Raw genomic sequence first — 83,704 nt, 5'->3', positions numbered from 1 at the left:
TCCTCACCCGGGACGGGCGGACGCTCCTGCGCAGGGCGTGGAAGCAGCAGCACGGCGACCTGCGCAGGCTCTTCTTCGACCGGCTCGACCAGGACGACCTGCGCAACCTGGCCACCGTCTGGGCGCGCCTCGCCCCCGAGGACGACGACGCCACGTCCTAGCGCCCGGCGGTGGTGACAACGAGTTTGTGCATTGCCCCGAAATGCAATCGTTAGTACTGGTCTCCAGCCGCCCCTTTTGCATCGTCCACACTCCGAGCGCATGAGCTCCCTCGTCCCGCTGCGGCCGGCCCCCGGGTCTCCTGGAATAGGGCCCGCCGGCCGACGCTGAACGCTTCAGCCGTCGGTTCGGCAATTGCCGGGTGTGGGCGCTCCAGAGACGAGGAGGGTCATGACAACTGATCCGGATGACGCGGAGTTGATCGCCCGGTCGCTCGGCGGCGACGTGGACGCCTTCATGGAGGTGGTCCGGCGCCACGAGGCGGCGGTCGGGGCCTACCTCGTGCGACGGGTCGGCCGGGAGGCGGCCGAGGACCTGCTCGGTGAGGTGTGGGTGGCGGCGCTCGGGTCCCGCGCGAGCTACGACCGCTCGTTCCCCGACGCCCGCCCGTGGCTGTTCGCGTGGCGCACAACATGCTCCTGCGGTCCCGGCCCGGCCGCGTTACCGGACGCGCAGGCAACCATCGCCATGAGCCAACTCCGCACGCAACCGGCCGCCCGGGAGGCCCAGGAGGTACAGGACCCGCCGTTGCCGGACGGACCGTTCCTCGTCTTGCCCCGGATCTGATCGTGGCTGGTCCAAGGCTCTGGAACGGCCCATCGGGAGTGGATCACTCTGGGAGCGCTTCCTCGGCGAGGTGGTTCAGGACTCGTTCGTTGAGGGTCGCGAGGGTGTCGAGTTCGGCCGGGGTGAACAGGCCGATCAAGTGCTGGCGGACCCGGTGCACATGTGCCGGTGCCGCGTTCTCGATGGCGCGCCGGCCCGCGGGCAGTAGGCGGATCATGACGCTGCGGGCGTCGTCGGGGTTGGGTTCGCGGGAGATCAGTCCTCGTTTCTGCATGCCGCGGATCTGGTGGGACAGCCGGCTCTTCTCCCACGCCAACGTGGCGCACAGTTCCCGCGCCGCCATGCGGTCACAGGCGTGCTCGGAGAGTGCCGCAAGGACCGCGTAGTCGGCCTGGGTGAGTCCCGAGTCCTGGAGCAGGTGGCGGTTCAGGCGCGCGTCGAGCTGGTGACCGGCGTGCACGAACGCCCGCCAGGCACGATCTTCATGGGGAGTGAGCCACTTGGGTTCGGTCGGCATACGACCAGGCTAACTCATGGTTGACTCCTCAACCAATAGAGTTATGGTTGAGGAGTCAACCATTCGCGCCCGCACCTACCGGACGTGCGGCACGATCTCGAGGAGTTGCTGATGTCCACCACCGACCATGCGGTGCCCGGGCCCACCCCGGTCATCGCCGATCTGGTCACAGACCCCCCACAGCCCGCGCCCACCCCGGCCGGGCGCCGGCACGCCGTCGGATTCTGGGCTGTCTCGGCGGCGTTCGCGGTCATCATGGGATTCTCCGCGGTCCCGACGCCGCTCTACGGGCTCTATGCGGCGCGCGACGGCTTCGGCCCGCTGACGATCACGATCGTCTACGCGGTCTACGCCGTAGGGGTCATCCTCGCGCTGTTCACCGTCGGACACGTCTCGGATTGGTACGGCCGCCGCCGGCTGCTGATCCCGGCACTGCTCACCGCAGCGCTCAGCGCCATCCTGTTCCTGCTCTGGCGCGATCTCACCGGCCTGATCGTGGCGCGCTTCGTCAACGGCCTCGCCATCGGCGCGACCACCGCGACCGCGACCGCCTGGATCACCGAACTGCACGCGGCCCGCCGCCCCTCCGCGACCCGCCGCCGGGCCGAGATCGTCGGTGCGGCCGCCAACCTCGGCGGGATCGGCGCAGGGCCGCTCATCGCCGGCGCCCTGGCCCAGTGGGTCGCCAAGCCGCTGACCGTGCCCTACCTGGTATTCCTCGCCCTGATGGCGGCCAGCGCGGTCGGGCTCGCCCTGACCCCGGAGACACGCACCCTGGCGTCGGCCGACCGGCCCCGCTACCACCCGCAGCGGATCACAGCGCCGGCACAGGCCCGCGCGGCCTTCATCGGCGCGCTCATCGGCGCCTTCATCGCCTTCGCGGCCCTCGCGTTCTTCATGTCCCTGGCCCCGACGTTCCTCGCCGGGCCGCTGGGCCACCCCTCGCGCGCCCTGGCCGGCGCCGTGGACTTCCTCGTCTTCGCCGCGACGGCGACGGCCCAGATCCTCCCCGCTCGTTACGGGCGACAGGCACTGGCCGGCATCGGCGCGTCGTGGATCACCGCCGGATCGGTCGCCATCGTCGTCGCGGTGCAGCTCAGCACGCCCAGCCTGTGGTTGTTCCTTCTCGGCGGTGCCGTGCTCGGCTTCGGCGCGGGCGCGTACTTCAAAAGCTCCTTGGGCACTGTCATCGCCGCCAGCGATCCCGGTAGCCGCGCCGGTGCCCTGACCTCGTTCTTCCTCACCGGCTACGTGGGCCTGACCGTCCCGGCCGTCGGCCTCGGCGTGCTCGCCCAACACGTTGCCGCCGACACCGCGCTGCTGATCTTCGGCGTGCTGCTCGTCACCGGCGTCGCCACCAGTGCGGCGTTCCTGCTGCACCGCCCGCGGTAACACACGCCCGCGGCAACCCGTAACGCCCCGATCTTCCAACTGACGAGCTGACGGGCGATCACTCAACTACGGCAAGGGGAGAAGATGGTAGCGAGGACAGGCCGAAGCCCGAAAGCTCAAGCCCGCTGGCCACCGGCAGCCTGCGCGGCGGACGCCCATCCGGTGGCCTCGCCGTACGGATGCGGTCGGTCCAGGACAGGGTGGAGTCGGCGACCACCTAGCGGCCTGGCCAGGTGATGGATGGCGGGACGGTCAGGGTCTTGCGGTCGACGCGGAGGATCCGGTGCCAGTGGCCGTTCACGTGGGCGTAACAGCCGGCGGCGGTCGGCTTCCAGTCTCGCGATGCGGCGGAGCGTTGTTTCGAGGTCGTCGCGGCTGGCGCTGTGGGTGGATGCGGTGTTCGGCGCGCTCGGTCCAGCAGGCGGCCTTGCGCTGTTCTCGCACCGCGGATTCGTCCGCGTTCATGGCTCCCTCGTCGGCGGCTCGCGCGCGGTCGGATATGAGGGGCTGCCCCAGCCAGTGTCCGCCCACCGGCGATAGCGGTCGTCAGCCGTGGCGCAGCGGGCGGCACCATGGTCGGCGTGTGCTCGGTGCCGGCGCGGGCGTGTCGTTCACCTTCGGTCTCGGCGGGGCCGGCCACGCCGGACCACGGCATGTAACGATCTTCACCAGAACATCGGCAGGATTCACAACGAGGTCGTGGATTTCATGGAACAAGATTTCGATCTGAGACTTTTGCGCTACTTCCTCGCCGTCGCCGAGGCGGGTACGTTCACCGGCGCGTCCGAGCGCCTCCAGATAACCCAACCTGCGCTGTCGCGAGCGATCCGCACACTGGAGAAAGCGGTCGAGACACCGCTTTTCAATCGCAGCCCGCACGGTGTGGAACTGACTCAGGCCGGACTGCTGCTCAGCCAGGATGCCCGCACGCTTGTTGATCTCGCCGACACGGCGTTGACCCGGCTTTTGCGACTGGGGCAGGAAGAACCGCAGTTGCGGGTAAGTGCCCAGAGTTGTGACATAGATGTCCTGCAGCAATTGGTTGACTCCTACAATAGATGCTACCCAGGCGCCCGTCAGGCATCGGCGAAGGTCGTCGACCGACGGGTCCAGCTCGATCAGGTGCGCGACGGGGAAGTGGACGTGACGCTGCGGAGCGGTCCCGCCGATCTGCAGGGTCTCGAAGCAGACCCCATACGCTGCGACCCGCGGGTCGCGGTGCTCCCTGAATCCCATCCACTGGCCGGGCGGACGAAGGTGCATCGCAGTGAGCTCGACGGCGAGACCTTTCCGGTCTGGGCCTCGCACACCGCCGAAGAAACGGCCTTCTGGACGGGCACGGACCGGACGCCCTATGAGTGGCAGGCCGGCCCGGTGGTGCACGACCTCTCCCAGTTCGTCGCCGGCATCCGCCTCGGCCGGGGCGTCGGTTTCCTCGCGGCTCGCCACGTTCGCGACCTGCCGCGCACGGGGCTGAGCGTCGTGCCCCAGATCGAGGAACTGTCGCCGATCGAGCTGCGGGTCATCTGGGCCGCCCGCGCGACATCGGTCGATGTCGCGCAGTTCGTCCGGCACGCCGGCGAGGCGCTATGCCGGCCAGACATGGAGCCATGCCCGGACGACCTTCGACAAATGATGGAGACCGGAGCTTCCCTGGCAAGGTGAACAAGCGCAGCAGCAAGACCCTCGCCACACCGTCCGCCTCGTCCGCCTCGTCCGCGCCGTCCCTGCTGACCCGCAGGGCGGCGCTCGCCGGTGCCGGCGCCGTCACCCTGGCCGCGGTCGGCGGTTCGGCCGTCGCCGCGGCGGCCGACACCTCCGGCCCGGCCGGCGGAGCCGATCCTGCGCTGGACGCGAGCCACGCCACGCGCAAAGTCGCCGACCTGGTCGTGAAGATGTTCCAGGCCAAAGCGGCCAGGGACCTGGACGGCTTCCTGTCGTACTTCTCAAAACGCCGGCTGACCTACGTCGACCCCATCTGGGGCGGCCAATGGCGCACCTGGGACGAGCTCTACGCGGCAATAGGCGCGATCATGCCCGGGTGGGGCCCCAACGCCGACGCGTACCCGATCAAAATCATCGGCGATTCCCGCAGCGCCATGCTCCTGTTCTATGATTCACCCGAGCTGTTCGGCCACGAAATCCGTTCCATGGCGCCCCTCGACTTCCAAGGCGGCAAGGTCATCCGCCAGGTGGACTACTGGGACGGCAGGCACTTCACCATCCAAGCCACCAAGGACTTCCGGCTGCCCCCCGAGCAGTTCCCCCGTGAATTCGGTGAACGCGCCACGGGCGAGAACGCCTCACCCGTGGTGCGCAGGGTCGCCACCGCCCTGTCGGAAGCCTTCGTTGCCGGAAACGCGGCAGCGGCGGCCGACCTGTTCGCCTTCGACGGGAGCTTCGAGGACCTGACGTTGAAGAGCCGCCTGGTGGGCCGCCGGGCAATCGCCGATTTCCTGAAGCGGGGCTTGCGCCTGCTGCCGTACGGGCCGGGGTCCTCGCTCCGCCACGTGGTCGGCAGCGCGCAGGGCGGCGGCTACGAGTGGAGCAATCCGAACAACCCCGGCGGCGTCCTCGTCAACAACGGCGCCGTCGCGCTCGAACTCGACCGCCACGCGCGCATCACCGCACTGACCGCCCTGTGGGACGGCGCCCTGGTCGGCGACACGCAGCTGGGCGCGATGCTCACCGCGACCATCGAGCACTGAGCCGACAGTAAGGCAACCCGCAGGTAGAAAAAGGGGGTGCCCCATGAGTTCGTCGACCTGGCCGCGCGCTGCTGGGATCAGGCACGCGAGCGGGACCACCGCATGGCGGCACCCCTACTACGGGGATGCGGCTCCGCGGCAGCCCGACCAATGACACCGACTGGCTCAGCCGCTCGGGGATGTCCCGCGTAACCCGCCTCACAGTCGCCGTGACGGCCGCAGAGCCCGCGTATAGTTATCTGCATAGACAATTAGATTGCAGCTGGAAGGGGCTCTGACCATGGCCCATCCTGGGCGGGGGTGTCCTCGAACCCGACCCGATCGGGTGCGGGCGGATAAGGCGTATTCGTCTCGGGCGATCCGCGCTCGCCTGCGCCGCCGCGGGATCGCAGCCACGGTCCCGGTGCCGGCCGACCAGGCCGGTCACCGACGACGGTGGGGCCACCTCGGCGGCCGTCCACCCGCCTTCGATCCGATCGATCACCGCGCCCGCCACGCCGTCGAGTGCGGCATCAACCGTCTCAAGCGTGACCGGGCCATGGCGACCAGATACGACAAGCTCTGCGTCCGCCACCAGGCGGTTCTTGAGATCACCGCCATCAACGAATGGCTCCACCTACTTCGAAACACCGCCTAGTGTTCTGCGCCTGAAATCCGTTGTGTAAATCTATGCTGGGGCGATGGCGAGGACGGGGCGGCCGAAGACGCCGTTTTCCGTGACCGCGGCGGAACGGGCGGAGTTGGAGCGCGGGGCGCGGGCGGCGACCTCAACGCAGGCGTATGCGTTGCGGTGCCGGATCGTGCTGGCATGCGCGCAGCCCGGCGCGTTCCACACGCATGTGGCCGCCGAGCTGGGCGTCTCGCCGCCGACGGTGGCCAAGTGGCGCAGACGATTCATCGAGCACGGCCCGGCCGGGCTGGCCGACGAGCCCCGCCCCGGCCGGCCGCCCTCGATCCTGCTGGACAAAGTCCAGCAGGTGGTCACCCTCACGTTGGAGCAGACCCCGCCGGACGCCACCCACTGGTCAAGGGCCTCGATGGCTGAGCGCACCGGGCTGAGCAAGTCCACCATCGGGCAGATCTGGCGCCGCTTCGACCTCAAGCCACACCGGGCCGACACCTTCAAAATCTCCACCGACCCGCTGTTCGTGGAAAAGGTGGTGGACGTGGTCGGCCTCTACCACCACCCGCCCGAGCGGGCCGTGGTCCTGTGCGTGGACGAGAAATCCCAAATGCAGGCCCTCGACCGCTCACAACCGGTGCTGCCGATGATGCCCGGCATGCCCGAACGGCGCACCCACGACTACGCCCGGCACGGCACCACCAGCCCGTTCGCCGCCTTCAACATCGCCGACGGCACCGTCATCACCGAACTGCACCGCCGGCACCGCGCCGCCGAGTTCAAGAAATTCCTGGTCGCGATCGACAAGGCCGTCCCGGCCGAACTGGAAATGCACCTGGTCTGCGACAACCTCGCCACCCACAAGACACCACTCGTCCACGAATGGCTGGCCCGCCACCCCCGCTTCCACGTGCACCTCACCCCGACCGGATCATCCTGGCTCAACCAGGTCGAGCGCTGGTTCGCCTACCTCACCACCCAGCCCACCCAGCGCGGCGTCCACAAAAGCGTCCACGCCCTCGAAGCCGACGTCCGCGCCTGGATCCAGCAATGGAACACCAACCCCAAACCATTCGTATGGACCAAGACCGCCGAAGAGATCCTCGACTCCCTCGCCCGATATCTACAACGGATTTCAGGCGCAGAACACTAGGTCAGCCTCCACAGGCGTGCCGTCCTGTCTTCGCTGGCACTGGCCAGCGATTTTCCGTCGGGGCTGAAGGCCACCGAGGTGACCGTACCGGTGTGGCCGGCGAGAGTGCGGATGATCTTACCTGTGGCCAGGTCCCACAGCGCTATGACCTCACTGCCTCTGGCCTCACGGCCCACAGTGTTGGCCAGGGTCCTGCCGTCGTGACTGATGGCGATCGGCCCCGTAGAGTCGCCCTGACCGGTCAGGGTGCGGATCTTTCTTCCGGTGGCCACGTCCCACAGCAGTGTGGCGCTGGAGGCGCCGCCGACGGCCAGCGTCCTGCCGTCGGAGCTGAGCGCGATCGACGTGGCCGCTCCGCGCATACTGCCGAAGAGGCGGATGCGTGCGCCGGTGGCGACGTCCCACAGAACGATGTTGTCGGCGCCACCGACCAGGGTGGCGCCGCGGGGACCGAACGCCACCGCGTTGTCCGCGGAGCTGCCGGGGAGCGTACGGGTGACCTTGCCGGTGGCCACATCCCACAACAGGACGTGGCCCTCGGCCCCGTCGGTGGCCAGAGTGCGGCCGTCCGGGCTCGCGGCCATCGCGCGGATCTCAATGTCGAACCCGCCGGGGATACGGCTCTGAGTGGAGATCTTCCGGATCTGCCTGGCCGTGCTGACGTCCCACACGCGGACGATCTCGGCGCCGCTGGTCATCGTCCTCCCGTCGCCGCTGAAGGCGATCGAGACGACCGGGTAGGTGTGACCGGTGAACGTGCGGATCTTCCTGCCGGTGGCCACATCCCACAACAGGATGGTCCCGTCGCCTCCGCCGCTGGCCACAGACCTGCCGTCCGGGGCGAACGCGACGGAGGAGACGACGGCGCCGTGGCCGGTGAGCGAACCGGTAAAAGAGGCGGCAGCGCGCGCGGGCGCGGCCGGGGGATCGCGCCGCTCGCCCCGCTGCGAGGCGATGACCGCGGCCGGGACACCCGTCGCCGCGGCGGCCGCCACGGCGGCGAGGCCGCCCAGAACGAACCGGCGACGGACGGTGCCCGGCGCCTTGCCGCCGTCTCCCGTCGTGGCCCCGGTCCTTCCCAGGCCGGGCTCGGTCATCGTGGTGGAGATGGGGAACGGTCGGTCGGGGACCGAACCGCCGAGCCAGGCCAGCAGTTCGTTAGCGGTCGGCCGTGCCTCGGGGTTCTTGGCCAGGCAGGCGGTGAGCAGGCCGCGGAGTTCACCACCGATGCCGCCGAGTTCGGGTTCGGCGCCGCCGATCCGGTAGACGATCGCCGGCAGAGTGCCGGCGGCGAAGGGGCTGTGCCCGGTGGCCGCGAACACCAGCACTCCGCCCAGGGAGAACACATCGCTGGCGCGCCCGACCTGCCGCGCGTGGACCTGCTCGGGCGACATGAAGGCGTAGGTGCCGACGACCGTGCCGTCCTCGGTGAGCACGCTGGCGTCGGCCTCTCGGGCAATGCCGAAATCGATGATCCGGGGCCCGGAGTCGGCCATCACCACGTTGCCGGGTTTGAGATCGCGGTGCACCAGCCCGCAGGCGTGGATCGCGGCCAGGCCCTCGCTCAGCTGGGCCGCCAGCGCGAGCACCGCCTCGGCGGAAAGGGGGCCCCTAGCCTGGACCAGCTCCTGCAGCGACGGCCCCGGAATGTACTCGGTCACCATCCACGGCGGATCGGCCTCGGGATCGGCCTCCACGACCTGCGCGGTGTGGAATCCGCCGACCCGCTGTGCCGCTTGCACCTCACGGGCGAATCGCCGCCGGTACTTCGGCTCGCCGGCGTATTCGGACCGGATCAGCTTGACCACCACGTCCCGGCCCCCGGGTGAACGGCCGAGATACACCTCACCCATCCCGCCGGCCCCCAGCCGGCCCCGCAGCAGATAAGAACCGACCTGACGCGGGTCCTCGGGCCGCAATGGCTTCACGAGCGCTCTCCCACCCCGAGCAGATTCTAAGAGTCGATCACCAGGTTAGTGCCACACCGCCACACCCCTTGCGAAAATCGTGGGCTGGGCGTCGTTCAGGGGCGGCGCGCAGGAAGAACGGTCGCATGTCCGCCGGAACTAGATGTCGGCTACGAGTCGCCGCCCGAGCGCGGCGGCACGCTTGCGGCAACTGTCTAACGCTCTGCCAGGGGGTCAAGGGGTCGTGGGTTCAAATCCCGCCGTCCCGACAGAGAAAGAACAGGTCAGAGGGGCTTCGGAGATCACTCCGGAGCCCTTTTTCGATCTTCGAGGTCGATGGGGAGCCAAGAGGGGAGCCACCGTCACCCGATCTACGCCGACTTGCTCGGACCGAACACCACGTCGACGACCTCGGCGCCCTTGGTGATCACCGGCCGGAGCTGATGCCGGTAGACCTCCCCGGTGACCGCCGGTGAGGAGTGCCCGCACAGATCGGCGATCGCCTCGATGGGCAGCCCGCCGTCACTCATGATCGATACGAACGAATGACGCAGTTCGCGCTGCCCGTGCGGCGGCACGGCGGAGCGCCTCCGGTGACGTCGGCCGGCCGGCGCCCCTGTCCTCGCCTTCGATGCCTGCGGGCACTGAGGAAACGGCCGCCGAGATCCCCGGCAATCTGGTGCGCGACGTCCTCGAACAGGTGGACAGGGTGCTGGAGGCGTCGAATGACACGCAAGCCGCCCATGACGTGAGCGTCTACAGCGGCAGCGCGGGCGCGCCTCCCGCCCTGTTCTCTGGCGTGACCGGGGCGGAGGTGTTCCTCACCGAGGCGCCCGCGAACGGCGTGGACATCGCAGGGTGGAATGGCCGGAGCCTGCCGCCGCCGGAATGGAACGGCGAGGCGTTCGACCTGAACGACGGGATCGCGGGCGTCGGCTTGGGGCACCTGTACTTCTACCGCGTCGGCGGTCACGCGGCAGACCTATGGGGCCGGTGCGCCATTGCGCGCGAATCGTTCTGCCGGAACAAGTGCTCGGCCCCCTTCCCCCGCGGGGGAGGCCGACATCACCGCGGGACGCGCACGGCCTCGCCGGAGTGGTCGAGCCTTGCGGAGGACACCGGCGACGCATGGGCACGCGAAGCCGCCGCGGACCGCGTGACCGACCTCGCCCTGCGCACCCGCGACCTCATCGCCCAGGTGAGGAACCCGGCCCTGAACCGATGATCGTGTCCTGGTGTCGCGGCCTTGCCGGGGCTCGGGCAGACGTTGCTGCACGCGAGCACCGTGCTGGACGATGCGTCCCTGGGGGCCCTCGCCCGTGAAGCGGGCGACGCATGTGTCGCCCGCATCCCGTGGCTGAGCTCGCTCGGTCAGTGCTGCGGCGCCGCCGGCGTCGGCGACCACCTGCTGAACCTCGCCGTCGCGGAGCGCCCTGAGCGCTACCGGGACGCGGCGTCCGACCTGGCCACCCACCTCCTGCTCCGGAGCGCCGGCCCGCCCTGAATTCTTCACCGCCACCGACACCCCCGACCGCTCGCTCTCCTGGGCCAAGGGGCTCTGCGTCATCCTGAGCTTCTTCCGCAGGCTGGCGCACGGCGGCCCCGGTCGCCTACCGTCTTCCGGCGATGAGCGCCGGACGTTCGGTGCCGCCCCGCCGCGCACACCATGATCCGGCAGCGTGGGGCGGCGCCGCGGACTTCAGCGGCTCGCGGCGGCTCCGGTGGCGTCCGCAAGCCGCTGCAGGACGTCGTCGAGCCGGTCGCCCACGACCACGTCGTCGGCCGTGGCGGGGTCCATGAAACCCGCGTCCGCGGCACGGCGGATCAGGGCGACGAGCGGGTCCCAGAAGCCGCCGATGTCGAGCAGGCCGAGCGACTTGCCGTGCAGCGGCAGCGTCCGCCACGTCCACACCTCGAGCAATTCCTCAAGCGTGCCGAGCCCGCCGAGAAGCGCAGGAACGCCTGCGTACGTTCCGCCATCAGCGCCTTGTGCTCGTGCATGGTGTCCACCACGCCGGGCTCGCCGTCGACCCGGCCCCATTCCCGCCCCACCATGAACCGCGGGATGACGCCGAAGACGCGGCCGCCGTCGATGACACCCTGCGACACCTGCCCCATCAGGCCCGAGCCCCCGCCGCCGTAGACCAGCTCGATACCGCGGTCCGCGAGCTCCCGCCCGGCCGCGTACGCCGTCTTGGCGTGGACGGGATCGAAGCCGTCCCGGGCCCGAGGAAGACCGCCAGCCAGGACAGCCCATGCGCCGACCCCGCCTGCGGGTTTTGAGCGCCCACGGTGGAGAGGCCGCGGTGCTGGCCGGGGCGGGGTGGAGGACCGCTTCAGGGTTGCACACGATTCCATTTTGGAAGATTTCGTCCACTGAATGGGAACTGTTACGTGCCTTGATCGCGGCATGCGCGGTCCAGGGCGGCGGCGACGCGGTCCAGCGTGGCGATCGGCGGGGTGAAGGGCAGCCGGAAATGGTGGGAGTGCGTCGCGTCTGCGGCGAACGACGGCCCGGCGGCCAGCTCAAGTCCGTGGGCGCGGGCGCGCGTCACGACGGCATCGGCCCGCATGCTCGTCAGGCGCAACCACAGGGCGAGCCCTCCGGGAGGAACCGTGAAACGCCAGCGGTCGTCTCCGGACAGCAGTCCGCTCAGGTGGTCGCGCTGGCGCCGCAAAGCGGCCCGCCGGTGACGCAGCACCGGTTCCAGGTCGCGGAGGAGTTCCGAGGCGACCAGCTGCTGCGTCGGCGCGGCGGTCAGCGATCCGCACAGCGGATGGTGGGCCAGTTCGGCGATCAGCGCGGCCGGCCCCCGGATCCAGCCGACCCGCAGGCCGCCCCAGACCGTCTTGGCCGCCGACCCGATGAGGACGGAGCGGGGTATCCGCAGGAGCGGTGCGGGCGGTTCGCGCAGGTCGAGGTCGCGCATGGTCTCGTCGGACACGACGGTCACCCGGTGCTGTTCGGCCAGCCACGCCACCGTCCGCCGGGCGGTGGCCGGCATGAGCGCGCCGGTGGGGTTCTGGAAGTCGGGGACGAGGTAGGCCAGACCGCCTGCCGCGGACCGGAACGCGTCCTGGAGCTGGTCCAGGTCCCAGCCGTCCGTGGTGACCCGGCAGCCGACCAGGCGGATGCCGGCGGCCCGGAAGCCCGCCAGCGGGTCGGAGTAGGTGGGGATCTCCACTGCCACGGCACGGGGACGCAACCCCGCCGAAAGCAGTGCCAGCGCCGAGCGCGTCCCCGAGGTGATGAGTACCTGCTCGGGGCGGGTGGCGAGCCCCTCGCCGGTGTAGCGGTCCGCGATCAGTGACCGCAGTTCCGGCAGGCCGGGGCCCGTCTCCCCGCTCTCGGCCAGGAGCGGGCCGGAACGCTCGGCCGCTCTCAGCAGGGCCTGCTGGTATGTCGCGTGAGGCGCGGCCGGCACCGCCCTTCGAAGGTCGATGACGCCGTCCTCGCCGCTGGCCGAGAACGGTGCGATGCGCGCCGTCGCCTCCGGCGGAAGCCGCAGCGTGCTCGCGCTGCCGTGCCGGGTGTCGACCCACCCCTCGTCCCGCAGGATGCCCAGCGCCGCGATCACGGTGCCCCGGCTGACACCGAGCGCCTCGGCGGCACGGCGCTCGGCGGGAAGCCGGGAGCCGACCCGCAGCCGTCCGTCCAGGGCGGCGTCGCCGACCGCGTCGGCCAGCGCCCGCGCCAGGGCGGCACCTGGCCGTCGCCACGCGCCCAGCGCCGTCACCAGCTGGGTGTTCGTGATGTGCACTGATCCAGTTTGCCAGTATTGGACCAGAGGTGCGCGTCCTGCCCTGGATACCGTTTCCCTGAAGTCACTGGAATCGGAGCCCTCTCATGCACCCACGCCTCGCCACCGATCTCGCGGCACTGCCGGATCTGCTGGAGGCGACTCGCCTGCGCGCGACCGAGATCCTCGATCGCCTGCCTGACCAGCCGGTCGTGCCGCCATTGCGCCTGCCCGCCCCGGAGCCGCTCCCCGAGGAGGGGGCCGGGCTCGCGGGGGCGCTCGCCGAGTTCACCGACACGTGGGCGCCACTGCTGTCGGCCAGCGCGGGTCCCCGCTATCTGGGCTTCGTCACGGGCGGCGTCACGCCCGCCGCACTGGCGGGCGACTGGCTGACGGCGGCCGCCGACCAGAACCCCGCGTCGGCGCTCGACGACGCGGCACCGGAGCTCGAACGCCGGACGATCGGCTGGCTGCGCGACCTGTTCGGTCTCGACACCGCGTATCAGGGCGCGTTCGTCAGCGGCGCGACCATGTCCAACACGGTCGGACTCGCCATCGCCCGCGAATGGCTGGGCGAACGCCGAGGGGTCGATGTGGCGCAGGACGGCGTGGCGGCGCTGGGACGAGTACGCGTCCTGTCGGGGAGTTCGCATTCGAGCATCGCCAAGGGCCTGTCCATGCTCGGCCTCGGCCGCACCGCGTTGGTTCAGGTGCCCGTCCTCCAGGGTCGTGAGGCGGTCGACCCCGCCGCCCTGGGGCGGGCGCTGACGCAGGTCGACGGTCCCTGCGTGGTGGTCGCCAACGCCGGCACGGTCAACACCGTCGACTTCGACGATCTGCGCGCCATCGCCGCACTGCGGGAACGTCACGACTTCTGGCTCCACGTCGACGCCGCCTTCGGCGGGTTCACGGCCCTGTCACCGGACCACGCCGACCTGGTCGCCGGACTGGGCGCCGCCGACTCCATCTGCATCGACCTGCACAAGTGGATGAACGTCCCCTACGACAGCGCCGTGCAGTTCACCCGCCGCCCGGACCTCCAGGTGCGGGTGTTCCGGAACGCCGCCGCCTACCTGGGCCCGCTGGGCGAGATCCCCGACTTCGTCGACCTCACGCCGGAGAACTCCCGGCGCTGGCGTGCCCTCGCCGCCTGGTTCACGCTGCGCGCCTATGGCAGGGACGGGCACCGCGAGATCGTCCAGCGGAACATCGCCTGCGCTCAGGCGCTCGGCGAGGCCATCGAGGCGATGCCGGGGCTGCGTCTCCTGGCGCCGGTCCGCCTGAACGTCGTCTGCTTCACGCTGGCCGAGAACCCGACCGCCGAGCGCCTCGCCGGTCTCGCCGACGAGTTGAAGGACGAAGCGTTCCTCACCCCCACCACCTACGCCGGAGCCCCCGCACTCCGCGCCGCCTTCAGCAACTGGCGCACCACCGAGACCGACGTCCACCGCCTCACCGAGGCCCTGCAGACCAGGCTTGCCAAGCTCTGAGCGCCCTGCTCAGGCGGACGCGACGGGTCGGGTCGACACGCGGTAGTCGCCCAGGCGAAGGACCTCCGCTGCGTCATCGACCGGCGGATAGATCCATTCGGTGTTGACCTTGCGCTTACGAGCCTTGGCCGTCTTGCCGGTGTCGCGGACGATCCGGTCCCAGCCGAGGCGACCACCGCACCCGCGCCGCCAAGGTCCAGGCAGGTGACGTAGGGGTCGGGCTGGAACGGGACCCGCGGCCGCGCCAGCAGATCGGCGGCGACGTTGTGCCCCGCGTAACGGCCGAGCTGGAACGCGTGCTGGCATCTGGGCATGACCATGTAGCCCTCCTCGGCCGGCGCCGCGGCGGTGTCGCCCGCCGCGTGGACGCCGTCGACCCCGCACACCCGCAGGTATGGGTCGGTCACCAGCCGGCCGAGCCGGTCACGGTCACCGGGGATCTGCACGGTCAGCGGACTGGCCTGGATGCCCGCCGTCCACACCACGGTACGGGCCGGCAGTCGCGTGCCGTCCGACGGCTCGACCTTGTCCCGCTCCACCTGCCGCACGGTGGCGCCCAGACGCCGTTCCGAGTTCGTCCAGCGCCGCGATCGCCGGACGCGGAGCGGGCCCGAGTTCCGGACCGACGTGCTCGTCACGCTCGACCAGGATCACCCGTACCTGCTCGCCGTCCCCGGCGATCGCACGCTGTGCCGCTCGATTATTGAGTTATGCGGCTTGAGTTGGGGTCATGCGGCATGGCGGTATTCGTTGATAACGCCCGTGACGACGGGTCTTCGCCGGATGGATCTCAGGTCGTTTGCTTCAGCCGCGGTCCTGGCGGGCTGGCGTTCGGCATCTGGAGGTCGTTGCCGGCGGGCTTGGTGGGGCCGGTGGCCGTTGTAGTGGGTCAGGCACTCGCCGAGCACCAAGGCCAGGTACCGCTCCCCCAGGATCAACACCCGGTCCACCAGTTCACGGCGAAGGGTTCCGATGACGCGCTCGCAGATGGCGTTCATCCGAGCTGTCCGTGGCAAGGTCCTCACGACCTTGAGCCCTTCGGTCTTGAGCACCTCATCGAACGCGGCGGTGAAGACCGGATCGCGGTCGTGGATCAAAAACCGCAGCACGCCGATACGCTCCCCCGACTCCATCGCCAGGTTGCGGGCCTGCTGCACCGCCCACGCCCCCGTCGGGCACGCCGTCACCCCAGCCAGATGCACTCTGCGGGTGCCGTGCTCGATGAACACCAGCACACAGAGCCGCTTGAGCAGCACCGTCACCCGCCACCAGGAAGTCACAGGCGATGATTCCGTGCGCTTGAGCGACCAGGAACCGCCGCCAGGTCGGCTCCGCCCGACGCGGTACCGGATCGATGCCGGCTGCATACAGGATCTCCCACACCGTGGAAGCCGCAATCGTGCAGCCGAGACGGGCCAACTCGCCTGGGAACCGCCGGCGCCCCCACGCCGGGATCTCCCGCGCCATCCGCAAGATCAGCGTTCTGACCGCCGCACCCTTGCGAGGGCGACCTGGACGGCGCCGGTCAGTGAAAGTCCACTAACGGGCGACGAGATCACGGTGCCAGCGCAGGACCGTCGCCGGGGTGACCGGAAAGAGTTCGGCCCACCGCCGGCGCGGCACCAGATGGGACAACGCCGCAAACCAGAGCCGACCGCCATGACCCCAACACGGCCGACCCGCGACCTGACAGCGCAACACCTGGTCCTCATAACGCACCACCAGCAACTCGACATCCTTGGACAGACCAGACCGGACCAGCATCACCAACACGCCGAGCAGGCTCCAGACCAACCAGTACAGCACAGACAACAACACCCCGAGATCGTCGCAGCGACTCCCACGGCCCCACAGCAAAATCCCAGCTAACAGCACGAAACTGCGTATTCGAGCGGTACAGGATCGGCCGGCCCGCCTCGATACGCACACAAAGCAACGCCGAGTTGTTAAAGCTCATCCGCGCCGTCCACACCGACTCCCGGCTCAGCTACGGCGCACCGCGTATCCACGCCGAACTGACGCTCGGGCTGGGCGAGCGAGTGAACCACAAGCGGGTCGAGCGGCTCATGCGCGAGGCCGGCATCCAGGGGATTTACCGGCGCAAGGGCCGCCGCAACCCGGTCAACGAGCCCACCGAGGAGGACCTGGTGCAGCGCGCGTTCGACGTCGAGGCCCCGGACCGCCTATGGGTCACCGACATCACCGAACACCCGACCGCCGAAGGGAAACTCTACTGCGCAGCAGTTCTCGACTGCTTTTCCCGCCGCATCATCGGCCATTCCATCGATATTCGCCTGACCGGCGCCCTGGTCATCGATGCGATGGCGGCATCGGTTGCCCGCCGCAAACCACAAGTCAACTCCACGATTCAGCACTCCGACCACGGAACGCAATTCACGTCTTGGATGTTCGGGAAACGCCTGCGGGATGCGGGGCTGCTCGGCTCGATGGACACGGTCGGCGACTGTTTCGACAATGCGATGATGGAGTCGTTCTGGGGGACGATGCAGCTCGAACTTCTGGACACCAGGAAGTGGTCAACCAGAACTGAACTCGCCGCCGCGGTGTTTGAATGGATCGAGTGCTGGTATAACCCATTAATAAGGCATTCCAGTATCGGAATGCTGAGCCCGGTCGCCTTCGAGGAACAACACTGCGCCTCGCCACCGACCGGCTGACCCATCTCACCCCAGGTGGCCGTGCCCCGGGGGGAACCTCATTGAGAGTTCGGTTGGTGCGCGGTCGCCTCTCCAGGCGATCCCGTGACGACCGGCTTAGTTCGTGGATTGTGGATTCGAGTCTCCACGCGATCCACCACCCCTAACCAGAACAAACACCTCCATCTGGGCATGCCGTGATCACACCTGGGGCTGCCCTGAGGCCATCCTGGGCCGCAAAGCCGAGGACACCGCCGTTAACCCGGCAGGACGGTGACAGCAGGGCCCAACGTCACGTCGCCGCCTCCTCAACTCGGCCAAGAGAGCCGGCGCGGGGGCCGGTTCTGGTCGGGGTGGTCTTCTGGCGATCACGGCAACCGGGCCGGTGGCCGGGGCGTCCTCACTGCACGTCCGGAAACCGGGGGAAGGAGTTCATGTGCGCTTCATGAGACGTTTCGCGATTCCTGTGGTGGCGGTGGCGGGGGCGGTGCTCGCCGGGGCGCCGCCCGTCTTCGGGGCAGGAGCGGACTGGCGGAAGGTGCCGCACTCCAGTGCGGAGGGCACTCTCAAGGACGTCGCCGTGCTCGGTGGGAGCGACGCGTGGGCGGTCGGGGAGAAGCATCCGCCGTACGAGTCCGCCGATCCGGTCGCCGAGCACTGGGACGGCGCGTCCTGGAAGGAGGTGCCGGTTCCCGACACGCCGACGGGCACCGGCAGCCTCGACGGTGTCAGCGCCGTGGGATCCGACGACGTCTGGGCCGTCGGAGACAGCACCGGCCTTGGACCGGTGGTCCGGCACTGGGACGGTGTCGCGTGGACGGCGGTCCAGCCCGCCGCGCCACCCGACGGCTCGCACGTCGGCGCGGACCGGCTCAACGACATAGCGGCGGTCTCCAGGACGCAGGCATGGGCGGTCGGGTCCTTCTCCGGCCGGAGCACCCCCGGTCCGGCCACCCTGGTCGAACGCTGGGACGGGACGAAATGGTCGCGGGTGGCCTCTCCGAGCCCGGGCCCGCTCGGCAACACCCTGCAGGGGGTCGCGTCCCTGTCCGCGACCAACGCGTGGGCGGTCGGGTGGTACCTCACCGACGCGGGCAACAATGTCGCGCTGGTCCTGCACTGGGACGGCCGTACCTGGACCAGGAGCCCGGTGACCCTCCCGTCGGGCAGCACCGAGCTGCAGAGCGTCTCCGCCGTGTCCGCCAAGAATGTGTGGGCGGTCGGCGACCATGAGGGCAAGCCGCTGGTTATGCACTGGAACGGCACCCGCTGGCGCGTCCTGCCGGAGCCCGCGCTTACCGAGTCCTGGCTAAGCGCCGCGGCTCCTGACGGCAGCGGCGGGGTCTGGGTCGGCGGTTACCGCATGACGGACGGCGGGGTGACGAGCAGGCCGCTGTTCCTGCACTGGAACGGCACCCGCTGGATCACCGGCACCAGCGAGGAGACCGAGGGAACCGTCGAGGGGCTCACCCGCGTGGGCGGCTCGATCTGGGCCGTCGGGACGACCTCTCCCTGCACGTGCTACGTCGCACCGCCACTGGTCGAGGTCAACGGCCTCGTCCCACAGTGATGACCCGAATCCGTCGGCCGAGCAGCCGATGGACGTCGTCCAGCAGAGCGGAGCCTGTCGGCTCGGCGGTTCCGAACCGGATCGGCACGCCATGGCACCGTGTGACACGAGGAGCGGCTTGGATGCGGACAGAGTGACACAGACTGACACCGAGAGCACTGCTCTGATACGAGAGCTCCGGCTTTTGATCCGTAGGTTGTGGATTCGAGTCCCATGCGACCCACCGCCCCTGACCAGGGAAAACGCGGCTTCTGTCGACCGTTGGTGATCATGCCTGGGGCCGGGTTGAGGCCGCCATGCACGCAGGCCAAGCCGAACACCCCCGTGTCCGCCCAATCCTGGCGGAGGGCAAGGCCGAGTTCCCGCGCCGAGCTGCTCGCAGCCGCCGCGCCTCCGGTATGCGGTTAGTCCCTTCGCAGGCCGACGAGCAAGGACGGGAAGCGGATGCTCTCAATTACGCCGTAGAAGCCGTGTTATCGACGCGAACCCGAACAGCAGGCCGAGCCCGGATGCGGTGCCACGCCGGTTCGGGGCGCGAAGCGGTCGACCGGCGCCACACCAGGCCTGCCCGGGTATGGCTCGCCGCCAGCCGTCGACGCTGAGCCGGAGCACGGCCCCGGCGCTGGGTGGTGCCAGGCACCACACCAGCCGCGCGGAGCAGGCACGCCGCGGTCTTCTCCGCCGCGGTGTGCGCGACCTCGGGTAGCACGGAGGTGTAGGTGTCGGCGGTCAGCACGATGCTGGGCCGAGCATCTCCTGCACCACCTCCACCTCCACCCCGGCCGCCAACGCCAGCGTGGCAGCGCCGTGCCGCAGGTCGTGCAACGGATCGGTGGCACCCCGTGGGCGGCGATCAGCCGCTGAAAGACATGGGTGAGCCAGCCCGGAGAGATCGGGTCGCCGTTGCGGTTGGTAAGCACATGACCGCTGTCGCGATATCGCCCGCCGTAGGCGTCCGCCTCCGCACGCTGCCGGGAACGGTGCGCGCGCAGCGCGGCAATCGTGGTGCGATCCAGCGCGATCACCCGGGTACTGTGCACGGTCTTGGGCGGGCATACCATCAGCCGCCCGTCCCTCGGCTGCAACTGACGACAGGCCACCGCAGTGCCCTCGTCCAGGTCGACATCGCACCAGCGCAGGCCCGCCGCTTCACCGCGCCGCAGTCACCGCAACGCGATCAGATGGTAGGCCGCATACAGACGATGAACGGCGACCGCGTCCAGGAATCGGGCGATCTGAGCGGCGGTCCATACGGCCACGGCGGGCCGCTCCCCGGTCTCGCGCCAATGCTGGACACGGGCGGCGGTCCACACCACCGCCCGAGGTCTCCGGGTCGGAGGCAACGCCACCAGCGACGCCGGGTCCTCCTCCGCCAGCGGCAGATGCCCCAGCAACGGTGTGAGATACCGCCGCACAGCGCGGGCGCCCGAACGCCATCGCCACATCCGCCGGCCGGTGTTCACGTGGCGTGGCGGATGTGGCGACGTCGGTCGTTGGCGGGCGAGTCCGTTCGCTCAGTGGTTACAGGACGGCGGTGAGCAGGCTAACGGCGGACTCCTGGCGGGCGATGTCGGCCTGGTCGAACGGGCCCGTCCAGCGCAGGCCGTACTGGTCGGCGTTGTTCCGGTCGTGGGTGAAGGCGGAGCGGGCCTGGGTCGTCAGGTAGTTCCGGTACGGGTGGCCGGGGAGCGCGCGGTCGAGTTCGGCGAGGTTCCGCGCGAAGATGCCCTTGAACGCCGCCTGGTCGGAGTTGCACGTGGCGGCGGCCTCGCAGGGTTCGGTGAGGATTCCGCGCGGTGACAGGCCCGGGTCGGTGGTCACGGCGTCGGCGATCCGCCGGGCGGTGGCGAGCAGGGACGGGTCGCCGGTGGCGCGGTGCAGCTCGGTCAGGCCGCCCAGGATCACGCCCTGGTTGTACGTCCATGTGGTGCCGCCGTTGTTGCCGCAGTTTCCGCTCTGCGTCGCCAGGCCGTCGTTGACCAGGTGGGATCCGTTGATCATCCCGCTGCGGGCGAACCAGCGCCAGGCCTGGCGCGCGTGGGCGAGGTACTCGGTGTCGCCCGGGATCCGGTTGTGCAGGGAGGCGGCCAGTTCGAGGTAGAGCTCGTTGCTGATGGCGTTCTTGTAGGTCTTCGCGGGCAGGTCCCACCAGATGCCGCCGCCGCAGGTGTCGTCCCAGAACTGGCGCATGTACGCCTCGTCGGTCTCGGCGATCTTCAGGTACCTGGTGTCGCGGGTGAGGTCGTACATGCGGACCATCGCCAGCGCCCACCAGCCGGTGTCGTCGGTGGAGTCCGCGCGGAACTCGCCGCCGCCCTGCGGCCACCAGGGCAGCGGCTTGCGCTGGAGCTCGATGGTGTTCTTCACCTGGGGCAGGTAGCGGGTCGAGCGGGTCCGCGCCATGTAGTCGAGGAGCGCCTGGAGCGCGTTGCCCGACTGCCACCAGGGGCTCTCGGGCTGCCAGCGTCCGCTCGCCTGGTCGTAGAACCCCATCATCGCGTCGACGGCCGATGTGGCACGGGCCCGCGCGGACCTGTCCTCGCCCGCGTCCGCGCTTGCGGCGGACGTGCCCACGGCGAGCGCCAGCACGGCGCCCGCCACAAGGGAGATCAGACCCTTTCCCGTACGTCGCTTCAGTCCGGTCATCGCGCACCCTCCATGGCAACGAGGCGCCCCAGCCCATGGCCTCCACCCGGGCGAGCAATGCGCTGAATTGTGCCCCGGGCGGGACGAGACGCGCAAGAGTCGGCAGGATCGTTCACAAATGTGAGCGCACTTGCTTGAAATTGTCGGAGGCGTCGGTTGGTTCGCCACGACGGCGGGCAGGTGGGGAGCGCGCGTCGGCTCGTGCGCCCACGAGAGCCGACGAGCAGGAGCGTGATAGAGAATGTCTGGTGGTGATCGGTCTTGCGCGAGTACGGTCGACGCATGCTCCGGGACCGACGCCATGAGCTGATCCTCCGCGTCCTGCGCTCCGAAGGGCCGGTGACGGTGGAGACGCTGGCCGAGCGCTTGGCGGCGAGCCTCGCCACCATACGCCGCGATCTGCAAAAGCTCGACGAGGAGGGCCTCCTCAAACGGGTGCACGGCGGTGCGATGCCGGTCGAGGGCCACGACGACCCCTTCACGGACGTCGCCGAGGTCCGGCCCGCCGAGAAGGACGCCGTCGCGCTGCGCTGCGCCGAGCTGATCCAGGACGGCGAGACCGTGCTGCTCGACATCGGCACGACCGCGCACATGGTGGCGCGGCACCTGCGGGGCCGGGCGCTGACGGTCGTCACCAGCAGCCTCCCGGTGGTCGAGACGCTGGCCGACGACCAGCACGTCCAACTCGTCGTTCTCGGCGGCATGCTGCGCCGTGACTACCGGTCGCTGGTGGGCTACCTGACGGAGGACAACCTGCGGCAGATCCACGCGGACCGGCTCGTCCTCGGAACCAGCGGGATACGGCCGACCGGAACCGTCATGGACACGACGGTGGTCGAGGTGCCGGTCAAACGAGCCATGATCGCGGCCAGCGGGCAGGTGGTCCTCGTCGCCGACGCCGGCAAGTTCCCGGGCACCGGCATGGCGAAGGTCTGCGATGCCACCGACCTGGACGTGGTCATCACGAACGCTCCGGTCGATCCGGACACGGGGGCGGCCCTCGCGGATGCCGGAGTGCGGATGCTGGAGGTGTGAGGTGCTCGGCGTCCGCTGAACCGCTGCGGGGAGCCATCTGGCCGTCACTCGTCACTCTGTGTGGATCCAGCCTGGCGTGCATCGGGGAAAGTTCGTGAAGGTGGCGGACGCTAGTCTGCCGATGTGGCTGAGACTTGGAGCGAAGATCGACTCGTTGCCGGCGGCTTTCGGCGTGTCCTCGTCGAACTGGATCGGTATGACGGCGTACGCGCAGGTCTTGCCGAGGTAGACGGGAAGGTGCACTACTTCCAAAGCCTCAACCAGCTCGACATGGTTGATGAAGTTGAGTACTACGTGTGGCCCGCGAGCGACGACGTTGCGGCGATGGAACGCGAGCAATGGGTCATCTATGTCGAGTGGAACCGGCGTTATGAGGCCGGAGAGGCCGGGGTGGACAGCCATCCAGGACACGGAGGGATCGACGCGCGGTATGACGAGCTGACATCGTTGCTCACGCCGCACCGCCGGGCGCCGGCCGATGCGCTGCGCCTGGTGGCCGAGTGGCGGTTCGGCCCGGGCGCCCGCTACCGGGCCGAGGGGATCGACACCTGGGTCCGGTGGAAGGCGATCGGGTAAGTCGGCAACGAACACGACCGGCCGCTCCCCGGCCCATTGGTCGCAGCGGCCGCCGACCGGCATACCCTGACCTTCGTGTGGCTGCTCTCCGACCGCCCTACCGGCTACCGGCCCGCCACCGGAACACCGTTGCGCTTCGGCGAACTGGACGACGTCGCGTCGTCGGACGTCCTCACAGACCTGACCACCCTCACGGAAGCGGCCGCACAATCACTGGTGTCGGCGAAATGCTCCATTGGCGAAGATGAGATGCCATGGGCATCACTCCCTCAGCTCATCGTTCTCCTCCTCCAGCAGAGCCGTCCGCGAGACGGCTGCTGCTGGAGGGTGGACTGTTCGTTGTGACCGTCCTGTTCGGCGTCGCCGCGGTCGTCGCCCGTGAGGATCCCGCCAGCCGGACGACTCGCGTCCGTACCCCCTCGCGCATCAGGTGCCGCTGGTCGTCCCCAGGCCCCATCGTCCCCACTTCGCGAGTATCACCCACCGGTTACGGCAGGGGACGCCCGCATCGGTAAACGGCTCGATGCGGTCAGGCGAGGTCGCCGCCGAGGATCTTGGGGAGAGACTGTACGGTTTTCAACTGCACAGACCCCACTTGGCCGGACATGGTGTTGGGTTCCACGGGTGGCCGAGCGTAGCCACTCCGCCTGGCGTTCCTCGGCGGTCAGGCGAGCAGGGCGCGGGCGGCGCGGACGACGGCCTCGTCGACCAGGCGGCCGTCCTCGCCGACGAACACGGCGGAGCCGGAGGCCAGGGCGGCTTCGTGGCGGGCGAGCAGGGCGCGGGCCCGATCCAGCTCGGACGGTGTCGGAGTGAAGACCTCCGCGGCGACCGGGAGCTGGGCCGGGTGGATGCAGGCGCGGCCGCGGAAGCCGAGCCGCTTGAGGCGCAGCGTGGTCGCGCGGAACGCGTCGAGGTCGCGGAACTCGGTGGAGACCGGGCCGATCGGCGGGCGCAGCCCGGCGGCAGCGGATGCGGCGATCACCCGGGATCTGGCCCACAGCAGTTCGGACTCGTCCGGGCCGGGGGTGACGCCGAGGTCGGCGGCCAGGTCGGCCTCGCCGATCTGGAGGCCGGCGACCCGCGGCGCGGCGGCGATCCCGGGTGCCGCCAGGATCGCTGCCGCGGACTCCAGCAGCGGGACGACGGGCAGGCCGGGCGCGCCCGCGAGGGCGGCGTCGAGGGCGTGCAGGTCGTCCGCGCTGTCGACCTTGGCGGCGCACAGGCCGTCGAGGCCGGGGCCGGCGACCGCGCGGGCGTCGGCGCGGCCGGGTTCGCCGGGATTGATGCGGACGGTGACGTGCGGCCGGTCGGCGGGCAGCGTGCGGAGCCAGGCCGCGACGGCGGTGCGGGTCTCCGCCTTGGCGGCGAGGGGGACCGCGTCCTCCAGGTCGACGATCAGTTCGTCGGCGCCGAGCGTCAGGGCCTTGGCGAGGCGGTCCGGACGGTCGCCCGGGACGTAGAGTGCGGTCGTCCTCACCCGACGGTCTCCTGGCCGGAGGTCAGCGCCTTGGCGATGACGGTGCGCATGATGTCGTTGGTGCCCTCGCCGATGCTCATCAGCGGCGCGTCCCGGTAGAGACGCTCGACGGTGAACTCTTTGGAGTAGCCGTAGCCGCCGTGGACCTGCATCGAGGCGAGGGCGCAGTCGATGGCGGCCTCGCTGGCGAAGGTCTTGGCCATGCCCGCCTGCATGTCGACGCGGTCGCCGGCGTCGGCGCGGGACGCGGCCCAGTACACGAGCAGCCGGGCGGCCTGCACCTTGATCGCCATGTCCGCGATCTTGAGCTGGATCGCCTGGAAGTCCTGGATCGGGCGGCCGAACGCCTCGCGCCGCGCCGCGTACCGCAGTGCCTCGTCGTAGGCGGCCTGCGCGATGCCGAGGGACCGGGCGGCGACGTTGATGCGGCCGGTCTCCAGGCCGGACAGCACCTGCTGCATGCCGCGCCCCTCGGCGCCGCCGAGCAGGTTCGCGGCGGGGACGCGGACGCCGTCAAACACGATCTCGCAGGACTCGGTGCCCTTGTAGCCGAGTTTGGGCAGGTCGCGCAGTACCTCGAAGCCGTCCTCGACGAGCAGGACGGACATGCCGCGATGCGCGGGCGAGGCGGACGGGTCGGTCTTCACCAGGACGGGAAGCGGGCCGGCGTGCCGGGCGTTGGTGATCCAGGTCTTGCGCCCGTCGATCACGTAGTGGTCGCCGTCGCGGCGGGCGGTGGTGGCGATGCCCTGGAGGTCGGTGCCGGCGCCGGGTTCGGTGAGGGCGATGCCGGTGCGGCGGCGGCCGGCGGCGAGGTCGGGCAGGAACCGGGCCTTCTGCTCGGCGGTGCCGTGCCGGGCGATCATCCAGCAGGACAGCGAGTGGCTGCCGAGGATGCCGGCGATGCCCATCCAGCCCTTGGAGATCTCCTCGAAGACGAGGGCGAAGGAGACCATGTCGGCGCCGAGGCCGCCGTACTCCTCGGGGACGGTCAGCCCGAACAGGCCGAGCCCCTTCATCGTCTCGACGATCTCGGTGGGATACCGGTCGGCGGCCTCCCATTCCCGGGCGACGGGCCGGATCTCGCGGTCGACGAAGTCGCGGAGGGTGTCGCGGAAGAGGCACTGCTCGTCGGTCAGTTCGAAGTCCATCAGGCGTCCTTGGTGAAGACGGGGAGGTGGCGGCCGTCCGGGAGGGGCCGCCAGCCGAGCCGGACGGGCTCGTCGCAGGCCCACGGGCCGGGACCGTCCAGGTGGGTGAGGATGATCGGGCCTTCGGCGAGCCGGACCCGCGCGACGGTGTAGGGCACCTCGGCGTCCGGGGACGGGGCGCGGTGCACGACGGTGAACGAGTCGACGGTGCCGCGCCCGGAGGCGTCGGCGAACTCCAGGTCGGTGCCGCCGCAGCGGATGCACAGTTCGCGCGGGTAGTGCTGCGCGTGCCCGCAGGCGCAGCGCTGGACGACCAGGCGCCGGTCCCGGGTGGCGTCCCACCACCGGTCCTCGATCACCGGTCGGCTCCCAGCAGGACGGTGGCGTGGGTGGACAGGATGCCGCCGGTTCCGTGTGCGAGCGCGACCTCGGCGCCGTGGACCTGCCGGTCGCCGCATTCGCCGCGCAACTGCCGGACGGCCTCGACGAGCAGCAGCAGCCCGTACTGCCCGGGATGGCAGTAGGACAGGCCACCGCCGTTGGTGTTGAGCGGGAAGGCGCCGCCGGGGCGGGTCCGGCCGCCGGCGACGAAACCGGCGGCCTCGCCGGGCGCGCAGAACCCGAGCCCTTCGAGGGTCAGCAGGACGGTGATGGTGAAGGAGTCGTAGACCTCGGCGACGTCCACATCGGACGGTCCCAGCCCGGCCATCGCGAACGCGCGGCGTCCGGAGTCGAACGAGCCGGGGCGCAGCAGGTCGTCGGCCGAGGTCATGCTGGTGTTGGTGGTGGACTCGCCGTAGCCGAGGACGACGGCCGGCGGCCGCCGCAGGTCGCGGGCGCGTTCCAGCGAGGTGAGGACGACGGCGCCGCCGCCGTCGGTGACGAGGCAGCAGTCGGCGGACGTCAGCGGCGTCGAGAGCATCGGCGCGTCGAGGACATCCCCGGCGGTGAGCGGTCCCGCGCCGTACCGGAACGCCTTCGGGTTGCGCAGCGCCCATTCCCGCGCGGCGACGGCGACCTCGGCGATCTGCTCGCGGTCGGCCTCGTAGGCGTGCAGGTAGCGCTGCGCGGCCATCGCGTAGTACGAGATCGGGTACAGCGGCGCGTACGGCGACTCGAAGATCGCCTCGGGGGTGTGCGGGTCGGCGGCGCCGCCGAGCGACCGCGACCGCGCGGACCGCTGGTTCGACGCGAACGCGATGAGGACGGTGCCGCATTGCCCGGCCTCGATGGCCTGCGCGGCGCGGGCGACGAACATCTCGAACGCCGATCCCCCGGCGAACGTCGAGTCCGTCCAGGACGGCCGGACGCCCAGGTAGTCGGCCAGCTGGGTGGCGGAGAACCGGGAGACGCCGGTGGTCGCGATGCCGTCGACATCGGAGAGCGCGAGCCCGGCGTCGTGCAGCGCGCGGGTGACGGCCTGTGCGTGCAGGCCGAGAATGGACGCCCCGGTGACGCCAAGGTCGGATTCGGCGGCGCCGGCGATCGCGACCGTCACAGCCGCACCTCGCAGCCGGCGGGGGCGACGGCGACGCGGCCGTCCTCCACCACCTCGACCTGCTGCTCGATGGCCACCAGGCCGCTGTCCACCGCCGTGACGGTCCCGGTGCAGCGGACGGTCTCGTTCGCGAACACCAGGTTCTTGAACCGGAACCGGAGGGTCGCCAGCCGCGCGGACGGGCCGAGCCAGTCCTGCACCTGCTCGGCGAGCAGCGCGCCGAACACCTGGCCGTCCACGACGGGCGCGGGGAGCCCGCGCTGTTCGAGGAACGCGGGGTCGTAGTGCATGCGCTGCCAGTCCCACGTCGCGCCCGCATAGGCGATCATGTCGGCGAGTTCGATGCGCCGCACCAGCTCGGGGACCGCGTCCCCCACCGCGACGGCCGTCATGCGATCTCCACGTAGATCAGCGTCTCCTCGTTGGTCGCGAGCGGTTCGCCGTGCTGGTCGGTGTAGGCGGCGGTGGAGGTGACGATGAGCATCGCCTGTCCCCTGCCGTTGACCCGCTCGGTGATGTCGCTGATCCGCCAGGTCGCGGTGATGACGTCGTCCGGGCGGACGGGACGGTGGAACGCGTAGGAGTTGCCGCCGCGCACCAGCCGCGTGCCGGGGACGTCCAGACGCCACAGGTGCCCGGCGTACCCGTCGTCGCCGCGCGGCAGGCCGGTGTACTGGTTCGTCTCCATGATGAGCGTGGGCGGGGCGATGACGCCGCCGTACCCGTGCTCGCGCGCGTAGGCGTCATCGGTATAGAGCGGGTTGCCGTCGCCGACGGCCTGCGCGAAGTACCGGATCGACGCGCGCCCGAGCTCCTCCGGCGCCGTGTAGACGACCTCGCTCCCGATGAGCGCTCTCATCTCCTCGGTCAGCAGGCTCATGCGCTCTCTCCCGCCGGGGCGAGCACCGCCGTCGGGACGACCTCGATCATGAAGTCGGGGCGCAGCAGGGCCGAGCACACCACCGAGGACAGCGCCGGGGAGTCGCCGAAGTACCTGTGGCGGATCTCGGCGACGTCGCCGTAGCCGGCGACGGCGTCCGGGGTGAGGTACTCGACGAGCCGGACGACGCCGCCGTAGGGCGGCCGGTCGCCGAGGCCCGCCTCGCGGAGCGTCGCCGCGATGGAGGCGTAGACGTACTCGGCCTGGGCGAGCAGGTCGCCGTCGAAGATGCCCTTCTGGGTGGCGGGTTCGAGCGCCCCGAACCCCGACATGAACAGGGTGCCGCCCGCCGCGACGCCCGGCTTGTAGGTGAGCGTGTCGTACCGCTTCCAGCCGGGGTTGACGGTCTTCGGCGTCGCGGTCGACGCGATCGCGTCCAGCGACACCATCGCGCCCGGCACGACCGGCCGGTCGACGATGATGCCGGCGGCGCCGGGGTACACCCCGTCCGCGGTGCCGAGGAGTTCCTTGCGGACCCGGCCGCAGCGCGGGTACTCCGACCGGGTCGCGCTCGCCGTGTAGTCGGTCGTCCGGACGAGCGCGCCGAGCCCGAGCCCCGCGGCTTTCAGCAGGTCGGCGGCCTGTTCGAGGCACTGCCGGTACTGGGAGCGGAAGTCGCCGCCGCGCGGGTGCAGGCTCGGGAGGTAGACGATGCCGCCGGCGACGCGGACCGTGCCGCGGTGCATGCCGTCGTCGGGTGCGGCCTCGAACAGCTCGCCGCCGCCGGGGAAGGCGGTCAGCTCGACGGCCAGGTCCTCGCCGCCGGGCAGCGCTTCGACGGCCACCGTCGCGACCGGCGCGCGGTGGGCGCCGAGCGCGTCCCGCCGGGCCGCGTCGACCTCGGCGTACGTCGCGAGCGCGGGCCCGGTGGCGTACTCCACGACATGGACGACGTCGCCCGGCCCGGCACCGGCCTTCGCCAGCTCCGCGAGGGCCCGCCCGTAGGCGCCCCGGACCGTCCCGGCACAGGCGGACAACCGTAAGGTCATGCTTCCTCCGTTGCTGGTCACCGCGCCTCCAGGACCGCGAGCAGCGGCCGGGTCGACGTGCGGTCGGGCAGGGCGAGGATCTCGGTCACATGCCCGGGGTCGCCCAGGTTCGCGAGGGCCTTCTCCCGGACGGTCCGGTCGATGCCGGGATCGTCCGGGCCGCCGCCGCTGCGCGGGACCTCGGCGCGGATCTCGCGGCCGTCGCGGGTGACGGCGCGGAGCCGTCCCGGCTGGTCGGCGGCGGCGCCGCCGAAGTCGACGATCTCGGTGCGGACGCGGCCGGCGAGGTCGAGCACCTCGGGACGGTCGATCGCGTCGTAGGTCGCGGTGGTCACCGAGCCGTCGATCACCATGGCGGCCACGCTCCAGGGCAGGCTGAACTTCGCGTCGTAGGGCGTGCGGGGCCGCTCCTTGCCGGGCGCGCAGACGATCGGCGCGGCGTCCGGGTGCACCTCGGCGGTGATGCTCTCGACCCCGGCGCCGTGCAGGCCGCGGGCGGCGTCGAGCTGGGCGTGCAGGAGCTGGCAGGCGGGATACGGCTTGACGGTGATCCGGGTCAGCTCCCACCGCTCGCCGAGCCCGTCGACGACCACCGCCGGTTCGACGCGGCGGCCGAGCAGCGCCCCGTACAGGCCGTGCTCGCCCTCGATCACCGTGCCGGGCCCGGTCGCGCCGTGGGACGCGAGGGTCGCGGCGAGCACTCCCGCGCGCGCGGCGAAGCCGGCGTGCAGCTGCTTGGTGGACGCGCCGGTGTTGAGGAACTCCAGCAGGCCGCCGGCCTGGCTCCCGGCGATGCCGAGGGCGTGGACGGTCTCGCCGATGGTCAGCCCGCGCATCCGGGACGCGGTGAGCGCGGCGGCGAGCACCCCGCAGGCGGCGGTGGCGTGCAGGCCGCGGGAGTGGAAGCCGTGCGGGGCCGCGGCGCCGAGCCGGCAGATGGCCTCCAGCCCCACCATGGCGCCGAGCAGAAGGTCGGGTCCGCCGAGCCCGAGCGCCTCCGCTTCGGCGAGCGCTACGGGCAGGACCGGCGCCGACGCGTGCACGAGCCCGCCCGCGTGGGTGTCGTCGAAGTCGAGCGCGTGCATCAGGACGCCGTTGGCGAACGCCGCCTCGGCCCTCGTCACGCGGCCTTGGCCGGCGGGCTGCCCGATGATGGTCGCCTCGGGACGTCCGCCGCCCAGCTCCAGCGCGGTCAGGACGGCGGCGTCGGCGGCGTTCCGGCGGGATGCGGCGACCGCGCAGCCGAGACCGTCCAGGACGTGCCGGAGCGCGGCGCGCCGCACGGGTTCCGGCACGTCCCCATGGGTGAGCCCGAGCGCCCATTCCGCCAGTGCGCGGGCGGCCGTCATGCGGGCACCGGGCCGAAGGCGCCCGCGGCGGCGAGTTCGGCGACGCGTTCGGCGGTGTAGCCGAGGACTTCGGCGGTGACGTGGGCGAGGTCCTCACCGCGCCGCGGGGCGCGCCGGTAGGCGGGCGGCCGGTCGCCGGCCCGGACCGGCGAGGCGAGGTTCCTCACCGTCCCGTAGCGGGGGTGGCCGGTCTCGACGACGAGGCCGCGGGCGGCGGTGTGCGGTTCGGCGAGCGCGGCGGCGACGTCGTTGACCGGCCCGCACGGGATGGACGCGGCGTACAGGGGCTCCAGCCATTCGGCGACCGTCCGCGTCAGGAACAGCGGTTCGAGCAGGTCGAGCAGGTCGCGAGCGTTGCTCTGCCGGTCCGCGAACGTCGCGAAGCGCGGGTCGCCCGCCAGGTCCGGGCGGCCGAGGACGGTGGTGAGACGCCGCCAGAACTTCTCCTTCGCGCAGCCGACGACGAGCCAGCCGTCCTTGGCGCGGAAGTTCTGGAACGGCACCAGTGACGGGTGCGCGGAGTGCCGGGTGCGGGACGGGACGAACCCGGCGTTGAGGTGCCAGACGCCCGGGTAGGTGAGCATGGAGATCGCCGTGTCGTACAGGGAGACGTCGCAGTCCATCCCGGCGCCGTCGCGGCGGGCGGCGTGCAGGGCGGCCAGCAGCGACAGCACGGCCACGTAGCCGCCGGAGTAGTCGACGAGGGACAGCCCGGACTTGGCGGGCGGCCCGTCCGGCTCGCCGGTCAGGTCCATCCAGCCGGCGAGGCCCTGCAGGACGTAGTCGTAGCCGGGCTCCTTCGAGCGCGGGCCGGTCATGCCGAAGCCGGTGAGCGAGCAGCACACGATCCGCGGGTTGAGGTGCTTGAGGTCGTCGTAGGTGATGCGCAGCTTGGCGGGCACGTCGCCGCGCAGGTTGGAGTAGACCGCGTCGGAGACCCGGACGAGCTCCTCGAACACCGTCCGGCCCGCCTCGGTGGACAGGTCGAGCGACACCGACCGCTTGTTGCGGTTGAACGCCTCGTGGAACAGCGAGTCCTCGCCGTCGGCGTACGGGGGGACGTAGCGGCCGACGTCGCCGCCGGTCCGCGGGTCCTCGATCTTGATGATCTCGGCGCCGAGGTCGGCCAGGTGCAGCGAGCCGAACGGGCCCGCGCCGTACTGCTCCAGCGAGACGATCCGCACGTCCTCCAGCGGCCTCATGCCAGCTCCTTGATCAGGTCGATGATCCGGGCCTGCGCGGCGCGGACCTCCGCGGGGGCGAGCCCGTGCGCGGGGGGCGTCAGCTTGATCGTCGTGGCGTGCCCGGCGTAGCCGGCGATGCGGTCGGCGACCTGCCCGGCGGTGCCGCTGAGGGTGAGCGCGTCGACCATCCGGCCGGGCACGGCGGCGGCGAGGCCGTCGGCGCGCGCTCCGGCGCGGAAGGCCTCGGCCACCGCGTCCTGCTCGGCGGCGAGGTCGTGGAAGGCGAAGAAATCGGCGTAGGTGCGGACCGACGCGTAGAACCCGGCGACCCCCGCGGCACGCCGGCGCGCCTCCGCCGGGTCGTCGTCGATGGAGCAGGCGGCCGACACGACGATGTCCATGCCGGGGCGCAGCAGCGGCAGGGCGCTCTCGCGCAGCCACCCGGGCGAGCACAGCTCGTGCGAGATCCAGCCGTCGGCGACCTCCCCGGCCAGCCTCGTCATGACCGGGCCCGTCCCGGCGAGGTAGACGGGGAACGGGGTGGCGGGGAAGGGCCGCCGGTAGCCGCGCACCCGCAGGCTCGCCAGCTCCCCTTCGACGGTCATCGGCTCGCCGGACGCGGCGTGCGCGGCGAAGTGCCGGATGATCGCGACGGTCTCGCGGAGCCGCGCGGCCGGGCGCTCCCAGCGCACGCCGTGCCAGTCCTCGTTGAGCCGCCTCACGCCGGTGCCGAGGCCGAGGACGAAGCGTCCGCCGGACAGCTCGGCGAGGTCGAGGGCCTCCAGCGCGGTGGTCATCGGGCTGCGGGCGAAGGCCAGCGCGATCGCCGTGCCGACCTGGGCGCGGCGGGTTCCGGCGGCGACCGCCGCCGCCGGGACGGTCGCGCTGCGGTGCAGTTCGGGGAGCCACACGGCCTCCGCGCCGGCGTCCTCGGCGGCCCGCGCGGCCTCGACCAGCTCGGCGAGGGTCTCGCCCCACGGCCCGTAGGTGATCCTCATGCCGTCATCGGCCCGGACCTGGCCTCGGGGAAGTACTTCTTGTCGTGGGGCGCGTCCCGCTTGTAGACCATGACGGTGCGCGTCCACGAGACGACCTCGTCGCCGTCCTGGTTCAGGCCGCGGGTGGCGGCCGTGACGATGCCGGCGTAGGGCCGGGACGCCGACTCCCGCATGCCGGTGATCAGCGACTCGGCGTAGAGGGTGTCGCCGACGAACACCGGGTGGGTGAGTTCGATGTCGGTCCAGCCGAGGTTCAGCAGCGCGGTCTGGCTGATGTCGATCACCGACAGGCCGAGGACGAGCGCGACCGTCAGGCCCGAGTTCACGATGATCCGGCCCGTCGGGGAGCGGGCGGCGAAGTCGGCGTTGTAGTGGTTCTGGTTGGTGTTCAGCGTCAGCAGCGTGAACCAGGTGTTGTCGCTCTCGCCGATGGTGCGGCCGAACGGGTGCTGGAACACGTCGCCGACGGCGAAGTCCTCGTAGTACCGGCCGATACGGGCTTCGTGGACGGTCATCCGGCCTCCTCCGGTCGCCCCGGTGCGGGGCTGCCCCGAAGCTAAAGGTCGGACTTTTTGCCGTCAACCCCTCCGTCGCGGGCGGCCGATCGGTTTCCCGCCGTCGGTCCGTCCCCGCCAGGGCGGGTCCGGTCGATCGCGGTGTAGGTCTCGCGCAGGTTCTCCAGATGCGCCCGGCACGCCTCCCGCGCGCCCGCCTCGTCCCGCGCCTCGACGCGGGACAGGATCTCCCGGTGGTCGCGGTCGACGCCGTGCCAGAACCGCGGCGGCGCGTTCTCACGCAGGAACCGCTCGTCGAGCACCCGGAACACCGGCTGCGCGACGACCTCCAGGAACGGGTTGCCGGCCATCCTCAGCAGCACGGTGTGGAAGTGCCGGTTCGGCGCGAAGATCTCCGCCGGGTCGAACCCGCCCGGGTCGAACAGGGAGCCGCGCAGCTCGGCCCGGCCGCCCTCGTCCCCGCGGGCGGCGGCGAGCCCGGCGGCGGGCACCTCCAGCAGCTCCCGGATCTCCAGCAACTGGCCGACCGTGACCCGGTCGTCCAGGGCGAGCAGGTTGAGGCTGGTCGCCAGGTACTCGGTGATCTGGTCGGGGCGCGGATGCGACACGAAGCTCCCGCCGGCGACGCCGCGCGTGGTGGTGACCAGGTTCTGGCTGGCCAGCAGCCGCAGCGCCTCCCGGACGGTGCCGCGGCTGACGCCGTGCTCGGCCGACAGGTCGGGCTCGACGGGGAGCCGGTCGCCCGGCCGGAACTCGCCGGCGAGGATCCGCGCGCGCAGCCCGGCCGCGATCTCGGCGTACGCCGGCACGGGAGCGGCGGGCCGGCCGGCGGGCTCCTCGGCGGTCACGCACGGCATCGTACCGGCAAAGGTCGGACTTTCCCGGGACCGGGCATTGACGCGCCGCACGGGCACGAGGCAAGCTCTCGGGTATCCCAGAACGAAACTCAGTTTCTGAGTGCGGAACATGGAGGTGGGGCGTGGCACTCCTGCCCGGCGGCGCCCCGCTCACGATGGCGGGCGGCGTGCGCGAGTTCGCCGCCTCCACACCGCACGCCACCGCCGTCGTCGACGGCGACCGCGCGCTCACCTACCGGGCCCTGGACGAGCGCGCCAGCCGGCTCGCGCAGGCCCTGCTCGCGGGCGGGCTGCGCCCCGGCGACCGCGTCGCCGTCCGGCTCGGCAACCGGCTGGAGTACCCCGAGGTCATCGCCGCCGCGGCCAAGGCGGGGCTGGTGCTCGTCCCCGTCGGGACCAGGCTCACCGACGCCGAGGAGTCCTTCGTCCTGGAGCACTCCGGCGCCCGCGCCCACATCTCCGACACCGAGCCGCCGGTCCCGGTCGAGGTCGTCCTGCGCATCGGCGGGACGGGCGCCGGCTCCTACGAGAAGGCGCTCGAGTCGGCGCGGGCCGCCGACCCGATGGCGCCCGTCGGCGAGAACGCCCCCTGCTGCCTCTACTACACCTCCGGCACGACCGGAAAGCCCAAGGGCGTCCTCAGCAGCCACCGCGCCCGGACGCTCATGTGCTACCTGTCCGCCATGGAATGGGGTCTCGGCGCCCGCCGCGTCAGCCTCGCCGTAGCGCCGATGTACCACGGCGCCGGAATGGTCTTCGACTACGCGCCCGTCGTCACCGGCGGCACCGTGGTCATGCTCCCCGAATGGGACCCCGAGCGGATGCTCGCGCTCGCCGAACGGCACCGCGCCCAGTCGGTGTTCCTCGTGCCGACCCACGCGCAGACGCTCCGCGCGTCCGGCGCGCTCGGCCGCTACGACGCGTCCAGCCTCGACACCCTGTACTTCAACGCCGCGGCGCTGCCGGCCGTCCTGAAGGGCTGGGTCATGGACGCCTTCCCGCACGCCGGGGTGCACGAACTGTACGGGTCCACCGAGGCCGGGATCGTCAGCAACTGCCGGCCGTCCGACGCCGGCCGGACCGGTTCGGTCGGCCGGCCCTGGTACATGACCGAGGTCCGGGTCGTGGACCCGGCGGGCGTCCCGGTCGGACCGGGCGAGCGCGGCGAGCTGTTCAGCCGCTCCCCCTTCCTCATGAACGGCTACCTGCGCGACGACGGCGCCACCGGCGGCTGCACGACCGAGGACGGCTTCCTCACCAGCGGCGACATCGTCGTCCGCGACGAGGACGGGTTCCTCTACGTGGTGGACCGCAAGAAGGACATGATCATTTCCGGTGGGGTGAACATCGCGCCGCGCGAGGTCGAGGACGTCCTGCGCACCTTCCCCGGCGTCGCCGACTGCGCGGTCGTCGGGCGGCCGGACGAGCGGTGGGGCGAGCGCGTCACCGCGTTCGTCGTCGCCGGTCCCGGCGCGTCCGTCGACGCGGCGGCGCTGGAGGCGCACTGCCGCGAGCGGCTGTCCGGCCCGAAGGTGCCCCGCGGCGTCGAGTTCCTCCCCGCCCTCCCCCGCAACGCCGCCGGCAAGGTCCTCAAGCGCGAGCTCCGCGACCGCTGACCGCTCCCGCAACCCGGAAGAGGTGCCCTGTGCGACCCCACGTCGAACTCATCCAGGAAGACGACTACATCTGGCACGCCGCCGAACTCGCCGGCGGCGGGGGCCGGGCCAGCGAGCGCCGCCTGTCGGTGGACGAGGAGGACGGCTCGTGCTCGCTGCGCGTCGACTTCCACACCGACTGGGGCCGCGGCCCCGGCATCCACCACGCCGACACCGAGTACCACGTGCTCGAAGGATCGATGACCTACAACGGCAGGGAGATCGGCAAGGGCGGCTACGTCTACGCGCCCAAGGGCGTGCCGACCGAGGCCATCACGTTCGGCGAGGGCACCCGGATCCTGCACTACCGCGAGTACGGCGACGCCGGCTTCGACCCGGTCGAGAGCACCAGGGCGCCGCGCTGGAAGGACGCCCGCGGGGACGTCATCGTCATCGACAGCGAGGCCATGGCGTGGGACGCCGTCCCCAACCCCGGCCCGATGCCCGGCATGTTCATCAAGTACCTGCACGTCGACCCGGTGACCGGCTTCTACACCCGGCTCGTCCACGCCCAGGAGGGATGGACCGACCACCGCCTCGCGCACCACCCGTGCTACGAGGAGGCGTACACCGTCCAGGGCCACATGGAGTACAACTTCGGCACGCTGGACCTCGGCACCTACTTCTTCCGTCCGGCCCGCGTGAAGCACGGCCACTTCACCAGCCTGGAAGGGGGCGCGACCTGGCTGCTGCGCTCCGACGGCGAGCTGTTCAACTGGTACACCCAGAGCGAGTGGGTCCGCTGGGGTGGCGAGGCCATCAACTGGGGCCCGGGAGAGACCCGCATGCGGTGGTCGGCGTCCTCCCACGACCTGGGCGCCGGGTCGCCCGGCCGCAGCGAACGCGACCTCGCCGACCTGCGCGCCTCCGTCGAGTACCAGCGTGAACGAGGCGAGATCGACGAGGAGTACGTGCAGCACGGCACCGGCACGGACAAGAGCCTCATCGCGATCGCCAAGGCGCTGGACGCCGCCCGCCTCCAGGGCGGCCACGGCGACCACGACGGCCATGACCACGAGCACGGCCCGGTGCACGCCGACTGGGGCGCCGACCCGCGCTGCCTCGAACACCCCGACGAGCGCACCGACGCCCTCGCCCACATCCCGGGCGCCGGCCGCGCCTGGAAGAAGGGCGACCCGATCCCCGCCCCGATCCTGTCCAGCCGCCCCGTCCGCAGCCGCACCGCCGGCCGCTGGAACGGCGACGGCATGTGACCGCCCGCGAGGAGGGAGCGAGCGTGCCCGCGGACCGGCGGTACGACCTCGTCGTCGTCGGAGTCGGCACCGGCGGCATCCCCTGCGCCGTCGAGGCCGCGGCGCGCGGCGCCCGGGTCCTGCCGGTGGAGAAGGACTTCCGCATCGGCGGCACCCTGCACATCACCGGCGGGCACATGAATGAGCTTCCCGTAGTGCAGTGGCCGCCTCCGGTGGCGGCTGACGATCGAGCCCGGAGGTACCTCGACATGATCCGCCACATCTTCCCTGCCAGTTCCGCACGCGGCACGGGGCTCCGGTCCGATGGGTGAGGACGCCGCGGCGGACCTCGCCGACGACTACCGCGAGGCCGGCTTCGGCGGGCGGCTGGGCCCCGGCGACAGGCCGGCGCTCCTCGTCGTCGACCTGGTGCGCGCCTACCTCTCCCCCGAAAGCCCTCTCTACGCCGCGCCCGCACCGGCGATCGTCGACCGTGTCGCCCGGCTGGCGTGCTCCGCCCGCGAGCATGGCCACCCGGTGGTGTTCACCTACGTGTCCTTCAAACCCGGCGGAGTGGACGGCGGCCTGTTCTACCGCAAGGTGCCCGCCCTGCGGCTGTTCGACGAGGGATCGCCCTGGGCGCTGCCGCCGGACGAGCTCGTCCCGGAGCCGGGCGACCTGACGGTGCACAAGCAGTACCCCAGCGCCTTCTTCGGCACGCCGCTCGCGAGCACCCTCACCGCGCTGCGCGTCGACTCCGTCGTGATCACCGGCGTCAGCACCAGCGGCTGCGTCCGGGCCACCGCCGTGGACGCGCTGTGCCACGGGCTACGGCCGACCGTCGTCGCCGACGCGGTCGCCGACCGCGACCCGCGCCCGCACGAGGCCGCGCTGTTCGACCTCGGCGCCAAGTACGCCGACGTCCACGACACCGGCGAGGTGCTGGACGGGTGGGCCACGAAGATCCGTCGCCCCGGAGCGACACGTTGAAGGAACGCTGTTCCCCATGGGAGGTTCGCCGTGCGGTACCTGATCGTCGGCTGCGGGAACGTCGGGATGGAGCTGGCACGCCGGTGGACGGCGCGCGGGCACAAGGTCACCGGGACGACCACGTCCGCCGGGCGCACCCGTGAGCTGGAAGGGGTCTGCTCGGACGTCGCCGTCCTGCGCGGCTCGGACCAGGACGCCCTGGCCGAGGCGGCGCGGGGCGCGGAGGCCGTGGTGCTGACCGTGAGCCCGCGCCTGTCGCGCTCCTTCGACGCCGCCCAGCGGGTCGCCGAGTACGCCGACACGCTCGCGGGCACCGCGCGGACCGCCGCCGCCGTCCATCCCCGCGTCGTGTTCACCAGTTCGGGGTCGGTCTACGGCGCCGGCGGCGGGACGGTCATCGACGAGACCGCCCCGACGACCGCGGACGAGGACGCCTCGCCGCGCGCCTTCATAGCGGCGGAGCAGGCCGTGCTGGCGTCGCCGCGCGGCGCCGTGCTGCGCATCCCCGACGTGTACGGCCACCCCCGCGACATCGACTATCCGGCGCGCGTGAGGTTCGCCCACGAGCACCTCGGCGGGAGCGTCCCGTTCGCGGCCGACGCGCTGCTCTACCGGATCGACTACCGGGACGCGGCCGCCGCCCTCGACTACGTGGTGAGCGTGGGGCTGACCGGCGTCTACAACGCCTTCCCGGACGCGGAGGTCCCGCCGACGAACGCGGGGGCGTTCGGGGAGATCTGCGAGGCCGAGGGCCTGCCGGAGCTGGCCTTCCGCGCCGAGATCCGGACACCGGAGGTACCGGTGACGTCCGCCAGGCTGCGCGCAGCCGGCTTCGCCTTCGCCCACTGACTCGTCGAGTTGTGGCGTGTCGCCCTCATGAGGACGGTCATAGGGGCGACACGCCACAAGCCAACGGGAGGGGGTCAGCGGACGTGCTGGACCGTCACGGACGGGTCCACGGCGTCGCCGACGCCCCACAGCCAGACGCCCGACCACGCGTCGCCGAGGACGGTGCGCAGGAACATGGCGCTCCAGCGCGCGGACGCCTTGACGCTGGTCTCCTGGGTCACCGTCTGAGCGGACGGATCGGGAGCGGCCCCGGCCGGGTTCTGCGCGTCGGTGATCCCGTAGTGGTTGGCGCCGGTGACGGACACCAGCATCTTCGGCGGCGCCTGGATCGCCTCGTAGGTTCCCTGCGCCGCCGCGGGCGCCGCCAGGCCGTCCGCGGTCCCCTGCATGAGGGCGACCGGGACGGTGTTGGCGACGGGCGGGTTGCCGGAGCCCCCGGGCGGGCTGTTGTTGGTGCCGGAGAACGCCGCGCCCTTCAGTTCGGCGGGCGCGGCGGCGGGCGTGGCGCAGAACGGCGGAGCGCACGCGCCCGTGGTGAGGGCGAGTCCGGCCGCGCCGCCGAAGGAGTGGCCGAGCAGGACGAGGGAGCCGGTGTCGATCCTGCCCTTGAGCGGTGAGGCGGCACGCGCGTCCTCGTCGCGGGCCCATGCGACGGTCCATGACGCCTGGGCCTCTTCGGGGAACAGGCCGCTCTGCCCGTAGATGACACGCCGGTGGTCGGGCACGACCACCACGAATCCGTATCCGGCGACCGCGCGGGCGTAGGCGGAGTACGCGGATCTGCTCACGTTTGCGCCCTGCAGCAGCAGCGCCACCGGCAGGTCGGCCCTGATGTCGGACGCGGCGGGCGCGTACACGTCCGCCGGGTCGCCGTTCACGGTGGTCGCGAAGGCGATGGGCGCATCCTCGTCGGCCGCGGCAGAGGCGGCCGGGAGGACGGACGTGGCCAGCGCGAACGCGGCCGCCACGGCGGTCGTGGCGCGGACCGCCCTCACGAGCGGCCCTTGCGGCGGCGCGGGAGGATCAGCAGGGCGGCGCCGCCCGCCATGACCAGCGCCGAGGCGACCAGCGCGTAGGTGGGCAGGCCGTCGGGGCTGCCGGTGTACGGCAGGTCCCCGTTGCCGCCGGATCCGCCGCCGCCCGAGCCGCCGCCCGAGCCCCCGCCGGAACCACCCGACCCCCCGCCCGAGCCGCCGCCCGGGCTCCCGCCGCCGGTGAAGGTGAGCGGGATCTCGGCGCTGTTCGGCCCCTGGTTGCCCGGCGCGGTGACGGCGATGACGCAGGCGCCCGCCTTCGCCGTGCAGGCGGCGCCGCCGGCCTTGGCCACGAGCTTGATCTTCGCGTCCTTGGACTTGGCCTGCGTCACGAAGTTGCCCTGGGCGTCGGAGGCGCCGACGATCGCTCCCCCGGTGCTCTGCGCGGCGCAGTCGGTGGGCAGCTTCGGCCCGGGCTTGCACTCGCCGAGGGTCACGAAGGTCTCGTTGGGGGTCAGGCCGGTCACCTGGACGGTGATCGTGTCGCCGGCCTTCACCCCGCTGGTCTTGCTGGCCGTGATCTTCGGTGCGGCCAGCGCGGGCGGTGCGAGCGCGAGCACGCAGGCGCCGGCGAGTGCGGCGACGGCGCCGGCGCGCCTTCTCATTCGGGACACGGGCGTTGCTCCTTCGGTCATCTGCTGCGGCGTTGGACGACGGTGACGGCGGCCCCGGCGAGCACGAGCAGGCCGGCGGTGGCGGCCCAGAGCGGCGTCGACGGGCCGCCCGTGCCGGGTCCCGCGCCGGCGGCCGGAGCCGCCGACGCGCGGACGGCGGCGCCGCCCTTGAACGGCGAGCCCTTGAAGCCGACGCGGACGATCGCGCTGTTGGCGGTGACGACGGAGGGCGGGACGGTGCCGGGCAGCGGACCGGCGCCGATGACGCACTGGCGGGTCGTGCAGTCGAGGCCGTTGAACTTCGGGCGGGCCTTCAACCTGACCTCGGGGAGGCCGCCCTTGGCGTCGATGTTGACGAAGGTGGCGCCGCCGCCGAGGTCGCAGTCCTTGAGGCCGTTGGTGTAGCCCTCCCGGCACATCCCGACCGCCACGGACCTCAGCCCGGGACTGAACCCGCTCCCGGTGACGGTGATCGTCTCGCCCTCGGCGAGGTCGGTGGAGCGGCTGACCTGGAGCCGCGCCGCGGCGGGCGCCCCGGCGGGCGGGGCGAGCGGGGACAGCGGGGACACCGCCAGCGCGGCGAGCACGATCGCGATCACTGGGCGGGACCTCCGGTGCTTCGGGCCACCGGTGGCCGCCGGGAGCCGCCGGGCGCCGGGACGGGGACTTCGGTGACGCGGCCGGGCTCGACGGTGTAGGCGCGGCAGGCCAGCGCGAGCGTCTCCGGTGCGGCCGGACCGGCGACCACCACGGCGGTGCCGGTGGCGGAGAGCCGGCGCAGCACCGCGGGGACGGCCGCCGCGCACGGGCCTCCCGCGAGACCGTCCACCAGCAGGAGCCGAGGCCGGGTGAGCAGCGCCTCGGCCAGCGAGAGCAGGCCGCGTTGCGCGTCGGTGAGCGTTCCGGCGGGGGCTGCGGCGAGCCCGCGCAGCGGGGGGAAGACGTCCAGGACGGAGTGCGCGGCGGCGCCGGGATCGGCGTGTCCGAGCGCGCGGGCGTGCGCCGCCAGCCCGGCCGCGACCGGCAGCCCGCCGGGGGCGCGCGGGTCGGGGCCGGCGAGGTGGCAGAGTCCGAGGGTCGTCCGCTGCCCGGCGTCGAGCGCGGTCAGGTCGGCGCCGCCGAGCGCGACCCTGCCCTTGCACGGCGTGTGCCCGGCCAGCGCGGCCAGCAGCACGCTCGCGCCGGTGCCCGACAGCAGGATGGTCTCGCCCGCGTCCACCCGGAAGCCGACCCGGTACAGCCTGACCGGGCCGCGCGGCACCGACAGCGCTCTGACGTGCAGGAACGGCGGCGGCTCCACGATCTGCGGGCCGCACACGCGCAGCGCCAGGAGTGCGCCGAGGATCGGCGGCAGCGCCGTCAGCGTCAGCGCGGTGCCCTCGGCGAAGGTCCCGCGCAGCGCGGCGGCGCAGCCGTATCCGGCCAGCCCGCCGGTCGCGGCGGTAACACCCGTGATACCGGCCGCCGCCAGATGGCGCGGATCTGGCAGCGGCCGGAGAACGGTGGTGTCGAGGGCGGCGACCGCCAGGCAGGCCGCAGCCGAGGCGACGGTGAAACCGGCGGCGAGCAGGACCGGTCCGGGAGCGCTCGCCATCAGCATCGGCGCGGCCGCCGCGGCGAGCAGCAGCCAGGGGACCGTCTGCGCGGCGCGGGCCGTCCGACGCCCGATGACGACCAGCGCGACCGCCGGAAGCAGCGCCCAGGCCAGGTACCGGACGGGGTCGGCGCCGATCAGGTTCCATCGGAAGGTGAGCAGGTGCAGCCCGCCCATGAGCGGGGCGCCGGCGGCCCATCCGGTGAGCAGGTAGACGGGCAGGGCCGCCCGGACGTCGCGCTCGGCGAGCACGTCCCGCACCCGGGCGGCGCGACGACCGGACGCGCCGGACGCGGCGGGCGGCGCGTGCGGGAGGGCGGCGGCCGCCGTGGCGAGGACGGCGGCCGCAACCCCCGCGATGACCAGTGCCGTCCCCGGATCGGCGGACGAGAGCGTCGCGATCCAGGCCGCCGGGCGTGCGGAGCGCGCTCGCTCTCGGCGCGGCGAGCAGCGGAGCCGCGAGGATCCCCGCGGCCATCAGGGCGGTGGCGAAGACGGGGACGGCGGGGACCAGCCCGGCCAGCGCGACGACGGCCCCGGCCAGCGCACCGCCGACGGCCGCCACCCGGTACGGACGCAGCCGTCCGGACAGCCACAGCGCCGGCACCAGCGCCGCGCAGGCGAGGACGAGCGCGGTGAGCGCCATGTAGGTCACGACATCGCCGGGGACCCGCACGACGCCGCCGAGGGCGTCCGACAGGAGCAGCACGATGCCGCCCGCCAGCGGCCCGGCCGCGGCCACCGCGAGCCGGGGCGCCGCACCGGCGGCCGTGCGGCGGGGCGCACGCGGGGTCGGAACCGTCATCGCGCCTCCCCCTCGGGCAGGGCGAGGAACCGGTCCAGCGCTTCGACGTCGACGGCGTGCAGGGTCTCGCCGCTCCGGCGTTCGAGGTAGCCGATCAGCTCGTCGCGGTCGACCACGTACGCCCCGGAGGGCGACGGCGCCACCGAGTCCAGGTAGCCGATGACGTCGGCGAGCTCCAACGCGGGCGTGGCGCGCGGGGCCACCTGGTGATGAGCCGCGCCCGCGGTGCCGTGTGCCGGAAGCCCGGACGCACCGCGCCGGCGGCGCCGCGCCCTGGCCCGGCGGCCGAGCGTCAGCCGGATCCCGATGAGCAGCAGCAACGCGGCCAGCGCGTTCACCCCGAGCAGCCCCCACGGGTAGGCGTTGAAGCCGGTCGTGAAGGGGACGGACCCCGCGTACCGGCCGCCGACCACGAAGTGGCCGAAGGCGGCCGGGGGCAGCACCACCGGGATCCGGTACGTGGCGGTCTGGCCGGGGCGCAGCGTGCCGGTCCCCGGCGCGTCCAGCGGGCTGTCCGGGGTGCCGCCGGATCCCCAGCCGACGACCAGCGGGGCGTTCTCGATGGGGTCGGCGCCGGAGTTGCGGATCCGCAGCACCAGCGTCCGCCGCGGCCGGCCGCCGAAGAGTTCGCCGCGGTCCGGGCTCCCGGTGATCTCCAGGCCGGCCACGTCCGCGCGGACCGGGGCGACGCCTCGGTCGATCCGCGCGGTCGGGTGTCCCTCGACGGTGAACGGCGCGGTGGCGGTGACCGGCGCCCCGACGGCGCCCGGCAGGGTGCCGGCGCGGACGACGCACGGGCACGCGGAGGGCGGCTCCCCCACGGTGAGGCCCGCCTCGAACGTCCCGGTGGGGGCGACCATCGCGGTGACGGCGCGCTCGGTGTCGCAGTCCGCCGAGCCGTGCACCGCGCCGGCGCCGCAGATCTGGACCTGGACGGTCGTCCCCGGCGTCCACGCGCTGCCCCGCACCCATGCGGTCGTGCCCGCGGCGGCCTTGCCGGGCTGGACGCTCACACCGGGCGGCGCCGTCCCGGCGGCGGCGACGGCGGGGACGGGGTGGCCGCACAGGGCAGCGGCGGCGGCGAGGAGCACGGCGGCCGACCGGAGCCTCACAGGAAGACCCCCGTCTCGCGTGCCGCCAGGCCCGCGCGCTCCCGCCAGCGGCGGATCAGCCGGGGCAACACGGACCACAGCACGAAGACGATCCCCGCGAGCGTGAGCAGCGCCGGCCAGGGCACCGCGGTGAAGCTGGTCTGCGCGCGGACGTCGATGCCGCCGGCGGCGACGAGCTCCACCCGCACGGTGACCGCGTCCAGCGCGGGCGGGTCGTCCCAGGGCAGCGCGATCTCAGTGCGCTCGCCCGGCAGGATCTCCGGGAGGCGCTGGTCGGGCCACCGCTTGATCTCGTGGCCGAACACGCCCGTCGCCCGGACGCGGGCGGTCGGCGAGATCCGCTGGTTGCCGGTGTTGACGACCGTGTAGCGGATCGTCCCCCGCTCGTGCCGCGCGAACGGGACGAGCGGCTCGGTGCGGGCGACGCCGAGGCCGTCGGCGCGCAGGCCGGGCGTCAGCGGTCCGGCGACGCGCAGGTAGACGCGGGCGGCCACGGCCCGCCGGATCCCGACGCGGGCGCCCCCGTCGCGCTGGACGCTCTCGATGGCGGTGTTCAGCGCGACGACGCCGCCGATGTGCTCGCCGGGGGTCGCGTTGGCGGGGACCTTCAGCGTGAACGGGATCTCCTTCGCACCGTGCGCGGGGATCTTCGGGGACGAGGACTTCAGGGAGATCCAGGCGCCGACGTCGCGCGGCTCCTCCTCGGGCGGGCGCAGCGCGAACCCGGCGTCGCGGGGGGTGTTGTAGGCGTCGGCCCCGTACACCCGGAAGGTGATGGGCGCACCGGTCAGGTTGCTGATCCGCACGGAGTCGCGGACGGTCGCGCCGGGCGGCGCGTCGAAGGCGAACGAGGGGCGCGCGGCGGGGGCGCCGCTGCGGTTCGCGGGCTCGACCGACCATGCCCCGTTGCCGGTCGCCCGGCCGGGCGCGGCGGCGGCCGGGCCGGGCGCGGTCGGCGCGGCGGCCAGGCCGGCCGCCGCGGCCGCGGCGGCGATCCGGTGTCGGGGGCTCATCGGTCACCTCGAGTCGAGCCGGGCGGTGGGCGGGCGCCCGGCCGCGGGGTCCGGGACGGTCAGGACAGCGTCAGGGTGAGGACGGCGGTGTAGCGGCCGGCGCCGGTCGCGGCGGGGACCTTGAGGCTGACGCCGGCCCCGGCGCCGAACGTGCCGCCGACGATCCGCCCGGCCCCGTCGGGCGCGCCGCACAGCGTCGCCGCGGTGGTGGTGTCGAGCGGCCCGGCGCTGCCGGGGGTCACGGTGCCGGAGCCGGACGCGGCGGTGCAGGCCGGTGTCCAGGTGAGGTTCCCGGCCGGGATCTTCGTGCCCGCCGCGGAACTGAAGTCGGTGAGCGTACCGGTGAGGGACCAGCCCGTGGTGCCGCCGCGCGCGTCGATGACCTGCACCTTCTTCAGCGACCCGGTGGCGGTCTGGTCGGATCCGTTGAGGGTGACGGGGGTGAGGTCGACCTCGCCCGGCTCCTGCGACATGGTCAGCGGGCCGCCGTCGACGGTCAGGTTGATCTTCTGCTCGCCGCACCGGTCCGCGGGCGCGCCGGAGCACTGGCCGGTGGGCGGCCGCGTCTTCGCGGTGACGGTCAGCGGCACGGCCCTGCGCACGGTGCCCTGGGTGACCACGATGGTGCGGGCGCCGGCGGCGGCGGACTCGGCGACGGTCGCCGACGCGGTGAGCTTCCCGGCGGCGTCCACCGAGGCGGTCGCGCCGGTGAGGTCGCCGGCCTTGCAGGCGGCGCCGTTGGCGTCGCACAGGGCGATGCCCGCGGCGCCGGGCTGCCAGCCGGAGCCGGTGACGCCGACGGCTCCGCCCTGGACGACGGTGGACGGGCTGACGGAGGCTCCCGGCCCGCCCTCGCCGACGCTGATCGTCGCGAGGGTCGCGGGGGTCTGCTCGGGCGTGCAGGTGATGGTGGCCTGCGCGCCGGCGTCGGCGACGATCGTCAGGCCGCCGGGGGCGAGGTCCACTTCGCCGGTGCCGGTCAGGGTGAACTGCCCGGTGACCTCGCCGATCGGGACCGCGCCGTGCGCGGGCACCGGCCCGGTGCGCTTCGGCGCCTTGACCGGCACCGTCCCGGACTGCGCCCCGGAGACGGCGAGCGTCCCGGAGGTGGTCCACGAGGCGATCGGCAGCGGCGCGACTCCGGGCAGGTCGGAGAAGTCGGCCTTGACGGTGACCGTGTCACCGGCCTTCGCCGAGGCCGGTGCGGTGACGGTCACGGTCGCGTCGTAGTCGAACACCGTGCTGAAGATCGTGCACCGGTAGGGGACCCGTCCCGCGGCGGCGTGCGCGGTGCCCGCCGCGGCCACCGGCACCGAGACGGCGCCCGCCGCGGTGACGACCGCGGCCGCTCCGCGCAGGGCCGTGCGTGTGCGTCTCATCGTGCGTCGCTGCTCCTTCCGCCGACCGCTGCGCCGATCCGTTTCCCATAGGGAAACTAAGTTTCGCAACGTGGACATAGCGAAACCGCATCGGAGCGGCACTGTCAAGGGGCGGGCGCAGGTGGCAACAGAATCGTTTCACTCTGAGGATCGCCGTTTCCCTACCGAAGGGTTACCGTTCCCGACCATGCGCACGGTGCTGCGAAGCCTGGCCGAGCTGGCGATGACGGCCGGCCTCGTCCTCGGCCTGTTCGTCGCCTACCTGTACTGGGGAACCGGCGAGTACACCCATCGGCAGCAGGGCGACCTGCACGACGAGCTGGAACGGCGCTGGAACGCGGCGCGGGTGCACAGGCTCGCGGCGGACGAACCGCGCCGGGAGAAGAGCGGCGCCACTGCCGCGCCCACCGACGGGCAGGCGTACGCGCTGCTGCGCATCCCGAAGTTCGGGTCGTCCTACGAGTACACGGTGGTGCAGGGCACCGGCACGGCCGACCTGCGCAAGGGGCCGGGGCACTACCCGGGCACGGCGGGCCCCGGCGAGATCGGCAACATGGCGATCGCCGGTCACCGCACCACCTACGGCGCCCCGTTCCGGCGCAACGACGAGCTGGCGCGCGGGGACGAGATCCTCATCGACACCGCCACCACGACGTTCGTCTACACGGTGACGAGCCGCACCGTGGTGCGGCCGAGCCGCACGGACGTCGCCGCGCCCGTCCCGGAGCACGCGGGGGCGCGCCCCCGCAAGGCGATGCTCACGCTCACCACCTGCCACCCGGAGTTCTCCGCCGCCTACCGGCTGGTGGTGTTCGCCGAGCTGGCGGGACGGCGGCCGCGCACCGCCGGAACCTGATCCCCGTGTTACCGTCTCCCACACCGGAACAGTGTTTCCAAATTCGGACTTCCGAGCAGAGGAGGCGGTCGTGGGGCCGCACGCGCACGGCTGGTGGATCCTGCTCCACCTGGTGCTCTTCGTCTTCTGGCTGGGCGGCGACCTCGGGGTCTTCTACTCCAGCCGGTACGTCCTCAAGGCGGACCTGACCCCGGCCGCGCGCGCCACCGCGCTCGGCGTGATGAGCGGCCTCGACCTCGGCCCGAAGATCTGCCTGGTGCTGTTCCTGCCGAGCGGGGTGACGCTCATGGCGCTGGACCCGCACGGCGCCGAGCTGTTCGGCGCGCCCGCCTTCAGCTGGTGGCGGGTCGCGCTCGTGTGGGCGTTCGCGCTGGCCTGGCTCGCGGCCACCGTCGCCGACCACCGCACGCACGGGCGCTTCCCCTGGGTGCGGCGCGCCGACTGGGCGGTCCGGCTCGGCCTGATCGCCGCGCTCGCCGCCGTGGCCGCCTACACCCTGCTCGCCGACCGGCCGTTCGGCGTCACCACCGAGCCGCGCTGGCTGGGCGGCAAGCTGGCGCTCTACACGGCCGCCATCGCCTGCGGGCTCGGCATCCGCCTCACGCTGCGCCCCTTCGGGCCCGCGTTCGGCGCATTGATGAACGGCGGCTCCACGCCGGAGATCGAACGCGTGCTCAGGCGCTCGGTGGACGGCTGCCTGCCCTACGTCTTCGGCATCTGGGCGGCCGTGCTGGGCGCCGCGGCACTGGGCGTGCTCAAGCCCGGCGCCGACCTGTGACCCGTGGACCCGGCACCACCCGCTCCGGCCAGATCATCCGCTGTGGCCGAGCGCCCCGGACAGGCGCGCGGCGGCCTCCACCAGCGGCGGCGCCAGCTCGGCCATCCGCGGCTTGAACCGCGACAGCGGACCGGCCACGCTCAGCGCCGCGATCACCCGGCCGTCGTGGTCGAAGACCGGCGCGGCGATCGAGGCGGTCCCCTCCTGCCGCTCGCCCTGCGAGGTGGCGTAGCCGCGCTTGCGGATCGCCGCCAGCTCCTTGCGCAGCCGCGCCTCGTCCACGATCGTCCGCTCGGTCAGCGCCTCCAGCCCGTGCCGGCCGACCAGCCCGTCGACCTCGGCCTCGTCGAGGAAGGCCAGGATCGCCTTGGACGAGCTGCCGGCGTGCAGCGGGTACGGGATGCCGAGGCTGACCTCCACCCGCAGCTCGTGCGGCGGGACGACCTGGTCGACGTACAGCCGGGTGTCCCCGCGGCGGATCGACAGCGTCGCGGTCTCGCCGAGCTGCTGGGCGAGGCGGCGCAGCTCCGGGGCGGCCAGCGCGCGCAGGTCCATCCGGGCCAGGTAGGCCCGGCCGAGCGCGATCGCGGCGTGCCCGAGGGCGTACCTGCGGGTGACCGCGTCGACGCTGATCAGGTCGCGGCTGCGCAGCGCGGTCAGGATCCGGTGCACGGCGGCCTTGGTCAGGCCCAGCTCGGTGGCGATCTCGGTGACCCCGAGGTCGGGCCGGCCGCTGCGGCCGAACAGCAGCAGGACGTCCATCGCGCGCTCCACGGCGGCGATCGACCGGCTCTGCCCCTCGCCGTCCTCGGCGGGCGGGGCGGGGTCGCTCTGGGGAGTCGCACGACGCGACACGGCGGTTCCTTCCGACGGACCGGGCTCAGCCGCAGTCTAGGCCATCGCGTTTCCCTTACGGAAACGCTCGTCACCGATCCGGGGCGTTGACACCCGCTCCGGGCGGTCGTTACCGTGAGCGTTACAGTGTTTCCTTTAGCGAAACGAAGGGCGCGATGCCGTGGCGGTCGACGCACAGACCTTCCGGGCGGTGCTCGGCCAGTGGCCGACGGGCGTCGCGGTGGTCACCACGACCGCCGAGGACGGCTGGCACGGCATGACCGCGGGCTCGTTCTGCAGCGTCAGCCTCGACCCGCCGCTCGTCCTGGTCTGCCTCGCCCGCGGCATCCGGACGCACGAGCTGGTCGAGCGCAGCGGCGTGTTCGCGGTCAGCTTCCTCGGCAAGGACCACGCGGCCATCGGGCACCGGTTCGCCGGCCGCGAGCCGGGCGACCGCTTCGCGCGCGGCACCTGGACCGCCGCGCCCACCGGCGCGCCGGTGCTGGCGGAGGCGCTCGCCTGGCTCGACTGCCAGGTCGCGCACGCCTACCCCGGCGGCGACCACACCATCTTCGTGGGCGAGGTGCTCGCCGCCGAGACGCCCCGGCGCACCGCGCCGCTGCTGTTCCACTCCCGCGCCTGGGGCCAGCTCGCCGACCCGCTGCCCGACGAGGTGACGATCGCCGACACGGGGCTCGCCGCCGCGCTGCACCGCAGGCTCACCGTCTCCGGCACCGCGCCCGCCCGCGTCACCAGGGCCGGCGCCGCGCGGCTGCTGGACGCGGTCCGCGCGGCGGGCGTCCGGGTCCGGCTGCCGCTCCCGCCCGTCCCCGGCTCCGGCGGCCCGGCGGGGCCGCCCTGGTCGGCGCTGGTCGAGGACGGCGCGTCCCTGGCGCGGGTCCCGCACGGCTCCCCGGTGACGACCGAGATCGCCGACGGGCCGGACGCGCTCCCGCTGATCGCCGCCGCCCGGGCGCGCGGGCTGCCCGTTACGGGCCGGGTGGGCAACGTCTTCGATCCCGCCCGGCAGGCCGCGGTGCTCGACGCCGTCGACCGGCTGCGCACCGCCGGCTGCACCGAGATCGCGCTCGACGAGGGCGCCGCGGCCGCCTCCCCGCTGGTCGTCCGCAACGTGCTGCAGGAGGCCGTCGCGCTGGCCCGGCCGGTGCCCGTGCGGGTGCGGCTGCGCGAGGCCTGCGGCCTCGGCCTGGCGAACGCGCTGACCGCGATGAAGAGCGGCGTGCGCAGCTTCGACGTGACGCTCGGCGGGATCGACGGCGGCCTGTGCGCGGAGGACGTGCTGTTCCTGGCCGCCCGGCTCGACATCGCCACCCCGATCGACCGGGCCGCCCTGGTGGCCGCCGCCACCGACCTGGAGGCCGTCTGGGGTTCGCCCCTGCCCGGCCGCACCTACCGGACCGCGTCCTGACCAGCTGAAGGGATCCAGCCGATGACCCAGCCGACGACGCTGACCGGTGAACGGCTCGTCGAGACGATGACCGATGCCGAGCGGGACCGCGCCGGGCGCGTGGAGGCGGTGCTGCCGCGGCTGCGCGAGGCGGCCGCGGCCGCCGACGCCGACGCCGCGTTCCCGGCCGGGCACGTCGCGCTGCTGCGCGAGGCCGGGCTGCTCGGCCTGGTGGTGCCCGCCGAGTACGGCGGCCTCGGCGGCGGCCTGCGCGATCTGGCCGCCGCCACCTACGCGATGGGCACCGCCTGCCCGTCCACGGCGCTGTCGTACTTCTTCCACAACACCAGCGCCTCGCGCGGCCTGCTGCCGCTGGAGGCGGTCGAGGCCGGCCTGTTCGGCGGCGACGGCGAGGTCAAGCCCGTGCGGGCGTTCGCCGAGAAGGTGCTGAGCCGGATGGCCGCCGGGACGTGGATGGCCAACTTCGCCAGCGAGGAGGTGAAGTCGTCGAGCGCGAACATCGCGATCGCCACGACCGCGACTCCGTCCGACGGCGGCTGGCGGCTCAACGGCGTGAAGTCGTTCGGCTGCGCGACCGGCGTCGCCGACACCTACCTGGTGACCGCGCGGCTCGACGGCACCTCCGACGCCGACGGCCTGGCGCTGTTCCTGGTGCCGCGCGAAGCTCCGGGCGTCGCCTCCCGGCAGCCGTGGAACGGCCTCGGGATGCGGGCGTCCAACAACCACGGCGTGACGCTCACCGACGTGTTCGTCCCGGCGGACGAGGCGCTGACGGTGCCCGGCGCGTTCGTGCGGATGCTGCGGATGAGCCGGGGCAGCTTCGTCGGCAACCAGCTGGCGATCTCCGCCTGCTACCTGGGCGCGGCGCAGAACGTCTACGACTTCGCCGTCGAGCGGCTCACCCGCCGGACGTTCGCCGACTCCGGGCGGCCGATCGCGTCCTCGCCGATGCACCAGGTGATCATCGGCGACATGGCCGAGCGGCTGGAGACGGCCTACCTGTGGATCCGCCGCCAGCTGGAGCTGGAGACCTCCGAGCCGCCCCTGCGCCCCAAGCCCGAGGTCTACGCGCAGTGGCGGATCGCCAAGGGCGACATCGCCGAGGCGTGCTTCCAGGTCGTGCTGGGCGCGTTCAAGGCGTGCGGCACCTCGGCGGCCACGATGGACGGCGTCATCGGGCGGGCGCTGCGCGATCTCGCCATGGGCCTGGTGATGACGTTCCCGGCGGAGCGGGGCAGGCTCGAGGCCGCGCAGATGGTGACCGAGAGCAAGGAGAACGAGTTGTTCGCGAGCGTCCCGCAATGAGCCCGCCGCACCGCGACCTCGTCGCCGGGACCTGGGCCGCGTCGCCCGGGGACGGCCCCGCCCTGGAGGACCCGGCCACCGGCGGGCCGGCCGGCCCCGCCGGGGTCACCGGCGGCGAGCGGGTCGAGCTGGCGCTGGCCGCGGCCGAGGAGGCGGCGCACGGCTGGGCCGCGCGGCCCGCCGCCGAACGCGCCGCCCTGCTGGACGCGGTCGCCGACGCCCTCGAATCGGTGACGGGCGAGATCGCGGCCCTGGAGGCGTCGGCCACCGGCGTCCCGATACGCCAGACGACGCCGCTCGGGATGATCGTGCCGGGGTCGTTCCGGCTGGCCGCCGAGCAGCTGCGCGGCGGGTTGAACGCGACGCTCACCCGCGAGGACGGCCGCACCGCCGAGGTGCGGCGGCTGCCGTGGGGCCCGGCCCTGTGCCTCGTCCCGTGGAACGCGCCCGCGCCGATGGCCGCGCACAAGGTGGCCAACGCGCTCGCCGCGGGCTGCCCCGCGATCCTCAAGCCGAGCGAGTACGCCCCGTACGGGAGCCAGCGGTTCGCCGAGGTGGTCGCGGACGTGCTGGCCGGCGGCGGCGTGCCGGGCGGGGTCTTCCAGCTCGTCCACGGCGACGGCCGCACCGGTGCGCGGCTGGCCGCCGACCCGCGGATCCGCGCGGTCTCGTTCACCGGCGGGGCCGTCGGCGGCGCGTCCGTCGCCGCCGCCTGCGCCGCCGGGATCAAGCCGGTGCAGCTGGAGCTGGGCGGGAACAACCCCCTGGTCGTCATGCCGGACGCCGACACCGGGCGGGCCGCGCGCGCCGCCGTCGACCTCCTCACCACGCTCAACGGCCAATGGTGCCGGGCGCTCGGCCGGCTCATCGTGCCCGAGGGCCGCCAGGACGCGCTCCTCGACGCGATCGGTGAGCGGCTCGCGGCGCTGCGCGCGGGACCGCCGCTGGACGAGGCCACCGACCTCGGGCCGCTGGTCCACTCGCGGCACCGCGCCCTGGTCGCCGCCCGGCGCGACGCGCTCGGCGGCCGGATCCTCTCCACGACGAAAGTGCCGGACGAGGGCAACTACCTGGCCCCCGCGCTCGTGACGGGCGTGGCTCCCGGTGACGCCACCGAGGAGATCTTCGGGCCGGTCGCGACCGTCCACCCCTACCGGACGCTCGACGAGGCCGTGGCGCTGGCCAACGGCACCGCGTACGGGCTGGAAGGGTACGTGACCGGCACTGACGAGGACGCGGCGCTCGCCGTCGCGCGCCGCATCCGCGCCGGGGAGGTGAAGGTCAACGGGTCCAGCGTGATGAGCCTGCACCTGTTCGCGCCCCGCCCGGCCTGGGGCGCGTCGGGGCTGGGCGAGGAGGGCACAGCCGAGACGCTGCGCTTCTTCACCAACCCGCAGGTCGTCGGCGTCGAGGACGGTTTCGCGCTGCACTCCCGGAAACCGTGATGGCGCCGGTGCTGGTGGCCGGGGCGGGGCCGGTCGGGCTCACGGCCGCTCTCACCCTGGCCCGCCGCGGCGTCCCCGTCACCGTGCTGGAGGCGGAGCCGGAGCTCGCCGCCGAGTCGCGCGCGTCCACGTTCCATCCGCCGTCGCTGGAGATGCTGGACGGGCTCGGCGTGCTGGACCGGTTGCTGGAGCGCGGCCTCGTCTCCCGCGCCTTCCAGTACCGGGACCGGCGCGGCGGCGTCATCGCCGAACTGGACCTGTCGGTGCTCTCCGGCGACACGCCGTACCCGTTCCGCGTCCAGTGCGAGCAGAGCAAGCTCACCCCGATCCTGTGCGACGAGGTGCTGGACGCGGGCGGCGAGGTCCGGTTCGGCGCGGCCGTGCGGACGGTGCTGGCGCACGGGAGCGGTGTAGAGGTGACGACCGCGCGCGGCGAGCGGTTCCGCGGCGCCTGGCTGGTCGGCGCGGACGGCGCCGGATCGGCGGTGCGGCGCTCCCTCGGCGTGGAGTTCGCGGGCATGACCTACCCCGAGCGGTTCCTGGTCGCCTCGACCACGACCGCCGTCGAGGACCTGCTGCCCGGCATCGCCGCGGTGAACTACGTCTTCGACCCCGACGAGTGGCTGGTGCTGCTGCGCACCCCCGACCATTGGCGCGTCCTGTTCCCGACCCCGGAGGGCACGCCCGACGCCCGCGAGCTGACGCGGCTTCCGGAACGGCTGCGCGGGGTCGCCGACGCTCCGTGGGACGTCGCGCACGCCAGCCTGTACCGCGTCCACCAGCGCGTCGCCGGGACGTTCCGCGCCGGGCGGGTGCTGCTCGCCGGGGACGCGGCGCACGTCAACAACCCGCTCGGCGGGATGGGAATGAACAGCGGCATCCACGACGCCGTCCTGCTGGGCGGCGCCCTCGCGGACGTCCTGGACGGCGGCCCGGAGGCGGCGCTCGACGCCGTCGCGGCGGCGCGCCGCGACACGGCGCGGTCGTTCGTGCAGCGGATGAGCCACGGCAACTGGGAGCGGATGCGCGATCCGGCCGGGTACCACGACGAGCTGCGGAGGCTGGCCGCCGATCCGGCCGAGGCGCGGCGGCATCTGCTGCGCACGTCGATGATCGCCTCGCTGCGGGACGTCGCCTGATGCCCGCGGGCGAGATCGTGCGGGAGAACCCGGCCCGGCCGGAGGAGATCGTCGGCCGGGTCCCGGTGGCGGACGCGGCGGACGTCGACCGGGCCGTCCGGGACGCCGAGGCGCGGCAGCGCGACTGGTGCCGCGTGCCGGTCGAGGACCGCGCCGCGGCGCTGCTGCGGGCCGCCGACGCCGTCGACGCGATGCCGGGCGTCCCCGAACTGCTGGCCCGTGAGTCCGGCAAACCGGTCGCCGACTGCGCCGGGGAGATCCGGTTCGCCGCCGCCTACCTGCGCTGGGCCGCCGAGCACGCCCCGGCGGCGTACGCCGACCGGGAGACCGACGACGCCGCCGGACGGCTCGTCCTGCGGCACCGCCCGTACGGCGTGGTCGCGGCCATCACCCCGTGGAACGCGCCCGTCATCCTCACGCTGCTCAAGGTGGGCCCCGCGCTCGCGGCGGGCAACACGGCCGTGGTCAAGCCGTCGCCGCTCGCGCCGCTCGCGGTCGGCCGCGTGCTGGAGGCGTTCCCGCCGGGGCTCGTCCGGGTCGTGCACGGCGGTGCCGCGACGGCACGGGCGCTGGCCGGGCATCCCCGCGTGCACAGGGTGGCGTTCACCGGCGGCGCCGAGGCGGGCCGCGCCATCGGGACGGCCGCCGCCAAGGCGATCACGCCGGTGCTGATGGAACTCGGCGGCAACGACCCGGTCGTGCTGCTGGACGACGCGGACCTCACCGGCGCGGCGATGGACCGCCTCGTCATGGCGTCGTTCGCGACCGCCGGTCAGGTCTGCATGGCCGCCAAGCGCCTGTACGCGCCGAGGCCGCGGCTGGCCGAGGTCCGCGAGGCCTATCTCGCGGCGGCGGAACGGACGCTGGTGCTCGGCGACCCCCTGCACCGGGGGACCACGGTCGGCCCGGTCATCTCGGCCGCCGCCGCGGGCCGCGTCCGGGAGCTGATCGCCGATTCGGCGCGGCGCGGCGGCACCGTCACGGAGTTGGGCGCCGTGCGAATCGACCTTGAGCGCGGGTACTTCGTCCGGCCCGCCCTGGTCACGGACGTGGACGACGACGCGCCGGTGGTCGCCGGGGAGCAGTTCGGCCCCGTCGTGCCGCTGCTGGCCTACGACGACGAGGACGAGGCGCTGACGCGCGCCAACGCCGGAGACCTCGGACTCGGCGCCTCGGTGTGGTCGGCCGACGAGGACCGCGCGTTCGCGTTCGCCCGCCGGTTCGACGCCGGCTTCACGTTCGTCAACACCCACAACCGCACCGGGATGGCGCTGCGCGCGCCGTTCGGCGGGGTGAAGCGCAGCGGGCACGGCCGCGAGTACGGCTTCGAGGGCCTGCTGGAGTACGTGCAGACCTGCGCGGTCCACGCGCCCGCCGCGTTCCGCGCGGGCGGTGCCGGGACGAGCGCGGGCGCCTATCCCGCGTGACGGCCGCGGCGCCGCCTCGCGCATCGTTACCCGATCGCGGCGCCGCCCCATTGCCTTCGTGTCTCCCGGCGCGCTTAATAGGGGGGCCATATTGGAAACTCCGTTTCTCTAGAAGAAACAGAGTGGTTGCCCTCGGAGGCAGCATGCGCGCCGTCCACGCCGTCCGGACCCTCGCCGCGGCCAGCACCGCCACCCTCGCCCTGACCGCCCTCGGCCCCCTCTCCCCCGCCCGCGCCGCCGTCACCCGCGTCCAGACCACCGTCGAGATCCGCTGCGCGTTCACGGTCCTGAACCAGAGCGCGGACTGGTACTTCCCCGCCGGCGCCCCGCAGGGCCTGGTGTGGCTCCAGCACGGCTTCGCCCGCTCCAACGACAACGTCGCGGACCTGGCGTCCAAGTACGCCGCGGCCGGCTACCTCGTCTTCGCCCCCACCCTTCCCACGGCGAACCTGTACGGCTGCACCCTGCAGAACCTCGGCAACAACACCGGCTTCCTCGGCAACGTCGCCGACCTGTTCGCCAAGATGTCCGACCCGGCGGACAAGCTCGGCCGCAGCTTCGCCAGGGCGAAGGCGCAGGCCGGACGGTCCGACCTCGCGCTGCCGGGCGCGCTGGTCTTCTCCGGGCACTCGGCCGGCGGCGAGGCCGTCAGCTACGTGGCCGGACGGCTCCGCGCCGACGGCCCGGCGGCGTGGGCGCGGCTGCGCGGCCTGGTCCTGCTCGACCCGGTGAAGTCGTTCATCGGCAACAACCTCGACACCGGCCTGAAGGCGGTCGACGGCACCGGCCGCATGGTCCGCACGATCTCCGGGCCCGACGGCACCTGCAACAACAGCGGCAGCGGGACCGACGCCGTCCAGGCCGACGCGCACGCTCCGTTCGCGGGCGTCCGGCTGACCGACGGCGAGCACACCGACGCCGAGGGCGCCAGCACCGACGCCGTCGGGACCCTCGCCTGCGGCACGCCGCAGGCGAAGAACGTCGAGGCCCTGCAGACGTTCGCGGTCGCCTGGGCGAAGGACGCCTTCAGCGGCACGCAGACCGCCGCGTACCTGCCCGGCGGCTCGTACTACCAGAGCAGGCTCGGCGCCGGCCTGATCCAGACCCTGGCCGGAGCCTCCTGAGCCGTCCGCGTCCGGCGGACCGCCCGCCGGGTCCCGCGGCCGGAAGTTTCCGCCCGCGGGATCTGGCGGAGGGCGCGCCCCGATTGTAGTGTTTTGGAAACAGCGTTTCGCTAGAGGAACCGGGAGGCCCGATGGGTCCGGTCCGGGTGGCCGCCGTCCAGTTCGCGGTGGGCCTCGACACCGCCGCCAACCTCGCCACCTGCCTGCGCATGGTGGACCGGGCGGCCGCCGAGGGCGCCGGCCTCGTCGTCCTGCCGGAGTTCTGCAACCGCCTGTCCTGGTACACCGACCGCGACGACGCCCGGCGGCACGCCTGCGCCCCCGGCGGCCCGTTCCTCACCGCCGTCGCCGCCCGCGCCGCCGCGCACGGCGTCCACGTCAAGGCCAACGTGACGCTCGCCGGCGACGGCGGCCGGGTGACCGTGAGCAGCCTGCTGTACGGCCCGGACGGCACGCTGCTCGGCCGCTCCGACAAGCTCACGCTGATGGGCGCGGAGGGCGACCACCTCGATCCCGGCACCGCCGCCGGCCCCGTCATCGCCACCCCGTACGGCCGGCTCGGCATGTACGCCTGCATGGAGGGCGTCACCAGCGACGTCCCCCGCGACCTGGCGGTGCGCGGCGCGCAGGTGCTGCTGAACAGCTTGAACTCGTTCGCCACCGACGAGGCGGGCCTGCACGTCCCGGTCCGCGCGGCGGAGAACGGGGTCTGGGTGGTGGCGGCCAACAAGGTCGGCCCGCTGCTGCCCGCCGCGCTGCTGCCCGCGATCGCCGAGCGCCTCGGCGTCCCGCCGGACCTGCTGGACGGCGCGGGCGAGAGCCAGATCGTCGCCCCCGACGGGACGGTCGTCGCGAAGGGACCGCGCACCGGCGAGGCCGTCGTCGTCGCCGACATCGACCCGTCGCTCGCCGACCGCAAGACCCGCCCCGACGGCACCGACACGTTCGCGGCCCGCAGGCCCCGGCTGTACGCCCCGATCACCGAGACGCCCCGCCCCCGCACCGCGCCAACGGGCGACGAGATGGTGGACGCGGCGGTCGTCCGCTCCCCCGATCTGGTGGGGCGGGCGGCGCAGGCGGGAGCCGAGCTGATCGTCCTGCCGGAGCTGGCGTTCGGTCCCGGCGCCGATGCCGGCGCCGTCGTCGGGGAACTCGCCGCCGCGCTTCGCGGCACCACCGCCCATGCGGTGACCAGCGTGCGGGCGGGCGCCGCGCACGCCGCCTACCTGGTGAACGCGGACGGCCTGGCAGGAAGCCAACCGCAACTGCACGCCAGCGCCCGGCATGCCGACTGGGCGACCGAGTACGGCGAGCGGCTCGACGTCTTCACGCTCCCCTGGGGACGGCTCGCGCTCGTCACCGGCGACGACTCCCTCTACCCCGAGGTCTTCCGGCTCGCCGCCATCGCCGACGCCGACGCCGTCGCGGTCCCGTGCACGCCCGCGCAGGACTGGGAGACCTCCCTCGGCCTGCCCGAACGCGCCGCCGAGAACCGGCTGAACGTCGTCGCCTCCGGACCGGAGGACGGCCTGATCCTGGCGCTCCCCGCCGACTTCACCCTCTGGACGCCCTGGGAGGGCCCGTTCGAGGGCCGCATCAGCCACCCCCTCGTCGCCCGCGCCACCGGACCGGTCGCCGTCGCGGCGATCCACCCCGCGCAGGCCGTCAACCGGCTCGTCTCCAAGAACACCGACCTGGTCGGCGGGCGTCCCGCGCACGCGGTCGCCGCGCTGGCCGACGACGCACCGAGCGGAGCGCCCCGTTGAAGGAAACCCCCGAACCGAAGGAGAGCCTGCGGCACGTCGAGCAGATGGTGGACGAATCCCCCGCCATCGACGTGACCGAGACCTTCCACCGTTACAAGGCGATCCTCGCCGGGCTCAAGGCGAGGATCGACGCGCGGTTCGACCTGGCACGCGACCCGTCCACCGAGGCCCTGGAGTCCTACGGGAACCCGCCCGAGAGCCCCGGCGGGAGCCTGGCCGCCTACAGCGGGCCCGAGGTCGACTGGATGGTCCACTCCTGGCTCGGCGACCCGGCGGCCGGGTTCGCCAACCTGCACCTGACGGTCTGGCTCGGCCCGCACGTCCGGGTGCCGCACCTCGGCGTCGCGCTGCTGGTCTGGCCCGAGGGCTGGTTCTACGTCGACTCCGTGCCGCGCACCAACCTCCTGGCCGACGGCGCCTACTACGACGCGTACTACGAACCGCTCAACAGCGACTGGCTGGCCGTGCGCGAGGACAACCCGGAACTGGAGTGGTTCACCAGCCGGGCGGGGTTCATCAGAGCGAGCCTGTCCCCCACCGCGCACTGCTATTCGTTCCCCCGGTCGGACAAGAACATCGACCTGGTCGAGCGGCTGCTGACCGAGCACGTGGACCGCTGGCTCGGCTGGGTCGACGCGGCCGGGCCCGTGCCGGAGGCCGACCGGCCCGCCCTCGCCGCCGCCGACCTCGCGACCCGCCGCAACATCGCCGAACGCGACCCCGCGAACGTGATGGGCGTCCGCTACTTCGGGCAGGAGACCACCGACCGCCTCGTCCGCGCCCTGTGGGGCGGCGACCGAGAGCTGCCGCGCCCGTGAGCGCGTCCGACGGCACCGGCGTCCGGTCGCTGTGGTGGTCGGCGGACACCGGCGGCGGGCCGGAGAAGGCGCCGTTCGGCACCGCGCACCTGAAGGTGTACTACCCGGCCCGCGCGGCGGGCACCGACGCCGAGCGGCTGTCCGGCGAGTTCCCGCCCGACCCGGCGGGCGCCCCGTACCCGGTCGTCGTGTTCTGCTCCGGCGTGAACGTCGAGCAGGCGGTCTACCGGCCGCTGGCGGCCGCCATCGCCGCCGCCGGCTTCGTCGTCGTGACGTTCGACCGGGTCGCGGAACTGTTCGGCGGCCGGTACGGCCTCACCCCCGGCGTCGATCTGGACGCCGCGCGGCCCGACGCCTACGGCACCCGGCCGACCTGCCCCGCCATCCCCGCCGTCCTCGACGCGCTCACCGGCATCGACCTGCTCAAGGGGGCGATCGACCTGGACCGGGTCGCGCTCGGCGGGCATTCGGCGGGCGGCACCGTGGTACTCCAGTCGGCGCGGTTCGTCCCCGGCGTCCGGGCCTGCTTCGCCTACGGGACGCACACCATGGTCGCCACGATGCTGGGCTGGCCCGCCGGCACCGTCCTGCCCGCGCAGGTCCACTGCCCGGTGCTGCTCGGCGTCGGCACGCGGGACGGCGTCATCATGGGCAGCTCCGACCGCTACGGCCGGGACGCCCCGTCCGATCCCGTCAGCCGCACCTTCACCGAGGCATTGCACGACCCGCGCGACCTGCTCGCCGTCGTGCGCGGCGCCAACCACTTCGCCGTCGCGGACCCGGTCGACCCGACCGCGGCCCGCGCCTTCCTCGACCTGGAGCCCGAGACCGACCCCGCCGAGGCCCGCCGCGCCTTCACGGACCTGGCCGTCGGCTTCCTGCGCGCCCACGTGCGCGGGGACGACGTGATCCCGTCCGCCGACCCCGCGCTCATCGACCTGCGGCGCCGATAGGAGCCACCATGCTCAAGAACTTCTGGTACGCGGTCGAGTTCGCGCACGCGGTCACCCGGGCGCCGAGGCGGGTGACCTGCCTGGGCCAGGACTTCGTCCTGTACCGCAAGCGCGACGGCGAGGTGGTGTGCCTGTCGGACCTGTGCGTGCACCGGGGCGCGGCGCTGTCGGCGGGCAAGCTGACCGGCGACAGGATCGCCTGCCCGTACCACGGATGGCAGTACGAGCCGGACGGCGCGTGCAGCAGGATCCCCGCGAACCCGCCGGGGCGCGGCATCCCGAAGAAGGCCCGCGTCGACTCCTATCCCGTCCGCGAGGAGTACGGGCTGATCTGGGCGTTCCTCGGCGACCTGCCGGAGGACGAGCGCCCGCCCATCCCGCACTTCCCCGAGCACGACGACCCGTCCTTCGCCACCGTGTACGTCGAGATGGTCATCGAGGCCAACTACGAGCGGACGTTCGAGAACGTCGTGGACGCCTCGCACACCCCGTTCGTGCACGGCACCCGGTTCGGCAACCCGGACAGGCCGGAGATCCCCGACTACGAGATCGTCCAGGACGACTGGTCGGCGGTCGCCGACATCGGCCTCAGCCCGCCGCCCGCGAGGGGCCTGTGGAAGCGGCTGTACAAGGAGAAGCCGGAGGAGGTGCTGGTCACCAACGGCTGGTACCTGCCCAACATCGTGAAGCTGCACGTCCGGCTGCCGTTCGGGGACATGATCCTCTACGACCACAACGTCCCCATCGACCGGAACCGCACCCTCGTCAAGATCGTCGGGTACCGGAACTTCTTCACCGGCCGGTGGGCGGACCGCGACGCCCGCAAGCGGATCCTCAGCATCCTGCTGCAGGACAAGCCGGTCGTGGAGAGCCAGCGGCCGGAGCTGCTGCCCTACGACCTGGCCGACGAGCTGCACCTGCGCAGCGACTCGCTGCAGGTCGCCTACCGGCGGCGGCGCCGGCAGCTGATGGCCGCCGGCTGGTGGGTCGGCGACGAGGCGCAACTGCCGGTCAACGGCGCGCGCGGCACCGCGACCGTGATCCCCTCCCCCGCCCGGCGGGAGAACCCGGAGCTGGCCCGCGCCTGGCAGCACCGCGCCCGCGGCAGCAACCCGGCACCCGCGGGCGACCCGGCGTCCGTCGACGCCCCGGCGCCCCCGGCCGAGCCGGTGCCCGCCGGGGAGGCCACCGCCACCGAAGGAGAGAGCGAGTGAGCGTGTCTCCGCCCAGGGCACTGAGCGACCGGACGCTGGCGGCGCTGGCCGGCGTCGAGAAGCTGACGACGGTCCTTGAGAAGGACCTCACCGGCCCGATGTCCCCGGAGCCGGTCGGCGCGCTGACGGTGCTGCGCGGCGAGCGGATCGCCAAGGTCGTCCGCATCGGGCTGACCGTCGCGCAGATCGGCATGGACAGCCACATGATCTTCGCGTTCACCGGCGCGGACTCGGCCGTCCCGCACTTCACGCTCGACTCGGTGCAGGCCGGCGGCCACCTCGCCTACCACATCGACCTCGTCCCGCGCGCCGACCTGGGCGCGCATCTGGAGTACGTCAACGCGGTGTACCAGCCGCTCACGCCGGTGTACGAGGAGGTCCGGGAGCGGTTCGGGCCGTCCACCGCCGCGATCGGCCCGCGCCAGCACGCCATGATGTCGCCCTGGATGCTCGTCGACAGGGCCGACGAGGAGCACTTCGCGGCCATGGGCACCTACCTCGACCGCTACTTCGAGCACTGGCGCGACCTGCTGGTGAAGGGCGTCCCGGACGACGTCCGCGCCACGCTCGCCGGCACCGACCTCGCCGCGCGCGACGCCCGCAACCGCGCCGCCCTGTTCAGCCCGGAGGTCGACCCGGTGTGGGGGAACGTCGCCCGGCTGCTCGGCGACGAGCAGGCCGAGGAACTGCGCGCCGAACTGCTGACCAACGACCTGCCGGAAGGGGAGCGCGCCGATGCCTGAGCCCAGCGAGTGGCAGAGCCGGATCGAGGGCGAATGGCACGGCCGCCCGTCGCTGTTCGACGCCACCGGCACCTGGCGCGGATACGAGGACATCCGCCGGTCGTCGGTCTTCGAGGACGGCGTCACCACTTACCACATGGACGGCGGCCTGGAGGGCGGCGGCCCGCTCGCCGGGCGGTTCCGCCTCGGCGCGCCGTTCGCGTTCGGCGTCACCGACTCCGACGGCGACCGCGTCTACACCGGCCCGGACTTCCACGGCACCGGGCAGCCCTACGGCGGGTTCGTCGACGCGCACTACTACGGGCCGGGCTGGCAGGCCGACCTCAACACCTGGAACCACGTCCTGCCCGACTGTGAGACGCAGGTGTACTCGTCCACGCTGTACCAGGGCTGGGCGGTGATCGGCTGCTTCAACGGCGTCTACAAGCGCGGCACCGACTACGACACCAACGCCGGGACCAGGGACGCCGTCGACCGGTTCCTCGCGGACGAGACCCGCAACGGCCCCGTCCCGTACATCCTCCCGACCAAGCAGCGCGGCGCGTACAGCGGCACGTGCGAGCTGTGGGGCGCCGACCAGAAACCGGCCGGCGAGGTCACCGTCTCGATCGAGCTGCGGCCGATCGACCTGCTGCGCACCCGCCAGCACGTCACCTGGACCGGTGCCGCCGAGCGGAGCTACTCCGTGGTGGCCCGGCGCGACGGGTTCCGCTCCTTCTACGAGGGGCCGGACGCCTGGGGCAACGCGCAGGCGTTCGGCCGGGCGAACTACCCCGTCCTGCACTTCACCGACGTGTGGAAGGCCAAGGGCCGCGAGTTCATGATCGACACGTCGCCGGGGATGAGCGCCGGCGAGACCCTCGCCGTCGTGTACGAGCTGTTCAAGGGCAACGTCCTGCGCGGCGTCCTGCACGGCGTGCTGACCTGGGAGGCCGGCGCGTGACCGGGCCGGCGGTGGTCGTCACCGGCGGCACCCGCGGCATCGGCCTCGGCCTCGCCCGGGAGTTCCTGGCGCGCGGCGCCCGCGTCGCCGTCTGCGGCCGGTCGCGGGAGTCGGTCGACAAGGCGCTCGCCGGACTCGGCGACGGCGCGGTCGGCGCCGTCTGCGACGTGGCGGACCGTGACCAGGTGCAGTCGCTCTGGGACGCGGCGGCCGGGGCGTTCGGACGCGTCGACCACTGGATCAACAACGCCGGTGTCTCCACGACGCGCCGTCCGCTCGCCGACCTCCCGCCCGGGCAGCTCGAAACCCTGGTGGCGGCCAACCTGCTCGGCGTGATGCACGGCAGCGCCGTCGCGGTGCGCGGGATGACCGCCCAGGGCGGTGGCACCGTGTGGAACATGGCCGGGCTCGGCGGCGACGGCCGCACCGTCCCCGGCCTGATCGCCTACGGGTCGACCAAGCGCGGCACCGACTACCTCACCACCGGCCTCGCCAAGGAGCTCAAGGACGGCCCGGTCAAGGTCGCGCACCTGTCGCCCGGCATGGTCGTCACCGACCTGCTGACCGTCGGCTACTCCCCCGAAGAGCTGGAGAAGGCCAAGAAGATCTTCAACGTCCTCGCCGACCGGGTGGAGACCGTGACGCCCTGGCTGGCCGACCGGGTGCTGGCCGGGACGAAGAACGGCGGGACCGTCGCCTGGCTCACCACACCCAAGATCATGGGCCGGTTCCTGCTGGCCCCCGTGCGCAAGCGCGACCTGTTCGGTGCCTCATGAGCGACTACCCGCCCGCGCTCGCCGCCGAGGACTTCGTGCCGGTGGCCCTTACCGCGCTCGGTGTGGCGCTGCTGCGGCGCCGGCATCCGCTGGTGCCCGCCGCCGCCGCGCTGATCGTGGCGGGCGGCTTCGCCAAGGCCGCCTGGAAACTGATCGTCGCCGTGGACGGCCCCGACCTGCCCGGGCTGCACGGCGCCCTGTTCCCGCTGCTGGCAGCCGGCTTCACCGCGCTGGCGTTCGCGCTGTCGCGGGAAGCGGCCCGCCCGCCGCACCCCGCCGCGTTCGCCGTCCCGCTCGCGGCGGCGCTCGCGGCCTCGGCGGCCCTGCGCGACACCTGGCCCGCGATGGTCTGGACGATCATCGCCGTGACCGTCGCCGCCGTCCTGCTCCTGCGCTCCGCCGCGCGCGCGGGCGACCGGCTCGCGGCCACGCTCTTCGGCCTCTGGCTGGCCGGACAGTACCTGCTCGGCCCGATGGCGGCGCGGGCCGAGCAGTCCATCGCCCTGCAATGGGCGGAGCAGTCCTGCAACACGCTCGCCCAAGCGGCCTTCGCGTTCGCCGCCTGGCGGCTCGTCGCCACGGCCCCGGGCAAGGAGGGAGTCGCCGCATGACGGACGCACTCGGCTGGCGGCGCAAGTTCGGCGTGATCGCGCCGTCCACCAACACCATCGTCGAGCCGGACTTCCACCGGATGGGCGTCCCCGGCGTGACGTCCCACTTCTCCCGCATCCACATCCGCGACCAGAACATGGCCGGGGACGCGGGCATGGAGCGGCTGCTGGAGCAGATCCGCGACGAGATCGGCGCGGCCTGCGAGCGGGTCCTGACCTGCGAGCCCGACTACATGGTGATGGGCATGTCCGCCGAGACGTTCTGGGGCGGCGTCGAGGGCAACAAGCAGTTCGTCAAGCAGATCCACGACATCACCGGGCTGCGGGTCGCGACCGGCGCCGAGGCGTGCGAGCGGGCGCTGAAGCTGTACGGGGCGCGGCGCATCGGCGTCGTCACCCCCTACCAGCCGGTCGGCGACGCCAACGTCCGGCGGTTCTTCACCGAGATCGGCTTCGAGGTCGACCGGATCATCGGGCTGAAGTGCCCGACCGCCGTGTCGATCGCGCACGTCACCGAGGCCGAGCTGCGCGCCGCGTTGCGCACCCTCGCCGAGGGCGAGGTCGACGCCCTGGTCCAGTGCGGCACCAACCTGTCGATGGTCACCACGGCGGACGAGGCCGAACGGTGGCTGGACCTGCCCGTCATCGCCATCAACGCCGCCACCTGGTGGATGGCGCTCCGCGACAACGGCATCGACGACACGGTGTCCGGCGCCGGCTCCCTGCTCCGCGACCACTGAGCCGGCCATGACCAAGGGCGGCTATGTCGACACCGCATGGGGCCAGGTCCACTACCGGATCAGCGGCGAGTCGGGGCCCTGGATCGGCCTGTTCCACGAGTCTCCGCTGTCCTGCCGCGTCTACGAGCAGGTCCTGCCGCTGCTGGGCAGGCGAGCCCGGGCCGTCGCCTTCGACACCCCCGGCTACGGCGCGTCCGACCCGCCGCCCGGACCCGGATTCGAGATCCCCGACTACGGTCGCGTGCTGGCGGAGGCGGCGGCCGGGATCGGGATGGAACGCCCGGTGCTCGGCGGCGTGCACAGCGGCGCCTCCCTCGCGCTCGCGACCGCCGCCCGCCTCCCTGCGGCGGGCCTGATGCTGAGCGGCGTCCCGCTGTTCACCCCCGAAGAACGGGCGCGCTTCATCGCCGGCTGGACCCCCAAGGCGCCGCTGGACGACCGGGGCTCCCAGTTCGCCTGGGCCGTCGAACGCTACCGGCGCAACTGGGGCCCCGACCTCCCCGGCGAGCTCCTCCACCTGGCCGTCGTCGAGCTGATGCGCGTCGCGGACCGCTACGACCGGGGCTACCAGGCGGCTTTCCGGTACGACCCGTCCGAGGCGCTCGCCGCGGTGGAGGCGCGAATCCTCCTGCTGAACGCCGAAGGGGACAGGCTCGCCGCCAAGGACGCCGCCGCCCTCGCACTGGCGCGCGACGCCCGCCTCGTCGTCCTGCCGGACCTGCCGGGGCAGCCGCACCTCCGCGCCCCCGCCGCCTTCGCCGCACACCTCCTGGCCTTCACCCAAGAGGTGAACAGAACCACCCCAAGCTAACCCGACCGCCGCGCCATCCCTGTCCCGGCCGCAACGGTACGGGTAGCGGGCGACAGATCCAGCGCAGCGCGGTAGAACAACACCAAAGACTCCTGGCAGAGCGGTTGTGTCGAGGGTGAGCTCACGCGCAGGGTCGGCGGCGGCGTAGGTCCAGCGATGCTCACCGGCGCCGATCGCCATTCACCCGGTGACGCCGGAATGGCTGGGAGGTCGGCGCGGCGGACCACGGTGGGTGTCCCTCCTGCCGGTTGTGGCTGGTGCCGCGGCGGTCAGCACACCAAGGGGAGGAAGATCGTGTCGATGATCTCTTCGAGGACGTGGTCGGGCACGGGGGCGAAGGTCGTGAGGAATTCGTGGCGCAGCAGGTCGAAGGGGAGGGACTTGATGCGTTCGGTGAGGTGTTCGGGTTTGATCTCGCCGCGGTCGACGGCGCGGTCGAAGAGTACGTCGACGGCTTCCTTGCGCCCTGTCGTGGAGGGGTCGAAGAGGTCGCCGGGGCTGGTCCCGGTCTCCTGGTAGTAGCTGGCCAGGTTCACGCTCATGACGGTGACGAGTTGGAGGCGGGTGGCGCTGATCTCCCTCATGAGGGTGAGCACGTCCTCCCGCAGGCTTCCGGTGTCGGGAACGTCGAGGACGTTCTCCCGCAGGGTGTGGGCGATGGTCGCCCGGACCAGCTCGTCACGGTCGGGCCAGCGGCGGTAGAGGACCGGAGGGCTGGTGCCCGCGCGTTTGACGACGGCGTCCATGGTGAACCTGGCGTAGCCGTGGTCGGTGAGCTCTGCCCAGGCCGCGTCGAGCAGCGCCTTCTCCAGTGCCGCTCCGCGGCGTCGCTCGGCCATGGGAACCCCCTGGAACACTCTAGATAGACTTGCCTATCTAATTCTAGCGGCCTACTCTGACCCTCGTAAGATAGAGCCTCATATCTTAGGGAGGCGTTCATGAACGCCGACGACACCAAGCCACCACCGGCCGCCGCAGACCGCATCGACCCGGCCCTGCGACGCCTGACCTTCACGTTGATCGTCGGCGCGCTCGCCGTCATCTTCGACACCACGATCATGAGCGTCGCCATCGACGGCCTCGCAGGCGAGCTGCACGCCTCGCTCGCCACCACCCAGTGGGTGACCACCGCCTACCTGTTGGCCCTGTCCGCCACGATGCCGGCCGTCGGGTGGGCCCAATCGGTCCTGGGCGGCAAACGCCTGTGGATCTCCGGCCTGGGCATGTTCTTCATCGGGTCGCTGCTGTGCGCCGCAGCGTGGAACGTCCAGAGCCTGATCACCTTCCGGGTGGTCCAGGGCATCGGCGGCGGCACCATGATGGTGCTGATGTTCACGCTGGTCATGCAGGCGGCCAAGGGCCGCAACATCGGCGGGGTCATGTCCCTGATCACCGTGCCCACCGCCCTGGGCCCGATCATCGGCCCGGTCATCGGCGGGGCCATCCTGCACTTGGGAGACTGGCGCTGGATCTTCCTGTTCAACGTGCCCTTCTGCCTCATCGGCGGCTACCTCGCCCGGCGCGACCTGCCCGCGGACGGGCCCCGCCCCGGTACCCGCACTCGCTTGGACGCCGTGGGCATGCTGCTGCTGTCGCCCGGCATCGCCGCCGTCATCTATGGGCTGACACAGCTCGCCGGATCAGGCGGCCCGACCGGCCTCAAGGTGGCGCTGCCCCTGACCGGCGGTCTGGCCCTGCTCGTCGGCTACGTCTGGTGGGCGCTGCGACGCGGACCGGACGCCCTGCTCGACATCCGGCTGTTCCGCCACCGTGCCCTGGCCTCGTCCACGGCGCTGGTGTTCCTGACCGGCGCGGCCCTGTACGGAACCATGCTCCTGCTGCCGCTGTACTGGCAGCAGGTCCGCGGCGAGTCCGCCCTGGGCGCCGCACTGCTGCTCATCCCGACGGGCGTGGGCGCCCTCCTCTCCCGCGCCCTGGCCGGCCGGTACATGGACCGTTTCGGCTCGCGTCCCGTCGCCATCGCCGCCTTCGCCCTCACCTTCGCCGCCACCGTCCCATTCGGCTTCGTCACTGCCTCCACCAGCGACATCGCGCTCATGACCGTGCTGTTCGTGCGCGGTGTCGGACTGGGCGGGGCCATGATCGCGATCATGGGCGCCGCCTTCGTCGGGCTGGAGCGCCAGGAGATCCCCGCCGCCGCCGGCATCAGCCGAGTCGCCCAGCAGGTCGGCGCCTCCATGGGCGTCGCGGTCCTCGTCATGATCCTCCAGCGCGCCTCGGCCGATGCCCGCACCCCCGCCGCCCTGGCTTCAGGATTCGGCGACGCCTTCTGGTGGTCCGCCGCCTTCACCGCTGCGGCTGTTCCGCTCTGCCTCCTGCTGCCGGGCAGCCCCGACCCACAGGCCCACAACCCCGCACCCGCCGAAGAGCACATCGAAGTCTGAGCGACCGAGGCGTCCCAGGCCGGGCCCCCAACAGCACCTTGGCTCTCCTGTCCGAGAGAAGGGCAGCGGTCCACGACAATGAGGGCGACGCCGCCCCGAGGGGCCAGCCTGCCGCGCCTTCATCCTTCACCGCGTGCCCCTCGGCCCGCGAGGAGGATCGGAACGGGGCTCGTCCTACGTCCGCGTCATCGGCTGTTCCAGACCGGGCGGCGCTTCTCCGCGTACGCGCGGTAGTCCTCGTCGGCGTCCGCGACCTCTTCGTGGAAGCGGGTGAACAGTTCGCGCTCCAAGCGCGGCCCCTCGTCCAGGGGCACATCCGGAGCGGGGTCCAGGAGCCGCTTGATGATCGCTGTGACGGTGTGGGAGCGGTTGCCCAGCGCATCGGTGAGCCGGGCCGCCTCCGCCAGTTCCGTCGGCGGGACGCTGGAGAGGGCAAGGCCCCAGTCGGCCATCTCCGGGCCGGTCAGCGAGCGGTCGACGAGCAGCAGCGCGCGGGCGAGCTCGTTGAAGGCGGGCGACGCTTGGAAGCGGGAAGAATCCTGACGTCGTGACCCTGGCATCGCCCTCCCCATTCACTTGATGCGAGGCCGAAGCGAGCAGTGCGGTCGGGTTCACGGGATGAGCACGATTTTGCCGAAGGTGTGGCGCTGCTCGAGTCTCGCGAAGGCGTCCTGGACCTTGTCGAGCGGGTAGGTCGCCGCGATCGGTACCTGGATGCGCCCGTCGGCTGCGAGCGCGGCGAGCTCGGCGAGGACGGCGGTGGAGGTCCCGGCTGCGCTGCCCTCGGCCTTGGTTCCCAGCTCGCTTGCGGCGCCGAAGGCGATGACGGTGTTGATGCGGTCCCGGGGGATGCCGAGCCTGACGGCGAGGTGGACGTACTCGGGGCCGTACAGGTCGATGAAGGCGGTGACGCCGTTCGGTGCCGCGGCGCGGACGCGTTCTTCCAGGCCGTCGCCGTAGTCGACGACCGTCGCGCCCCGGGCTTGCAGCCAGTCGGCATTCCGGCCGGAGGCGATGGCGATGACGCGGGCCCCGCGCAGGCGCAGGAGCTGGACGGCGATGCTGCCGACGCCGCCGGCGGCGGCGCTCACGGCGATCGTGTCACCGGGCCCGGCGCCGACGGCGCGGACGGCGGCGAAGGCGGTGCAGCCGGCCACGTACAGGCCGCCGGCGACCTCCCAGCGCAGCGCGGGCGGCTTGGCGGTGACCTGGTCGGCGGGGACGACGACCAGCTCGGCGTGGCTGGAGCGTTCCCATGTCAGCCGCCCGGCCCTGCGCGCCGCCAGCACCGGGTGGGCGCCGACGGCATGCAGGGCACGGGCGGTGGCGGCACCGATGCCCGAGGAGGCGCCGGTGACGATCACCGTGGCACCGCGCAGGTCCAGGACGTCGCTCATCCCTGCAGTCCCGCGGCCCGGGACACGGGCGAGCCGACGTGTGCGTGGAGGAAGGCCGCGACGCGTGACAGGGCGGCGTCGCCCTCGTCGAGCATCGCGGAGAACGACTGGAAGAGGTGCGGCACTCCCGGAGTCACATCGAGCGTCACCGCGACGTCGGCGGCGGCGGCTCGCGCGGCCAGGCGCGTGGAGTCGTCGAGGAGGATCTCGTGCGACCCGGCCTGGATCAGCAGCGGCGGCAAGCCCGTGAGGTCGGCGAAGAGGGGGCTGACCGACGGGTCGGCGGCGGCGCCGGCGGCGCCGAGGTAGTCCGCCGCCCGCACGCGCACTTTCTCGGGGGCGAACGACGGGTCGATCCCCGCCTTGGAGGTCATGCTCGCGCCGCGCAGGGTCAGGTCGGTCCACGGCGAGAACAGGACCGCGCAGGCCGGCTGCGGCAGCCCGTCCGCGTGCAGTCCGGCCAGGGTCGCGGCGGCGAGCCCGCCGCCGGCCGACTCTCCGACGAAGACGACCGACCGCGGGTCGGTGCCGCCGTCGAGCAGGGCCTGGTACGCCGACCGGGCGTCCTGCAGGGCGGCCGGGTAGGGATGCTCGGGGGCGAGGCGGTAGTCGACGGACACGACGCGGGCACCGGTGCGCCGGGCCACCTCGCTGGACAGTCCGGCGGACGTCCGGGGGGAGCCCATCGCGTACCAGCCGCCGTGGAACCACAGCAGAACGGTCTCGGTGCTCGCGCCGCCGGCCTCGATCGTGAGGACCGGGACGCCGCCGAGCACGCCGGGCGTCGCGGTGACGTCGTCGGCGAGCGGCCGGGCTGTCAGCATGCGCTCGAAGACCGCACGCTGCTCGGCAGGGTCCCCGGCGATGTCGAGCGGGCCGTTCCGCATCATCTGGTCAAGCGCTTCACGCTGCTGCCGGCTCATTGCCTGCTCCCCACGAGAACTGTCGCGTTTCGACTTGGGACCAGCATCAGCGACCACTAGTTATTCGTCAACAGCATAATTAGCATAGTGACTATGCAAGAATCGGATTTGCCTGGCGTGGACCTCAACCTCCTGGGCCCGCTCGCCGCGCTCCTGCAGGAGCGCCACGTCTCCCGCGCCGCCGAGCGCGCGCACATGAGCCAGCCGGCGATGAGCCGCGCGCTCGCGGCACTGCGCCGCGTGTTCGGCGACGAGCTTCTCGTGCGGTGCGTGGGCGGGTACCGGCTCACGCCGCGGGCCGAGCGGCTGCAGCGCGACCTCGCCGCCATCCTGCCGCAACTGGAAGGCCTGTTCGCGGAGACGCCCTACAACCCGCTCACCGCTGACCACGCTTTTCGGCTCGCCGGGACCGACTACGTGCTCTCGGTCATCGGCCCGCCGCTCGTGCGGCGCGTGCTCGTCCAGTCGCCTACCGTCACCCTCCACTTCGACGGATGGCACGAGGGCGTCTACCAAGACGTCGAGAGAGGCGCGCTCGACCTCGCGTTCACCGGGGGTGCCGCGCCTCCGCCGCTGCGCTCCGAGCCGCTCTTCGACGACCGCTACGTCTGCGTCATGTCGGCCGGGCACCCGCTCGCCGCCGCCGCCACGCTCACGCTCGCGGACTACCTTGCCTGCGACCACGTCGTCGTCGACATACTCGCAGGCCGGCAGGGCACCGTCGACACGCGGCTCGAGGCACTCGGCCGCGCCCGGCGCGCGAGCGTCACCGTGTCGTATCACGCCTTCGCCGCCGCCGCGATCCGCGACACCCGGCTCGTCGCCACCCTGCCCCGGCGGTTCGCCGGCCACCTCACCGCGGACCGCACGCTCGCCGTGACCGAGGCGCCCGAAGAGGTCGGCCCGCTGAGCTTCGCCATGGCCTGGCACCCGCGCCTGGACGGCGATCCCGCACAGCGATGGCTGCGCGACACCATCCGCGCCGCCGCGCCGACCGGGTGATCATAGAGCTCGTACGCCGCGATTCGCCGCGGCGTGGAGACGGATTCACCCAGCGCGCCGTCATCAGCAGGCACCACGTCGGTCGCCGCACCATCGCCTTCACCTGGCCGTGCGCTTTCCGAAAATCACGTCCGCGCAGGTTGAGCAGAATGTGCGTATTCGTTGAGGATCCAGCCCAGCCGTTGCCTTCTTTGAATATTCAGGTGGGCGATCTCGTCGGAATCGGTGATCGGTGGAGGCAGCGGCTTCACTCCAGAGCCCACTCCCCTGCATGTCCCACCTGCACGGACGTAGTTTTCGGCAGGCGCACGGTTCCCGGCTGGTGTGCTGTCGGACCCGGGCCGAGTCACCTACAGCACGCATCCGTCCGGGTGCCGGACACGGGGCAGCGGTCCGACAACGGTCCGGCGGGCCGATCAGCGGTCAGATGTGCGGTACAGGCCGCCGGCGACGGCCGGCTGGTAGTGGTCGGCGAACAGCGTGGCGATGAGCTCGCCGCGGCTGGAGACACCGGCCTTCCTGAAGATCGCCTTGAGGTGGTCGCGCACGGTGTGGACGGAGATGAAGAGGTTCTGGGCGATCTCGCCGGTGGTCAGCCCGCGGGCCACCGCCTGGGTGATCTCCAGTTCCCGTTCCGACAGCCCGCAGGCTTCGGCGGTCAGCAGCCCCACCTGAACGGACGTGGCGGGCTCGATGACCAGCGCGGTGTGGCCGAACGAGCCGCCGGCCCCGCGCATGCACGAGGCCCGGCAGACCAGCCACCGGCCCGCCTGATCGCGGATCCGGACCTCGGCGCCGCCCTCCACTCCGGCCTCCGCCTTCGCGCGTGCTCCGACGGCCATGCCGTGTATCCAGGCAGGCAGCCGGATCCCCAACGGCGTGGGGGACGAGGGCCCGGACGGCAGATCGTCGAGGTGCCTGCGCGCGTCGTCGTTGACCGAGATCAGGGCGCCGGCGGAGTCGAAGAGCAGCAGACCGGGGCCCGATGCGGTCGTCGTGTCCGGTCCGGCGGACGGCCGGGCGAAGGAGCGCAGCCGCCGGGCGAGAGGCAGCGACAGCCCGGCCACCAGCGTGATCTCGGACGCGGTGAAGGACGGGCGGCCCTCCTCGCGGAAGAGGCTGATGTGGCCCCACGGCCGCCCGCCCACCCGCAGGACGGCGCGCAGCTCGTCGCCCAGGCCGCGGGGGCGCAGGTAGCCGCGGTAGAGGGGGCTGCGCTCCGGCATGTCCCCGGTGCTCTCGCGGAGCGCCGCCGCGGGGACGGTGGCGCGGGCGAGGTCGCTGAACAGGTTGATGTTCTCGGCGAGCAGCTCGTTGTCCCAGTAGGTCGCCGAACCTCCCTCCTGGAGGTTCTCGATCCGGACGGGTGCGGTCATCAGCCCGGTGAGCGGGTCGGTGGCCCGCCACACCGAGGCGTCGAACGGTACGAGAGCGCGCAACCGGGTGGACACCTCCCCGAACATGTCCAGCGCGTCCAGCGCCTGATCCGCATGGGAGATCAGGCCGTCCCGGCCGCGCCGGATGCGGGACGCCGTGAAGTCGTTCATGCGGTCCGCCCTCCCGAGGCATCATCAGGGAGACACGGCTCCCCTCGCTTCTATTCCGCGGACGGGCGACCGTTGCGGGCGATCTGCCAGGTCACGCTGTCCAGGAAATGGACGTCGTACCGGTCCTGAACCGGGAGCAGGCTCTCAGGGGAGTCCTGCCCTTCGGCGATGCGCTGCAGCATCCGGAAGTAGCCGAACCGCTGGACGCCCGGGGTGATGCCCACCAGCAGGTCGGTGCCGGAGCCCTGCACCGCTCCGAAGGCATGCGGCAGACCCGGCGGGATCACCAGGACGTCTCCTTTGCCGACGACCTGGATCCGGTCGCCGAGAAGGAACTCGGCGGCGCCGTCGAGCACGTAGAAGAACTCCGATGAGAGCCGGTGAAGGTGCGGCTGCGCGCCGTCGGCACCGGCGACGAGGGCGAGACGGTTGGCGCTCAGGGCCGCGCCGGTCTCGTCGCTGTCGGCCAGGAGCCGGAACGCCCCGCCGGAGGGCAGGCCGAGGAACTCCGCGTCGCGGTCCCGGACGAGTAGCGCGCTTCCGGCCGGCTGGGACGAGCTGGTCATTGAAGTCTCCCGGTGTTCGCAGACGGTTTCTCCGATCGTGCTGTTCGGGCCCAGCGATCTCCATCCCCCACTTGCGGGATTGGTCTCGCGCGTCACCGCGGCGATGGTGATCGAGCGTCTACGGGAACTCGTGAAAGGGGATTGATCATGCAGGCTGGATCCGCCCAACGGGCGCGCAAGGCACCGCCGGTGCAGAACGAGGCCAGTGCGCGCTCGGCGGGGCTGCGGCTGGGCGCCCGGTTCGGCCCGGCGGTGTTCGGTGTCACGGCGGCGGGGGTCGCGCTGCCGAAGGTGGCGGCCTCGCTGGACGCTGTCCCTGCCGAAAACTACATCCGCGCAGGTCACGCCACATGCTCGTACTCGTTGAGGATTCCGCCGAGGCGTCGGCGTCTTCGCACGTCCAGCCGGGCGATCTGGTCGGGGTCGGTGATCGGCGGGGGCAGCGGGGTGCACGGTCGGGCGTTCGCGACGCCCTGGTGAGGACGATGGCGGTTACAGAGGATCTCGAACTCGCGCAGCGCATGAAGCAAGTGCCGTTGGTTCCAGATCAGGGCAGGACGCGGACGGAACGCACAGTCGGCGATCGTCCCCGCCGTTTCGGCTTGGCCGGGCAGCGTACCGGCGCCGAATAAGGTCGCGGTCCCAACGGATCACAGTGCCGGGCGCACCAGCAACCTGATCCGGCACAACACCCTGGGCGACAAGCGGTGCGGTATGGCTCCAAGGCGCGCTGGAGCCGGCTGACCAGGGACCTGCGGCAGATCTACATCGTCCCGACCAAGGCAGCCACTGAGGCTCGGTTCGCCGAGTTCGAAGCCAGAATGGAACGAGAAGTATCCGGCAATCATCAGGCTGTGGCGGGACGCCTGGCCGACGTTCATCCCACTCCTGGTGTTTCCGGCCGAGATCCGCAATGTCGTGTACACGACGAACGCGATCGAGAGCCTCAACGCCCGGTTCCGCCAGGCCACCCGCCAGCGCGGGCACTTCCCCACCGAACAGGCCGCGCTCAAGGTGCTCTACCGGGTCATCCGCCGACCGTTGAAAGGTCGGTCGACGTGACCGGAAAACCCCCGAGTGGAAGGCAGCGCTGAACGCGCTGTCGCTGCACTACGGTGACCGCATCACCCTGAACTGAAAGCCGATCACCGCCTCACCCGCAAACTTTCAGACAGCGCCCCCGCCGATGCCGGCGGCAGTGTTATTCGTAGCTGCGGCCTCGACGTCGTCATGCTGATCTGGGAGCGCAGGAGTCGATCGCGTTTGAGGTCGGTGAGGCAACGGCCGCTTCAGGATGTGGCAGAGCCCACAATCGGGCTGAGAAGCGGGTCGGTGTTGCCGGCGACGAAGTCGCGGGCGGCTTGGCAGAAGGCGCGGATGCGGCTGGTCTCCGCGGACGTGCGCCAGGTCAGCCGCCATTCGAAGGGAAGTCCGTCGCGTATCGGAATGTAGGCGAGGTCCGGGCGCCCGTCGTACAGGCTCGCGTGCGCGGGGACCGGAAAGATGCCACGGCCGGCGCCGACCAGGGCGAGCAGTTCCTGGACGGTCCCGAACTCCATACCCCGCTCGATGGGTCTGCCCGTGGGGGTGGTGGTCGGGACGGTGAGGGCGTCCAGCTCGGCGGGGACGCCGCGTGGGCGCAGGACCTTGTCGCGGGACATGTCCTCGATGGAGACCGAGGAACGGCGGGCGAAGGGGTGCCCGGCCGAGACGGCCAGCACCGGCGGCTCGTGGAAGAGAATCGGGCTTTCGCTGAGGCCAGGCCCCGGGGCCGGGGCCGCGGTGAGCAGGAGGTCGACGGCGTCGCCGAGCAGCGGAGCGAAGCCGTCGGCGTACCGGGTCTCCTCGATCCGGACCTGGCAGGCCGGGTGCCGGGCGTGGAAGGACTCGACGACGCCGAGGACGAACTGGGCGGTGGCGGTGCCGATGAAGCCGACGCGCAGGAGCCCGTCGATGCCCCGGCCGGCGGCGACCGCTCGGTCGAAGCCGTCGAGGATCTGCTGGTAGGCGGGCCGCAGGTCGTCGTAGAGCCGCCGGCCGATCGGGGTCAGCGCCACCCGGCGGCTGGTCCGGTCGAACAGCGCGGCACCGACCGCCCGCTCCAGCTTCTTGATCGTCTTGCTGACCATCGCGACCGAGACGTGCAGCCGCTCGGCGCTGCGGCCGAAATGCAGCTCCTCGCCGACCGTCAGGAAGATCTCGATCTCGCGCTGCTCCACCACGCCCCCAGTTCGTCAACCCTCAGGTTAACGATCCTTGCATGACCGGCCGTTGTTGACGAACCCCGCGGACCCGATGGTTGGGGTGTGGCCAGAACGGCACGGCCACCGCTTCGGAAACTGAGGAGAACCCCTGTGACTTCCCGTGATCTGACCCTCGTCCTGGGCGGGACCGGCAAGACCGGCCGGCGCGTCGTCCAGCGGCTGACCGGACGCGACCTGCGGGTCCGGATCGGCTCGCGGTCCGGCGGAGTGCCCTTCGACTGAGCGGACCGCGCGACGTGGGCGCCCGCCCTCGACGGTGTGCACGCGGTATACGTCGCCTACTACCCGGACCTGGCCGCCCCCGGTGCACCAGAGACGATCGGCGCGTTCGCCGAGCTCGCGGTGGAGTCGGGCGCGCGGCGCCTGGTGCTGCTGTCGGGGCGCGGCGAGGACGAGGCGCTCGCTTGCGAACGGACGCTGGCCGCTTCGGGCGCCGACTGGACGGTGTTGCGCGCCAGCTGGTTCGCCCAGAACTTCAGCGAGAGCTACCTCCTCGACCCGGTGGTCAGCGGCGAGGTGGTGCTGCCGGCGGATGAGGTGCGCGAACCGTTCGTGGACGCCGACGACATTGCCGATGTCGCCGCGTCGGTCCTCACCGAGGACGGGCACAGCGGCCGTACATACGAACTGACCGGACCGCGGCTGCTCACCTTCGCAGAAGCCGTCGCCGAGATCGGCCGAGCGGCCGGCCGCGACATCTCCTACGTGCCCGTCCCCGTCGACGCCTACGCCGCCGCGCTGGCGGCCGAAGGCGTCCCGGACGAGGTCACCGATCTCCTGACCTACCTGTTCACCACCGTCCTGGACGGCCGCAACGCTCACCTGGGCGACGGTGTCCAGCAGGTCCTGGGCCGCCCGGCCCGCGACTTCTCCGACTACGCCGGCGACACCGCCGCCACCGGCATCTGGACCCCGAAGGACGCCGCATGAAACTCCTGCAGACCGCGACCATGCTGGCCGCCCTCATCTCCACCGGACTCATGGCCGGGTTGTTCGCCGGCTTCGCCTACGCCGTCATGCCCGGCCTGAACCGATCCTCCGACCGCACGCTCATCGAGGCCATGCAAGGCATCAACAAGGCGATCCTCAACCCCGCTTTCATGCTGCCCTTCATGGGATCCATCCCCCTGATCGCCCTGGCGGTGTTCCTGGCCTGGCGCGGCCACGGCCGGCCGGCCCTGCCCTGGCTCATCGCCGCGCTCGCGCTCTATCTGATCGCCTTCATGGTCACCAGCGGAGTCAACGTCCCCCTCAACGACCAGCTCGCCAAGGCCGGCGCCCCCCAGCACATCAACCACCTGGACACCGTGCGCGACCAATTCGAGAGCAAGTGGGTCATCGGGAACATCGTCCGAGCGCTCCTGCACACCGCCGCGTTCGCCTGCCTGGCCTGGGCCCTGGTCGTGTACGGCGCACACCGCCTCAACGAGGGCCGCGCCACGACCGCGTCAGCGGTGCCTTCGACGCACAACAACGGTCCGGCAACCACCCCAGCCGCCCACCACTACCCGCGCCCCGTCCACCATGATCGGCCGCACCACACCGTCCATCGCTGATTCCACTCACCCTGCACCCCTGCACCCCTGCGCCGCCTCGCCGCTCACATCGCGCTCCACGACACCACGCAGTCCCGGCTGGACGGGCACCGAGCCCAACTCCGGCTTCGTAGTCAAAGGCAATGCCGAGGCAGCGCGAACCCCCTGAAACGACGTCCTCGCCGACGCGGGCCCGCCGGGCCCGCGTCGGGTCAACCGGGCGGTCGATCCGCCACCACCATCCGACGAAGAACATGATCGACAGTGGACCATGTCGGCTCGTCGGCGAACCGCTGCTCGGCGGCGGTCTCGGTAGGGGCGGTGCAGATCTGCCGCAGGTCCTTGGTCAGCCGGCTCCAGTGCGCCTTGGAGGCATAGCGCAGCGACGAGCGCCCTCGCCGCCGGTGCCCACCCACAGGCCCAGCACGTCGCGTTCACCGTGGCAGTTGATGCCCACCGCGACATAGACGGGCCGGTCGGCCACCTGACCTTCGCGGATCTCCCACATAGACGGCGTCGATCAGCATCTCGGCCTCGAGTGCGGCCTGCAGCACGGTCTTGGTGATGCCGGCCGGCAGCCCGTCCGGCCCGACCCGCGACACCCCCTCGGCCTTCGCCCTCTCGATCAACTCGGCGGCCAACTGCACATCCAGACCACCATCGCTCTCGTCCTCGTTGGTCAGTGGTGAGGGGTCAGGGGATCTGGACGGTGGTGGTGAGGGGCAGGTCGGTGGACGAGGAACCGGCCTGGACGGTGCGGTTGCCGGTGCCGCGGACCCAGTTCTGCTTGGCCGTGGACCAGGAGGACAGGTCGCGGGCCGCGATGTGCAGGGTGACGGTCCGGGCGCCGCCGGGCGACAGGGTGAACCGGTCGAACCCGACCAGCTTCCGCTCGACCTGCTGGATGGAGGAGGGCAGGTCGGGTGATGGGCCGAGGTACACCTGCGGCACGGCCGTCCCGGTGCGGTGCCCGGTGTTGCGGACGGTGAGCCGCACGTCCAGGCCGCCGTCGCGAGCAGCGGTGGTCCGCAGGCCCGCGTAGGCGAACGTGGTGTAGGAGAGCCCGTACCCGAAGGGGTAGAGCGGCGCGACGTTCTGGGTGGTGTACCAGCGGTAGCCGGACTGCAGCCCCTCCGACCAGGTGATCTTGCCGTCCTGGCCGACGGATCGTTCGGGGTGGCCGGTGAAGGGTGTGGTGGAGTTCGGGAAGGTGACGGGCAGGCGACCGCCGGGGTTGGCCGTGCCGAAGAGGAGGTCGGCGGTCGCGGTGCCGCCTTCCTGCCCCGGGTACCACATCTCCAGGACGCCCTTGACCGAGTTCAGCCAGGGCATCTTCACGGGCCCGCCGGTGTTGAGCACGACGACCGTGTTGGGGTTGGCGGCGGCGACGGCGCGGACGAGGTCGTCCTGGTCGGCGCCGAGGCTGCCGACGTCGCCGGCGGTCGTGGTGGTGTTGGCGTCGTCGACGAACACCACGGCGGTCGGTGCCTTGGCGGCGGCGGTGGCGGCCGCCTTGATCCCGGCTTGGACGGGCGACCAGGCGAACCGCAGCGTCGGGTTCGCCGCGGTGTTGGCGGCGGCGGTGTAGGTGAAGGTGATGCGGTGCTTGCCGGGGTCGAGCTGCAGTTTGGCACCGGCGTTGGTGAGCCCGAGGTATTGGCCGTTGACCGTCGGGCCGTTCGGGTAGGTGTTGGGCAGGATCGTCGACGGCTGGGCCAGCGTGCGGGTGCCGCCGTCGACCGACAGGGAGAGCGTTCCGGTCTCCCCCGTGCCGGGACCTTGGGCGAGGCCGGGGTTGATGCCCTTGTTGTAGGCCGACGGAGAGCCCGAGGAGGTGCCGATCGGGCGTTGCAGCCACAGGTTGTAGGTGTCGGCCGTGGCGACGTCGACGTAGCCGTCCCAGGTGTAGGTGTTGCCGCGGGCCAGGTCGGTCTGATCGCCGTTCACTGTGGCGTCGACCTTGGTTCCGATGACCGTTCCGGAGGAGTTCTTCTCGGTGCGGGTCAGGCCCGGGGCACCGTCCGGTGTGGTGAGGGCGGTGGCCGGCACGGTCGTCCCCACGCGGTCCAGCCCGGGGGTCAGGACGGCCCGAGAGCCGATCTTCGCGCGGACGGCGTCGTAGGGGCTGATGCCGTTGCGGTCGCCGAAGCCTCGCGAGCGCTCACCTCCGGGGCTGGAGGGCAGCAGGTCGGCCGTGGGTCCGATCAGCGCGACATCTCCCTTGCCGCTCAGCGGCAGGACGTTGTCGTTCTTGAGCAGGACCGCCGCCTCCTCGGCGAGTTCGCGGCTGGTGGCGATGCCGGCGCCCTTGTCGACCTTGCTCGGGGCCTTACGGATCGGTTTGACGTGGGTTTTGGCGGGCCTGGGGTAGGTGGAGTCGTCCAGCAGGCCGAAGCGCTGGTACTGGTAGAGGATCCGGGCGACCGAGGTGTCCAGGGCGCTGGCGTAGGTCTTGTCGTAGGTGGCCGATGCGGGGTCGACCAGGGGCTTGAGGTTGGCCGGGGACAGGTTGGCGGTGATGAACTCCTGGTCCATGCCCGCCAGCAGGTCGCTGGTGGCCTTCGAGGCGGTGTAGTCGGAGGTCACCCAGCCCTTGAAGTTCCACTGTCCCTTGAGGACGGTGTTGAGGGCGCCGCTGTTGGAGCAGGCGTAGTCGGGCTTGGACTCCAGCGGAGTGATCTGGAAGGTGGCGTAGGAGCACATCACCGAGCTGACGCGGCCGTCCTTGACCGCGGTCTCGCTCGGCCGCAGGTAGAGCTCGTGCGCGGTCTGCTCGTCCACGATCGAGGGGGTGCCCTGGTTCTGGCCGTTGTACATGGTGAAGTGCTTGACCTGCGACAGCAGGCCGGTCGACTGGATCCCGTTGATCTCCTTGTCGAGCATCTGGGAGGCCAGGTAGGGGTCCTCGCCGAGGCCGGTCATGTTGCGGCTCCAGGTGGGGAGCCGCGCCAGGTCCACCTGCGGTCCGTAGATCAGGTCGACGCCGAGGGCGCGCCCTTCCGTGCCCACGCTTCGGCCGAACACCGAGAACGCCCCGCGGTCGAACGAGGCGGCCAGGCCGAGCCGGGTGGGGTAGGCGGTGGCGTCCTTGTAGACGTTGACGCCCTGGGCGTCGGCGTGCCGGACGGCGGGCACACCGAGCCGTGCGATGCCCGGGATGTACCCCGCCTCACCGTGCGGGTCCGGGTCGGTGCCACCACGCACCAGAAGCAGCTTCTCGTCCACTGTCAGGTGGTCGACCAGCCACTTCACGGTGGTGGTCCAAGGCGCGTCCGCCGCGATCGGCGGCGAGCCCGCCTGCCCGGCGAGGGCCGGGGCCTGGCCGGTGCTCACCAGCGACAGGCCCAAGCCCAGCGCGACGGTGGCAGAGAGGGCCCTTCTTCGGAACAAGGGCATGGCAGATCCCTTCGGGGGTGGGAGGCGGCCGGATCACTGGCGGAGCCGGCCGCGGTCCGGGCATGGGGATGCCCGGGACACTGAAGGTGAGACTCGGTGGGGGTGGGGAAAGCGGCGCGCTCGGCACCGGCACGGGGGGTGGGCATGCTGGGGGTAAGTGGGCCGCGGGACCGTCACGTCTGACGTTCACCGAGCCCGTCGTGAGCTGCGTGGTAACCGGAAGTTAAGACACAGCGCCGCCCTCCGGTCAAGAGGCCGAAGCGGATCCGCTGTTTGTCGGTCGGCACACCAAATACCGGCCTGTGAGTGCCAACGCACAGGTCAGAAGGTGTTTTGTTGAGAGCTCCAACAATCCTGGCCGGAAGTGGCAGTGCCGCCCCGGGTCACGGAGCGCCCAGTTGGCCCGCATGAAACTGTCGGTGCTGGTCGCCGACCGCTTGAGCCGGGTGAGCAGCTTGCGCAGCGCGGCGACGTCCTGAGGCGAGCGGTGCCGCGCGGCGTCCGTGGTGATCAGCAGTTCCAGCGATTCGCGGACGGCGATGGCGTCGGCGACCGTGGTGGGCTCCTGCCGGACGGTGAGCTGATGGTGGCGCGGCCGAAGCCGGAGCGATCGCGGAACTCGTCCATGGTCCCGATGAGGTCGCCCGGGGCGAGCCCGCGCTCGGCGATCATCTTCTCGATGTCGGCGGCGAGGGCTTCCGCTCGTGTCTGGGGTGCGCCGCTGCCGTCGAGCGGTGCGAAACGGATGAACGCGATCCCGCCCATTGCGCGAGCCCCGGGAGTGCCCCCGTGCGGTCTCCCGGGGCTCGCGCAATGCCGCGGATCAGGTCATGACCTGGGTGCTCTCGCAGCCGACGAAGGTGTCCGGCTGCTCCGGCAGGCCCCTGAGGTCGGAGACGCAGCCGTCGGTGCCGGCACCGCCGTTCACGGTGCCGCCGCCCCGGCCGGTGAGCTGGTCGTTTCCGCCCAGGCCCTGGATCTGGTCGTGGCCGCCCGTGGCGGTGACGACGTTCGGCCCGGCGTTGCCGATCAGCACGTCGTCCTTGATGGTCCCCTGCAGGTTCTCCACGTCCGCGCCGATGGTGTCGCGCGCTCCGGCGAGCCCGTCCTCGGGGCCGCCGTCGTCGCCCGCCGCGCCGTCGAGGTCGGCCCGGACACCCGCGGTCCTTCCCGCCGAGTCGTCGTAGTTCGCCGTGTCGGAACCTCCGCCGCCCATCAGCACGTCGGCGCCGTACTCCCCGGTCAGGACGTCGTCACCGGAGCCGCCGGTGAGCCTGTCGTCGCCGGTGCCGCCGAGCAGGTCCGCATTGAGAGCCGTGGCGTTGGTGATGGCGTCGTCACCGTCCAGGCCGCGCACCCTGATGCTGTACGCCGACGTGCACTGCGCCTGATGCGCGGTCACCATGGTGCACCCGTCGCCGGCGGTGAAGGTGGCCGTGGTGTCGGTGAGGGTGACGAACCCGCCGCCGGAGCCGATCGTGATCTGGTCGTTCACGCCCACGGGTGCGTCGTACCTGAGCACGCCCGCCCCGAGGCGCACCACGCCGGGATGGCAGTCGCCGTAGCAGGGCGACGCCATGGCGGGCTGGGCGGCCAGCGCGCAGGGCAGGGACGCCAGCCCCGCCGCGACCGCCAGGATGCGCAGCGCGTTGCGCGGGGCCCGCATTCTGCTGGACGTTCGGTCGTGAATGGACATCGGAATTCCTCCAGGGAAATCGTCGGGTGGCGGGAACGACGCGGCGGCCATGCGGGCGCCGGCCGTTTCCCGTGTGGTGCCTTGTCAGGGGGTGTTGCGGAGGATCACGGTGCGGTAGTCCGAGGGGCCGAGAAGGTCGAACCCGGAGGCCCACACGTCGCCGCCGCCCGGCGTGGCGGCCGCGCCGGTCAGGATGGAGCCGGTGGCGCCGTCCGGGGCGGCCGTCTTCGACCAGGCCGACCCGTTCCAGTGCAGGATCGAGCCCGCCGCACCGGAGCCGTCGGAGAAGTCGCCGACCGCCCACACGTCCGTCGCCGACCGGGCGGCGACACCCGTGAACCCGCCGCGCACGGGGGCCGGCACGGACGACCAGACGGTGCCGTTCCAGTGCTGGATCACCGTCGTCTGGGTCGGGGTGGTGCCGTTGCTGGTGGCCACCTTGCCGACCGACCAGACGTCCTTCGGCGTGATGGCCGTGACGGCGTTCAGCTGGTTGCCGACCGTGGTGGTGCCGTTCGTGGGCGTCGGGGTGATCTTCCACGAGGTGCCGTCGTAGTGCATGGCCAGCGTTCTGTCCTGCGTGGTCACGCCCATGATCGCGGTGACGGTCCCGACGGCCCAGATGTCGTCGGCGGAGCGGGCGGAGACACCGTTCAGGGTGGCGCCGGCCACGGTCCAGCCGGCCGGCACCGGTGGCGCGGGCGTCGGCGCGACGGTCCATGACGTGCCGTTCCAGTGCTCGACGAGCGCCCGCGCGTCCAGGCCGCGTCCAACGGCCCAGGCGTTGTCGGGGGCGAGCGCGGCCACACCGGTGAACACCGACTTGGCCCCGCCGGCGGTGTTCGGCACGGGCACGCTCGTCCAAGCGGTGCCGTTCCAGTGGACGGCCAGCGGGGACCGTGCCGCCGCCGACACCTTCTTGGTGAAGCCGACGGCCCACGCGTCATCGGCCGCGTCGGCCGACACCCCGCTCAGGACCTCGTCCTGATGCGAGACGGCGGGCGTCGCGACCTGTCGCCACTGGGCGCCGTCCCAGCGCGCCGCCAGCATCTGCTGTCCGTCGGCGTCGGCGTCGGGCGCGGTGAACTGGCCCACCGCCCAGGCGTCGGTGGCGGCGCGCGCCGCCGCGCCGTTCAGCCGGTCGCCGGTCGCCGACGGGTTCGGTGACGGCGTGACCGTCCAGGCCGACGCCGCCATCGCCGGGGCCGCCATCGCCGGGGCCGCCGCCAGCAGCAGCGCCGCAGCCGGCAGCGGGACGAGCAG

At 72.4% G+C, this 83,704-nt stretch carries 89 protein-coding genes and 1 pseudogene (1 of these 90 only partly in view); 44 read left to right on the top strand and 46 right to left on the bottom strand.

The genetic code is table 11. The features are described 5' to 3' along the window. Window positions 1-390: 390 nt before the first annotated feature. Window positions 391-786: an RNA polymerase sigma factor gene (locus ACA514_RS38410; RefSeq protein ID WP_375046206.1), complete on the top strand. Its 396-nt coding sequence runs from the start codon at window positions 391-393 to the stop codon at window positions 784-786. 43 nt (window positions 787-829) lie between these two features. Here the strand turns inward: ACA514_RS38410 and ACA514_RS38405 are convergent, their stop codons facing one another. Continuing rightward, entirely contained in the window at window positions 830-1,303 is a 474-nt protein-coding gene (locus ACA514_RS38405) for a MarR family winged helix-turn-helix transcriptional regulator (RefSeq protein ID WP_375046205.1), read from the bottom strand. Window positions 1,304-1,414: 111 nt separating this feature from the next. Between ACA514_RS38405 and ACA514_RS38400 the strand changes: the two genes are divergently transcribed. From ACA514_RS38400 to ACA514_RS38380, 5 genes are all read left to right on the top strand, one after another. Further along, the gene (locus ACA514_RS38400; protein ID WP_375046204.1) at window positions 1,415-2,695 is read left to right on the top strand and encodes an MFS transporter; all 1,281 of its coding nucleotides are present in this window, start codon (window positions 1,415-1,417) and stop codon (window positions 2,693-2,695) included. Window positions 2,696-3,403: 708 nt separating this feature from the next. Continuing rightward, window positions 3,404-4,360: a LysR family transcriptional regulator gene (locus ACA514_RS38395; protein ID WP_375046214.1), complete on the top strand. Its 957-nt coding sequence runs from the start codon at window positions 3,404-3,406 to the stop codon at window positions 4,358-4,360. Beyond that, window positions 4,357-5,403 carry a hypothetical protein gene (locus tag ACA514_RS38390; protein WP_375046203.1) on the top strand — a complete coding sequence of 349 codons (1,047 nt, stop codon included), beginning with the start codon at window positions 4,357-4,359 and terminating at the stop codon, window positions 5,401-5,403. The genes ACA514_RS38395 and ACA514_RS38390 overlap by 4 nt, the downstream gene beginning before the upstream one ends. Before the next feature lie 280 nt (window positions 5,404-5,683). Then, complete coding sequence (locus ACA514_RS38385; RefSeq protein WP_375046213.1) at window positions 5,684-6,040, top strand: transposase; 357 nt, start codon at window positions 5,684-5,686, stop codon at window positions 6,038-6,040. Between the two features lie 43 nt (window positions 6,041-6,083). Continuing rightward, window positions 6,084-7,178, top strand: a complete 1,095-nt coding sequence (locus ACA514_RS38380) for an IS630 family transposase (RefSeq protein WP_375046202.1) — start codon at window positions 6,084-6,086, stop codon at window positions 7,176-7,178. Here the strand turns inward: ACA514_RS38380 and ACA514_RS38375 are convergent. Then, a complete protein-coding gene (locus ACA514_RS38375; protein WP_375046201.1) occupies window positions 7,175-9,106 on the bottom strand; it encodes a WD40 repeat domain-containing serine/threonine protein kinase in 1,932 nt (643 codons plus the stop codon). The genes ACA514_RS38380 and ACA514_RS38375 overlap by 4 nt on opposite strands. Before the next feature lie 350 nt (window positions 9,107-9,456). Next, complete coding sequence (locus tag ACA514_RS38370; RefSeq protein ID WP_375046200.1) at window positions 9,457-9,663, bottom strand: tyrosine-type recombinase/integrase; 207 nt, start codon at window positions 9,661-9,663, stop codon at window positions 9,457-9,459. 53 nt (window positions 9,664-9,716) lie between these two features. Here ACA514_RS38370 and ACA514_RS38365 point away from each other — a divergent pair, with 53 nt between their 5' ends. Both ACA514_RS38365 and ACA514_RS38360 read left to right on the top strand, forming a co-directional pair. Further along, entirely contained in the window at window positions 9,717-10,310 is a 594-nt protein-coding gene (locus ACA514_RS38365; protein WP_375046199.1) for a hypothetical protein, read from the top strand. A 21-nt stretch (window positions 10,311-10,331) separates the two neighbouring features. Further along, window positions 10,332-10,589, top strand: a complete 258-nt coding sequence (locus ACA514_RS38360) for a hypothetical protein (RefSeq protein ID WP_375046198.1) — start codon at window positions 10,332-10,334, stop codon at window positions 10,587-10,589. Window positions 10,590-10,784: 195 nt separating this feature from the next. On the opposite strand, the gene ACA514_RS38355 is transcribed toward ACA514_RS38360, so the two are convergent. The 3 genes and pseudogenes from ACA514_RS38355 to ACA514_RS38345 all read right to left on the bottom strand — a co-directional run bounded on the left by ACA514_RS38355 (window position 10,785) and on the right by ACA514_RS38345 (window position 12,846). Next, window positions 10,785-11,126 (bottom strand): LOG family protein, encoded by a 342-nt coding sequence (locus ACA514_RS38355; RefSeq protein WP_375046197.1) that lies wholly within the window; start codon window positions 11,124-11,126, stop codon window positions 10,785-10,787. A gap of 29 nt (window positions 11,127-11,155) precedes the next feature. Further along, window positions 11,156-11,443: pseudogene (locus ACA514_RS38350) on the bottom strand (hypothetical protein); the annotation flags it as partial. A 32-nt stretch (window positions 11,444-11,475) separates the two neighbouring features. Beyond that, window positions 11,476-12,846 carry a PLP-dependent aminotransferase family protein gene (locus ACA514_RS38345; protein ID WP_375046196.1) on the bottom strand — a complete coding sequence of 457 codons (1,371 nt, stop codon included), beginning with the start codon at window positions 12,844-12,846 and terminating at the stop codon, window positions 11,476-11,478. A gap of 86 nt (window positions 12,847-12,932) precedes the next feature. Here ACA514_RS38345 and ACA514_RS38340 point away from each other — a divergent pair, with 86 nt between their 5' ends. Then, window positions 12,933-14,315, top strand: coding sequence for a pyridoxal phosphate-dependent decarboxylase family protein (locus ACA514_RS38340; RefSeq protein ID WP_375046195.1), 1,383 nt, complete (start codon window positions 12,933-12,935; stop codon window positions 14,313-14,315). Here the strand turns inward: ACA514_RS38340 and ACA514_RS38335 are convergent. The 3 genes from ACA514_RS38335 to ACA514_RS38325 all read right to left on the bottom strand — a co-directional run bounded on the left by ACA514_RS38335 (window position 14,207) and on the right by ACA514_RS38325 (window position 16,133). Next, a complete protein-coding gene (locus ACA514_RS38335) occupies window positions 14,207-14,953 on the bottom strand; it encodes an FAD-dependent oxidoreductase (RefSeq protein WP_375046194.1) in 747 nt (248 codons plus the stop codon). The genes ACA514_RS38340 and ACA514_RS38335 overlap by 109 nt on opposite strands. Window positions 14,954-15,043: 90 nt before the next feature. Then, window positions 15,044-15,577, bottom strand: a complete 534-nt coding sequence (locus tag ACA514_RS38330) for an integrase core domain-containing protein (protein ID WP_375046193.1) — start codon at window positions 15,575-15,577, stop codon at window positions 15,044-15,046. A 277-nt stretch (window positions 15,578-15,854) separates the two neighbouring features. Beyond that, window positions 15,855-16,133 carry a hypothetical protein gene (locus tag ACA514_RS38325; RefSeq protein ID WP_375046192.1) on the bottom strand — a complete coding sequence of 93 codons (279 nt, stop codon included), beginning with the start codon at window positions 16,131-16,133 and terminating at the stop codon, window positions 15,855-15,857. Between the two features lie 83 nt (window positions 16,134-16,216). Between ACA514_RS38325 and ACA514_RS38320 the strand changes: the two genes are divergently transcribed. Next, window positions 16,217-16,993, top strand: coding sequence for an IS3 family transposase (locus ACA514_RS38320; RefSeq protein WP_375046212.1), 777 nt, complete (start codon window positions 16,217-16,219; stop codon window positions 16,991-16,993). Between the two features lie 424 nt (window positions 16,994-17,417). After that, window positions 17,418-18,542, top strand: coding sequence for a hypothetical protein (locus tag ACA514_RS38315; RefSeq protein WP_375046191.1), 1,125 nt, complete (start codon window positions 17,418-17,420; stop codon window positions 18,540-18,542). A gap of 1,163 nt (window positions 18,543-19,705) precedes the next feature. Here ACA514_RS38315 and ACA514_RS38310 read toward each other — a convergent pair. Together ACA514_RS38310 and ACA514_RS38305 are read right to left on the bottom strand one after the other, a co-directional pair. Beyond that, entirely contained in the window at window positions 19,706-19,936 is a 231-nt protein-coding gene (locus ACA514_RS38310; protein ID WP_375046190.1) for a hypothetical protein, read from the bottom strand. 127 nt (window positions 19,937-20,063) lie between these two features. Then, complete coding sequence (locus ACA514_RS38305) at window positions 20,064-21,188, bottom strand: glycoside hydrolase family 76 protein (RefSeq protein WP_375046189.1); 1,125 nt, start codon at window positions 21,186-21,188, stop codon at window positions 20,064-20,066. A 282-nt stretch (window positions 21,189-21,470) separates the two neighbouring features. Between ACA514_RS38305 and ACA514_RS38300 the strand changes: the two genes are divergently transcribed. From ACA514_RS38300 to ACA514_RS38290, 3 genes are all read left to right on the top strand, one after another. Next, the gene (locus ACA514_RS38300) at window positions 21,471-22,223 is read left to right on the top strand and encodes a DeoR/GlpR family DNA-binding transcription regulator (RefSeq protein ID WP_375046188.1); all 753 of its coding nucleotides are present in this window, start codon (window positions 21,471-21,473) and stop codon (window positions 22,221-22,223) included. Window positions 22,224-22,346: 123 nt separating this feature from the next. Then, entirely contained in the window at window positions 22,347-22,799 is a 453-nt protein-coding gene (locus ACA514_RS38295) for a hypothetical protein (RefSeq protein ID WP_375046187.1), read from the top strand. 75 nt (window positions 22,800-22,874) lie between these two features. After that, window positions 22,875-23,144 carry a hypothetical protein gene (locus tag ACA514_RS38290; protein ID WP_375046186.1) on the top strand — a complete coding sequence of 90 codons (270 nt, stop codon included), beginning with the start codon at window positions 22,875-22,877 and terminating at the stop codon, window positions 23,142-23,144. 319 nt (window positions 23,145-23,463) lie between these two features. On the opposite strand, the gene ACA514_RS38285 is transcribed toward ACA514_RS38290, so the two are convergent. Genes ACA514_RS38285 through ACA514_RS38230 form a run of 12 tightly spaced genes read right to left on the bottom strand, consistent with a single transcriptional unit; the run spans window position 23,464 to window position 33,751 of the window. Next, complete coding sequence (locus ACA514_RS38285) at window positions 23,464-24,279, bottom strand: HpcH/HpaI aldolase/citrate lyase family protein (RefSeq protein WP_375046185.1); 816 nt, start codon at window positions 24,277-24,279, stop codon at window positions 23,464-23,466. Beyond that, entirely contained in the window at window positions 24,276-25,430 is a 1,155-nt protein-coding gene (locus tag ACA514_RS38280; RefSeq protein ID WP_375046184.1) for an acyl-CoA dehydrogenase family protein, read from the bottom strand. Before ACA514_RS38280 ends, ACA514_RS38285 begins: the two co-directional genes overlap by 4 nt. After that, window positions 25,430-25,789, bottom strand: coding sequence for a Zn-ribbon domain-containing OB-fold protein (locus tag ACA514_RS38275; RefSeq protein WP_375046183.1), 360 nt, complete (start codon window positions 25,787-25,789; stop codon window positions 25,430-25,432). Before ACA514_RS38275 ends, ACA514_RS38280 begins: the two co-directional genes overlap by 1 nt. After that, window positions 25,786-26,928: an acetyl-CoA acetyltransferase gene (locus ACA514_RS38270; protein ID WP_375046182.1), complete on the bottom strand. Its 1,143-nt coding sequence runs from the start codon at window positions 26,926-26,928 to the stop codon at window positions 25,786-25,788. Before ACA514_RS38270 ends, ACA514_RS38275 begins: the two co-directional genes overlap by 4 nt. Further along, on the bottom strand, window positions 26,925-27,320 hold the full coding sequence (locus ACA514_RS38265) for a MaoC/PaaZ C-terminal domain-containing protein (protein ID WP_375046181.1): 396 nt from the start codon (window positions 27,318-27,320) through the stop codon (window positions 26,925-26,927). Before ACA514_RS38265 ends, ACA514_RS38270 begins: the two co-directional genes overlap by 4 nt. Further along, window positions 27,317-27,808, bottom strand: coding sequence for a MaoC family dehydratase N-terminal domain-containing protein (locus ACA514_RS38260; RefSeq protein WP_375046180.1), 492 nt, complete (start codon window positions 27,806-27,808; stop codon window positions 27,317-27,319). Before ACA514_RS38260 ends, ACA514_RS38265 begins: the two co-directional genes overlap by 4 nt. Beyond that, entirely contained in the window at window positions 27,805-28,857 is a 1,053-nt protein-coding gene (locus ACA514_RS38255) for a Rid family hydrolase (RefSeq protein ID WP_375046179.1), read from the bottom strand. Before ACA514_RS38255 ends, ACA514_RS38260 begins: the two co-directional genes overlap by 4 nt. Before the next feature lie 17 nt (window positions 28,858-28,874). Then, the gene (locus tag ACA514_RS38250; protein ID WP_375046178.1) at window positions 28,875-30,206 is read right to left on the bottom strand and encodes an MmgE/PrpD family protein; all 1,332 of its coding nucleotides are present in this window, start codon (window positions 30,204-30,206) and stop codon (window positions 28,875-28,877) included. Continuing rightward, window positions 30,203-31,408, bottom strand: coding sequence for a CaiB/BaiF CoA transferase family protein (locus ACA514_RS38245; RefSeq protein WP_375046177.1), 1,206 nt, complete (start codon window positions 31,406-31,408; stop codon window positions 30,203-30,205). Before ACA514_RS38245 ends, ACA514_RS38250 begins: the two co-directional genes overlap by 4 nt. Continuing rightward, the gene (locus ACA514_RS38240; RefSeq protein ID WP_375046176.1) at window positions 31,405-32,388 is read right to left on the bottom strand and encodes an LLM class flavin-dependent oxidoreductase; all 984 of its coding nucleotides are present in this window, start codon (window positions 32,386-32,388) and stop codon (window positions 31,405-31,407) included. Before ACA514_RS38240 ends, ACA514_RS38245 begins: the two co-directional genes overlap by 4 nt. Next, entirely contained in the window at window positions 32,385-32,903 is a 519-nt protein-coding gene (locus ACA514_RS38235; RefSeq protein ID WP_375046175.1) for a MaoC family dehydratase, read from the bottom strand. Before ACA514_RS38235 ends, ACA514_RS38240 begins: the two co-directional genes overlap by 4 nt. A gap of 41 nt (window positions 32,904-32,944) precedes the next feature. Next, window positions 32,945-33,751, bottom strand: coding sequence for a FadR/GntR family transcriptional regulator (locus tag ACA514_RS38230; RefSeq protein WP_375046174.1), 807 nt, complete (start codon window positions 33,749-33,751; stop codon window positions 32,945-32,947). Window positions 33,752-33,882: 131 nt separating this feature from the next. Here ACA514_RS38230 and ACA514_RS38225 point away from each other — a divergent pair, with 131 nt between their 5' ends. Genes ACA514_RS38225 through ACA514_RS38205 form a run of 5 tightly spaced genes read left to right on the top strand, consistent with a single transcriptional unit; the run spans window position 33,883 to window position 38,447 of the window. Next, the gene (locus ACA514_RS38225; protein ID WP_375046173.1) at window positions 33,883-35,376 is read left to right on the top strand and encodes a class I adenylate-forming enzyme family protein; all 1,494 of its coding nucleotides are present in this window, start codon (window positions 33,883-33,885) and stop codon (window positions 35,374-35,376) included. A 29-nt stretch (window positions 35,377-35,405) separates the two neighbouring features. After that, the gene (locus ACA514_RS38220; RefSeq protein ID WP_375046172.1) at window positions 35,406-36,629 is read left to right on the top strand and encodes a DUF4437 domain-containing protein; all 1,224 of its coding nucleotides are present in this window, start codon (window positions 35,406-35,408) and stop codon (window positions 36,627-36,629) included. 23 nt (window positions 36,630-36,652) lie between these two features. Further along, complete coding sequence (locus ACA514_RS38215; RefSeq protein ID WP_375046171.1) at window positions 36,653-36,940, top strand: FAD-binding protein; 288 nt, start codon at window positions 36,653-36,655, stop codon at window positions 36,938-36,940. Continuing rightward, window positions 36,933-37,598, top strand: a complete 666-nt coding sequence (locus ACA514_RS38210) for an isochorismatase family protein (protein WP_375046170.1) — start codon at window positions 36,933-36,935, stop codon at window positions 37,596-37,598. Before ACA514_RS38215 ends, ACA514_RS38210 begins: the two co-directional genes overlap by 8 nt. 30 nt (window positions 37,599-37,628) lie before the next feature. Next, window positions 37,629-38,447: an NAD-dependent epimerase/dehydratase family protein gene (locus ACA514_RS38205; protein WP_375046169.1), complete on the top strand. Its 819-nt coding sequence runs from the start codon at window positions 37,629-37,631 to the stop codon at window positions 38,445-38,447. A gap of 74 nt (window positions 38,448-38,521) precedes the next feature. Here ACA514_RS38205 and ACA514_RS38200 read toward each other — a convergent pair whose 3' ends face one another. The 4 genes from ACA514_RS38200 to ACA514_RS38185 are packed head-to-tail and all read right to left on the bottom strand — an operon-like array spanning window position 38,522 to window position 41,941. Then, window positions 38,522-39,442 carry an alpha/beta hydrolase family protein gene (locus tag ACA514_RS38200; RefSeq protein WP_375046168.1) on the bottom strand — a complete coding sequence of 307 codons (921 nt, stop codon included), beginning with the start codon at window positions 39,440-39,442 and terminating at the stop codon, window positions 38,522-38,524. Beyond that, window positions 39,439-40,086, bottom strand: coding sequence for a neocarzinostatin apoprotein domain-containing protein (locus ACA514_RS38195; RefSeq protein WP_375046211.1), 648 nt, complete (start codon window positions 40,084-40,086; stop codon window positions 39,439-39,441). Before ACA514_RS38195 ends, ACA514_RS38200 begins: the two co-directional genes overlap by 4 nt. Before the next feature lie 26 nt (window positions 40,087-40,112). After that, window positions 40,113-40,694 carry a neocarzinostatin apoprotein domain-containing protein gene (locus tag ACA514_RS38190; protein ID WP_375046167.1) on the bottom strand — a complete coding sequence of 194 codons (582 nt, stop codon included), beginning with the start codon at window positions 40,692-40,694 and terminating at the stop codon, window positions 40,113-40,115. Continuing rightward, window positions 40,691-41,941: a hypothetical protein gene (locus ACA514_RS38185; protein ID WP_375046166.1), complete on the bottom strand. Its 1,251-nt coding sequence runs from the start codon at window positions 41,939-41,941 to the stop codon at window positions 40,691-40,693. Before ACA514_RS38185 ends, ACA514_RS38190 begins: the two co-directional genes overlap by 4 nt. Before the next feature lie 164 nt (window positions 41,942-42,105). On the opposite strand from ACA514_RS38185, the gene ACA514_RS38180 reads away from it, so the two are divergent. Then, the gene (locus ACA514_RS38180) at window positions 42,106-42,339 is read left to right on the top strand and encodes a hypothetical protein (protein WP_375046165.1); all 234 of its coding nucleotides are present in this window, start codon (window positions 42,106-42,108) and stop codon (window positions 42,337-42,339) included. A 151-nt stretch (window positions 42,340-42,490) separates the two neighbouring features. Here ACA514_RS38180 and ACA514_RS38175 read toward each other — a convergent pair whose 3' ends face one another. Genes ACA514_RS38175 through ACA514_RS38165 form a run of 3 tightly spaced genes read right to left on the bottom strand, consistent with a single transcriptional unit; the run spans window position 42,491 to window position 45,998 of the window. Next, window positions 42,491-43,606 carry a hypothetical protein gene (locus ACA514_RS38175; protein ID WP_375046164.1) on the bottom strand — a complete coding sequence of 372 codons (1,116 nt, stop codon included), beginning with the start codon at window positions 43,604-43,606 and terminating at the stop codon, window positions 42,491-42,493. Beyond that, entirely contained in the window at window positions 43,603-44,619 is a 1,017-nt protein-coding gene (locus tag ACA514_RS38170; RefSeq protein ID WP_375046163.1) for a hypothetical protein, read from the bottom strand. The genes ACA514_RS38175 and ACA514_RS38170 overlap by 4 nt, the downstream gene beginning before the upstream one ends. 59 nt (window positions 44,620-44,678) lie before the next feature. Beyond that, window positions 44,679-45,998 carry a WxL domain-containing protein gene (locus ACA514_RS38165; protein WP_375046162.1) on the bottom strand — a complete coding sequence of 440 codons (1,320 nt, stop codon included), beginning with the start codon at window positions 45,996-45,998 and terminating at the stop codon, window positions 44,679-44,681. A 187-nt stretch (window positions 45,999-46,185) separates the two neighbouring features. Between ACA514_RS38165 and ACA514_RS38160 the strand changes: the two genes are divergently transcribed. Together ACA514_RS38160 and ACA514_RS38155 are read left to right on the top strand one after the other, a co-directional pair. Beyond that, the gene (locus ACA514_RS38160) at window positions 46,186-46,854 is read left to right on the top strand and encodes a class E sortase (protein ID WP_375046161.1); all 669 of its coding nucleotides are present in this window, start codon (window positions 46,186-46,188) and stop codon (window positions 46,852-46,854) included. Between the two features lie 70 nt (window positions 46,855-46,924). Then, on the top strand, window positions 46,925-47,632 hold the full coding sequence (locus ACA514_RS38155) for a hypothetical protein (protein ID WP_375046160.1): 708 nt from the start codon (window positions 46,925-46,927) through the stop codon (window positions 47,630-47,632). 33 nt (window positions 47,633-47,665) lie between these two features. Here ACA514_RS38155 and ACA514_RS38150 read toward each other — a convergent pair whose 3' ends face one another. Continuing rightward, window positions 47,666-48,487 carry an IclR family transcriptional regulator gene (locus tag ACA514_RS38150; protein WP_375046159.1) on the bottom strand — a complete coding sequence of 274 codons (822 nt, stop codon included), beginning with the start codon at window positions 48,485-48,487 and terminating at the stop codon, window positions 47,666-47,668. 160 nt (window positions 48,488-48,647) lie between these two features. Here ACA514_RS38150 and ACA514_RS38145 point away from each other — a divergent pair, with 160 nt between their 5' ends. From ACA514_RS38145 to ACA514_RS38070, 16 genes are all read left to right on the top strand, one after another. Continuing rightward, a complete protein-coding gene (locus tag ACA514_RS38145) occupies window positions 48,648-49,895 on the top strand; it encodes a flavin reductase (RefSeq protein WP_375046158.1) in 1,248 nt (415 codons plus the stop codon). Window positions 49,896-49,916: 21 nt separating this feature from the next. Further along, a complete protein-coding gene (locus tag ACA514_RS38140; protein ID WP_375046157.1) occupies window positions 49,917-51,200 on the top strand; it encodes an acyl-CoA dehydrogenase family protein in 1,284 nt (427 codons plus the stop codon). Next, window positions 51,197-52,645 (top strand): aldehyde dehydrogenase family protein, encoded by a 1,449-nt coding sequence (locus ACA514_RS38135; protein ID WP_375046156.1) that lies wholly within the window; start codon window positions 51,197-51,199, stop codon window positions 52,643-52,645. The genes ACA514_RS38140 and ACA514_RS38135 overlap by 4 nt, the downstream gene beginning before the upstream one ends. Then, window positions 52,645-53,784, top strand: coding sequence for an FAD-dependent oxidoreductase (locus ACA514_RS38130; RefSeq protein ID WP_375046155.1), 1,140 nt, complete (start codon window positions 52,645-52,647; stop codon window positions 53,782-53,784). Before ACA514_RS38135 ends, ACA514_RS38130 begins: the two co-directional genes overlap by 1 nt. Beyond that, window positions 53,784-55,211 carry an aldehyde dehydrogenase family protein gene (locus tag ACA514_RS38125; protein ID WP_375046154.1) on the top strand — a complete coding sequence of 476 codons (1,428 nt, stop codon included), beginning with the start codon at window positions 53,784-53,786 and terminating at the stop codon, window positions 55,209-55,211. Before ACA514_RS38130 ends, ACA514_RS38125 begins: the two co-directional genes overlap by 1 nt. A gap of 143 nt (window positions 55,212-55,354) precedes the next feature. After that, window positions 55,355-56,335, top strand: a complete 981-nt coding sequence (locus tag ACA514_RS38120) for a hypothetical protein (RefSeq protein WP_375046153.1) — start codon at window positions 55,355-55,357, stop codon at window positions 56,333-56,335. Window positions 56,336-56,466: 131 nt separating this feature from the next. Beyond that, window positions 56,467-58,101: a nitrilase-related carbon-nitrogen hydrolase gene (locus ACA514_RS38115; RefSeq protein ID WP_375046152.1), complete on the top strand. Its 1,635-nt coding sequence runs from the start codon at window positions 56,467-56,469 to the stop codon at window positions 58,099-58,101. Next, entirely contained in the window at window positions 58,098-58,919 is an 822-nt protein-coding gene (locus tag ACA514_RS38110) for an oxidoreductase (RefSeq protein WP_375046151.1), read from the top strand. The genes ACA514_RS38115 and ACA514_RS38110 overlap by 4 nt, the downstream gene beginning before the upstream one ends. Next, complete coding sequence (locus ACA514_RS38105) at window positions 58,916-59,872, top strand: alpha/beta hydrolase family protein (protein ID WP_375046150.1); 957 nt, start codon at window positions 58,916-58,918, stop codon at window positions 59,870-59,872. Before ACA514_RS38110 ends, ACA514_RS38105 begins: the two co-directional genes overlap by 4 nt. Before the next feature lie 8 nt (window positions 59,873-59,880). Beyond that, window positions 59,881-61,086: a Rieske 2Fe-2S domain-containing protein gene (locus ACA514_RS38100; protein ID WP_375046149.1), complete on the top strand. Its 1,206-nt coding sequence runs from the start codon at window positions 59,881-59,883 to the stop codon at window positions 61,084-61,086. Continuing rightward, on the top strand, window positions 61,083-61,829 hold the full coding sequence (locus ACA514_RS38095) for a hypothetical protein (RefSeq protein ID WP_375046148.1): 747 nt from the start codon (window positions 61,083-61,085) through the stop codon (window positions 61,827-61,829). The genes ACA514_RS38100 and ACA514_RS38095 overlap by 4 nt, the downstream gene beginning before the upstream one ends. Next, window positions 61,822-62,772: a hypothetical protein gene (locus tag ACA514_RS38090; protein ID WP_375046147.1), complete on the top strand. Its 951-nt coding sequence runs from the start codon at window positions 61,822-61,824 to the stop codon at window positions 62,770-62,772. The genes ACA514_RS38095 and ACA514_RS38090 overlap by 8 nt, the downstream gene beginning before the upstream one ends. Further along, complete coding sequence (locus tag ACA514_RS38085; RefSeq protein ID WP_375046146.1) at window positions 62,769-63,548, top strand: SDR family oxidoreductase; 780 nt, start codon at window positions 62,769-62,771, stop codon at window positions 63,546-63,548. The genes ACA514_RS38090 and ACA514_RS38085 overlap by 4 nt, the downstream gene beginning before the upstream one ends. Beyond that, window positions 63,545-64,159, top strand: a complete 615-nt coding sequence (locus ACA514_RS38080) for a hypothetical protein (RefSeq protein ID WP_375046145.1) — start codon at window positions 63,545-63,547, stop codon at window positions 64,157-64,159. Before ACA514_RS38085 ends, ACA514_RS38080 begins: the two co-directional genes overlap by 4 nt. After that, entirely contained in the window at window positions 64,156-64,899 is a 744-nt protein-coding gene (locus ACA514_RS38075) for an arylmalonate decarboxylase (RefSeq protein WP_375046144.1), read from the top strand. Before ACA514_RS38080 ends, ACA514_RS38075 begins: the two co-directional genes overlap by 4 nt. Before the next feature lie 7 nt (window positions 64,900-64,906). Next, window positions 64,907-65,710, top strand: coding sequence for an alpha/beta fold hydrolase (locus tag ACA514_RS38070; RefSeq protein WP_375046143.1), 804 nt, complete (start codon window positions 64,907-64,909; stop codon window positions 65,708-65,710). Between the two features lie 269 nt (window positions 65,711-65,979). Here ACA514_RS38070 and ACA514_RS38065 read toward each other — a convergent pair whose 3' ends face one another. Next, window positions 65,980-66,549, bottom strand: a complete 570-nt coding sequence (locus tag ACA514_RS38065; RefSeq protein ID WP_375046142.1) for a TetR/AcrR family transcriptional regulator — start codon at window positions 66,547-66,549, stop codon at window positions 65,980-65,982. Between the two features lie 99 nt (window positions 66,550-66,648). Here ACA514_RS38065 and ACA514_RS38060 point away from each other — a divergent pair, with 99 nt between their 5' ends. After that, window positions 66,649-68,115, top strand: coding sequence for an MDR family MFS transporter (locus ACA514_RS38060; RefSeq protein WP_375046141.1), 1,467 nt, complete (start codon window positions 66,649-66,651; stop codon window positions 68,113-68,115). Between the two features lie 185 nt (window positions 68,116-68,300). On the opposite strand, the gene ACA514_RS38055 is transcribed toward ACA514_RS38060, so the two are convergent. From ACA514_RS38055 to ACA514_RS38045, 3 genes are read right to left on the bottom strand one after another with little or no spacing between them, the layout of a single operon-like run. Continuing rightward, window positions 68,301-68,675: an enoyl-CoA hydratase/isomerase family protein gene (locus tag ACA514_RS38055; RefSeq protein WP_375046140.1), complete on the bottom strand. Its 375-nt coding sequence runs from the start codon at window positions 68,673-68,675 to the stop codon at window positions 68,301-68,303. Between the two features lie 51 nt (window positions 68,676-68,726). Further along, window positions 68,727-69,512 (bottom strand): SDR family NAD(P)-dependent oxidoreductase, encoded by a 786-nt coding sequence (locus ACA514_RS38050; protein WP_375046139.1) that lies wholly within the window; start codon window positions 69,510-69,512, stop codon window positions 68,727-68,729. Further along, on the bottom strand, window positions 69,509-70,435 hold the full coding sequence (locus tag ACA514_RS38045; protein ID WP_375046138.1) for an alpha/beta hydrolase: 927 nt from the start codon (window positions 70,433-70,435) through the stop codon (window positions 69,509-69,511). The genes ACA514_RS38050 and ACA514_RS38045 overlap by 4 nt, the downstream gene beginning before the upstream one ends. Before the next feature lie 93 nt (window positions 70,436-70,528). Between ACA514_RS38045 and ACA514_RS38040 the strand changes: the two genes are divergently transcribed. Continuing rightward, a complete protein-coding gene (locus ACA514_RS38040; protein ID WP_375046137.1) occupies window positions 70,529-71,437 on the top strand; it encodes a LysR family transcriptional regulator in 909 nt (302 codons plus the stop codon). A gap of 416 nt (window positions 71,438-71,853) precedes the next feature. Here the strand turns inward: ACA514_RS38040 and ACA514_RS38035 are convergent, their stop codons facing one another. From ACA514_RS38035 to ACA514_RS38025, 3 genes are all read right to left on the bottom strand, one after another. Next, complete coding sequence (locus ACA514_RS38035) at window positions 71,854-72,984, bottom strand: response regulator transcription factor (RefSeq protein WP_375046136.1); 1,131 nt, start codon at window positions 72,982-72,984, stop codon at window positions 71,854-71,856. A 50-nt stretch (window positions 72,985-73,034) separates the two neighbouring features. Further along, window positions 73,035-73,550, bottom strand: coding sequence for a cupin domain-containing protein (locus tag ACA514_RS38030; protein ID WP_375046135.1), 516 nt, complete (start codon window positions 73,548-73,550; stop codon window positions 73,035-73,037). 341 nt (window positions 73,551-73,891) lie between these two features. Next, complete coding sequence (locus ACA514_RS38025) at window positions 73,892-74,080, bottom strand: hypothetical protein (protein WP_375046134.1); 189 nt, start codon at window positions 74,078-74,080, stop codon at window positions 73,892-73,894. Between the two features lie 259 nt (window positions 74,081-74,339). Here ACA514_RS38025 and ACA514_RS38020 point away from each other — a divergent pair, with 259 nt between their 5' ends. Beyond that, window positions 74,340-74,612 (top strand): transposase, encoded by a 273-nt coding sequence (locus ACA514_RS38020; RefSeq protein WP_375046210.1) that lies wholly within the window; start codon window positions 74,340-74,342, stop codon window positions 74,610-74,612. Between the two features lie 227 nt (window positions 74,613-74,839). On the opposite strand, the gene ACA514_RS38015 is transcribed toward ACA514_RS38020, so the two are convergent. Further along, a complete protein-coding gene (locus ACA514_RS38015; protein ID WP_375046133.1) occupies window positions 74,840-75,772 on the bottom strand; it encodes a LysR family transcriptional regulator in 933 nt (310 codons plus the stop codon). Window positions 75,773-75,904: 132 nt separating this feature from the next. Here ACA514_RS38015 and ACA514_RS38010 point away from each other — a divergent pair, with 132 nt between their 5' ends. Genes ACA514_RS38010 through ACA514_RS38000 form a run of 3 tightly spaced genes read left to right on the top strand, consistent with a single transcriptional unit; the run spans window position 75,905 to window position 77,370 of the window. Next, window positions 75,905-76,036, top strand: a complete 132-nt coding sequence (locus ACA514_RS38010) for a hypothetical protein (protein ID WP_375046132.1) — start codon at window positions 75,905-75,907, stop codon at window positions 76,034-76,036. Window positions 76,037-76,072: 36 nt separating this feature from the next. After that, a complete protein-coding gene (locus tag ACA514_RS38005; RefSeq protein WP_375046131.1) occupies window positions 76,073-76,744 on the top strand; it encodes an NmrA family transcriptional regulator in 672 nt (223 codons plus the stop codon). Then, window positions 76,741-77,370: a DUF1772 domain-containing protein gene (locus tag ACA514_RS38000; protein WP_375046130.1), complete on the top strand. Its 630-nt coding sequence runs from the start codon at window positions 76,741-76,743 to the stop codon at window positions 77,368-77,370. The genes ACA514_RS38005 and ACA514_RS38000 overlap by 4 nt, the downstream gene beginning before the upstream one ends. Before the next feature lie 325 nt (window positions 77,371-77,695). On the opposite strand, the gene ACA514_RS37995 is transcribed toward ACA514_RS38000, so the two are convergent. The 7 genes from ACA514_RS37995 to ACA514_RS37965 form a co-directional block, all read right to left on the bottom strand. Then, on the bottom strand, window positions 77,696-77,857 hold the full coding sequence (locus ACA514_RS37995) for a transposase (protein ID WP_375046129.1): 162 nt from the start codon (window positions 77,855-77,857) through the stop codon (window positions 77,696-77,698). Further along, a complete protein-coding gene (locus ACA514_RS37990; RefSeq protein ID WP_375046216.1) occupies window positions 77,784-77,996 on the bottom strand; it encodes a hypothetical protein in 213 nt (70 codons plus the stop codon). Before ACA514_RS37990 ends, ACA514_RS37995 begins: the two co-directional genes overlap by 74 nt. A gap of 46 nt (window positions 77,997-78,042) precedes the next feature. Next, window positions 78,043-80,745 carry a beta-glucosidase gene (locus ACA514_RS37985; protein ID WP_375046128.1) on the bottom strand — a complete coding sequence of 901 codons (2,703 nt, stop codon included), beginning with the start codon at window positions 80,743-80,745 and terminating at the stop codon, window positions 78,043-78,045. Window positions 80,746-80,992: 247 nt separating this feature from the next. Beyond that, window positions 80,993-81,256 (bottom strand): hypothetical protein, encoded by a 264-nt coding sequence (locus ACA514_RS37980; RefSeq protein ID WP_375046209.1) that lies wholly within the window; start codon window positions 81,254-81,256, stop codon window positions 80,993-80,995. Beyond that, window positions 81,256-81,510: a hypothetical protein gene (locus tag ACA514_RS37975; RefSeq protein WP_375046215.1), complete on the bottom strand. Its 255-nt coding sequence runs from the start codon at window positions 81,508-81,510 to the stop codon at window positions 81,256-81,258. Before ACA514_RS37975 ends, ACA514_RS37980 begins: the two co-directional genes overlap by 1 nt. A 58-nt stretch (window positions 81,511-81,568) precedes the next feature. Next, window positions 81,569-82,441, bottom strand: a complete 873-nt coding sequence (locus ACA514_RS37970) for a calcium-binding protein (protein WP_375046127.1) — start codon at window positions 82,439-82,441, stop codon at window positions 81,569-81,571. Between the two features lie 84 nt (window positions 82,442-82,525). Further along, window positions 82,526-83,704: the 3' portion of a hypothetical protein gene (locus ACA514_RS37965; RefSeq protein WP_375046126.1), read on the bottom strand. The gene runs 15 nt beyond the window's last position; 1,179 of the gene's 1,194 nt are visible here — the last part of the coding sequence; its start codon lies off the right edge, out of view — the gene reads right to left on this strand; its stop codon occupies window positions 82,526-82,528.

The sequence above is a fragment of the Actinomadura sp. NTSP31 genome (genome assembly GCF_041951385.1).
GTDB lineage: Bacteria > Actinomycetota > Actinomycetes > Streptosporangiales > Streptosporangiaceae > Spirillospora > Spirillospora napierensis.
This window is presented reverse-complemented; position numbering and strand designations above follow the sequence as displayed.

Coding starts and splice junctions, on each gene's coding strand:
- ACA514_RS38400 (WP_375046204.1), top strand. CDS start 1,415: ATGTCCACCACCGACCATGCGGTGCCCGGGCCCACCCCGGTCATCGCC.
- ACA514_RS38030 (WP_375046135.1), bottom strand. CDS start 73,550: ATGACCAGCTCGTCCCAGCCGGCCGGAAGCGCGCTACTCGTCCGGGAC.
- ACA514_RS38395 (WP_375046214.1), top strand. CDS start 3,404: ATGGAACAAGATTTCGATCTGAGACTTTTGCGCTACTTCCTCGCCGTC.
- ACA514_RS38385 (WP_375046213.1), top strand. CDS start 5,684: ATGGCCCATCCTGGGCGGGGGTGTCCTCGAACCCGACCCGATCGGGTG.
- ACA514_RS38380 (WP_375046202.1), top strand. CDS start 6,084: ATGGCGAGGACGGGGCGGCCGAAGACGCCGTTTTCCGTGACCGCGGCG.
- ACA514_RS38050 (WP_375046139.1), bottom strand. CDS start 69,512: ATGAGCGACGTCCTGGACCTGCGCGGTGCCACGGTGATCGTCACCGGC.
- ACA514_RS38115 (WP_375046152.1), top strand. CDS start 56,467: ATGGGTCCGGTCCGGGTGGCCGCCGTCCAGTTCGCGGTGGGCCTCGAC.
- ACA514_RS38405 (WP_375046205.1), bottom strand. CDS start 1,303: ATGCCGACCGAACCCAAGTGGCTCACTCCCCATGAAGATCGTGCCTGG.
- ACA514_RS38120 (WP_375046153.1), top strand. CDS start 55,355: ATGCGCGCCGTCCACGCCGTCCGGACCCTCGCCGCGGCCAGCACCGCC.
- ACA514_RS38055 (WP_375046140.1), bottom strand. CDS start 68,675: ATGCCAGGGTCACGACGTCAGGATTCTTCCCGCTTCCAAGCGTCGCCC.
- ACA514_RS38170 (WP_375046163.1), bottom strand. CDS start 44,619: ATGAGCCCCCGACACCGGATCGCCGCCGCGGCCGCGGCGGCCGGCCTG.
- ACA514_RS38125 (WP_375046154.1), top strand. CDS start 53,784: ATGCCCGCGGGCGAGATCGTGCGGGAGAACCCGGCCCGGCCGGAGGAG.
- ACA514_RS38410 (WP_375046206.1), top strand. CDS start 391: ATGACAACTGATCCGGATGACGCGGAGTTGATCGCCCGGTCGCTCGGC.
- ACA514_RS38100 (WP_375046149.1), top strand. CDS start 59,881: ATGCTCAAGAACTTCTGGTACGCGGTCGAGTTCGCGCACGCGGTCACC.
- ACA514_RS38255 (WP_375046179.1), bottom strand. CDS start 28,857: ATGACCTTACGGTTGTCCGCCTGTGCCGGGACGGTCCGGGGCGCCTAC.
- ACA514_RS38340 (WP_375046195.1), top strand. CDS start 12,933: ATGCACCCACGCCTCGCCACCGATCTCGCGGCACTGCCGGATCTGCTG.
- ACA514_RS38355 (WP_375046197.1), bottom strand. CDS start 11,126: ATGGGGCCGGGTCGACGGCGAGCCCGGCGTGGTGGACACCATGCACGA.
- ACA514_RS38305 (WP_375046189.1), bottom strand. CDS start 21,188: ATGACCGGACTGAAGCGACGTACGGGAAAGGGTCTGATCTCCCTTGTG.
- ACA514_RS38035 (WP_375046136.1), bottom strand. CDS start 72,984: ATGAACGACTTCACGGCGTCCCGCATCCGGCGCGGCCGGGACGGCCTG.
- ACA514_RS38165 (WP_375046162.1), bottom strand. CDS start 45,998: ATGAGACGCACACGCACGGCCCTGCGCGGAGCGGCCGCGGTCGTCACC.
- ACA514_RS38070 (WP_375046143.1), top strand. CDS start 64,907: ATGACCAAGGGCGGCTATGTCGACACCGCATGGGGCCAGGTCCACTAC.
- ACA514_RS38300 (WP_375046188.1), top strand. CDS start 21,471: ATGCTCCGGGACCGACGCCATGAGCTGATCCTCCGCGTCCTGCGCTCC.
- ACA514_RS38135 (WP_375046156.1), top strand. CDS start 51,197: ATGAGCCCGCCGCACCGCGACCTCGTCGCCGGGACCTGGGCCGCGTCG.
- ACA514_RS38060 (WP_375046141.1), top strand. CDS start 66,649: ATGAACGCCGACGACACCAAGCCACCACCGGCCGCCGCAGACCGCATC.
- ACA514_RS37975 (WP_375046215.1), bottom strand. CDS start 81,510: ATGGGCGGGATCGCGTTCATCCGTTTCGCACCGCTCGACGGCAGCGGC.
- ACA514_RS38160 (WP_375046161.1), top strand. CDS start 46,186: ATGCGCACGGTGCTGCGAAGCCTGGCCGAGCTGGCGATGACGGCCGGC.
- ACA514_RS38040 (WP_375046137.1), top strand. CDS start 70,529: ATGCAAGAATCGGATTTGCCTGGCGTGGACCTCAACCTCCTGGGCCCG.
- ACA514_RS38075 (WP_375046144.1), top strand. CDS start 64,156: ATGACGGACGCACTCGGCTGGCGGCGCAAGTTCGGCGTGATCGCGCCG.
- ACA514_RS38195 (WP_375046211.1), bottom strand. CDS start 40,086: ATGAGAAGGCGCGCCGGCGCCGTCGCCGCACTCGCCGGCGCCTGCGTG.
- ACA514_RS37995 (WP_375046129.1), bottom strand. CDS start 77,857: ATGTGGGAGATCCGCGAAGGTCAGGTGGCCGACCGGCCCGTCTATGTC.
- ACA514_RS38140 (WP_375046157.1), top strand. CDS start 49,917: ATGACCCAGCCGACGACGCTGACCGGTGAACGGCTCGTCGAGACGATG.
- ACA514_RS37985 (WP_375046128.1), bottom strand. CDS start 80,745: ATGCCCTTGTTCCGAAGAAGGGCCCTCTCTGCCACCGTCGCGCTGGGC.
- ACA514_RS38000 (WP_375046130.1), top strand. CDS start 76,741: ATGAAACTCCTGCAGACCGCGACCATGCTGGCCGCCCTCATCTCCACC.
- ACA514_RS37970 (WP_375046127.1), bottom strand. CDS start 82,441: ATGTCCATTCACGACCGAACGTCCAGCAGAATGCGGGCCCCGCGCAAC.
- ACA514_RS38080 (WP_375046145.1), top strand. CDS start 63,545: ATGAGCGACTACCCGCCCGCGCTCGCCGCCGAGGACTTCGTGCCGGTG.
- ACA514_RS38365 (WP_375046199.1), top strand. CDS start 9,717: ATGCCTGCGGGCACTGAGGAAACGGCCGCCGAGATCCCCGGCAATCTG.
- ACA514_RS38045 (WP_375046138.1), bottom strand. CDS start 70,435: ATGAGCCGGCAGCAGCGTGAAGCGCTTGACCAGATGATGCGGAACGGC.
- ACA514_RS38090 (WP_375046147.1), top strand. CDS start 61,822: ATGCCTGAGCCCAGCGAGTGGCAGAGCCGGATCGAGGGCGAATGGCAC.
- ACA514_RS38250 (WP_375046178.1), bottom strand. CDS start 30,206: ATGACGGCCGCCCGCGCACTGGCGGAATGGGCGCTCGGGCTCACCCAT.
- ACA514_RS38130 (WP_375046155.1), top strand. CDS start 52,645: ATGGCGCCGGTGCTGGTGGCCGGGGCGGGGCCGGTCGGGCTCACGGCC.
- ACA514_RS38315 (WP_375046191.1), top strand. CDS start 17,418: ATGAGACGTTTCGCGATTCCTGTGGTGGCGGTGGCGGGGGCGGTGCTC.
- ACA514_RS38240 (WP_375046176.1), bottom strand. CDS start 32,388: ATGAGGATCACCTACGGGCCGTGGGGCGAGACCCTCGCCGAGCTGGTC.
- ACA514_RS38235 (WP_375046175.1), bottom strand. CDS start 32,903: ATGACCGTCCACGAAGCCCGTATCGGCCGGTACTACGAGGACTTCGCC.
- ACA514_RS38065 (WP_375046142.1), bottom strand. CDS start 66,549: ATGGCCGAGCGACGCCGCGGAGCGGCACTGGAGAAGGCGCTGCTCGAC.
- ACA514_RS38245 (WP_375046177.1), bottom strand. CDS start 31,408: ATGAGGCCGCTGGAGGACGTGCGGATCGTCTCGCTGGAGCAGTACGGC.
- ACA514_RS38260 (WP_375046180.1), bottom strand. CDS start 27,808: ATGAGCCTGCTGACCGAGGAGATGAGAGCGCTCATCGGGAGCGAGGTC.
- ACA514_RS38210 (WP_375046170.1), top strand. CDS start 36,933: ATGGGTGAGGACGCCGCGGCGGACCTCGCCGACGACTACCGCGAGGCC.
- ACA514_RS38280 (WP_375046184.1), bottom strand. CDS start 25,430: ATGGACTTCGAACTGACCGACGAGCAGTGCCTCTTCCGCGACACCCTC.
- ACA514_RS38265 (WP_375046181.1), bottom strand. CDS start 27,320: ATGACGGCCGTCGCGGTGGGGGACGCGGTCCCCGAGCTGGTGCGGCGC.